Below are 113,673 nucleotides of genomic sequence, written 5' to 3'. Positions count from 1 at the left end.
ACAGCGCCTGCTGCTTCTGCAATTTTTGCTTGCTCTGCATTGATAACGTCCATGATAACGCCACCTTTTTGCATTTCTGCCATTCCCCGCTTCACGCGGTCCGTTCCATTTCTCACCATATTCAATTCCTCCTTTATATGTTCAAACACTTATTATGCAACTTCCATGCCAGTGTTAAAATATAGAAGAAATTAGTAAAAAACATTGATTTTTATGCCAAATTATTAAGCGGTTTTTAAAAAATTGGCAGGTGAAAGCCAATTTTTTAAACCAAAACAGCTCCCATCCCTATTAGAGACGGAAGCTGTTTTGTTAAGGAACTAACACTAATTTTCCGGTCGTTTTTCTTCCTTGAAGCAGACGATGCACATCTGCCGCTTCATCAAGTGAAAATGTGCCGCCCAGCATTAATTTTAACTGACCGGAATTCACGTAGTTTAATAGCTCATGCAAGCTTTGTTGATAAATCACTGGTTTTGCCATCATTTGAGGTAAGAAAAAGCCTAGAACCGATTGATTTTTTTCCATCAGGCGGGCGGGGTTAAATTTTACAGGTTTTCCGCTAGCCATTCCGTAAAAAACGAGGCGCCCAAATGGTGCAAGACATTGAAGAGATTCATAGAATATATGCCCTCCTACCATTTCTAAAATAATATCGGCTCCTTTTCCTTCCGTCACTTCTAAAATTTGTTTTTCCCAGCCTGTTTCTGTATAGTTAATCGCTTCGTCAGCTCCGAGATTTTTTGCAAGCTCAAGCTTTTCTTTGGAGCTCGCTGTAGCAATAACTTTTCCAGCTCCAAAAATTTTGGCAAGCTGAACAGCTAAGGTTCCAACACCGCCTGCTGCCGCATGAACGATGACGGTTTCTCCTTTTTCAAGGCGACCCATTGTTTTTAAGATATGATAAGCCGTGAGTCCTTGAAGAGGCAAAGCAACCGCTTGTGTTAAATCCACATTATCCGGCAACGGAATAAGGCCTCTTGAATCTGCCAGCGTGTACTCAGCGTAGCCTGTTGCACGATTAGATCCTAGCAGCGTCACGACTTTTGTACCTACTTGTATTCCTTTTACATCCTCGCCTACCTCAACCACTTCGCCCGCCACTTCAGATCCAGGAATAAAAGGCAGCGGTGTTTCGACTACGTATGCTCCTTCACGCCTCGCAGCGTCGGCGTAATTAACGCCGATTGCCGCAACTTTAATGAGCACATCTTTCTTTTTTGGTACAGGACGTGCAATATCGATAACTTGAAGAACATCAGGTCCTCCGTACTGCGTAAATTGAATGGCTTTCATCTTATATCCCCCTCTTATTTCCCTTGAAATAGTGGCTTTCTTTTTTCTTTAAACGCCGATATTCCTTCTTGATGATCTCTTGTTTCTACCATAAGAACTTGCGTTAGCCTTTCTTGTTCAAGGACTTGTTCTAACGTTAAATGAAAAGAATCATTGACAATTTTTTTCATTTTTCCATACGCTTTCGTTGGTCCTTGTGATAAGCGACTTGCAAAGGATGTGACCTCATCTTTCAACTGATTTAACGGAACTATACGGTTTAAAAAACCAGCTTTGTAAGCCGTATCGGCATTCATAGGCTCTCCTAAAAATAACAGTTCCTTAGCTTTGTGGGGACCAACGACCTTTGTAAGAAAGTAAAGGCCTCCTCCGTCTGAAATCAATCCAACTTGAGAAAAGCTTAATACGAACCGACTTTCTTCTGACGCAATGATAAAGTCAGAAGCGAGAGCTAAATTAAAAGCCGCTCCTGCTGCAAATCCATGAACTGCTGAAATAATTGGCTTCTCTAGATTTTGCATCGCTAAAATACATTCATTTAAACGGCCGATATGTTCATAAACATCAGATCCGGATGCTTGGCCCATCGTTTTTACATCGCCTCCGGCAGAAAATGAGCTCCCTGCGCCATTTAATATAACCACTTTAATAGACTCATCGCTTTGCGCCTGTTTTATTTCAGATGTTAACTTTTCAATCATTTCCTCACTGAATGCATTTAAACGATCCGGACGATTTAACGTTAAAGATAAAATAGTCCCCTGCTTTTCTACCACTAAATCACTCATATTTCAGATTCCCTCCTTTTTATTTTGCATTAAACGATAAGCCATCCGCCATCTACTAATAAATCACTTCCCGTCATATACGATGCCTCTTCAGACGCTGCAAAAGCAATAACGTTTGCAATTTCATCTGGTTTACCTACACGTTTTAAAGCCGTATTTTTTTCGATTGCCTTAGTGAAGCGCTCATTTTCAAGTCCAGGCTGTGTTAAAGGTGTTTCTACGAATCCAGGAGACACAGAGTTTACTCTGACTCCTTGAGGTGCTAATTCAAATGCCATTGCTTTTGTAAAGTTAATTAAAGCAGCTTTAGCAGCGCTGTAGTGAGGGATTTGTGCACCTGCTTTATGTCCTGAAAGAGAAGCGATGTTAACAATAGATCGATTTCCTCCTATTTCTTCAGTTAAAAAAGGAATCAAATGTTTTGTTACAAGAAACACGCTTGTTAAATTGACGTCCTGCACGTGTTTCCACTGTTCAAGAGTTGTTTCTTTGATGGTTGAATTAACTGATCCGCCTGCGTTATTAATTAATAAATGAATTTGTCCGTACTTTTCTTTTATAAACTCAGCCAGCTCTTTGACGTCTTCTTCTTTCGTTACATCAGCTGGGAAAATATCCGTGCATTTTCGTTCACACCGTGTGTCAATAGCGGATGCAGCCTGTACTAGTTTTTCTTTCGTTCGCCCGACAAGAATGACGCGAGCGCCTTCTTTCGCCATTCTCTGAGCGGTCGCTTCTCCAATGCCGCTTCCAGCTCCTGTAATAACAGCTATTTGCCCTTCAAAACGCATAATATCCCTCCTTATACAACATATCGCCCGCTGTCGATAAATTCACGGGCGATATCTCGATTGCGCGTGAACTCTCCTTCACTTTGCAAATCATTCATCCATTTCCCAAGAATTGTACGGTATTGTCGGTGTTTTTCACCCGTTAACATCCCGTTTATTAATTGTCGAGCCTGCTTTTCAATTTCAAATAGCGTTTCACTGACAACGGTTGCTGTCAGCTTGCTTTTTAATGTTTCTTGTTCTTCTCCATTTTTGCTCACGGCTTTTTCCGCGCGCAGCACAGATGACTCTATCGCAAATAGTCCAACAGCAATTTCTGCGAGCTTCATCAGCGTTTCTTGTTCTTGTGCTAAGTTGGCGTTAAACGTTTGGAATGCTGTTCCTAACAAAGCAAGAAATAAATGTCTTGTGGTAATAACCGCCTGCTTTTCTCTTGCTAGAAGTTCATTTGAAGATATTTCCCACTGACCGCTCATCAATTCACTAACAGCATGTTCTACTTGTTTGCTCAGCTCTATTTCTCCTTTGGCTGCTTTTTTTAGAAGCTGAGTTGGAAGCAAAAGGCGGTTGATTTCATTTGTGCCTTCAAAAATACGATTGATGCGTGAGTCACGATATACTTGTTCTATTTTATATTCCTGAATAAACCCTGCGCCTCCATGAAGCTGCAGCGATTCATCGGCAATTAAATCAAGGGTTTCCGATCCATACACTTTACAAACTGAACATTCCATTGCAAATTCAGCCAGCTGTTTAGCTACTAACTTATGATTTTCACTTTCATATAAGCCGCCAAGCGCCTCTTCTAGTAAACCAGCTGTACGGTACTGAATAGATTCAGATGCAAAAATACGAGCTGCCATTTTTGCTATTTTTTCTTTTGAAGCATTAAATTCTGCAATAGCTGTTTTAAACTGCTTGCGTTCTTTTGTATAAGCTAAAGCAAGTTCAAACGCATATTTCGCTGCGCCCATACATGCAAAACCTAAGTTAAAACGTCCAAGGTTTAAGACGTTCAACGCAATCAAGTGACCTTTTCCTACTTGTCCAAGTACGTTTTCTACGGGTACTAAACAATCTTCATAAATAACTGGACGAGTAGACGAACCTTTGATTCCCATTTTCTTTTCTTCTGGCCCGAGAGACAGTCCTTCAAAACCTTTTTCTACAATAAAAGCGGTAAAATGTTCACCGTCTACTTTTGCATACGTGATGAACGTATCTGAAAAGGCAGCATTGGTAATGTACTGCTTCGTTCCATTTAATACATAATGCGTTTTTTCAGGATTTAATACGGCTTTTGTTTGGGCTGCAAGAGCATCAGAACCTGCTTCTGGCTCTGTCAAACAGTAGGCCCCAATATATTCGCCGCTTGCCAATTTAGGCAAGTATTTTTCTTTTTGCTCCTTGGTGCCAAAATACGTAATAGGAAGTGTCGCAATGCATGTATGATTAGAATGAGCGACTCCATATCCGCTTGTGCGGCCAATGATTTCACCGACAAGTCCTTTGCTTACTTTATCAAGACCTAATCCTCCATATGCTTCTGGAATACTGTGAGCAAGAAGTCCAAGCTCGCCTGCTTTATGCATTAATTCTACTACTTTATTAAAATCCTGCTGCTCAATGTCATTATGGTAAGGGTCTACTTCTTTTTCAATAAACTGCTTTGCCGTCTGAGCAATCATACGATGCTCAGACGTTAAGTCTTCGGGTGTATAAACGTGATGCGCAGATGTTTTTTTTAGTAAAAATGATCCGCCTTTTGCTTCAGTTTTCATTTCAGACATATCGTGTCCTCCCCGTTTACTAGCTTTTTTTTCACTACCTTAGGAACTACGGAATAGACGTTTTTTTGGCTGACAAAGCCAATTTCGTTTAGAAAGCCATACTGAGTGAGCATTTCTCCTACGGCTGAGCGCTTCAATATTTCAACAGGTGAATGCTCATAAGCCTCATACAAAAGCAGTGCGGCTTTTGCAGCATCCGTTAAATGAAATGTTTTTAGTTGCAGCAGACAGCTTATAAAGTGCCCCGATCCATACAAATCTTCTAGACAGAAGCGACCGGATGAACCTGAACAAACTAATAAAACAGTTTCATCTTGACCTTGCTGACAAACAGCACTGGCAACCGCTTCTCCGTTTAAAAGCGAAGCTGTATATACATGGTTTGCTTTTTCAGCGTTATGAATGGCTACGGTTCCATTAGTCGTGGACAAAATAACCGTTTTATTTTGAACATGCTTCTTTAACGTGCTGGGATTCGGATCAAAAAAGCCTTCAATCGTTTTCCCTCCATATTCGCCTACAAGCGCAATATCATCAGGCTTGTACGTTTTTGCTTTTTCACGCGCTTCTTCTTCGTTTTTTACCGGAATAACTTCTCTTGCTCCTTGCTGTAAAGCAGCCGCAATTGTTGATGTAGCTAATAAGACGTCAAATATAACAACCGTTTTTCCTTCTAGCTTTTTGGCAAGAAGCTCTTCCTTTTTAAGTATTACGTGAACTTTTCCTTTCATATATGTCCTCGTTCTGTGTGCAGAGCATGAATAATTAGTGTTTTTACATAATCTCCAAATTGTGAAAACCGTTTATCATTTGTTTGGCCTTTTTTATAACGGTAATAAATTTGCTGACAAATGACAGCAAGCTTGAAGTACGCAAATTTCAGGTAAAAGTCAATGTGTGAAACATCCCGTCCGCTTTTTTTAGCGTATGCTTCTACAAAATCTCGCCGGGAATAAAAGCTTTTTTGCACAGTAACAGGTGGATTTCCGAGTCCTCTTTTCAAAAGTTCAGGATCGCTGTCTTCCATCCAGTAGCTCAGCGCCACTCCCAAATCAGCAAGCGGGTCTCCAACGGTTGTCATTTCCCAGTCAAATAATCCTACAATTTTATTTCCATCCGGCGAAAATAACGTATTGTTAAGCTTATAATCATAGTGAATAATGGTCGAATGCTGTGTAGTGGGGATGTGTGTGGTCAACCATTTTTTTAGGGCTTCTACTTCCGGTATGTCACTTGTTTTTGATTTTTCATAACGATGAATCCAGCCGTGTACCTGACGTTCTAAAAATCCTTCGGGCTTGCTGATTTTTTCAAGAAGCGTGCCTTTATAAGGAACATCATGAAGCTGAGCAAGGACATCCACCATTTGTTCTGAAATACAACGGCAAAGTGCGCTAGTTCCTTTCACTTCCTCTGGAAACGCTGTGTCGATGAGAACACCGTGCTTTCTCTCCATTAAAAAAAAGGATTTCCCGACCACCGTCTCATCTTCACAAAACACATACGGCCGAGGAGCGAGAGGGAAAGACTTCGATAAAACAGATAAAATCTTGTATTCTCTTTGCATGTCATGCGCTTTTGGCGCAACTGGCCCAAAGGGAGGGCGTCTCAACACCGCCTCCCACTCTCCGACTGAAAGAGCGTAGGTTAAATTGGACGCACCTGATCCAAATTGCTTGATTAAAAGAGGCTCTTTAGGTAAATCTGGAATCGAAACACGGAGAAACTGATGCAGTTTTTCCGTGTTTAATTCCTCTCCTTTTCGTACAGGAATGATTTGTGACATTCTTTTACCACCTGCTTTTTTATAGTTAAACAGCTACTTTATAATTCATCAAAAACTGCTTAATGTCCGCTGGAATAGACACGCTTTTTTGTGCATCAAAATCAAAGTACACAATGACAGCTTCTCCTTTAGCAATCAGCGATCCCGTCTTGCTGTCGGTAATTTCATGACCAATTGTAAAGCTTTTATTGCCGACATTAGATACAAAGGTTTTAATCATTAGTACTTGATTAAAATAACCTTGCGCAACAAAATCACATTTAGTAGACGCTAAAATATACTCCCACTTTTGTGTATGCATGGATGCTCCCATTTCTTCAAAAAAAGCAATACGGGCCTCTTCTAAATAAATGAAATAGCTCGTATTGTTAATGTGACCGAGTGCGTCTGTTTCGCAAAAGCGCACTTTGACCTGTGTTTCATACATGATCTTCTCCTCCTTTACTTATGTGAAAAAACAGCGGGACGCTTTTCAATAAATGCTGATACTCCTTCTTTAATATCTTCTGTTTGAAAGACTTCTTCAAACAGCTCTGCCTCAAGTTCAAGACCTTCAGATAATGTACGATTTATTCCTTCGTTTACCGCTGTCTTAATTCGAGAAAGTGACGGAAGAGAGTGACGGTTAAATTTCTTAGCCAGCTCTTTTGCTTTTTCGAGCCCTTTTCCTTTAGGCGTTATATGATTGGCAAAGCCTGCATGAAGCGCTTCTTCTGCAGAAACAGGACTGCCGGCAAACATCCACTCTTTAGCTTTAGAAACGCCGATTACGCGTGGAAGACGCTGAGTTCCGCCACCTCCAGGAAACAATCCGAGCTTCACTTCCGGAAGACCGATTTGAGCATGTTCTTCGGCAATGCGTATATCAGCGGTTAGTGAAAGTTCGCATCCTCCTCCAAACGTTAAACCGTTTAACACGACAATTGTTGGTTTTTCAATGTTTTCAAGTTTTTGCAAAACACGATGGGTTTTCATAAACTCTTCTTTAATGCCGCTTTGCCCCATTAACTGAGGAAACTCTTTAATATCAGCTCCAGCCATAAAGGCCCGGTCGCCCGCTCCTGTTAAAATGATTGTAATGACATCAGGGTCTTTACTAAGCTCTTCATACGTTTCTTCAAGCTGCTGCACAACAGCCTGGCTCATTACATTTAAAGGCGGGTTATCAATGGTTACAATTGCCGTTTTCTCCTCTTTTTCAACACGTACAAATTTTTTCATCATTACTTCACTCCTTGTGTGTGGTATGTGTAAAAACCTTTTCCTGTTTTACGTCCAAGCTCGCCTTTTTGAACTTTTTCTTCAATGCACGCAGCTGGCTTGTCCTCCGGATTCCCCGTTTCGCTATAGCGCTGCTGCATCACAAAATATCCGACGTCAATTCCCGAGAGATCCATCAATTCAAAAGGACCGATCGGGTGATTGAGCGCTTTTTTGCAAATCGTATCAATGTCTTCAAAATCTGCGTATCCATTTTCATAAAGGAAAACGGCTTCTTTTTGCAACGCTCCTAAAATTCGATTAGCAATAAAACCTGAGATTTCTTTTTTCAGAAGGACTGCTGTGCGATTAATTTGCTTGCAAACATCCATTGTCGTTTGAGCTGTTTTTTCACTTGTCTTTTCACTCATCACAACTTCTACGCAGTCCATTACAAGGGGAGGGAAAAAGAAATGCATGTTAACGATTTGCTCTGGACGGTTTGTTGCACTTGCAATAAGCGAGTTAACAATTGTTGAACTATTCGACGCTAAAATGGCGTGACTTGGTGCGTACTCATCTATTTCTTTAAAGACACTTTGTTTTACATCTAACTTTTCTACCACAGCTTCAATTATAAAATCAGCATTTGAAACCGCTTCCTTTAATGTGTTTGTAAAAGACAATCTTCGGAATGCGGCTTCCTTAGCCTCAGAAGAGATTTTTCCTTTCTGAACCCACTTGCCTATAATTGCTTCCAGCTTGTCTTTTGCATCAATGAGTGATTGTTCATTCATATCTTGAATAATTGTTTCATATCCTCCGAGTGCACAAAGCATACCGATTTGATGTCCCATTTGTCCTGCTCCAATAACAGCAATACGCTGTATATCTTTACTATTCATGTTATAGCCTCCTTTTAATATAAAAGGAGAGAAAGGGCTTGTACTTTCCCGCCTTTTACGAGCACTGTCTAGCCTAGCAGCTACTATGACTCAATACCTTTCATCAGCATCTTATAAAAAATAGCCGCAACTTCTCGATCTGTCTTTTCACCATCTGGCTGAAACCAAAAATAGCTCCAATTTGTCATTCCTAATATGCCTAGCGTCACGATATCTGAAGGCAAATCTGAACGGAACTGCCCTGCTTCCATGCCTTTTTCAATAATTTCCTGTACGTTTTCTTTAAAACGATCGCGTTTTGGAATGATTTGTTCTAAGTGTTCTTCACTCAAATGACGCATCTCTCGAAAAAACACTTTAGCTCGAAGACCTTCTTTCTCAATATCATGAACAAGTTTAAAAATAATGCTGTGAAGTTTTTCTGGATAAGATGTTGTCTTATCTGCAAGAATCGTTTCTTGGTTTTCTATTAATCTTTCAATATATTGAAGGTGAATATCCATTAAAAGCTCTTGTTTGCTTTTAAAATAATAATAAAACGTTCCCTTTGTGACGTTTAATTCATTTACAATATCTTGAATAGACGTTTCTTTGAAACCTTTTTGAGCAAAAAGCTGAATGCTTCGTTCCATCATCAAATCTTTCATCGTCAAACCCTCTCTGTCTTTTCTCATTTTCACAAATTATACCATGGCTTAGAGGGAGCTTTTGAAAAAGTTTGTTTATGTTCAGCTTATTTACATCGTTTCTTTCACCACTTCTTCTCGTAGTGCCCGTCGTAAAATTTTTCCTACATTAGTCTTAGGAAGCTCAGCGCGAAACTCAAAGATTCGCGGAATTTTGTAAGCGGCAAGGTGCTGTCGACAATAAGAAGTAAGCTCTTCTTCGGAAAGAGATTTCCCATCTTTCACTACCAAAATCGCTTTAATGGTTTCTCCTCTGTAAGGGTGCGGCACACCAATTACAACGGCTTCTTTAATGTGGCTGTGTTCATATAAAACTTCTTCAATATCTCGAGGGTACACATTAAAACCACTCGCAATAATCATATCTTTTTTACGATCAACAATGGATAAATACCCGTCTTCATCTATCTGTCCAATATCTCCTGTGTACAGCCAGCCGTTTCTAAGCGCGTGAGCCGTCTCTTCAGGTTGATTCCAATAGCCCTTCATAACTTGAGGGCCTTTAATTACTATTTCTCCAAGCTTTCCTCTTGGCAGTTCTTTTGTTCCTGTAGCCACATCAACAATTTTATAAGCAGTTTGCGGAACGCCAAGTCCGACTGTACCTGGCTTTCTCTCACAAAACGGCAGGTTGCAATGCGTCACAGGAGATGCTTCTGATAGCCCGTACCCTTCTAACACTTTAGCGCCCGTTTTTCGTTCGAACTCTTTCATCAGCTCAACAGGCATCGGCGCACTGCCGCTGTTGCAGATACGAATACTTTCGATGTTGTATTCTTCTGCCTGAGGATGATTGGTAATAGCAACATACATAGTTGGAACACCGGGAAAAATACTAGGCTGCTCTTTTTTTATTGTATTTAGTACTTCTTCCAAATCAAAACGCGGCAATAGCAATATTTCATTTCCGCAAAGAATTGATAAATGCATACAGGAAGTCATGCCAAATACGTGAAACAATGGAATAACGGTTAAGCATTTTTCTTTTCCTAATTCAATATCATGCTTAAATATTTCGTATGATTGAACTGCGTTTGTGTAAATGTTTGTATGTGTAAGCATCGCACCTTTAGATGGTCCGGTCGTTCCTCCCGTATACTGAAGAACAGCAATATCGTGTGATGGATGGATGACCGGCTGATTAAATTCATGTTTTATGGTTAAAAAATCTAGGAAGGAAAGGTCTGGTGATGTAGGAACAAAAGGTTTTTGCAAGCTGACAGTTATCGCTTCTTCTATATGAACGCGATTTCTTATTTCTTGAAGTCTCGTATAAAAATCATCGAGTAGAATTATTTTTTTTGCCCCGGAATCGTTTAAAATATGCTCTAGCTCTTGTTCGACAAGCATAGGATTGACCTGAGTAACAATGCCGCCCGCTGCTACAATGCCGAAATAGCTTATTATATATTGCGGACAGTTTGGCAGCATAACTGCTACACGATCTCCTTTTTTAATCCCTTTTTTCTGGAGTGCTCCTGCAAATACGCGAACTGAGTGATACAGCTCCTGGTACGTTAACGTATGCTGATACATGCGCGTTGCCGTGTGAGCAGGATAACGTTCGGCTGTTTCTTTGAGCATATCAAATAGTGAAATATCTTCGATGTGAATGTCATGAGTGTAGGCTTCTGGATAAGGTGTAAACCATTTTTTAACGTCTTCCATCAAGTTACTCCTTTCTTATTCACATAGCATGAACTCCACCGTCTACTGTCAGAATATCTCCCGTAATATAATTAGACGCCGCAGAAGCAAGAAAAACAGCGGCTCCTTTTAAATCAGCGTCGGAGCCAAAGCGTTTTAAAGGGGTTTGACTTAGAAAATAATCTTTGCCTTGTTCCATAATCGCACCTGACATTTTAGTAGGGAAAAATCCCGGCGCAATCGCATTAACTTGAATATTATGCTGTCCCCATTTGACAGCTAAATCTTTCGTAAACGTAATGACCGCTCCTTTACTCGTATTGTACCCGATTGTATCCATGTACTGAGGATCCGTTCCTCCAAGACCGGCAATCGAAGCAATGTTAATAATCTTGCCAGCTTTTTGTTTAATCATTTCTTTTCCAGCTTCTTGAGACATTAAAAACGTTCCTGTAACATTAATATTCATCACTTTTTGCCATGCTTCAAGAGGCATTTCTTCAACCGGAGCACCCCACGTAGCTCCGCTGTTATTAATTAAAATATCAATACGTCCAAATGTTTCAATTGTCTGATGCACGACATTTTTAATATCTTCAGGCTGACTGATGTCGCAAGTTAAGGCGAGCGTTTTTACATCGAGGCGGGCCAATCGGTCGGCTACTTGCTGACATGCTTCTTTTTTTCTCGAACATAGAACAATGTTTGCTCCTGCCTCTGCAAGCCCTTCTGCCATTTGTTCTCCTAACCCTCTGCCTCCGCCGGTAATAATAGCTGTTTTGCCAGTTAAATCAAACAAGTCCTTTATGTGCATAGGTTGCCTCCTTTTCTTGATAGGGTTTTAGCTCAAGCCTTGCAAGCTGTGCTTTGTGCACTTCATCTGGACCATCAGCAAGGCGAAGAGTGCGGGCATTTGCCCAAAGTGCCGCAAGCGGCGTGTCTTCTGAAACACCTGCTGCTCCAAATGCTTGAATAGCGCGATCAATGACTTTTAAAGCCATAGCAGGAGCCATTACTTTAATCATAGCAATTTCTTTCCGCGCTTTTTTATTTCCAACTGTGTCCATCATATAAGCAGCTTTTAATGTTAATAAGCGAGCTTGCTCAATTTCAATACGCGACTCTGCCACCCATTCTTGAATAACCCCTTGCTGAGAAAGCAACTTATTAAACGTAGAACGACTTTGAATACGCTTACATAATTCTTCAAGCGCTCTTTCAGCTGCTCCTATTAGCCGCATGCAGTGATGAATACGTCCAGGCCCTAATCTGCCTTGAGCAATAGCAAACCCTTTTCCTTCGCCTAAAAGCATATTAGACGCTGGCACACGCACATTGTCATAATGAATTTCAGCATGTCCATGAGGAGCGTGATCGTATCCAAAGACTGGAAGCATTCGTTCAATTTTAACTCCTGGAGTATTTAATGGAACTAGAATCATAGACTGCTGTTCATATTTAGATGCGGTAAAATCGCTTTTTCCCATGACAATAGCAATTTTGCAGCGAGGATCTCCCGCACCTGAAGACCACCATTTTCTTCCGTTGATCACATATTCATCGCCTTCTCTTACAATACTGCACTGAATGTTTGTCGCATCAGAAGAACCTACATCCTGTTCTGTCATAGAAAAGCAGGAGCGAATGTCTCCATTTAACAGCGGCTTTAGCCATTTTTCTTTTTGTTCAGGCGTTCCGTATCGAACCAGTACTTCCATATTGCCGGTGTCAGGAGCTCCGCAGTTAAAAGCTTCTGGTCCAATAATAGAACGGCCCATAATTTCGCAAAGAGGGGCATATTCGACATTTGTTAGACCCGCTCCGTATTCGCTTTCTGGCAAAAATAAGTTCCATAATCCAGCTTGCTTTGCTTTTTCTTTTAACTCTTCCATGATCGGAGGAACAGCTGACCATCTAGACGGCTGTTCATTCAGCTGTTGTTCGTATAGCCGTTCATTTGGATAAATATGCTCTTCCATAAAAGAGGTCAATTCTTTTTGCAGCTTCACTACTTTGTCAGAGTAAGAAAAATACACGGTAGTCCCTCGCTTTCATTTACTTACTAACCGGTTGGTATGTTACATATTCATCATAAATGAAGGGAAATAATTCAGCAAGATATTTTTAGAAAAATTCTAAATATTATATTATTTAAAATAAAAAAAGAGAGGTTTTAACCTCTCTTTTTACGCGGATGTCATTTCCTCAAATACGGCTGATACCTTTTCAAACTCCTCATCATCTTCAATTGAAGACCATTCACCATCATCTTCAATTTTCAAAAAGAAAACATCAATTTCTTCTTCTGTTTCAATTAAAACTTCTTCCACAAACGCAACGGCAATATAATCGTGCCCTTCAATCGTCATTTTTCCAAGCACTTCAATATCTTGCTCTTGATCATTTTCATCTAAAATTGTAAAAATCTCTCCCGTTTCAATGCGTTCCATCTTATTCCCTCCTAATTTTAACCTCATTATTCGTTCACTAACATGTATTCCCCTTTAGAAAAGGTTTCATGCTTATAAAAGTAGAATCTACTTTTTAAAAGGCAAAAGAATGTCTACGGTAGTTCCTTTTCCAAGCTCACTTACAAAGTTAATTTCTCCTCTATGTTCTCGAATGATCTTATAGCACACCATCAGTCCAAGCCCCGTTCCTTTCTCTTTGGTACTATAAAAAGGTTTTCCTAAATGCTTCATTCTTTCCTGCGTGATGCCTGGCCCCTCGTCGCTAAACCGGACAACAAGGTTCTCCTGATTAAACCTTTTTAGTTGAATCGTTACGGTTCCTCCACTTGGCATAGATTCGACTGCATTTTTAAATATATTGCTAAACACCTGTTTCAACTGATTTTCTTCGCATAATACGAGAGGAAGATGAAGATCAATTTCTTTTTTTACGTGAATTTTCTCTGTAATCCCCTGCACCTCAGCTAGCTTTAAAGTATTCTCTAAAATATCTTGGACATGTTTGTCTTTGTAGGTTTTCGCCTGAGGCTTTGCAAGACTCAAGAACTCATCGGTAATCAATTCAATTCTATCTAACTCATGATTTATCATTTCTACATAGTAAGGCTGACCGCTCGTTTCTTTTAATAACTGTATAAATCCTTTTACCGCCGTCAGAGGGTTTCGAATTTCGTGAGCAATACCAGCGGCTAACTGTCCGACTAAGGAAAGCTGAGCGGATTCACGCAGCAATTTTTCAGTTTTTTTACGTTCTGTAATATCACGAAACAAAACTTGAATGGCCTGCTTTCCCATATAGGGAATAGGAAAGGCAATGGTTTCGGCATCAATCGTATGACCGTCTTTATGAATAAACTTTTCTTCCTGTAGGTCTACAGATTTATTTTCTGTTTTCATTCGATAAATTCGCTGTTTTACAACATCATAGTAATCAGGGTGAACAAACTGATAAACACAAGCTCCTAATACGTCTTGAGGACTTTTGTATCCTAGCGCTTTAGCTCCTGCAGGGTTGATGTAATCAATTTTCCCTTCACTATGAACGATAATCGCTTCCGGCGATAACTCAATCAAGCTTCGGTAGCGTTCTTCACTTTCTTTTAAAGCCGTTTCGGCCTGTTTGCGTGATGTTATATCTCGATAGACAAAAGCAATGCATAGCGGCCAATCATTCATATTTTCAACGCGGAATAGTGTGACGCTTACATTAATTAAATGACCGTCTTTATGCTGTCTGACCGTCTCAAATTCCGTTTTCGATTCACCTGATTGAATGGTCTTATGAAGTTCCCACACTGGCTCCTTTAAAAACGAAGGTATAATCGGAAGAGGCTTTTGATAAATTTCTTCAAACGTCCAGCCAAATGTATTCTCAAACGCAGGGTTCACTTGAAGCGTTTTACCTTTTAAGTCAACGACAGCAACAGCATCTGCGTTATGATAGATAAAAGGCTGAACCTGTTCTTTTTTCTCCTGATAACTAGTTATATTCACGCAATGTCCCATGATTTCAGGCTTTTCTGTGTAAGATAAAGGGGTTAAGTTTACTACATAGCGTTTATCATTTATTTGAAGCTCGTACATAAGCTTTTTCTTTTTATTTAGTGCTTCGAAAAAATGCTCATACGAGACCCATTCTTCCAGAGGTATTTTTTGCTCATGAACGCTTTCACCTTGATACATACTGTAAACAAGATGATCATCTTGTTGTTTGTAAGCAAATATGATTCCTAGCGCCTCAGCTGAATGATTTTCTGCATGTAATCGGACTATTTTCTTATTTTCGTTCATCGTTCATATTTACCTACCCCTCACTAGCATCTTTCCTACTCGTTCTCATTCTCTTAATTTTACATGAGGATTTTAGAATTTACTAGATAAAGAAGCGGATATTTTCCATTCATTCACATAAAAAAGCGCCTGTAAAGGCGCTTTTTTATGTGAATATGAATTACTTTGAATGATGCATTTTATGACAGTGTCGTTTCGGAACAAAACCATTTTTCTCCATATGCTGATAACGATTTTCCATATGTGAAGAAATGTTTTGACTCTCCGTTTTGCTTAACACGCCGTACTCGACATATTTGGAAAGTATTTCTTTCTTTTTTGCTAGCATTTCTTTGTACAGCACGGACAATTCCTGCTTTTGCTGAGACGTCAGCTGCACGTCTTTTGTTTCTGGCTGAGGATGGTTTTCCGCTAATACAGGCGTCGCGCTCATAAATAAAAAAGCTGCTGCTGCACTTATCATAATCTTTCGCAAACAATCTACTTCCTTTCATCATATAGTAGTTGTAGTTTGCGAACTTCTATTTGTTTTCATTCATTCTGTTTGCTTAAGACTCGATAGCTCCTCTTACATCATAGTCGCTAAGATCCATTTCCATTTCCATTTCAAGTGCTAATTTAGCAAGCTCTGAACCAAGATAAGGACCCGACGTTAAGCCTGAAGCTCCGAGACCATTGGCTACTAGTATTCCTTCGTAAGCCGGAAGAGCTCCAATGACTGGCAAGAAGCCTGGAGTAAATGGTCGAAACCCTACCCTTGTTTCTAAAACTGTGCTTTCTGTTAAGCCGGGAGCAATTGATAAGGCCTTTGAAAAAATTTCATGAAGCCCACCAGCAGTTACTCGCAAGTCATAATCCGTGTCGTTTTCATGTGTTGCTCCAATAACAATTTGACCTTGTTCAAACGAAAGAATATATTGGTCGCTTGGAGGCATCACAACGGGCCAGTCTTTTGTATCTAAATCTGGAAGGTGCAAGTGAACAATTTGCGCTTTTTGAAAGCTTGCTAAAAATTTTACTCCAAGAGGCTCTAGCAATTGATTTGCCCACGCTCCTGCTGTCACGATTGTTGTACTTGCTAGAAGGGTTTGTCCATTTACGGCAACGCCCGTTACTCGATTATTTTCATAAAGAAGTTCTGCGTTTCCTTCTATTATTTTTGCACCGTTTTTCTTCGCTGCATTCACAAGTGCGTTTCGAAGAGCTCTTCCGTTAACGCGAGCGGCTCCACTAATATGAACTGAACTGTATTCTTCTGAAAGAACCGGAAACAAAGCCTGTGTTTCTTTAGCGGATAAACGTGTAATCTCGCCTATTTCAGGAGCTTCTTCCCGACGTTTATATGCTCGTTCTTCCATTTTTTTAAGCTTTTGTTCATCAGTATGTAAGCTAATTGCTCCCACTTGCTTATATCCTGTATCCGTTTCTCCATCGTCTTCTAATTGCTGAATTAATGTTTGATAGTACTTGGCGCCGCCTTTTGCTAAGCGGTACCATGCTTTATTTCGACGCTGCGAAAGCCATGGACAAACAATTCCTGCTGCTGCATCAGTAGCTTGACCAGCATCCTTGCGATCTACCAATGTCACATCTGCTCCTGCTTTTGCTAAATGATATGCAGTAGAAGCTCCAAGTACCCCAGCTCCAACTACGATGTATGTTTTCATACCAAAACACCCTTTTCTTTCTTCTAGTATTCTTATGCTATATGTATGCAATTTTAGCATAGCAAAAAAAGAAGTCACATACTAGGCTGAGCTATTTCGAGCTTATTTTTACGTCTTGCTGACTTTAACATATAGCAGCTCCTTTCATCTCGTAAACAAAAGCGGTAGAAGTTCCTTTACGAAGATTATAGCAGCGTGAAGAAAGCCACAAATAGTGGTAGTACGTCTTTAACGCTGCTGCTTACGGCTTTTCTATTATAGTTTCTGAATAAAAGCAAAGAGAATAAAATTTCTATAATATGTAAATAAAAAGAAATAACCATTATTTTAAGGAGAGCGTATGCAATCTTCATTTGTATTATTTTTTATCATTCTTGGTTTACTATTTGGCAAGTGGCGCAGGTATCAAGAATACTATCCTACTTTGCTGTTTTGGGTCACGGGGAATTTGCTTTATGAAGTACTGCTGTTTCATCACCGCGTATGGGTATTTCACCCTGTTGGTATTGATCACCTTTTTCTACCCGATCACCTCATGGTTTCCCTTGGAATAACCTTAATTATTTATCCGTTTGTTATACCAGTTTTTTTAGGAAGGCTGCCGCTGCATGTAAGCGGCCGGATGTGGTGGATTCTTTTGTGGGCGCTTTTATTTACTGTGATTGAGTTCATTGCTTATGTTAATCACAGTATTACTCATCATTATGGATGGTCGCTGCTGTGTTCTTTTCTCTTCAATATTGTCACGTTCTCACTTTTAGTCATTCATCAAAAGACAGCGCTGGGTGCTTGGGTTCTATCTGGAAGCTTTATAGCTTTCTTATTTATTCTTTTTGATATTCCTATGCCTTAACTTTTCATTGACTAGACGGAGGAAAAGGAAATATAATAGAAATTACATTTAAATATAATTTTCCTCTCTGAGAATAGAGGTGCATGAAATCAAGAGTCACTTATTGGAGACTAATGGAGTCTGTGAAGATAAGTAAAAGGGATTTCGTGCCGAAGTATATAAACATCCATTGTGTTCATATACTGGTTCAGTATTGAATAAATGCTGAGCTGTCACAAACCATTTGGTTTGTGGAGAGCTATTGAAGAGATGTTGATGCCTAGAATGTAATAATATTTTATTATTATGAAACCAAGACGCGTGAACATCACTTCACGGGTCTTTTTTGTGTTTTTCTACTGACCATCAAAGTTATAGTTGAATGATTTAAATGGAGGGATACGGATTATGTACTTACATGGAACGAGTAAAATTAACAGCAGCAATCATTTAGAAATTGGGCAGTGCGATACGGTCGAACTGAAAAAACGATACGGCACTCCCTTATACATCTACGATCAAGAATTAATTGAGACGAAATGCAAGGCCTTCCATTCAGCCTTTCGAAGAAGCGGATTTTCATATCAAATCGCCTATGCAGGGAAAGCCTTTCTTTGTATGGAAATGGCTAGCCTTTTAACGAAGCTTGATATGTCACTAGATGTGGTCTCAGGAGGCGAATTATTTACAGCGCTTGAAGCTGGATATCCAGCTGAACGCATTCATTTTCACGGCAATAATAAAACGATTGAAGAAATGGAAATGGCTCTTGATGCGAATATTGGCTGTTTTGTTGTTGATAACTTTACCGAACTTGAAGTTTTGCATGCCTTAGCAGCTGAGCGCAAACAGAAAGCATCTATTCTTCTGCGTGTTACTCCAGGGATTGAAGCCCATACACATGAATATATTATGACCGGACAGGAAGACTCCAAGTTTGGATTTGGTCTTTCCAATGACCAAGCCATGAAAGCGGTAAGTTCTGCGTTAGAAAAGCCTTACTACGATCTTTTAGGCATTCATTGTCATATTGGTTCGCAAATTTTTGAAGTAGATGGTTTTTCTCGCGCCATTGATATTTTAACTGATTTCTTATTCAGCATTCGTGATAAAATGGAATTTGAAGTAAAAGTTTTAAACGTAGGTGGTGGTTTTGGTATTCGTTATACCGAAAGCGACTCTCCTCTTCCAGTTGAGTATTATGTAGATGCACTGACAGAAAAGCTAAGCCGCACGTTAACTGAACAGAATTATACCCTTCCAGAAGTCTGGATTGAGCCTGGAAGAAGCATCGTAGGAGAAGCAGGTACAACGCTTTATACAATTGGATCAACGAAGGAGATTCCAGGTGTACGAAAATACGTAGGAATTGACGGCGGTATGACCGATAATATCCGTCCTGCTCTTTACGATGCAAAACATGAAGCTGTCTTGGCTAATAGAGTGACGGATAAAAAAGATGAAACAGTATCAATTGCGGGTAAATGCTGTGAATCAGGAGATATGCTTATTTGGGATATTGATTTACCGCGCGTTAATCAAGGAGATTTATTAGCAGTGTCCTCTACAGGTGCCTACAACTATTCAATGGCTAGCAATTACAACCGTATTCCGCGCCCTGCTGTTGTATTTGTAAAAAATGGAGAAGCTCGTCTTGCTGTAGAGCGAGAAACATACGAAGATTTGGTGCGTAAAGATGTAAAGCCAGTCGTTACTACGTATGCAATGAGCAAATAATAGCTGTTCTTGCGTAGTAAAGAAGCTATTGTTGTTTGGAGGAAATCTAACTATGGTTTTAAGTGTATTTAAAACGTACAGATCATCGCTTATTCTGCTTCTCGCTATTTTAATTGGCGGGATAGCAGGATATGCTATCGGGCCCGATGTGGCAGTCGTAAAGCCCTTTGGTGATTTGTTTCTTAATTTGATGTTCATGATTATCGTTCCCCTTGTCTTTTTTAGTGTGGCTTCGGCGATCGCAAACATGAATGAAATGAAGCGTCTTGGTAAAATTATGCTAGGTATCGCCGTTGTGTTTATCGCCACTGCTGCTGTTTCAGCCGTTTTAGGCTTTTTAGGCGCATCACTTTACAATCCGCTACATAATGTAGATACTTCTGCCATTAAAGAATTGATGGGTGACAGTGAAAATACAGCTGAAAAAATGACGCTTTTAACTCAGCTTGTTAGTACATTTACTGTACCTGATTTTGTTCAGTTATTTTCGAAAGAGCACATTTTACAATTAATTGTCTTTGCCGTTATTTTCGGTATTGCTACAACGATGGCTGGCGAAAAAGGACAGCCCATGGTGAAATTTCTGACTTCCGGTCAAGAAGTATCGATGAAGGTTGTTAAAATTGTGATGTACTATGCTCCAATTGGTTTAGGGTGCTATTTTGCTACTGTAGTAGGAGAACTTGGACCAAAGATCTTACAAGGGTACGCTAGAGCATTTATTCTTTATTTATTAATTGCAATCGTTTACTATTTCGGTTTCTTTACGCTATATGCATGGATTGCTGGCGGTAAAGCAGGAATTAAGCTGTTTTGGAAAAATGCAGCTGCTCCTTCTATCACGGCTATTGCTACCTGTTCTTCTGCTGCATCTATTCCAGTCAATTTAGATGCAACAAAGAAAATGGGTGTGCCGCTGGATATTGCTGAAACGGTGATTCCATTAGGAGCAAACACCCATAAAGATGGTTCTGTTATCGGTGGTATTCTAAAAATTGTTTTCTTATTCAGTTTGTTTGGCAAAGATATGACGTCTGCTACGAGTATTTTGAGCATATTAGGCGTAGCCTTTTTAGTTGGAGCCGTAATGGGAGCAATCCCTGGAGGCGGTATGATTGGCGAAATGTTAATCATTACAATTTACGGATTTTCGCCAGAAGTTCTGCCCATTATTGCGGTCATTTCCACAATTATTGACGCCCCTGCTACGCTTTTAAACAGTACGGGAAATACAGTAACAGCGATGCTTGTTACAAGGTTTACAGAAGGAAAAGACTGGATTAACAAAATTATCACCACCGATAAAGTCGCCTAGCAAAAAAGCAAAGGGAACAGTTTAGTGACTCTCCCTTTGCTTTTTTCGTGTGCAGTAATATCGATAGCGGTGTATAAAGTCTGTAAATACGCACATTCTATAGGTATGTTTCATAACCGAACTGGAGGTGTCGTCTAATGAGTAACGCTGCAGGAGGTTCAAAGAAAAATCAACCGAATGATGCGAATCATGTAAGCGCAGAAACAAAAGCTCATCAAAAACGTCTCACTGAGCAAAACAAACAAGAACATCAAGCTGAAGAGCGAAAATAAAATGACGTTAAAGAGCGCAGCACCTGCGTTCTTTAACGTCATTTTATTTTTAGAGAGAACTTCATAACTCCGCTCATTATAGGTCTATCGTACAACCTCCTTTCAAACTTTTACATATTCTATTAATAGGTTTGTAAAAGGAGGAATGATATGATGTTTTCTTGGCTAGAGATTACAGCCGCAGCCTTTGGACTTTCAGTTATTTTGATAAGTTTTGCATTTTTGCCCGAACGTACATGCAAAAATCTTTATATTCCTCATCAGCTAGCAGCAAAATCTATGTTTCTCTATAAAAAGATTATGCGTTTTATCAATCAATTTCGACAGAAATTTTAGTTCATTTCCTTTCCCTGGTTTTATTCATTGGATATATCCTCCCCCTTTTTAATTAGCACATTTACAGTAAATAATTTAATGGTTAAAATAAAGAGTAAAGAAAAAGGATAAGCAGTTTGCAGAAATGGAGTTTCACATGGAAATCAGAGACTTAGAATACTTTATAGAGGTAGCGAACCATAAGAATTTTACAAAGGCAGCGCTGCAAGTTCATTTGTCTCAAACAGCTTTAAGTAAAGCCGTCAAAAAAGTAGAAAATGAACTAGGATTTGAGCTTCTTGATCGTTCAACAAGAGAATTAAAGCTAACCGATGCAGGAGAAGTTGTGTATCACCAAGCAACTAAAGCTCTGTCGGTGTTAAAAGACATGCCTCACTTGTTGGGAGATTTAATGAACTTGCAAACAGGGCAAATCAAGATGGGAGTCCCTCCGCTCATCGGGACCTTGTTTTTCCCGAAGATTGCAAAAGCATTTAATGAACAATACCCTAAAGTATCTCTAGAGCTTATTGAATTTGGAGCAAAAAAAATTGAAGCACTTGTGGAAGAGGCTGGTGTAGATATGGGGATTGTTATGCTTCCTCTTACAAGCGGTCATGATGAACATTTTCACGTATACCCGTTCGTTAAGGAGAGATTTCTTTTATACGCGCATAAAAACCATCCTCTAGCGAAACGTTCTTCCGTCTGGATGAAAGAATTGGAGCATGAAAAATTCATTATGTTTAGTGAAGAATTTACGCTGCACGACCGGTTAATTCAAGATGCTTTAAAATCAGGCTTTGTGCCTTCTATAGCGTATAAAAGTTCTCAATGGGATTTAATTATTGAATTAACAACGGCAGAACTAGGTATTGCTATTTTACCCGAATCGCTTTATACCAAAGTGAAAGATCCCAATATTACTACCGTACCTATTGCAGATCCTGAAATGATGTGGGAACTTGGTATTATTCTGTTAAAAGAACGCTACAGTTCATTCGCTGTACGAGAATTGATTAATTTTTTAACCGAAAAACAAATGACAGATAAATTGGGGCCCATTTAAAAAGAGTCTGGAACAAAAGTATGTTAATTCAAGGACAATCCGAACGAGTTTGGTTGAGAATCCAACTCGTTCGGATTTTTTCGTGGGGACGCTGAACGTAGGTTTCATGTATGTATTTGCTTCTAGCTGTTGATTGGATGGGTTTCGTTATGTCTCCGTCTCTTTTTATGTGTAATACAAATTTTATCATTCAACAATCCCTACAATGAATCCATCATAGCCTTTGCTTCCAACGGTTTGTATAGCCGTGGCGCTGATTCGTTTTTCTTGAGCCAGAACATTCATAAATTGGCGAATTCCCTTTACATTTTCATCTTCACTTTCTGAGTTCACCACATGCCCTTGACGAACAACATTATCACAAATAATCGTACTTCCTCTTTTCGATAATTCTAGAGCCCACTTTAAGTAATTTGGGTTATTCGGCTTGTCAGCATCAATAAAGATAAGATCAAACGGCTCTGTTCTCTTATCCTTTAATACAGCTAATGTATCAAGCCCGGGGCCGACAAGGACTTCTACTAAGTGGCTTACTCCCGCTCTTTTTAAATTAGCTCTTGCTACTTCTGCATGCTGAGCGCTCAATTCGAGCGTAATCAGCTGTCCGTCTTTCGGAAGAGCTCTGGCTAGCCAAATCGTGCTGTATCCTCCAAGAGTACCAATTTCCAAAATGCGTTTAGCTCCTTTTAATAAAGCTAACAAATGCAGAAACTTTCCTTGACTAGGCGATACGTCGATGGCAGGTAATCCAGCCTCTTGATTTGCCTTCAATACCTCATCAAGAATAGGGTCAGGTTGTATAAGCTTATCATTCATATAAAGATCCACTTCATTCCAAATTTCATATATAGACATTTCCATACTCCTCCACATAAGTGATAAAAGCTTTATTATTTCTATGAATGTGTTCTAGCTCTCTAATAAACTATCCTGCTCGCTCTTAAAAAGAATTGTTATATGTCCATAAAAAAAGACCTTCAGAGAGGTCTTTTTTATCTTTAAATAATCGTAACTTTACTCAGATCTATCTTGGCACTTTTTAAAAAGTTATATGTCAATTTATCCATTTTTGCACCTTCAAAATCGGATTTTTTTAAATCTGATCCTCGAAACTGTACATTTAGCAAAGTGGCGTTGCGAAATGAGGCTTTTTTTAATGATGTTCCTTCAAAAATTGTTCCCTTAAATGTTTCCTCGTCAAATACAATGTCTGTTAAATTACATTGCTTAAAGTACGTGTTGTCATAGATACAGTCTTTAAAACTGGCCTGTTTAAAATTTGCCCATTTAAATTGTACGCCTGTTAAATTAACGTGATGAAATATCGCTTTTGTTAAATTGCTGCTTTTAAACATGCTGTCCGTAAGATCTGCGTAGCTAAAATCAGATTCATTCAAATTACTGGCATTAAATTTCCCTTTATACACCGATACAGAACGAAAATCAGATTTTGTAAGCTCGGTCTTTGAAAAATCCATAGGGACTGTTTGCTTTAATTCCTTGGTTTCTACATTCATTGATTGAATCAGCTCTGTGATATCGCCGATAGAATTGATTGTCATATAATAAGCCTGTTCTTCATTATGCCCATCTTTTTTATAATCTGTAAATTTTTCCTGTAAGTTCTGTGATAGTTCTTCCTCTAAATCTTGAACATTTTCTACATCCTGATAAGGAGCCAAAATGTTATGCACATGATTTTTTATTTTTTCGTTCATTTATAACATCATCCTTTCTCACAACAATAAATCAATAATTTTTTTCGCTTGCTCCCAATTTTCTTTGTTTTGTTTATATACGTTTTTTCCTTGTTCTGTAATTTTATAATATTTTCTGCGGCCGCCTTGTACAGCATCTCCCCAGTAAGAAAGAATATGGCCGTCTTTTTCAAGACGCTTCAAGCTTGAATACATTGTGGCTTCTTTTAATTCATACTGCTCTTTAGAATAGGTATAAATAAGCTTACTAATTTCATACCCATACTTATCGCCGCTGAGAAGTAATTTCAAAATCATTGTATCTGTATGTCCCCGAAGTAAATCTGAAGACATTTTTGTATATACCAAAGTATCACCTCTTTATGTATAATTTAAATCATATTACTATGACAGTCAAGGTATTATATTTAATAAAATACACTAATATATAATTGCACATATGTAAACAGCTTAACAGTAGAAAATAGCCGGGAGAAACGTACCGGCTATTTTCTAGGAGACACCTTATTCTTCGTTATAACTGAGCTTAAATACTATCGGCGTACTTTCTGCTGATATTTTCCAAACCATGTGATGATACCCCTTGCTCCAGTAATCTTTTACTAAATAATCAGGGATTCCAAATATGTTTTTCCATACTTCTTGAGCATTTTTGTATCCGCTGTCCAAACAAATCTTTTTAATTTCTCTGCTTTGAAGCGTAAGCAGCATAGTATGTAAAAGCAGTGTGCCTACACCTTTTCTTTGGTACTTTGGATGAACAAAAACTGTGCCGATTTCAATCCATCCTTGCAGGTCTCCTTTTGTACACGATGTAATTAATTCACTAACAGGACCATATTCAATACAGCCAATAATCTTATTAGTGCACGTATCTATTCCGAGCCAAAAGAATCGATGTTTTCCACCGCTATCAAGGTCACTTTTTAAATATTGTGCTTTACTTTCAATTTCTATTTGTATATCGTTCACTATGTCTGATAGACCCTCTTTATGAAAGGTATCTGTGATTACTTCATTAAAAAGCTCGTGGAGTTCTGCGCGGTCTTCTATTTTTGGTCTTCTTATTTCAATATGATGCAATGTTCATTCCTCCTTGTTATTTCACGGCAGAATATGAAGCTTTACCATTATTATTTATCAATCTATGTTGATACTCCTTTTCTCTTTCTACTGTTTTTCCAATAAAAAAGCACGAGAAACTTTGAGTTCTCGTGCTTTTTTATAATATGGATTCTGCTTTTCTATTGGGAACTGTTAATACTGATTCACAAAGCTCTGGATTTTACATACGAATTCAGAAAGGTTCTCCTTTATCTCTTTGTCCTCTGTTTTCTCTACTTGCTCCTGTATGGCATCAATCATTAAACGTGCTCTTTTAGGATCTATAGAGGCCGGTTGGCTGCTGTTGTTTGATAGACTTTTCAAAATTTGATTAGTCATTTTGTTTTTATCGTGAATATAAAATAATATTTGAGGAACTTGATTAATTAACAAATTTACGTATCTGCGAAACTCCTCTATCTCATATAATTCTCTTGAATTACCTTTAAAGCCATCAACGGAAAGCATAAGACTCTGGTAGCCTTTATCACTGCGTTGATTAAGTGCTTTAATCACTTTCAAAAACCGATCGAACTTTAGATAGCGTATTTCGTCTTTCCTTAATTCTAAAAATTCAATTTCTCCTTTTTCCAAAAAGGGATCTTTGATAAGACTATTATCATTCATATACATTCTCTCCCTACTAATTTATTAGTTGCAGAGCTTGTTTTGAATTCATTTGTCTATCGTTTTAGTAATTGTTTACCTCTTTTAGGCCCGTTTTAAAACCTTTATTTGTAAAACGCTTACATAAATGTTCTCAATTGCCTGACGTGTTGACGGAATTCTGCTTATTATCTGATAAATGACCAATGAAAAAGAGCTCCTTTACAGAAGCTCTTTTTTAAAAATTATAGAGATGCTGATAACTTTATATCTTATTTGCTTCTTTTAATACCGCTAATAAGTATTCCCATGTCTTAATAGTAGACGGAATGCTCAGGTGTTCATCAGGTGTATGAACGTCGTACATATCGGGGCCGAGCGAAATGGCGTCTAATCCAGAGATTTTTTCCAGGAAAATACCGCATTCAATTCCAGCATGGATGGCGATGACCTCCGCCTCTTCCCCATACTTTTCTTTGTAAACCTTTTTACATAATTCACGAATTTTTGAATCTGCATTGTACGCCCATTCAGGGTAATTTCCTTTTGTTTCAACTCTTCCTCCGACTACTTGAGCAAGTATGTGCACTTGACTTACTATTTTTTCTTTTAAGCTTTTTACTGAGCTGCGGATTTCATTTTGAAAAACAATCTCAGACTCTGTCGTCGTAATCACACCTAAGTTGGTAGAAGATTCTACTAATCCTTCGATATTCATACTCATGCTTTGAACGCCGTTTGGTGTTAGCATAATAGCTTGTACAATTCGTTCTGTCGTTTCTTTTGTAAAACATTTCTCATCGGAAGAAAATTTGTTTATTTTTACATATACGCTCGGATCAGCCGCTTGTAATTCATTTTTTACTATTTCGTTCCACTCACGAATCTTATTTTCTAGCTTTCCTACCTCAGAAGGCTCAACTGATAGAATTGCTTCTGATTCACGGGGAATCGCATTTGATTTTAATCCTCCACTAATGCTGCTTAAAGAATAGGGAAGTTCATGTTGTAAATCATATAAAACTCTCCCTAGTAGTTTATTAGCATTTCCTCTTTCTTTATCAATTTCCATTCCAGAATGTCCGCCGCGCAGTCCACCGATGCTTAAGCTATATGTTTCTGAGTTATCGGAAGACGATTCCCAGTCTACGGGAATACGAAGCACGCTTTTTACCCCGCCTGCGCTGCTGACAAGCAGCTTTCCGTCCTCTTCTGTATCAAGGTTGATAAAGATTTCCCCTTCAAAATGAGCTGGACTTACAGCAATGGCTCCGCCCATAGTTGTTTCTTCCTCAGTAGTAATGACTACTTCAAGAGAGGGGTGAGCTATATCATGAGCATCTAGTAAAGCCAGTGCATATGCAACGGCAATCCCGTTGTCAGCTCCTAGCGTAGTACCATTTGCATAAAGCATATCTTCCACAATTCGCAGTTGAAGCGGATCTTTTTCAAAATCATGCACAGTCCCTTTATTTAACTCGCATACCATGTCCATATGTCCTTGCAAAATGATGGCTGGAGCATGTTCATATCCTTTAGCGGCCGGCTTTTTAATAATTACATTTAAAGCCTCGTCTTGGATAACTTCAAGGCTTCTTTCTTTTGCAAAAGAAACTAAATAGTCACTAATTTTCTTTTCATTTCCAGATTCTCTAGGAATAGCTGAAATTTCGTTAAAAAAATAAAAAACCGGATGTTTAATTAATTCATTTACTGTTTGCACCATATGTATCATCCTTTCTAAACTGTAGGCTTTTTTATCATACTATTTATCTTTACAGGAGAAATAGTATGAGGCTTTTTTTATGTATAGCCTAATTATATTTTAACGTTGATTAACTCAATAGAATAGATATAACCTAAAAAAGCATAAATGAGCCCGTTGGACTCATTTATGCTTTTAATGATTTATTTTATTTTTTATTGAGCTGTATATCCGCCGTCCATTACTACCGCTTGACCAGTTACACCTTTTGCTTTATCACTCGCCAAGAAGATAGCATAGTCAGCAATTTCGCTCACGTCTAATAATCTTTTTTGAGGGACTAAAGGATAAATAACTTCTTCAAGCACGCTCTCTAATGGTACGTTTCTTGTTTTAGCTAAACCATCTAACTGACCTCTTACTAGTGGTGTATCCACATAACCAGGACAAAGTGCATTCACCGTAATACCATGTGCTGCGCCTTCAAGAGCAGCTACTTTTGTTAGCCCTATTACACCGTGTTTAGCACTGTTATAAGCTGCTTTGCCCGCAAAACCGATTAAACCGTTGATAGAAGAAACGTTAATAATACGTCCGAACCCTTGCTTTTTCATAATCGGAAACGCGTGCTTAATCGCCATAAATGGAGCTGTTAGCATAATTTTAATCATTAACTCATATTTTTCAGTTGGGAACTCTTCGATTGGAGAAACATGCTGCAAGCCAGCGTTATTAATGAACGTATGAACCGCTCCAAAATGTGCGTTTGCCGTTTCAATTAAATGTTTGATTTCTTCTTCTTTTGTTACATCAGCTTTGACACCAAGCGCTTCAAATCCAGCTTCACGAAGATTTTGTGCTGCAGCTTCTACAGCAGCTTGATCAATGTCGGATAACACAATTTTTCCGCCGTTTTCTGCGAATCGTTTACCTATTTCAAACCCAATTCCTCTTGCTGCTCCTGTGATTACAATTACTTGATTTTCAACCATGTGTATTCTCCTCCTGTTTTTAAATAATACCGGCTGCCGCTAATGCGACTCCTGCAAATAAAGCGATTGTCGGGATGATAAATGCAACAACAAATACGTCTTTATACGTTTCTTTATGCCGAAGACCAGTTACGGCTAATAGTGTTAACAACGCACCGTTATGCGGTAAAATAGATGCACCTGACGCAACACTTGCAATACGGTGAAGAGCATCAGCACTTAAATTCGTTGTTTGAGACAAGTGATACCACGTATCTCCTAATGCTTGAAGCGCAATACCCATACCGCCGGATGCTGAGCCCGTGATCATCGCTAGCACTTGAACGCTTAATGCTTCTGAAACGAGCGGATTACTCGAAATGTTTAGCAACACATGCGTGACATCTTTAAACTCTGGAACTGCTGTAATAACCGAGCCAAAACCTACTGCTGCACTCGTATTAATAACAGCCATCACGGATCCTTTTGCTCCTTCATTTATAGAAGAAATAAACGTCTTGTAGTGTTTAAAATTAATAAGTAAAATAGAAAAAATACCAATTAATAACGAAACGATAGGCTCCCATTTTAAAACGTTTAATGTCACGACAACGACAATCAGCGGTAAAATAGCTAATATTACATTCATCGAGTCCTGTTCTTCACTCGCTGCGACTGATGATTCATTAGGCTCAGTAAACCCTTGATTTTTAGCTTTTAATTTTTTATCGCGATAAGCTAACCATAAATACCCTCCCACCGCCATAATAAGACCTGAGACAATTCCAATAATCGAACCGGACATTGCATTGGTTTTAAATGTAGCAGTCGGAATCAGATTTTGAATTTGAGGCGTACCTGGAATCGCTGTCATTGTAAACGTAAATGCTCCGAGTGCAATGGTTGCTGGCAGTAAATTTCGCGATACGTTGGCTTCTCGAAATAACGCGATTGCTAAAGGATAAATCGCAAAGACCACAACGAATAGACTCACTCCGCCATATGTCAAAATGGCGGAAGCAATCAGCACCCCTAAAATGGCTCTTTTACTTCCAAATAATTTAGCAATACGCTGCGCCAACGACTTAGCTGCGCCTGTATCTTCCATTAGCTTTCCGAAGACGGCTCCTAATAAAAAGATGGGGAACCATTTTGCAGCGAAATCTACAAACCCTCCCATATACACATCTGTATAAGTAGGCAGTACTTTTAAACCACTAAAGTAAGCAATGAATGTAGCTACAACAGGTGCCACCCAGATAATAGACCATCCTAGATAAGCAAAAAACATCAACAATAACAATCCTACAATAATAACCACACGGTAACCTCCTTTCCTTTTAATACATATACATAATGGATTATTTCACAACACAACAAGTTTACACCCGCTAGTTTTATAAGTAAAATGAATAAAAGGAATCAAAACTATGAATAAAAGTCGTAGTTTATTTAAAAATTCACACTCGATTATTTTTCCCGTATAATTTCACTCTGAGTAGAAGCTATAAAATACACTTCCTTCCTTTTTCTTTGTACAAGCTAAGTTTTTTTCTGTCACATCCCACTTTCTTCCTTTATTTTCTTTTCTTTTATAAGTTTTTCCGAACATATAGATGGGTACTTGAATGTTATGACACAGAAAAAGAGGCGATCTTATGCTACATTTCATAACAGACTTACTGAAACAATTTGGAATTTGGGGACTTTTAAGCGGACTGGCCATTGAGGCTTCCTCCCTGCCGTTTCCCGGTTCTCTTCTCACCCTTACCTACGGATACTTATTAAACATGCACATAGTGCAATTATTATTAATTGCTCTTGCAGGAAGCGCCGTTTATACAGCTTTTAGCTTTATACCGTATGGGATAGGCTATAAATTAGAGGATAAGGTAAAGAAAAAATTATCAAAAAAGAAAAAAGCATTTGAGAAATCACAAAAATGGTTTAAAAAATGCGGATTATGGAGTATTGCGATTGCTCGTCCTTTAGGGCTCGGCAACTACATTTCCTATCTTTCGGGGCTATCTAAAGTGAAACCTATTCCGTTTGCTCTGCTCACATTTCTTGGTATCTTTCCTTTGAATATTGCCATGCTTTGGTTAGGGCAAATCGGAAACTTTAAGTCCATTCAATCTTTTATCTCAGATGCACAAACCTATATTTTAATTGCAGCGGTAGTGGCTGTATGCGGATTTTTAATTTATAAGTTCTATTTTAAAAAAAGCAGCTGCAGCGAACAGTCTAGTTCAACGTAAGAGTATAAAAAAAAGACCCTTTGGGGTCTTTTTTTATATCAAATAGAAATAACACCTAAAATTAACGCAGCTATTGTCATCACTGCCGTAGTTCCTAGCGCCCACTTAATTAAAAAGCGTTGTAAATCACTAAATTCAATTCCTACCATTCCAATTAATAAGTGAGCTGCTGCTACCAAGGGACTTATCACGTGAACGGGTTGTCCTAAGATAGCAGCTCTTCCAATTTCAGCTGCGCTAATGCCATAACTTTCGGCAGCTTGAGCAATAATCGGCAATACGCCAAAATAAAAGGCATTATTGGACATAAAAAATGTAAAAGGAGCACTTAAAAATGCTACTACAACTGGCAAAAAAGGGCCCATTGCATCTGGGATTATTCCTACAAGTGTATTTGCCATAGCATCAATCATCTTTGTTCCAGACATAATTCCTGTAAAAATACCTGCTGCAATAACAATTGAAACGACGGCTACCGCATTATTTGCATGAGATGAAATTCGCTGCTGTTGATCTTTGATGTTTGGATAATTTATTAATAATGCAATAGCAAACGCTACCATGAACAAAAGCATCAGCGACATAAAGTCCATAATTAAGCACACCATAAGACTAACGGTAAGGAGAAAATTAAACCATACTAACTTAGGACGTCGATAGTCTAAATGTTGCGCTGTTCCCTCTAATTCATCTGCATGTGCGATTTCATTTGCAGAATGTTTAATATTGATAACTCCTAACCTTTTTCTTTCCCTTCTTCCAAGGACAACAGAAACAAAGAGCACCCATAGAAGCCCAAAACCCATTACAGGTATTAAAGGCAAAAACAACTGAGACGAATCTAAATTTAATGAACTCATAGCCATAGCAGAAGCACCTCCCCACGGAGTCATATTCATAACTCCCATAGATAGCATCGCAACTCCTGCTAGGATAAGCGGGTTCATTTCTAGGCGTTTATATAATGGAAGCAAAGAAGAGACCGTTATCATATAGGTAGTAGTTCCATCACCATCTAAAGCAACCATCATTGAAAGCACCGCAGTTCCGACCACGATTTTTAGGGGATCTCCTTTTACAACCTTTAAAATGAAGGAAACAAGAGGGTCAAACAATCCTGAATCAATCATTAATCCAAAATATAAAATAGCAAATAAAATCATAATAGCTGTAGGAGCAATATCTTTTACACCCTCTAGCATCATAGGTCCCATTCCGCTAGCAAACCCACCTATTAAACCAAATATAATTGGAATAATGATAAGAGCAACCATTGGGGTAAGTCGCTTCGACATAATTAAATACATGAATACTGCAACCATTAAAAATCCTAATAAAGAAAGCACGGATATTTTTCCTCCTTTTTGATAACGTTTTCATTTTTTCTTGCTACACGTTACTAAAAAGGTATCACTTGTTAAAGCAGGTTCATAGATAATCACCATAAGTTTAATATCTTTTATAAAAGTAATTCTTTTCATTTTTTTCATGCGTCATTTCTACATAAAAACGAGATAGCGGACAAAGAACCGCTATCTCGTTTTTATGTAGAATTAGTTACTCGGTATTTCCGCTCAGGCCTCCCTACACTTCCATACACTATTTCCACCTGCATTTCTTTACAAGATACTAAATACTCTAAGTACCTTCTCATTGTTGAATAACTGATACCTACTAGTTGAGCAAACTCATCTACATTCAAGCTCTGCGGAACTTCGCGAACTTTATCTCTTACTAAACGAAGAGTATGTTTATCAATCCCTTTAGGAAGTTCTGTTACTGCAGCTGCTGATTGAGTGCGGCGGTTATGATGTGTTCTAAATAAATGGTCTATTTTATCTTGGTTTATCATTTTATTTTCGGTTAATTCTATTCTTGTAGACTGATAATGTTTTAAAGTAGATAAAAATTTATCAATAATTACAGGTTTCACCAAATAACCAAATGCTCCTCCTCTTATTGCTTCCTCAACTGTTTCAACATCATTGGCTGCCGTTATTAAAATAATATCGATTCCTCGATACTTCTTTCTGATTTCCCATAACAGTTCCACTCCGTTGATATCTGGTAAAAAGACGTCTAATAAAATTAATTGCGGTGTAAATATTGTTAGTAATTCTAAAGCCTGTTCTCCAGATCCTGCGGTTGCAACAACAGTGAAATGCTCTAGTTTCTTAGTAAACTGTTCATAAATTTGTGCAGCTGTAGAATCATCTTCTATAATCATGACATTAATTTGATTTTCAGTCATATCGATTCTTCCTTTTCATTATTTAATAGCTTTGGGATTACTAATGTGAATCTTGCTCCTTGTAACATACTTTTGCTTATGTATAGTTCACCTTTGAGCAGCTCTACAGATCTTTTAACAATAGTCAATCCAATTCCGTGATTTTCACCTTTTTTTGTTGTGTAACCATCTATAAAAATCATATTTTCTACTTCTTTTGATATCCCATGTCCATTGTCTTCAACTTCAAAAATCAGGTCATTTCCTACATCTGTAAAAGATACTAGCACGTTCCCTTTATGTTCTCGCACAGCCTCGAGCGCATTATCAATTAAATTCCCCAAGATGGAAACAACGTTTTTTGCGTCTTCGATATCTAAAGTACTTGTTAAATTACTATCTTGGTCAATTTCTAAAGTAACATCTAATTCTTTCGAACGATTGATCTTTCCAAGTAAGCATGCCGCAATCAAAGGATCCTTTACAGAAGACATTAAAAAAGAAATAATATCTTGGCGTTCCTTTACCTCTGATGAAATCATTTGCATGACATGCTCATACTTCTTTAACTTTAACAATCCATAAATCACGTTCAGCTTATTTAAAAATTCATGATTTTGAGCACGTAAATTATCGGAAAACATTTTAATTTTAGAAATCTCTTCTGTCAATTCTTCAATTTGAGATAAAGTTCTTATAGTAAGGACGATGCCCTGCACTTCTTTTTTTCTTACAATAGGAGATAAATCCAAAATATACTGCTGACCATCTAGTACAAGGGACTGGTTAGAATACACCCGCTGCTTTTCTATCGCTTGAACAATTAGTTGTCCTAGACGGGCGTTCTTTATCTCTCCTCCTATTTGAAGATGACCAAATAGTTCTCTAGCCCTTCTGTTCATTGACGTTACATATTTTTCAACATTTACAGTAACAGTAGCATCTCGAATAGATTCAAGGGTAGCCTCCTTTTCTTTAAAAAGAAAGGAAATCTCCTCCGGTTCCAGTCCAAATATTAGTCTTTTTACCCGCCTTGCAATGAAAAAAGCTCCAAATGCTCCAATAAGAAAAGGAATACAGGACAATTTAATAATTTTTATTCTATAATCATTAATCTGTTTTTCTATATTGCTTACAAGAAACCCTACTGAAGAAACGCCTATTACGTTTCCTCGGCTATCCCATATGGGGGTCTTGGCTTTAATTGCAAATCCTGAAATTCCTTTTCCTTTATAAATAATGGATTGATGCTCCTTTAAAGAAGCTTCGTTGCTTGTTTTAGTATGTTTTCCAATATAGCTACTATTGGGATGAGAATAGCGGATTCCTTTATCATGGGCGATGGTGACATAATCTGCCCCAGTGGTTTTTCTTATTTTTTCTGCAACAGGTTGGATATGCTCAGAAGGATTTTTATTCTTAAAAGCTTTTACAATCATTTTGTCTTCAGAAGCTAATTTTGCTACTGTCATAGCTTGCTTACCTACATATTTTTCAACAATTTCATCTATCATTGCAGAAAATAAAATGCATACAAGGACGGTACTCACAAGAATAACTACCGTAATAAGTAATGTAATTTGGGCAAGTAAGCTAGGTCTTCTACTCACATTGAGAAAACGCATACATTCCTCCTTTTAATGAAATGAAATTTCGGCTGTTGTTTCAAGTGTAGCATAAAAGCAAAAAAGTTTAGCACTCAACTTCAAATGTTTATAAATAGACTTCTAAAGGGAAAAACAAATCGAATAAACGCTTGACTTAAAGTATACTTTAACAATTATAATCAATTCGAAAACATCGAAAATGGAGGAATCAACATGAAATATACAGTAATCACTGGCGCAAGTTCAGGAATTGGATATGAAACAGCTTTAGCTTTCGCAGCACGCGGAAAAAATCTTATATTGGCTGCACGTAGAGAGGACAAGCTAGAAGAGTTAAAAGAAAAGATTGAAGAACTGAATCAAGATGTAAATGTTATTGTCCAGTCGGTTGATTTATCCGTGGCAGAAAATGCTCATACGTTTTATGAGTCACTCAAAAAGTATGAATTAGAAACTTGGATTAACAATGCGGGATTCGGAAACTTTGCTTCTGTCGGTGAACAAAAATTAACTAAAATTGAAACAATGCTTCATTTAAATATTGAAGCCTTAACCATTCTTTCTTCTCTATTTGTAAGAGATTATGAAAACGTTGAAGGTACACAGCTTATTAATGTCTCTTCTGGAGGCGGCTACACCATTGTGGCTGATGCGGTAACTTATTGCGCAACAAAATTCTACGTAAGTGCATTTACAGAAGGTCTTTCTCAAGAATTAAAAGGAAGAGGAGCAAAAATGCAGGCTAAAGTTCTAGCTCCGGCAGCTACTGAAACAGAATTTGCACAGCGTTCGATGGATATGAGTGATTTTGAATACGAAGGACGAGTACCTAAGTTTCATACATCAAAAGAAATGGCTGCTTTTATGCTGGACCTTTATGATAGCAATAAAACGGTAGGGCTTGTAGATGGAGTGACTTACGAATTTCAATTAAAAGATCCTATCTATCCATACGCAGAAAGAGCGACAAGCTCAGATTCTTAAACAAAAAACACCCTTCCAAGGGTGTTTTTTTTATGTCCGTTTAAATGAGTAACTATTTTGTTTATGTAATGAAGATGCTTAAAGATAATCTTTTCCTATTTATCTTTCCACGCTTGACTTCCTAATTTTTGTTTTGCTTTTTGTACATACTAACCGAACGGAGGTGACGAAAATGGGTACAAAAAAATCTGCTAACCGTGGTCAAGTGGCTCCTGGAGTTAACCCTCAAGGACACGGAAAAGATGTTGAATTTTCAACAGAAACAAAAAGTGAACTTGAAAACAAAGCGAAAAAATCAAATACAAAAATTTAATTAAAAAGGAGAAGATCACTCTTCTCCTCTCTTTCTTCTCTTAATTACTTTTTCGAAAACGAAACTCCACAGATTGTTTACTCCTTTCTGCTTCTTATAAAACTGCATTAATAGTATAAAAAAGTATACTATACAACAAAAATGTGCGTACTTGTTAGGATGATTTATATGATTTATGATAAATTTGCAAACGGGTTTTATGACAAATTGTATGTTAACTAACTGTTAGTTGTAAGCTATACAGGGTATAGGATACTCTAAACAGTTCATCACTAAATATTTTTACAGAAAGGTTGTTTACACATGAACAATACAGATAAAAAAGAAGAAATTTTAGACGCTTTTAACTTTCGTCATGCTACAAAAGAGTTTGATCCAACGAAGAAAATTTCCGATGAAGATTTCCAATTCATTTTAGAAACGGGACGCCTATCTCCAAGCTCAGTAGGTTATGAGCCGTGGAAGTTTTTAGTCGTTGAAAATAAAGATTTAAAAGAAAAATTAAAAGCTGTTTCTTGGGGAGCACAAGGTCAAATTCCTACAGCAAGTCATTTTGTTATTATTCTTTCTCGCACAGACGCAAGATATGACTCTGAATATGTATTGGATCTTCAGAAGAACGTCAAAGAAATGCCGGATGACGTATTAGAGACATTAATGCCTCGTTATAAAGATTTCCAAGAAAATGATTTTCACTTGTTCGAAAGCAAGCGAGCACTATTTGATTGGGCTAGCAAACAATCTTATATTGCACTAGGTAATATGATGACATCAGCTGCTCAAATTGGTATTGATTCTTGTCCGATTGAAGGGTTTAACTATGACCAAGTACATGAAATTCTAAAAGAAGAAGGATTACTAGAAGACGGTAAGTTTGATATTTCCGTTATGGTTGCGTTCGGCTACCGAATTCATGAGCCTAAGCGTGGAAAAACAAGAAGAAGTATGGATCAAGTTGTACAGTGGATAAAATAATAACAAAAAAAGAAGGGCTGACAGCAATGTCACCCCTTCTTTTTTATATCTTTATATGCTGCTATAAAATCATCAGGATCGGTTTGTATGGTATAAGCGAACATTCCTTGATTTGTATGTAAATATAAAAAGCCGCTGTCTTTTGAAACGCATTTGTAGGAGATGTCAAATACGGCATTAATGGGAAAGCAATCGTTTTGTGTTTCAATACTATCAGCGTATAAATACATATCTTTTGAATGCTGAATCGTCACCTTTTGTGTTCGTTTTATTTTTCTTTCAACGTATGTATAAGGAATCATAGAAATAATGCTCATAGCACCGCTCAAACCCCTTCCTCATGAATGTTTTCTTTTAAAAGTCAAAACACCTTGTTAACAAAACTCTATCACTTACCAAAAAACAATTCCAGAAATACTCTTTCTGGAATTGTTTTCAAGATTGCTGCTCTTTATTTTCTTCACCTTTGCAAAAGTCGATATTACTGTTTGTCATAGAGGCAATAGCAGGAGAGCCGTTTCCAAACGAAAAACAAGCTCCTACCGATTTTGTATTTGCCGTGTGACTATTTTGTACAACACAGCCTACGCTTACGTTCGAGTTATCTTTTAACCCGTTAGTCACGATATTTTCAATGTTAATAATACAGCCCATTTTAACACCTCTTTCGTTTCTATTAACGTATGTCATCTCTGCATATATGTATAGGATGTTCGCCTATTATTGATAAGTTGTTTGCTGCAAAATAGAAAAAAAGAATCTTCGTATACTCTTTAAGCAGAGAAGACACTAAAGTGATGTCTTCTCCTTCAGTGAATTTAACTTTTTACAGCTTTTTCCCAGTCTGATGCAAATTTTTCAATTCCTTGCTCTGTTAACGGATGTTTTACTAATTGTTCAATTACGGCATACGGAATTGTAGCAATATGAGCCCCAGCAAGAGCTACTCGTGTGACGTGATCTGGGTGTCTGACTGACGCTGCTATAATTTGTGAGTCAATGTGTTGAATTCGAAATAGCTCTGCAATTCGAGATACCAGATAAACACCGTCTTCTGAAATATCGTCTAAGCGCCCTAAAAATGGCGATACGTATGTGGCACCGGCACGAGCTGCTAGAAGCGCTTGATTCACTGTAAAAATTAACGTTACGTTTGTTTTTACGCCTTTTTTAGCTAGATAACGGGTTGCTTCCAATCCAGCAATGGTCATAGGAAGTTTAATCGTTATATTTTTGTCTCCTCCATTAATTTTTATCAGCTCTTCTGCTTGAGCAATCATGTCATCTGCTGTTACTGTGTCGGGCGTGACTTCTGCTGAAACGGATTCTACTTCCGGGACGGTTTTTAAAATTTCTTCGATGCGATCTTCAAACTTTACGCCTTCTTTCGCTACTAGCGAAGGGTTTGTGGTAACACCTGATAATACCCCAATTTTATATGCTTTTTTAATATCTTCCAGGTTAGCTGTATCAATAAAAAATTTCATCATGTATTCCTCCACTCGTTATGGTAAAAACAGCTTTTCAGGGGCGTTTTTGCATGACTTTATGTTCAAATAGAATTGCCCTCTTCATATTGTCTTCATAAAATAAAATTTATTTCCTTTCAAATGCTGTATGTTTTTCTCCAAGTTTTCCCTTCCTTAAATTCATTGGAATAACTTTTATTTGCATGTATCATACTAATGGTGTTGAAAAACCCCTCATATACTCCAATAAAAAACCTTCAGTATTTATACTGAAGGTTGAAATACATTCTATTCTTAATTTTTCAGTCCTCTATAGCGAGCTGTTTTTAATTCTTGAACGTAGGGTTCAAAGTCCGGCATCTCTACAGCTCTCGCCAATTCGATAGCCTTTTCAATATCGTATGGAATACGTACAAATTGAATAGAAAATGCTGAAGGACTTTCGTCTTGATCCTTTCCTTCTAAGATAAGATAAGAAGCTTGTGGTAAATCAAGCGGGTTTCCTACACTTCCTACATTGCATAGCGTTTTCCCTTTAATATGTTGAATAAATGCATTATGTACATCTCCGTAACAGATAACATCCGGCTCTCTTGATCCTTTTATATTTTCCGTATATTCCGTATTAGCAAATAGACTAAGGCGCTTTTCAAGTGAATCCCAGGGTTGAATTCGATCATAAAGACTTCTAGGTGAAGCGTGAAACATTCTAATTAATTTTCCGCTCATCATAAACTCAACGGAAAAAGGAAGTTCCTTTAAGTATGCCTCTTGGGCTGAACTTAACTTCTTCTGATGCCATTTCAACGCTTCGAATTCCGCAGGCTTTGTAATGAAGTCATCCCAGTTTCCCATTACTGTTACTTCGCACTTTTCTTTTATGATATCAATCGCTTTACTTGAATCCGGTCCTTTTCCTACTAAATCACCTAGACAAATGATGCGATGGATATCTCGCTGTTGTATGTCAGCTAAAACTGCTTCTAAAGCTGGAAGATTTCCGTGGATATCTGAAATAACAGCAATTTTGTCCATTGATTCCTCCACTCCTTTTTCATATGTATGTATTCAATTCTTTTCTTTATTATAACATTTTATAATAAGACCGTTTACTAAAACGTGTTCTCTTCATTTAACAAGCAACAGTATAATTCGAATGGACATAAAAGGGAGGAATAAGAAGTGGATTTTTATAGATCAAGAAGAAATCTGTTTTCCTTATTTATTAACATAAAATAAAGGAGTACTGTAATATATTTATACGAGTACTCCTTTATTGGTAGTAAGGTAGTATAGAGAGTCGTAAGATACCTCATTTATCTTGCGACTTTTGGTTTATAACTTATTGAACACCAACTGCGTCAAATGACTTGCCTACTGAAATTACTTCTTGAGAGCCTGAACCGTATAGATCAGCAGCAGCTTGTACTAAACCTGCACGCGCTTGGCTAAACGTTGTAGACTGAGTGAAGTATAGCGTATTAGCACGGTAATAAATTTTCCCTAGCTTATCGCCGCCGATGCCTGTTACAGTAACCCCGTAATGCGTTCCTCCGTTAGCTAGCAAGTAGGCAGCTTTGTTGATAATACCGCTGTTTGTATGAACTCCGCCGTTGTCACTAGAACCTGTATAGCGCTTTGAATAATGATCCGGATCTCCATATTTTGCTGGGTTGCTCATTGAACGAAGGGCATCACCGCTTGTTCCAGGCGTGTAAATATCTTCTCCAATTTCCCAATCTGGATTTCGGTTGTCATAGTATTCTACCAATGTTCCGAAAATATCGGAAATCGCTTCGTTTAATGCACCTGATTCATATTGATAGATTAAATTAGAACTTCTTTCTGTGACCGCATGCGTCAATTCATGTCCGATAACATCTAACCCTCCTGATAGCGGAACAAAAGTAGTTCCATCTCCATCTCCATATACCATTTGAGAGCCATTCCAAAATGCATTGTTGTAGCCGCTGCTATAATGAACAGTTGATTTTAGCGCAGCTCCTGCATTGTCATAGGAGTTGCGGTTAAATTTGTTTTTATAATAATCATACGTCACACCTGCATAATAGTGAGCATCTACTGCAGCTGCATCGCGGGTTGCATTGTACGTATTATCCGTGTCTGCCCATAGCGTACCTGGAAGAGATGTACGATTTTTTGCATCGTACGTATAGATTGTCGCCCCTCTTGTATTATCTTGTAAGTAGTAAGTAGAACTAGATAACGTTGTCTTTAACGATTTAGTATCTCCAAGCACTCCTTTACCTGAACCAATAGCATTTGTGCCTGTTACAGGTTTCGCTGCCGGCTTTGCCGCTTGCTTCACATCGGCTTTTGGACCAGCTACGGAATCAATTGTATTGTACTTATCTAGCACTTTACCGCTAATAGCATCAACAAAGTAATAATAGTTGCCTGGTTCAGGATTTAAGAAATTCAAATTTACTACATAAGCATACGTTGTGTCTGAACCATTTTGATAAACATACAGTTCAGATGAAGGGGATTTTTCATACGTCGGTTTAAAGCCTAAGTCTTTTTCAGCTGCTTGAATCGCCTTTTTGCTGTCAACTTGCTTCTGGCCTTTTAGCTTTTCCTTTTTATCTAAATCAGGAGCTACTGTACCTGATACAACTTTTAAGGTTCCATCTTTCGCTACGTGTGCTAATTGAGTAGATCCCCAAACAGGAATATTATTATATACCTGCTGCAAGCGTACAACGGTTGCTTGTTCAACGGGATCTTTCACTACTTCTGTCACTTTAAATGAGTTTTGAGCATTTTCGTTTCCTAATTTATATTTGTCTTTATTTGTATTCATATAATGAAATACGACGTCTTGAGCTTTCTGTGATGATGGGGCTGAAAGCTTTCCAGAAATAAACTCAGGAGATTTAATTTCTTTGTTATACTTTTCGGTTGAAAGTACATTATTTGGCGCGGCACTGCTCGTATGTGCAAAAGCAAATGATGAAGAAAGGATACCAACTGATAATAATACCTTTAAAGCCTGTTTTTTCTTTTTCATAGTTTTTTCTCCCTATCCCTAGTAAATTTAATTACCGCAATTTTTCTGTTAATTGTGATAATTAGCAACATTATAGCAACTAAAAATTACTACGTCTATATATTATTTTAATATTCCTATTATTATGAAAATTAAGAATAAATCTTTTACAATAAGTCTTTTTTACCTATTTAAACTATATGAAAATCATTTATGTTGATTTTCAGACAAGTAAAATAATTCTTTTAGTCAGCGGATAAAAACTAGCGTTCTATGGAGTGTTATTCGGTCTTATTATCAGTACTGCGAAGCATTTTACAAAAATTACTTATAAGGAAAATTATAAATTTCAGACCTTTTTGGTGGCTTAAATTTACTCTTCCTCTTCATTTTTTTATTTTTTTAATCTATTAATTAAATTTTTTGTATGTTTTTTATGTACATGCACAACATTATTTTATTATAGTACTGCCCTTCTTATGAACATAAAAAAGCACGAATCTACTAAAATTTTTGTAAATCCGTGCTTTTTCTGTTTATTTCAAGCATGTACAACCAACGATAACTAATAAAACAAATAGTACAACGATTAATGCAAAACCGCCACCGTAACTACCGTAGCCGCCGTAGCCATAACCACCGCCGTAACCCCAGTTGTAAAATCCCATTTCACTTCATCTCCGTAGCCTGTTTACTCTATAGCATATGTACAGGCTAGAAAAAATGCTCGCCCATTTATCGCCCTTTTATGACGATAAAAAAGAGATTGAGACATAACAAAATCACTCCAATCAACCGCTAGAAGCAACCGACTAGATTAAATCCATGTTCACCATAACAATAAAAAAATCCGAACGATGAATCGTTCGGATCTTCCTTCAACTAAAATACTTTTGTCACAGCCTCTTTTAAGATAACAAATATTAACTTATTTACTTTTAGAAGCTTGTTCTTTAAAGCGAAGTATGTAATACGGAACAATACAAATAACCGCCAAAACAAGAGCCGTTAAACTAACTATGCGGGGATTATTAAGCCCAAAAGAATAGTCTCCAAAAGATGCTCCAATCGCAATAATAGCAAAAATAATATACAGAATACGAAATATGTTAATCCACTTTTTCTGTTTAATCGTAACCACTCCTTTGCTTATTTTCCTTCAACATAGAATATTATAACTTTACTAAACAACTTGTTGCAAAATTTCTTCTTCCTTTAACTGATTACCTTTTATTCTAACGGTAAACAAATTTCCACACTTGTCCCTTTGTTTACTTCACTTTCAATACTAAGAGTTCCTTTATGCTGTTGGATAATATTGAAGCAGATCATTAACCCTAACCCGATTCCGTCTTCTTTAATACTGTAAAATGGTTCACCTAAATGTTTGATGCGTTCTTTTGAAATTCCTACACCTTCATCAATAATTTGAATATGAATATGATTGTGTTCCTTTTTTCTCAGCTCAACTTTAATTTCTCCTCCTGAAGGCATTGCTTCAATCGCATTCTTAAAAATATTTATAAATACCTGTTTCATTTGATTGCTTTCACAATATACAAAAGGCATTTCTCCATATGAGTTAAGTTCAATAAAGATGTTTTTCATGGTTGCCTGAGGCTGCAGCAATAAAATCACTTGTTGAATTAACAGCTGCAAATCAATCGACTGAAATGTTACGGCCTGTGGTTTTGCCACAGACATGAATTCATCTGTAATCATTTCAATACGCTCAATTTCAGAGGATATAATGTTCATATAGGTTAACTCTTCTTTACTCGCTTTTTCAGTTAATAGCTGCATAAACCCTTTGATGGCCGTTAAAGGATTTCTAATTTCATGAGCAATAGCTGTAGCAAGCTGCCCGACTGCTGCTAATTTTTCAGATTTCTGCAGCAGCTCTTCTGTTTTTAAGTACTCTGTTCTGTCTCTTGAAACAATAAGAAGTACTTTTTTGTTTTCTATATTGAACAACTTTCCACTATATTCTAGGTTTTTTATTTCGCCAGACTTAAATGTAAACTGTGATTGCAGCGTAAAAGAAAGATTTCCGTTGCGAATTTCTTCGACTGTTTTTTGAACAATGTCAGAATCTCTAGGTATAATATCGTGGCAAGGCATGGATAAAAGCTCTTCTCTCGTATATCCAAAGCGCTTACATCCAGCTTCATTTACTTCAACAAAACGAGAAGGAAAATGATCCGGCCCTATTTCAAGTAAATAAATTGCGTCATTTGCGTACTCAAATAACGTGCGATATTTCAACTCACTTTCTTTAAGCCTACGATGCAGCAAGTCAAGCTCTTCCTTTGCTTTTTTAGCTTCAGATATATCCACACATACTCCAGACAAACCTACCAACTCATCTTTCCCATTAAAAATTGGAGAAATGGTGATGCGAAGGTCTACTAAACTTCCATCTTTACGAGCTCTTACAACTTCTACTCGATTGATTGCCTCTTTTTCAGCAACAGTCTTTTTTATATTCTCATGTACATCCTCACTAAAAGCTCCTGCTATATCGTAATATTTTTTCCCAATGACTTCATGGGATTTCCAGCCATATACTTTTTCATAAGCTTCATTAACTCGCAAGATTCGCCCTTCTAAATCAGTTATAATAACCGCATCCATGTGATGATTAATAAAAGATTCCAGCTGTTCTTTCGTATATTCTAGTTCTTTTTTCATTATCCTGACAAAAAAAGAATATTCTTCATCCTTACATGAATCTGATCCAGCATAAGCAGCTTCTTCTGCTACAGCGTAAAATTTACGATAAAACTCTATCGTCGCCACGGCTACTCCCAGTCCGAGAATTCCGAACACTAGATATTCTATTTCGCTATAAAACGGCGACTGAATAGGTGTATTCCAGAAGTAATTTGTCAGTAAGACATGAACGATAAAATGAATAAAGAAACAAAGAAGAGATTGTTTTAATAAAGAAAACTGCTTTCTATATCGAATAAGAGGAAGGGAAAACAAAAAGGTAAAGATTAAAATTAAGATAGTCAGTAACCAATGACTTTCTAAATAGATACTGCACACAGCCATAGTGATACCTGCAACTGCACCGGCTCTGTAACCAAAGTATAGAACGGTCAAAATAAGAGGAAGAAAACGTAAATCATATGTAATCTGTTGATACGTAACGCTATATACCATAAGAATAGCAGAAACAATACTTGCATAAATACCACTCATCCATTTGTATTTATGGGCTAGACGCTGTAACAAAAATATTCGTATCGCAATCATAATACTGACAAAAAACGAAAAAATACATAAGTTAACAAATAATCCGCTACTAATCACTCCTTCTATTCCTCCTTTACTTGTAAATATGCGTAAAATAATTCCCTTATATAGAGAGTGTAACATGAATAAGCGCTGCTATTTATAAAATTAATAAAAAAACTAGTCCCGCCCGAGGCAAGACTAGTTTTTTTATTATCTATGCTGATCTTGATACATAGGTCCTTCTGAAATCATATTGCTTTCAGAAACGTACGTAGGATCTGAATGCGCATCTTTATTTAGGCTAGCATTTACCTGCTGTTTTTTAGATAAACTTGAAAGTTTTACTTTGGCACTTCGAACAAGTCCTTTTACTTTTCGTCGTTTCGCAGCATCGCTTAATATATAAGACGTAATGCCGACTCCTACCGTTGATAGCGTAATACCTGATATCAATGCTTTTTGTTTTCGTTTTCTCATAATAACTCCTTCCTTGTACCTTTTTGAATCTTACAGTAACTTTTCCCTATCTGGTAATCTCTCAAACCAGATTATTCAGATTATTCACTTCTTTAACAAGACGGGCCAGTGTGTCCGCTCCTGCTATCCCATCTGAAAAAAGGCCATACCGATTCTGGAATTTTTTCACTGCAGCGATTAATTCATCTCCATAGAAACCGTCTGCTCCAAACTTTGGAAGAGAAAAACCTAGCGCAAGTAAGTTTTGCTGAATTTGTTTGACTCCTAACCCTCTATCACCTTTGGAATAGACAAAGGGTCCTTTTGTATTATTCGTCATAGAGAGATTTGTTGTGACTTCTTTAAAAAATGAGCAGTCCATTTCATTTATATCCACATTTGTAGAAATTCCTTTTACTCTGCCAGAATCCGTATATTGAAACATGGCCCATCGCTGCCACTGACTTAGCTCACCAGGGTGCTGCATACCGCCTTGTCTGTTGGCTGCACTATATCTTGCTACCCACAAAGGATACTTACTTATTTCGTTTGTAAAAAAAGTTTTAGCGAAATGATAATTCGTATATACGATAGGCTTAATCCCTGTTGTTTTGTGAACATGCTCAAGCCAGCTTACGGCAAAGCGAGAAACAAATTCTTTGGTTTTTTTCTTATCTTCTTCTAGATCCAAACACGGTGGAAGGTCTAGTTTCATTTGTCCAAGCTGAGCAATAAAAAAAGCAGCTTCTTTCTCCGGGCTATTTGTACAGTGAGCATAATGATAAAACCCTACTCTCAAGCCCGCATTTTTAGCACCTATATAATTTTCATAGGATCTAGGGTCTACAAAAGTTCCGCCTTCTGTTAACTTTATATACACCCCTTTTACTGCGGTGTTTTTTATTTCTTTCCAATTAATGATTCCTTGATGATGAGAAACGTCGAGAATAATAGGATTATTTGAATGTCGCTTTTGCATAGTTTTCACCTCTTTTGCTAGCTTCCTTATGTATACGACGAATCTCTCAAAACCCCTGTTTTTCCGGATCTTGATATTCTTTTATAACGATGTGTAAAACGTTGCTCATTTGAATCGCTAAATAAGCTTCGTGTTTTTTGTCATAATAACGATACCATCCTTGCGTATGAATAATAGATTCCTCAAGCTTTTTTACATTTTCTGATTCAACCAATGTACTGATTGATTTTTCATTTCCAAAATAAAACTTCACTTCGTACGTCACTTGAATTCCCTCCTTTATAAAAATGTAAATACCCTAATCGTATGTACTTGAATCTAGTATAAGGCAGTGTAAAATCTGTTTAGTCCGCAATTTCTTTTTGTGTGTTTATTTAGAACAATGTTTATTTTATTAATATTTATTAAAAAGAAGCCAAGCAGCTCAGAATGCTTGGCTTCTTTTTTTTATTTTGATGGATGAATCATATTAGCGGGATTTACCCATTGCTCAAATTGTTCTTCTGTCAGAAGGCCTGTTTTGACCGCTGCTTCTTTTAATGTCGTTCCTTCTTGATGAGCCAGTTTGGCGATTTTAGCCGCATTTTCATACCCTATGTGCGGATTTAATGCTGTTACAAGCATAAGAGAATTTTCTAGATTATGCTGAATCTTTTCTTTGTTGGGTTCAATTCCTACTGCGCATTTATCGTTAAAAGCCTGCATGGAATCTGTCAGCAATCTAACTGATTGTAAAAAATTATAAATAATAACCGGCTTAAATACATTTAATTCAAAGTTTCCTTGACTAGCCGCAATGCCAATCGTCACATCATTCCCAAGCACTTGTGCAGAAACCATTGTTAGAGCTTCACTTTGTGTTGGATTTACTTTTCCAGGCATAATAGAACTTCCTGGTTCGTTAGCAGGAATCGTAATTTCGCCTAGCCCGCTACGAGGACCGCTTGCCAGCCAGCGTACGTCATTGGCGATTTTCATTAAGTCAGCTGCTAAGGCTTTGAGTGCACCGTGGGCATAAACCACTTGATCGTGACTTGTTAATGCATGAAATTTATTAGGTGCTGAGATAAATGTTTTTCCAAGCGTGCTGCTGATTTCTTTCGCTACTTCATCGCCGAAGTCAGGATGTGCATTTATCCCCGTCCCAACAGCTGTACCGCCAATAGCTAGCTCCTTCATATACTCTACGCTTTGTTTAATCATTTCTTCATTCTTTTCGAGCATATGATGCCATCCGCTAATTTCTTGTCCTAGTGTTAGCGGTGTAGCATCTTGTAAATGGGTTCTTCCTATTTTAATAATATCTTTAAACTGCTCTTGCTTCGCAGCGAACGTTTCTTTTAATGTTTTTAGAGCAGGCAATAATTGATCTTCAACTTCTAGTACAGCTGCAATATGAAGAGCTGTAGGAAAAGTATCGTTAGAGCTTTGTGACATATTGACATCATCATTTGGATGGAGCGTTTCGTCGCCATTTATTAGCTGGTTTCCTCGGTGAGAAATCACTTCATTTACATTCATGTTTGATTGCGTTCCGCTTCCTGTCTGCCATACCACTAAAGGAAAATGTTCATTCCATTTCCCTTCAATAATTTCGTTAGCAGCTTGTACGATGGCTTCCGATTTCCCTGCTGATAGTTTGCCTAGTTTATGATTACTAATAGCCGCACTTTTCTTCAAAACCGCAAAAGCGCGTATTACTTCAATCGGCATTTTTTCAATCCCTATTGGAAAATTTTCTTTACTTCTTTGCGTTTGCGCTCCCCATAGTTTATCTTCTGCCACTTTGATTTCTCCAATTGAATCTCTTTCGATACGATAGCTCATAGTTAGAACTCCTTTTCAATATTTTCTTTACCTATTAGTATTGATTATATGGATGAATTTCATGACATAATAACAATTATTCACTGTTGAAAATTCCCTTTATTTTATTTTTTAAACGGTATTAAGCACTTTGATTATTTAGCTCATAGTTTATTTTGATTTCCTAACATAAAAAAAGATCCGAAGAATATGCTCTTCAGATCTTTTTTGAATAAGTCTAATTTCACTTATGAATCCATACAGCACCAGCTGAATTGTCTTTTGCTTCACCAATTACGTCTAATTTTAATCCGTTTTGAGGAAGCAAGCGGCCTGCATCTTTAATTCTTTCATCTAAATACGATTTTTTGTCGTTGAAGCTTGTAACTCCATTTGATCCTTTAGATGAAATAGTTCCCCATGTTTTATGGGAATATGACCAAGCAGGTGATTTATCAAATGAGAACGCCGCGTCTGCAATTTGATATCGGCTTGAATTTGCTGTCGTGCTAATCCCATTTACATTAAAGTAAAGAACTTTATGAGCATGGGAATCAACTACGCCAAGGAATCCTTCACCTGGGTGCTGTCCTACCCAGTTATCAAGGTAGCTTTCATCTGCGTACCAAAGCAGCATGCCTGTATTATATTTTGCACCTCGCGCGAATTGAAGTGCTTTATCGCTGCCTGCATAGTTTCTCCACTCAAGGTAATAATAGTTGTCTTTATAGCTGATGCCGTTTGTCTTTTCAAATCCATCTAACGTTACTTTTGGCGCTCCTTCAGCATCGTCCGTAAATACCGTTTTTCCATCTACTACTAAACTGGCATTATCAAGAGCAAATCCTTGAAGGGCAAGTCCACCGTCCGTTACGTATTCAAATTGAAGCTTGATTTTTTTACCTTTAAATTGCGTTAAGTCATAGCTTTTATCTTCCCATTTTCCGCCGGAAGTTTCAGCAGAACCGTCTGCATTGTTCGCTTTATCACCAATTGTATCTAACAGAACTTTTGAGCCGTCAGGAAGAATTGCATTTACATATAAGTAATCGTATTCTGCCTCTACTTCATAGAACGCTTTGTAATTGAATTTAGCTGTTTGAGCTGCTGTTAAATCAAACTCTGGCGTCGTCATTGTCGTATGCAGATCGTCTCCGCGTTTACTATAGTAGTAGTTGCTTCCAAACTCAGGCTTAATCCCTTGAACAGCTTTTTTAGGTAAATTAATCTTTACAATACCCGGGCGTTTAGATTTTGTCACGCTTTGATCAACCACGCTCACAGAGCCCGATTTTGTAATGTTTTTGCTGTCGATTTGTTGAATATTTGCCCAGTTTCCACCCATATTTGCTTGGAAAAACTCTTTATTTTGCGGGGAGAAACTTGTCGGTTCTGTTCCAGCTACTTCACCAGCCCAGCTCCCTCCGCTCATAATTGACCAAACGCCTACCGGCTCACCTTGCCCCGTATACTGTGTATCATACTCATCCGGCAAACCTAAATCATGGCCAAATTCATGAGCAAAAACGCCAACTGCTCCGTCTTCTGGTTCAATTGTATAATCATAAGCAGCCATGTTTGTTCCAGGAACTTTATACACTTGTCCCAAAGTAGAGCGATGAGACCAGATAGCATCGTTTCCTAGTTTACCTCCACCTGCTTCTTGCCCAGTTCCAGCATGAATGACCATTAAGTGGTCCACTATGCCGTCAGGCTCATTGCGGTTGCCGTCTCCATCGATATCATATTGATCGAACTGATCATAATCTGAAAGGTTAATGCCGCTTTTTGCTGCTGCAGCAAGCGCTTCTTTTACAAGATTACGAGGTCCTTTAGATCCAGGCGCATTATCGTTTCCTCCCGCCGGATTGTCTGCTCCGTATTCTTTTGCGTTTCCAGGGACAGTTAACCAGTCAGAAACCGTTCCATCTACTGTGTAACTACCTCCAGACTGTTCTTCGTAATATTGTTTAAACGTTTTAATTTTCTTACCGTTAAATAGCGTAAAGTCTTTCTTTCCAAACATTAATTGCTGATAGTGATTTCGATTAAAATCTTTTGCATACATGTAACCAGGTTCTTGAACGACATTGTTATGCTTAAAGTCTGCGTATTCGACTAAAAGAACAAGAACTTTATCTTTTCTCACTTGTCCGTTATATTTGGCCTGAGCTGCAGGTTTAACGTTTACCCCGTTCCCCGAATTGTTTCCTTGAGACTTAATATTAGCAAATTCGCCTCGTTGAAACTTTTCTTTTTGTTTTGTTTGCATTTCTTTCGCTTTCAAATCAATTTTGCTAGCTTTATGTCCCTTCATGCTCTCTTTATGTGCATCTTTTTTGTTTATGTAAGAAGTAACGGCTTTCTTCACTTCTTGCGGTGTTGCACTTTGAGAAATAACTCCTTGGTTTTTCAGTGCGTTAGCCAATCTTTCTTCCGGTACTGTATTCATATCAATTGGTGAACTCGGAAGTTCTTCCGATTGTGCGGTTTTAGCTGAAGCAGCACTTCCATTCATAAGTACTGGCCCGACTCCGCTTAATGTAACAGTTGTGGCAAGAAAAGATGTCCCCAAAATCTTTTTCCAGCTTTTCAAGTAAACCCCTCCATTTTAGAATTTTCAAACTATTAGCAAGATTTATTTTATATTCTAAAACTAGGAAGGTCAACTACATTTTACTATATTATTAAAATTTTTTGATTCTAGTAGATAATGTAAAATAGTTTTATAGTATGTAACTAGTTTTCTTTGCCTGACAATTAAAATGTCTGATAAACCCTTCTTACATATGCAAATTCCATGCCAAATCGATAACCAAAACTAAAAATATATGAAACGTATTTTTTTAGGAAATTAGAACCATCTTTTTCGTATTACTATTATATAAAAACAAAAAATTCCCTATTATGGATAAAGTAAAGATGAAAAAATCACTCCTCAGTAGACGAGAAGTGATAATCTCCGTATGCAAGTAAATTTAAGAATGTTCTTTTTGACGATGCAGCAAGATATGATAGAGCGACATGCTCCAAATAGACATATTACGCGCTGCGATTTCATAAGGTTTTTCATCAATTTTAAACAAGAAATCCCCTTCATAACTCACGGATTTCCCTTGCTTTTCTAGCTCTTGTTTAACGGCTTCAATCCATTCTACTGCATTCGTATAATGTTTGTTCAAACGAACTTTAATAGTTTGATTCCTGTAATGAATAAAAGATGTAATTCCCCAAAAAATTAAGACAAGAAAAAGTACCATATACAGCAATTGCATGATAACGATCCCCTTCTTCCTTCATTTCATTATTTTCAATGAAGACTTAATTTAGATGAGTAAATATTACTATTCTCCTTTGCTATCGTCATCTCCTTTAAAAAAGTAAATTCCTTTTCCGCGTGGGCATATAAAATAAATCTATGTACGTGCTCCCTCATCTTTTTTACTAACGTTTTCTTTTAAAAAATGATAAGCTAATAGAATGATAAATAGAAAGGGAGGGCGACGAGTTGTCAACTGAACAAGTGAAATTAGCAGCCGTTTTAGATGTTGAAACAACGGGATTAAGTGCGCAAACATGCGATATTATCGAACTAGCAATTGCTGTTGTTTCTTATGATTCTTCTACCGGAGAAATAATCGACATTGTAGAAGAATATGAAGAATTTAATATGCCTTCAACTCCCATTTTCCCGTATATTACAAACTTAACGGGAATTACAAATGAGATGGTCAAAAATAAAACATTAGACGATAAAAAAGTGGAATCGCTGTTAACTAGCGTTTCGGCTATCATCGCTCATAATGCTTCTTTCGATCGCAGTTTTCTTTTAAAACGGTATCCATCTTTATTTAACCAAAAATGGCACTGCTCTATGCGTGCTGTCAAATGGAAAGAGTACGGCTTTCCTAATAAAAAACTAACAACGCTTCTTGATCATCATAATATCGAGAGAGAGCATGCTCACAGAGCTATGGATGACGTGAAAGGAACCATTGACTTGCTAAGACAGCAAAATCCTAGCGGAGATCCCTATTTTTCTGAAGTATTAAAAAAAGCAATGAGCAAACCTAAAAAAACAGCGGCTTCCACTCGTTTTTAACTCAACAAAAAAAGCGCAGAAGCTGCGCTTTTTTTGTTTTTATTCGCATATTTCTTAAGTGTTGAGTTATATGTTTGAGGAGTATGATTGGAAACAGCGAGGCTGTAAACGCACCGGAAGAAAAAGAAAAGTGCCTGCTTTCAAGCAAAAAGCCGCGGAGAAACAAACAGAACAGCAGGTGTTTACACATATATACGAAATCAGCTGAATTTCTAATAATCTGGGAGATTTTAATTATATTTCTCTTACCTTTTGGTTTTGAAGATCGTGATGCGTTTGTTCTAGTTCACTTAAATTCAATTCGTACAAATGTCTCCCGTCTTCTGCTTTAAAGTAACCCGATTCAATAATTTGATTCATTAAAAGATCTTTCTTTTGCTCAAATGCTTTTTCAGATGTCATGTTATCATCTCCTTTTTTAGGTGAATATCTTTCATAGAAAAGACGTACACCGCTTGTGGCATACGTCTTGTTGCTTTTCACATTCGTTACCTATGTTTAAAAACAACGCAATCGTTACATTTTATCGAGAAGGCTGCTTATGTCTTGCAGCCATATTGAACATTTTGGTGATGCACTACTTTTATACCCTTCATGATGTTCTTAAAACGCAATTGGAAAAAGATTTTCACAAAATTTGTTTTCCATCTACTGCCCCGCTTTCAAAATGCGGCTGTGCGGCGATTTTTTTCGTTGCTAAACTGACCACCATTAATACAACTAAATTAATAAATAAAGAAATAACGCCGACGTTTGTATCTTTAATGATTTGTGGCAACGCAGGAAACAACGTGCCAAGCGTTGTTTCAGTAATCGTTATATACATCACAGACGCAATGCCGGCAACAATACCTGCACATGCCCCGTATTTAGTCACGATATTATTTTTCATTAAACTAAAAATAAAAGCAGGAAACAGCTGCGTCACAATGCTGTAGCCCATTAGTAAAAGCGTTACAATCGTATTCCCTCCATGAAGTGTAAAATAGACTGAAACAAGCGCAATGACCGGTACGAAGCATTTAGCCAGTATCGAAATTTGTTTTCCCGTCGCTGAAGGAACAAGAACGCCATAAACGTTTTTAGACAGTGACGTAGAAGCTGCCATCAAAAGCATCGATCCAGGCACAAGTGCTGTTAATAAACCAGCTGCGCCAATAAAGCCGACAATCCACGGATCAAATGTTTGAATGGAAAGACGAAGCAGTGACAAGTCTGCTTCTGCGCCTTGTAGTCCAGGTACCTGCATAAGAGCAGTAAACCCTACAAAAAAGACAAAAAGCAGCATTAACGTATAAATAGGACTTATAATAGAATTCTTTCGAAATACATTCTCGTTTTCAGCTGAATACGTTGCATTAAACGTATGCGGCCACATGTAAAATCCTAATACGGTCAGCATGACTGTAGAAATAAACCACGAAATACTTAGCCCTGTTTTGGGAAGAGTAAGAAACGTTGGGTTTGCTTGATGCACAGCCTCAAACATTGACTGTAAGCCTCCGTAGTAATGAAACGGCATATATATTCCTAAAAATAAGACGACAATAAAAATCATAATATCTTTAACAATAGCCGTCCACGCGGAACCATGTATGCCTGATATCATTAAGTAAACCGTTAATGATATGGCACCAATCCAAATGGCTGCAGTTGAAGAGATAGACCCATAAGAAGCTTCAGATACAATAATACCTAAGCCTTTGAATTGTAAAATAATATAAGGAACAATTGCCAGCACCCCTGCGCATGAAACAACAATGCCAAGAAACGGGCTGTTGTATTTTGAAACAAAAAAATCCGGCTGAGACATAAGCTTATGTTTCTTGGCATATCGCCATATTTGCGGGCCAATCCAATACCCTAACACGTACGCTAAAGAAATATAGGCTAAAATATAAAACGCTGGTCCTCCTTTTCCATATGCCCAAGCGCTTCCACCTAGAAACGTAAAAGTAGTATAGATTTCACCCGCCATCAAAAAGAAGACAAAAACAGTTCCAAAACCTCTGCCACCTACGCTCCACTGTTCTAAATCCATTTTTTTGCCCCGCGTAGCTCGAATTCCAAGATAAATAGCTAAAAGTAAAAAACCAAAAATAATAATTAGAGCGGTATTCATTATTTATCTCCTCCTTTAACAGCAGGATCGAGCTTGTACACAATGCCCATAATAAACGACGTAAGGATTACCCACATAACAATCCAAAAGAGAAAAAAAGGCATTCCTAAAATAAATGGCGTTACTTTGTTAACAAAAGGCAATAAGCCTAATATTCCTACAAACGGAAGCAGGCAAAGAAGATAAATTATTTTCATAGAACTCCTCCTTAATCACACGGCTTATCAGTACTTATCTAAGACTTTAACTATCTCATTATGTACTTCTCTTATTCTTCTCTTTACACCTCCATTCTTGAGCTAAACGAGACGTTTGGCATAGAAAACCGCCGTTTATTTGTTCCTTAGTATCTTCCATTTGTCCCCATGTGAAAAGGAGTTTGTAAGGCATGCTTACAAGATTTTGAATGCAGAAGAATGTAGACAAACAAAAAGAAACGGAACTGAGAGCAAAAGTTTCAGTTCCGTTTCTTTTTAGCATTTCTATACTTTATTCTTCTTTTTTCTTTACACCAAGCGAAGAAAGAGCTTGTTTTAAATGTCCAAACGTTTCAATTTTATTAAAACTAATTCCTACATTAACAGCCGTCTGAGCCATATCAGGACTCACTCCTGACATAATCGCATGGATGCCTAGCAGCTGCAAAATGTTAATTAAATCAAAAAATTTGTGCGCAACATACGTATCTACATAATTTACACCCGATAAGTCAATGACTAGATGTCTTATATGTTTTTCTGCACATCTTTTTGGAACAACCTCGATAATTGAATCACCTTTGATTTCATCAATAAGCCCTACTAAAGGCAAGACCGCGATGTGATCTACAATTGGAATGACAGGAAAACTCGTTTCGTCGATTAGCTCTTGCTGAAGACTTATTTTTTGCCTTGTGATTTTATAGTACTGTTCGGAGAATTCATTAAGGAGTTTATCAAATGTTGTATGATAAACTTCGCTCCAAGACAGTATATCTTCTTTTGTGATAGATGACTGTATCAGACTATATGTTTTGACATACGTCCAAATAATTTTTCTTGTTTTGCTTAGCGCTTCTACTACCTCGTAAATCGGCGTATCAAATTTAATTCTGCTGTTTACTACTTCCGTCGTCCATTTCACCATACGTTGTTTGAAAATCTCTTGATCGTCAAGAAAGCCGCTCGCAATTGTTTCGATTGTATAAAGATGCTGCTCACGCAGCTTTTTCTCAACTGAAGCATCTGCGTCCTTTGAGTAAATTGATCCTTTAATATTACTTCTTTGGCGCAGCCATTCTTCACTGATAGAGGCTGAATTTTCTAAAATATATTCAAAAAGTCGTTGATTTTGTTCACTCACTACTGTTTAACCTCCGTTCACTTTCTCCTTCTGTCCACTTACTTACAAAACGCACCTTATGATAAATTCATGCTTCATATTTTTTCCTCGTCCATCTCTATCATACACGATAACCGCTCTGCATACTTATAGAGAATTAGATATAAACAAGCAGGTGTTTGATTATCTACATAGATAAACTGCCGTGTATGATGCAGCTATCATTTATTTTCACATGAAAGGATGTTAATTGTATTGAAAAAATCAATTATTTTGTTGGGGATTCTCGCTACAAGTATTGGATTATCCGCTTGTTCAAACAATACAACAACTTCTTCTGCCACAAACTCTTCTGCACATTCAGGTCATGAACATCACAAAGCTGCAGTTGCTGATATTCGCGAAGAAACTCCGGGAGCAGACGTTTTACCACAGTTTTTAAAGAACCAGCCTAAAGATATGAAACTAGTTTATCTATCCGTTGCTAAAAATCGTGAACTACTTGAAAAAATCCCTTGCTACTGCGGATGTGGCATGGAAGCAAATCACAAAAACAGCTATGACTGCTTTATTTTTAAAAACAAAAGAAATGGAGCAGTTGTCTGGGATGATCATGGAACAAAATGCGGATTGTGTATAGAAATTGCAGCTAAAGCTATGCTCGACTATAACCGAGGCAAATCAATAAAAGATATCCGCAAAGACATCGACGAAAAATATAAAGAAGGCTATGCACAACCCACTCCTACTCCTTCCTTGTAGGACATTGGCAGTTTTTAAGCAAACATTCGCGATAGGTATATATAAAAGGAAAAGATATCAAAAACACATTCTTTTTTAGCGTTTTGAAAGCTGATTCATCTTTGAAAAAGCAAAAAAACACTCAAATAGCTATTTGAGTGTTTTTGTGTATTATTCTTTCATAAACTCTTTTGTACTTCTTACTGTATCAATCGGACGCACGAGCTTCTCAATTTCTGCACGTTTTGGCTCTAAAAAAGGAGGCAGTGATAATTTTTCTCCGAGCGTTTCGTAAGGTTCATCTCCCATAAATCCTGGTCCATCTGTCGCAAATTCAAATAAAATTTGCGGAGCCACTCTTGCATACAACGATTCAAAGAAGTGACGATTCACATAACCAGACGTATGGAAACCGAAGCTTGACATTCGATTAATCCACTCTTCAAGAGCTTGTCGATTTTCTACGCGAAAAGCAACGTGATGAACAGTTCCAAAACCTTGCTGAGCCTGCGGAAGTTTTTCATTGTGTTCTACTACTACTTGCGCACCGTTTCCTCCTTCTCCTACTTCGAATAGGTGAAGGTCTCCTTCTTGAGCAATCTCTTTAAATAAAAGGACTTTTTCCATCATTTCTTTAAAGTAATTAAACTCGGCAATACGAATAAAGATAGGACCAAGTCCTGTAATAGCGTATTGAAGAGGGACAGGGCCTTTTTGCCAAGGAGTGCCTGATTCAACTCCTTGATTCCCTTCATCGGAAATTAACTGATACTGCTGATCATCAAAATCAACAAACGAAAGCGTCTTTTTCCCAAATAGCTCTTGAATCCCCGTATGATTTACTTCTAAGCGATCAAAGCGCTTTACCCAATAGTCTAAAGCCGCATCATTTGGAACGCGGAAAGATGTTTTTGAAATTTCATTTGTTCCGTGAAAACCTTTTGGAATACCTGGAAAATCAAAAAAAGTCATGTCCGTTCCGGCGCTGCCTTTATCATCTGCAAAAAACAAATGATACGTTTGAATATCATCTTGATTGACCGTTTTTTTAACTAAGCGCATGCCTAACACATATGTGAAAAATTCATAATTCTTTTCTGCACTGCTTGTAATAGCCGTTACGTGGTGTATTCCTTTTAAGTGGTTCATTCTACATTCCTCCGGACAAATCGTCTAGTTTATCATTCATTATTTATCTTTAATTTGAATATCTTTAATTAAAGATAATATACCATGATTAATTTTCCTTTGTCAATAAAGTATGGATGATCTCGGAAGGAAATATGTATATTTTTACATTTAACCAAAACATTATAAATGAGGACGAGCCAAATCGGCAATAAAACATCGTATAAACAAAGAGCTTTTACAATTCAAAAGCTCTTTGTTTATTCTTTAATTTTCAATATGCTTGATTATAACTGCAGGATTGCCTCCGACTACCACGTTATCAGGAACATTTTTTGTCACAACGGCACCCGAAGCAATTACCGCATTATTGCCTATTTTCACTCCAGGATTAATAACGGCTCTCCCCCCAATCCAGACGTTATTTCCTATTTCTACGCGTTTTCCAAACTCAGCTCCTGAAATTCTTTCAAGAGCATGCAAAGGATGAGTTGCTGTATAGATATGTACACCTGGTGCAAGAAAACAATTATCTCCTATTCTTATTTCACATACATCTAAAAGTACGCAATCAAAGTTAGCATAAAAATTTTCTCCAACATGAATGTTAGAACCGTAGTCACAGCGGAAAGCAGGCTCTATGCAAAGAGAATTTCCCGTAGACCCAAACAGTTCTTTTAATAAGTTTGTACGTCTTTCTTCTTCCCTTTCTGTTGTTTGGTTATAAAGCCTTGTTAATCTTCGAGCGTTTTCACGTTCTTTTATTAATTGCGGATCAGCGGAAAGGTATAATTCTCCATCAAGCATTTTTTGTTTTTCTGTTTTCATTTTGCATCCCCTTTTTTGTAGTTCCTTCTCTAACCGATACTGATTTATTCTCTTACACGATATCATGTTTTTAAAGCTTTGTCCGGTATTCGCTGAGATTATAACCCCCCCAGGCAAACATTAGTTAATTTAATAACTCCCGGAAGCTAATTTTTTAATCTTTTTATATAAAAGGAATAGTAAGAGAAAACTTCATCACATATACTATATAAATTTATATAAAAGGCAGGGATATCATGAAAGCACAGCGCTTGGTAGATGACCAAAAAGGAACATACAGCAAGGAAGTTCAGAAGCACTTTAACCTAAAAATAAATGGGAAAATTTACACACAGCCCTCGCCGCAATCACCTTCCTCACCCCCTATGCAGAAGAAAAATCTTAAATACAAACCTCAAAATAAAGTTCTACGCACGTACGATAAAAAAGATAAAACATTAAATGACACACAAGAAAAGCTCATAAAATCTGCAAAAACTAGATTAACTAAATATGAAAAGCTTCTATTAAGCAACCAGCTTTCAGAATCTGCGGCTCTTTACTCACCTTTTGGGTTAGAAGAGCTGGTACGAATGGCTAGTAGAGAGGAGTGAACGATTTGTGTTGGGTGAAAAAGTAATCATTGATACAAACATTTGGGCTTCACATGCGCTTAATTATCCAGAAGTTGTAGAATATATTAATGAACTTATTTCAAATAATGCGGAATTTTTAATGCCTACCGTTGTACAAATGGAACTTCTGTCGCATTGGGAAGTAGAAACAAATCCTCAAGTCAAAGCAGTAAAAAATCATTATATTTACGATATGACAGATAAGATTGTGGACGTTACAAGTGAAATTGCGCAGCTAGCAGCTCAAATTCGCAGAAAAGCTAAAATAGAATCCAATAAAAAAATTAAAGGCCCAGATGCGATGATTGCCGCATCTGCTTTTATACATAATGCAAAACTGATTTCTAACAATAATAAAGATTTTGCTTGGATTACATTTAATTTCAGCTACCGGGGTCAACCATTATCTTATGTAAATCCTATTAAAGATACGATTGCTTATGCTTCTTTTATTAAAAGCTTTGAACACCCCACCCTTCCCGATGCTGATAACTTACAAGAAAACGAGAAGGAAAGCTAATTTGTTTTTATTTTCAAAATACTCCTTGTCTCCCGCCTTTTTCAAATTAAAAGTTTGATGAGTACATACTCCAATTCTTTCTGTAGTGAATACAGTAAAAAGCATAAAAACTTAGGCGGTGAAAAGAGTGAATTATCAATATTACCCGGAACAACCTTTAGAAGAGTATCAATATGGCTATGATTATTATTCAAATCCCCAAGAAGCTGACGAAAGATTCCCTTATGGTTATTATCCATATCCTCGCCCTCGGCCATTTTATCCTTACCCTTATCCTCGTCCCATTTATTATCACCCCCCTTATTTTTACCCTCGCCCTCGGCCATTTTACCCACACCCAGTGTATTGGAGATAAAAAAAGAAGAGCGATCAGCTCTTCTTTTTTGTTTCTTGATATTTAGACATCTCTTCTTGAATAATGGTCACAAATGCTTCATTTTGTTCAATTTCAAAAACGGTAATAGCTTTTTCTAGGTAGGCTATTCCTTCTTTAAGCTCATCAAGCTGACAGAGTGCTTCTCCAATTTGATAGTGCAGTTCTCCTAATAAATAAAGCGTCTCATGCTGAATACACAGCTCTAGTCCTGCTTGTGCATATTTAACCGACTTTTCATAACGTTCCATTTGCAAAAGCGCACGTGATAATCCATATAAAATTCGAATTTTAACAAGAGGATCTTTTAACTTAGGAAGCAAAGCAATATGCTGCAATCCTTCCATAAACGTACTGAACGCTTTTTTTAAATGACCTTCTTCTTCATAAATAATAGCAATACTATTTAAAATAGCAATCTCTTTTTCTGAATAAAACTGTTCGCTCGTACGCGTGAACGCAATAGCTTTTTCCAATTTACGAAGCGCTTGTTCAAATTTATTTCCAATATAATAATCACATATGGCTTCGTGCCATAGGAAAAATTGTGCATGAAAAGGATCTTGAAACATAGGATTATCTTTTTCTTTGTTCACCATATGTAACACGGTTTCATAATCGCGTTTTCGTATATAATGCCTAATGGTCGATTTAATTTCTTTTGAATAATCGTTGGGCGTTAGCTCTCCTGCTTCAAAGAAATAATTCATCGGAACCCCTAAGCGTTTCGATAAATGATAGAGAACTTCACTGCTTGCATGAATTTCACCTTGTTCAAATCGATGTAGCTCTTCTTCAGTACAAATTCCTTCTGATAACTCGACAGTTGTCATTTCCGCAATCTTTCGCAGATCTTGAATCAGCTGACCTACTTGTTTTTTATCATTCAAAAAATCACCTTACTTAATGTCGTCAATAAACTCTGTGAAAACAACGTTCCATTATGTTTTTATAAGTCTATTGTACCATTTAGTTAGTTTTTTTATCAATAGAATATAGCAAAATTATTCCAAAGGAAATTCTTGAAATTATAATTGAATTACTCTATAATCTCTCCATTATCATCATACTGAATATCTTCATTCAAATCTCCTAGATTATCCTCTTGCCATTGTTTCTGTTCTTCTGGTGTCATCTCAGCCCACTCAGTTTGACTATCCACCCACGGATCACCAGTCCATTTAGGCGTTTCACCTTCTTTAAGACTAGCTCTTTCCTCTTCTGCACGTTTCCTGTAGTATTCTTCTGATTGAGTATCTTCTTGTGCAGCCTCAGCATTTAATTCCGCTTCTATCTCAGCTTCTTCAGCCCATGTTTCAGCCTGATTAGCTTCATAATTATCAATTGTTTCTTGACTAACTGGAGATTCTTCCTGCTTATTTTGTTCTTCCTGTTAAGCTACTGCAGGCTGTTTTCCAGCAATCTTTTGTTGTTTTTGTTACTCAGCTACTTCCGCTTCTTCTCTCGCTTTCTGCTCTGCTAACTCTTTAGCTTTTTTTCTTTTTCAACTTTTACACTATACCCACGTAAATCTTTCTGTTCGTTTTGAATTTGCTGAGACTCAGACTTTTTATCTAAATCTTTGCCTTCAGACTTCTTTTTAGGTGCTTCAGCTACACTTTTCTTCTCTAGTAAATCATTTTCCCTCTTATAACTGTCACAAGCACCCATAGTCAAACTCAGTGACAGCAAAGCAGTACCAATTAGCAACTTTTTCACAAAATTCTCCCCTTTTGTTTAATTGAAGCCACAACCAGTAGTACCTTAAATTTCTTTTTATATAGTGTTACTTTAAACTGATAAACCAAGTTGGCTGATTACTTTTTCTACGTTCATAATTAGTTGGTTGGGTCTGCAACTATTGTTCATTACGTTTATGGCATATTTCAGGAAGCTCAAGCTTAAACCCTACAATTGCTCTATCACAGTACTCAGCCCTTCAACGAGTAAATAATACCACTAAATAGGTTATTTTTGTTATTTTTTCAATTATATTTCTTTTTTATTTCCCAATAAATTTCTGTTAAAATCGCTAATATTCCCCATATCTTCTTCTCTATAATCCATTATCATACTTTCCATAACCTCAAGAATTTCTTTTCTTCTTTTTCAGTTTGTTCTAGCATGGATAAAGCACTTAAGTTAGCTGACGTTTTGAATGTTAAAATGGATGAATTATATGAGAAAATTGAAAAGTAAAAAAGCCCAATCCAATTAAGGAAAGAACTTTTTAACTTTTACTATATTTTTAGTATTTTTTTAATTAAATATTTTATGACACTATATATCTTTGCGCCTTAAATAGAATCAAATACCTGACGCAGTTGAGCTGCGCTTTTATTGATCGCCTGCTGAGCGAGTGGGACGAATTCATGAAACCCTAAAAACCCGTGAATCATTGTTTCATAATTTTCATAGGTGACGGGGACACCGTGATTTTTTAATGCGTCCGCGTAGTCTTTTCCGCTATCTCTTAAAGGATCATATTGTGCTGTAATAATGGTAGCGCTGGGTAGACTCGATAAATCTTCTAGTAATACTGGAGCGTTATAGGGGTGCTGTTCTTCTTCTTTATTATTTAAGTACTGAAGGCGAAACCAATCCATGAGATCTTTTGAAAGAAGATATCCTTCGGCGTTTTCTTTCATAGAGGCAGGGTGTTGATTTTTAAATCCTACAGACGGATAAATAAGCAGCTGATGAACAATGGATGGACCTTGTCTTTGTTTTGCTAAAATGCTTACAACCGCAGCAAGGTTCCCACCGGCACTGTCGCCACCGACGGCAATTTTGTTTGAATCGATATTTAATTGAGACGCATGAGCTGAAATCCACTCCAAGGCGTCATAGGCATCGTTTATTGCAGCGGGAAATTTACTCTCAGGAGCAAGGCGGTAATCAACAGACACTACAATACAGTTTGTTTCATTTGCATACGACCTGCATATGGAGTCATGAGTATCCAGGCTGCCTAATACCCAGCCTCCTCCGTGATAATAAACAAGAGCGGGAAATGGCCCTGTTCCTTCAGGTTCATACACTCGTAGAGTGAGCGTACGTTCATTTAATTCAATTTCTTCATTATATACTTTTTTAACTGCTTCTTTAGAAGGAGTTAAGGACATCTTTTCCATTTCCCTCAGCTGTGGGGGTGTAACGTCCTCTAAAGAAGGACGGGGCATTTCATTATATTGATTTAGAAATATTTGAATATGCGGATCTAACGGCATTCTTCTTCTCTCTCCTTTCAAGGTAACTCTATATGTAATGATGAATGAAATTTCAGAAAAAATCCAATATATTGTCTTCTCGGCAGGCTTTTGTTTGTTTTGATTAAAAATGGGTATAACAATTAAATAAAGAGGATGATATTCGTATATATTTTATTCTCACCTATATAAATATAAATACGTACAAAGGAGGCACACCGATGATTATTGTTTATATAAGCTTAGCTGTTGTTTTGGCATCACTTGCGTATCTTATTTACGCAGGCGTATCATTTAATAAAAAAATCAAGCCAACTGTGAACTCTGTAAATGCCACTTCTCAGCATCTTCAAAACGAAACTGATCATATCAAAGAAAAAACAAATCATTTAAAAGTAACACAAGCAGCGATTAAAACCGATGTACAGTACAAAAAAGATTCGGTCAAATATACAGCCAACTCATTTAAACAGCTTGTGAATAGCTTTAAACGTTAAAAAAGGAAACCTCTATAAAGGTTTCCTTTTTTATTACATCTTTTATTACATCGCCTGAGACGTATCTTTAGGAGGCGCAGCCGTTTTGTTTCGGTGATAAATAGCGTTAATCTCTCCTCCAATAACGAGAATTAACCCTGTTAAAAATAGCCAAAGCATCAGAACAATCACGCCTCCTAAGCTTCCATAAGTAGCAGAATAATTGCCAAAGTTGCTTACGTAAAATGAGAACCCTAAAGATGTCAGCTGCCATAACAGCGTAGCAGCGAGCGCTCCGGGCCATACATGGGCAAAAGGAAACGTTTTGTTTGGCGCTAATCTGTATAATACGGATAAAACAAGTACCATAATGCCGACACCGATAATCCAGCGCAGAATATTTAAAACCACTGTTGTACCTGAAGGAAGAGAAAACCATTCGCTTATCCAATTTAACAAAACCCCTCCGAACACTGGTAAAAGAAGCGATACAACAATTGTTACAATTAATCCAATTGTTAAAAGAATGGACAAACCTCTTACTTTAATAAACGAGCGCTGTTCTTTCACGTCGTAGGCTTGGTTCATTGCACGGATAAAGGCGTTCATACCGTTTGAAGCAGACCAAATGGTTCCTAAAATCCCTACAGTCAGTAACCCGCCGTTTGGTTGGCTTATAAATTGAGCTACGTTATCTTTAAAGATTGCAGCCGTTTCTCCAGGCATAACGCTTTGAAGGACATCGATTGCCTCTTCCGGTTTAATAGATAGATACGGAACAATCGATATCAGTAAAATAAGCATAGGGAATAATGATAGCATATAATAATAGGCTTGCTCAGCCGCTAGTCCCGTTGCTTGGTCTTCTTGAATTTCTTTACCAAGACTTTTTCCAAATGATAATAGCTTTTTCATGATAAACCTCTACTTTCTCTTTTTTTGTTCTTTTCCCATTTTATGCACTTTTCAACCTTGAAAGTGGAGAATTTCAAGCAAAATCTCAAATCAAACGATCAAGAGAAAGTAGAATGATGTTTCCTACAAAAAAAGTTCCAGCTCAAAAGAGCCAGAACTTTTCATCAGAGTGTTTATGTAGAGCAGACTAGCGAATGTGTCCTTGTGCACCACTTAATTGCTGTTGCGCCATTGCAACAAGATGCTTCGTCATTTCTCCACCAACAGAACCATTTGCACGAGCCGTTTGCTCAGCGCCAAGCTGAACGTTAAGTCTTCCCGCAATTTCCGTTTTTAACTGATCAAGAAGCTGTTCAGCACCTTGAACTACAATAGGATTACGATTTGCCATGTTTATCACTCCTTTCCTTCAACAGCTTATATAGGTTAATGTTCCTTTCACTTGAAATTTTATACAACATCCCTCAAAAAAAGATCCCTGGCTATTGCCGAGATCTTTTTTTCTTTTTAAGCTTTTTTACACTCGTTCAAGAGGCATTGTGCAGCAGCGGAAAGAACCGCCCGACTTAATAATTTCAGATATATCAATTTCAATTACTTTATAGCCCCGTTTCCTTAACTCTTCATTCACTTCTGTATTCATTGGCAGGCTGATCACCCGCTGATTACCGATGGATAATACATTGGTTCCCATCGTAAACTGCTCTTCTTTTGTTACTTCAATTAAGTCATATTTCATGCGAAGTAAATTTAATTCTTTCTCATGTAAAGCTGGTGAAAATACGAGCGCTTCTGTAGGTGATAAAATATTTAACACACAATCAAGATGAAGATAAGACCGATCAATAGAAATCGGAACAACCTCATACGCTGGAAGCAGCTCTTGGATATGCTCCACGCCTTCTTTACTTGTACGGTCGCTGAGCGCAATAAAAATAGCTTGTCCATCAATCAGCACATCTCCACCTTCAATGGGATGGTCCGGTACCTGATGGAAAGGAATACCTTGCTGCTGCAGCCACTCTGCTAGCACTTGTTCTTCTCCACTTCGAATCTCGCTTCCCATTTTCGTGACAATAACGGTATCTCCCAGCGTATAGCCAATATCCCGCGTAAATACTTGTTCTGGAAATAGCTCTTGTGCAGATAGCCCGATGACTTCAACCCCTTCTTTTTGAAGGCATTCAACAAATTGACGGTGCTGCTTTGAAGCCAAGCTTTCATCAATGTTTTCGTCCGCATAATGCTTTTGTGTTTCATTAATAATTTCTTCAATTTTCATATATGTAGGTGGGCAAACGACCACACGTTTTAATGTATCATACTCATTTTTACACCCGTAACTATTCGTCATTTTAGCTGGCTGTTTCATTTGCATCTTTTTAAATCCCCCTTCGTGCATTTATGTACAGTGTTCCCTAAATCTCCTGAAACATAAACACGATTTTGCTGAGGAAACACCTCTGCCCATCTATCTAAAAAGCTTTTTCAGGCAATAAAAACAAAAAAACACAATACTTCTTCTAATTACAATAACTGTTAGTATAAAATAGTCTAGTAACTGTACAAAAAATGGGAGGCTAATATGAATAAAGTAGCGAACGCATTATATGCGGGCAGAAAATTTTTATTAATACTGTGGATCATCCTAATTGTCGGATTTGGCTTTTATGCGGCTAAGCTTCCTTCTGTGCTGGGAGGAAACGGATTTGAAATGAAAGGAATGTATAAAGATACCGAGCAGCTTTTAGTTGATAAATTTGATGTTAGCGAAGCTCAGATCATCGTTTTGTTTGAAAAAAAAGACGGAGTTTCTGACTCGAAATTCCAGCAAACAATCGCTCAGTATATGCAAAAAGCAAAGGACAAATCAGACGCGTCGAAAGTTGACATACCAACGGCTTCTAACAAGATGATAAAAGGAAGCACAGCGTATGGAATTATCCACTTTAATCACGATGATGGAACGATGGATAAACGAGTGGAAAAGATCAGAACTCTTTCAGCTGATGAAAAAGAAGTTAGTGTAAAATTAACCGGTGGTCCTATTATTGAAAAAGATATGAATACAGCAAGCCAAGCAGATTTAGCAAAAGCAGAAGCCATCGGTATTCCTGTTGCTTTAGTTGTACTCCTTCTAGCTTTTGGCGGCGTGGTAGCCGCTGCAATTCCTCTTATGATAGGAATTGTAACCGTTGTTACCACCATGGGCGTTGTCTATTTCTTTCATCCGTACACAGAGCTGTCCATCTTTATTTTAAATGTGATTCCAATGATTGGATTAGCTCTTAGTATTGACTTTGCCCTTTTATTTATTAATCGCTTTAAAGAAGAAATTCAAACAAAATCGGTAGAACAAGCAATCAAAATCACCATTCAAACAGCGGGACGCTCGGTCATCTTCTCAGGATTATGCGTATTTATTGGATTAGCGGGAATGCTGTTTATTCAAGTGGATATTTTTCAAAACGTCGCTCTTGGAGGAATGGCTGTTGTTTTTATTGCTGTGTTTTCAGCTCTTACGCTGCTTCCTTCCATACTGGCTATATTAGGTACACGCATTAATCGTTTACGCATCTTAAAAGTCAGTGAACAAGGCGGTCAGTCTAGGTGGCGTTCATTCGCTACATTTGTTATGAAGAAGCCTGTAACTATGACGATTGTTTCTCTTATCATTCTGTTAGTAGCACTTATTCCCGTTCGAGACATGCATCTAGAAATACCGTCTTCAGAAGCGCTGCCAACAAAATACGAGTCTCGTCAAGCTTTTGACACGTATAACGATACGTTTATAAATAAAAACACGGCAGACGTTTATTTTGTGCTAGAAGCTAAGCAAGATATGCTGAATGAAACGCCTTTAACAAATGCCTTTACTTTTATAAAACAATTAAAAGAAGATGCGTTAATTAAGCAAGTCGATTCTATTTCTACCGCTTTAAATGTAAAATCAAGTGATCAGCTTCAAGCTATGCTGGAAAACCCGCAGATAAGTGCGCAGACAAAGCCAGCTGTAGATTCGTTCATTAACGGACATTATATGCTTATAAAAGCTACGCTAGATACAGACCAAAATTCAGATGAAGCAAAAGATTTTGTTCGAAAATGGAAAGACAAACATTCACTTTTCACCGTTCATATTGGCGGCTATCCAAAATTTGAACAAGAAATATTCGATGAAATTTATGAAAAAGCTCCATATGGTTTGGCTCTTGTTTTATTTTCAACGTATGTCATTTTAATGATTGCTTTTCGTTCTGTCCTCATTCCTTTAAAGGCTATCATTATGAATATTTTAAGCTTAACAGCTACGTTTGGTTTACTTGTATGGCTGTTTCAAAATGGACATTTAGGTCTTACTCAATCTAATATTGCTTTAGTGCTGCCAGTCTTTGTTTTCGGCCTTGTATTTGGACTCAGCATGGACTACGAAGTCTTTTTGATTTCGCGCATTCATGAAGTGTATCATCAAACCCGCGATAATAATGTAGCAACGGTAGAAGGCTTAGCTTCCACTAGTAAAATTATTACGAGCGCTGCTTTAATTATGATCGTGATTACAGGAGCCTTTGCTTTTACAGACGTAACGCCTGTTAAACAAATGGGTGTAGGAATTGCTTTAGCTATATTTATCGATGCAACGATTGTCAGAATGCTTCTTGTCCCTTCTCTTATGAAATTGCTTGGAGATGCCAACTGGTGGTTTTTCACTAAAAAACGCGATAAGTCCAGTTCCAACGAACAGTTAAAATCATAATAAAAAAACCGCTCAAGTGAGCGGTTTTTTTATTGAAGGCTTCTTTAACGACTTAATTTAGCAAAAGCGATAATGCCTTCTTCATCGTCTAATTCCAGTTCTAGTCCTGCTGCGTATGGGTCTACGTTCATTTCCGTATCCAGCCAGAAGCGCAGCGCTTCAATAATGTTCAAAGTAATATGAACCTGCTTACGATCATGTACGTATGACTCTGCTGAAAAACCGTAGTCATCATCATACATTAGCTCAATCTCTACTTCTTGAGGCTGAACTTGTTTTTTTTCTGCGATATACAAACACATCGCATTGATAATATCTTGTTCAGAAATTTTTATTGTCTCCAAGATTTCACTTCCTCATTTTTACGCTTGTTGCTACGTACGCTTTGGAATAACTTTACTACAAGAAGAATTAAAGCTACAATCACAAGCATATTTACCATAAAGCCTAAAATTGGGCCTAATGGTCCTAAGCTAGATAGCAAGCTTCCGAATAATAAGCCCGCAATTCCTCCCATTAAAAGACCTTTCATTAAGCCGCCGCGCTTTGAGCTAGCCGCTGTACTTTTAGATGATGAGTTTTTAGAAGTATTGTTTTGCTTAACAGAGTTGCTGTTATTGTTTTTAAATAAGCTTGATTGGTTATTGCTTCCGCTGTCAAAAGAGCGCTTTCCTGACTTATACCCTTTTGCGCTTGCTACGTTTGAACCGTCATGAATAAGTGATCCACCGACTGGTGAAAACACAACCGCTAATGCGATAAATGCGGCCAATAATTTTTTTACCATTGTTTTCCCTCCACTAAATGACTAACGTCACATATGTTTTTTCATATATGATTTCCATATATGTTCCTACGTTTCATCATACCAAAAGGTTTCACTTTTTTATATAAAAATGCATCAAGCTACATCAAATGTTCACAGGATTAAACATTTGCACGTATTTCTTGCTTATATAACATCAGTTAAGTATAAATCAAAGGCATTCATAAAACTAACAAAGGTCCTTCATCTTTATTATATATAGCTTATTTTACACTTCGCCGAAAACATTATCTAAAATTTCTATTTTTGAGGTAGTGACTTTTGCAGAATTCTTTGTTTGCTCCACTAATTTAATAATGTCTTTATGGGCCTGCTTAGCACCTATTATTAATAAAGGAACACCTATTACATTAATCTTTAACCTTCTTGAGAACAAACCTCCTAGTGTCATAGATAAGGGTACGGTGGGAGATGTATTGGAAAAAAGTATTTTCGTTTGTAATTCTCCTTTTTTATTTAGCAAATTGGCTAACTCATACATAGCAGGAACTACTACTTTTGAAGACCCTCTCCCTAATGTATATACTTCATTTTTTTCTTCATCATATCCATGAAAAATTAACTTCCCCATATCCTTAGAAGTCAATTTATTAAAAACATCAATATTTAATATTTCTTTATCAGTTGGTTCTCTATTAGCAGGGAGCTTTTTCAGATGGTAAGCAGCTGCCAATGCTGATGAATGTGTGCCTCCGTAGCAGTTATAAATATAAATCATCTTGTCATCTCCTAAATAACTAACTCTCCTTTCATTATGATCAAAATTTCTCTGCTCCATTCTTAGATTTCCCAGAAGAAATTCTGTTCTTTCCCTATTAAAACCCGTACAAAAAACATCCTGGAATACAATTGTTACACTCCATTCTTTACGTCCCAAAACTACTTCCCTCTTGATTGAAGTTTAAAAAGATTCAAGAAATTCTTGGTAATAGAGACATTCAAACAGTAACAATAAAGGATCTATATACTTATATGACGAATAACATACAGGAAAAAGATTTAGTGAATGGATGAAATTTGTCTCTGAAAGCTTCTAACATTGCACGTTTGTAGTTAATTCGTCTTCAATACTTCATATTATATACTTGCCCTTTCATAAATAAGAGCTTTCTCTTATATGAATATAGATAGAATATAATCAAAAAGGAGAGATACGATGTTGAATGAACAGCTCCCATTATCAACAGCAAATTTATCAGATGCAATGGAAGGTGCAAACCACTTAGACTTTTCTATTAAGCCATTGCAGCGTCATTACAAACTATTTGGGCCAGCTTTTACCGTAGATACGCCTGCTGGCAATAATTACTCAGTGCTTGAAGCGATTCGACTAGCGGAGCCTGGAAGCGTGCTCGTCATTGATGGAAAAAGCTACTGCAACCGTGCCTTAGCAGGAGATTTCGTAGTAGCCATGGCGAAGCTTGTTGGAATAAGCGGTATTGTACTCGATGGTGTTATACGAGATCAAGAAGATATTGAAAAGCTCAATTTCCCCGTATTTTGCAAGGGCTCTACGATTGCAGCAAGCAGCAAAAAAGAAAAAGGAAAGGTAAACGAGATCATTTCCTGCGGAGGCGTGAAGATCCGTCCTGGGGATTTTATTGCAGGTGACGACGGTGGAGTCATTGTCATTCCTAAGGATGAAGCCGAAGAAGTATTAGCAAAAGCACGGGAAAAGTGGCAAAAAGATAAAGACAGAGAAAATGAAGTATTAGTTAGCAAAGAAACGGTATATACGTATTTAGATAACGCCCTAAAATAAAAGACCTCCGCTTGGAGGTCTTTTATTTGTCATATTGTAAAAATTCTAATCGATTTCCGAACGGGTCATGGACAAAAAAACGTTCTCTCCCTGCAATAGGCTCTTCTTCAGAAAGAACACAACCAGAATTTGCCAGCTTACATCTAAGCGTCTTGATATCTTCCACGACAAAAGCTGGATGCGCTTTTTTAGCAGGTATGTAGTCATCTTGAATACTGATATGCACTTCTTGAGTCCCACATTGAAACCATATGCCGCCCCTGTGCCTTAAATTTTCCGGCTTAAGAACAGTTTTCATTCCTAAAAGATTTTCATAAAAATTTCTTGCTTCTTGCTCGCATCCTTCTGGACCAAGAAGCTGAACATGATCAATTCCTAGAAACATCCACAAACCCCTTTCAAAAAACGTCTTCCTAAAAGTTATTAATCAATGACTCTAGGATTATGAATAACCTGCAGTTCTTTTACAGCTTGCTTCATTTCGCTTTTGCAAATTGGACAAGTTGGCTGATCTCCGCTTTTAAAGTTATCTCGAACCCAGCAATTACACGTATCTGATGTACATTCCCAAACTTTTGTTTCTTCAATAACAGCCGGCTCTAAATTTTTACGATTATACATACACATCGTCTCCTTTAAACAGTACTTTTTAAGTGGATAATAAATGAAGATTAACTTAGCGTGTAAATGTGGTAAATGGCGCAAGATAAAGTGATACTATACATCCGTAAATCAATCTTTGAGGAATACATACGGCGTCTTGAAAGACTAAAATAAAAATGAAGTTATAACAAAGCAGATAGCAGTTGCTTTTCTTAAAACAACGGGATAGTCTGAAAAGAACAAAAATGAAGATCACAAAAATTATATATTTTACTATTATAACAGAGTTTATAATTTTTTACAAATCAGCTTCCATTTACTTGTCTTTTCAAAAAAAAAAGCGAGCACATGATTAGGCTCGCTTTTCATTTCTTATCGAGTTTGTCCGTTTCCACTCATAATATATTTAATTGTCGTAAGCGCAGGAAGTCCCATTGGACCGCGTGCATGAAGCTTTTGAGTTGAAATCCCAATTTCAGCTCCAAATCCTAAAGCTCCTCCGTCAGTAAAACGCGTAGATGCATTATGATACAGTGCCGCTGCATCCACTAAAGACATGAAGCGTGAAACGGCTTGTTCATCTTCTGAAATAATGGCTTCAGAGTGTTTTGTTCCATATGTTTCGATATGGTCAATCGCTTCATCCACACTTTCTACTACTTTCATCGCGATCGCTAAGCGCAAATACTCTTCAGCCCAGTCTTTTTCAGCCGCTGGTTTTGCTCCAGGAATTTCACCTACTGTCGCTTTGTCACCATATACTTCAATATTGTGATCATTGAATGCTTGAATCAATTCATCTTTATGAGAATCGAGCCAGTTTTTGTGTACAAGAACCGTTTCTGCTGCGTTACACACCGCTGGTCGATCTGTTTTTGCATTTATCAAAATCGGAATGGCCTTCTTAACGTCAGCTTGTTCATCGATATAAATATGGCAGTTTCCGACTCCCGTTTCTAACACAGGAACCGTTGCGTTATTGACGACCGCTTGAATCAACGAAGCCCCTCCGCGCGGAATTAGCACGTCAATATGCTCTTTCATTGTAAATAATTCTTGCGTAGCCGCACGATCTGTACTTGAAATAAACTGTACCGCTTCTTTAGGAATTGGCGTTTCATCAAGAGCTTTATGAATAATGTCCACAATAGCTTGGTTAGATGAAATAGCTGAAGAGCCGCCTTTTAACACAATGGCATTTCCAGATTTCAACGCTAGCCCTGTTGCATCTACCGTTACGTTTGGACGTGCTTCATAAATCATTCCGATAACGCCAAGAGGCACGCGTACTTGCTTTACATCTAGACCGTTATCCAATGTCCAGTTTGATAAAACATCTCCTGTTGGATCATCTAACTCAGCAACTTCACGAAGGCCGTTTGCAAATTCTTTTACACGTTCCGCTGAAAGAGCAAGGCGATCCATCAGCGCTTCGTCAAACCCTTTTTCTTTCCCGTTTTTTAAGTCTACTTCATTTGCTTTTAAAATATACTCCGTGTTGTTTTCAAGTGTAGAGGCAATCGTTAACAACGCATCGTTTTTTTGTTCTGTTGTTAGTAAACTTAATTGTTTAGCTGCTTTTTTTGCTGAAATAGCTTGTTCTTCTACTGAATACTTTTCATTTGTTTGTAACACCAAATCACTCCTGGATTCGTTTTAGTTTTGTTTGATTTTAAAGTGTGAGGCATAAGAGGTAAATGCAATCATGCAAAGAAAAGGAAGGGCTCCTTTTCTTTACAGCATGTTTGCTTACAAACCGACCGGTACTGGAATTTCTAAGTGACACACTAGACCTTCGCTGTCTACAATCGGTTGATCAATTGGCTCATTCAGTGCAAGTTCATCAGATGAATAATTTGTCACGCCAAGAGCCAGCTCATTTTCGTCTTTATCTAGAATACGTACAACTGCTCGTTCACTAAAGTGGCCTTTAATATATTTAACGTGCTCGCGAAGTAAAGGCTCTTTATCTTCAATAATTGCACGTTTCGCGGCATCTTCGACTACTATTTCCCCTTCAGGACCAGAGTTAAACGCAATCCACTGCTTTTTCTGATTAAGGTTCGCAGAATCATCTTCAGATTCAAAATACGTTCCTGTTGCATCTCCGTCAACCGCTTGTGTTAAGATGTTTGGCACGCCGGCTCTTCCTAAAAATGCTGGAATTCCTGATGCCATAGCGATTTTGAACGCGTCAATTTTCGAGCGCATACCGCCTGTTCCAACTGAACTTCCTGAATCTCCTGCAGATTCTTCGATTTCTTGCGTGATTTCCCCTACGTGAGGAACTAATTTTGCATTTGGATCCTGGCGAGGGTCCGCGCTGTATAAGCCATCGATATCCGATAAAATAATAAGCAGGTCGGAATCCACTAGTCCAGCAACTTTAGCTGAAAGTGTATCATTATCGCCAAATTTTAATCGATTGATGGTTACCGTGTCGTTTTCATTGACAATTGGCACAATGCCGCGTTCTAACAGCACGTTAATTGTATTTCGGGCATTGTTGTAACGATTTTCGTCTGAAAAATCGTCTCTTGTAATTAAGATTTGAGAAGCAACGTACCCATGCGATAGAAACAGTTCTGAATAAGCCTCCATTAATAGTCCTTGACCGATTGAGGCAGCTGCTTGTTTTTCAGGCAAAGAGCTAGGTCGCTCTAAGCAGCCAAGCTTGCGGTATCCTGCAGCTACAGCTCCTGATGAAACCAACAGTACTTCATGACCGCTGTCTTTTAAGTCTACGACTTGATCCACAAGGCGCTCGAGCTTCCGTCTGCTGATTTCACCGTGTGAACTTGTTAATGAACTACTTCCAATTTTAATTACAACCCGCTTCTTATTGTCGGGACTCATCAAATCACTCCTAGTGTGTTCTGTATGTTTTCTTGTTTATGATTATTTTTTTGTGGTGAGGAATTCACGAAGAAGATAAGTGACGAATTAATTAGTACTTGCCACTTTTTGTAGTTGAGCACTCATTTCTTTTGAACGCTTTGATGCTCCTTTGACTGCTTGCATCATTGCTTCTCCGCCGCCGTGTTTAGCTAAGGCGTCTAAACCAGCTGCTGTTGTACCGTTTGGAGACGTCACATTTTCACGAAGCTCCGTCGGCGTTTCATCTCTTTCCATCATCATTCTTGCTGCACCGTAAATGGTTTGGGCGCCAATTTCACGTGCTAGCTCAGGATCGAGACCTTCTTCTTTAGCTGCTTTCTCGATATGCTCCATAAGGAAATAAAAATAAGCGGGTCCACTTCCGGCAATTCCTGTGAAAATGTCCATTTGAGGCTCATCAATCACGTACACTTTTCCGATTGCAGAAAGCAGCTCTTTTGCTGTTAGCACAGCATCCATTGCAGCATATTGACCTGGAGATATAGCCGTTGCTGATTGCTGAATCATACTTGATGTATTCGGCATCACTCGAATGACCTGCTGTTCATCATGCAACAACTCTTCCATGTAAGAAGACGAAATCCCTGCAAGAACAGATAGGACAAGCTGGTCTTTGTTGATTTGAGGCTTTAATTCGTTTAATGCCTCTTCAGCGCCTTTTGGCTTCATCGCTAGAATAAAAACGTCAATGTCATCTGTTTTCAGCTCGCTGCGCTTTACTGCTTTGATGCCATATCTATTTTCAAGTTCGTACAGTCGCGCATCATTGCTTCGATTCGTTACGATAATATTTTCAGCGGGTAATTTCTTTGCATTGACCATACCAGAAATCATCGCTTCTGCCATCGATCCAGCACCTAAAAAAGCAACTTTTTGTTTTTGATCCATCAAATCTCCCCTGTCATTTGTTCGTATTTTTGTTCTCGTTTCTTTCAACGGTTCCTATAGTAACACGCTGAAAAAGAGTGTCAAGTTGAATTTAACCGTTTTTTTCCTCCTTGAGCGTATAACCTTATGCATATGTAAGCGCAAACAAAACTTTTTTAAATATTTTTTTCTGTAAAAAAAACCGATTTTTTTTATAAAAATGCGTTTATATAAAGAAAATCAGGGCATACTATATAGTTTGGGCTTTAAATTTTTTTTACGAAAAATAGAGGAATTTTGAAAACGTTATTTGAACAATATAATAGGTTTGCTAAAATGAACCTATGTACCAGCATCTTGGTTTTTTTTGAAAAATTTACTTTTGATGTAAACCATGCCGTGCTGTCGACGTTAAAATAAACAAAACGACATACAATCTAGGAAGTGTCGAAACATTATTGGAGGTTCTATTATGAAGAACAACTCGTTTTCTACAGTTCCATCGTCTTCAGAAGGAATAGAGAAACAGGATTTACACGTTGTGGGAATTGGCGCTTCTGCCGGAGGGTTAGAAGCTATTGAGCAGTTTTTCGCTAATATGCCTTCACCAAATGGAATGGCGTTTATTATTGTGCAGCACCTTTCCTCTAAATATAAAAGTTTTATGCCAGAACTTTTAGCAAAAAAAACAGGAATGAATATCAAACTGACACAAGACGGGATGACTTTACAAGAAGACACAATTTATTTAAATCCTCCCCATCATTATGTGACCGTTGTGGATCATACTCTTCGCCTTCGTCCTTATGAAGAAAATGATCAGGTGAAGTATCCCATTGACGCCTTTTTTCATTCTTTGGCTGCTGCAAAAAAACACCGGTGCACAGCCATTATTTTATCGGGAAAAGGAAATGATGGAACAGGAGGAGCAAAAACAATACGAGAGTATGGCGGAACTGTACTTGTACAAGATGAAAGCACAGCAAAGTACAGAGATATGCCCCTAAGCGCTATTGATGCACACCTTGCTGATTATATTCTTTCTCCTGCTGATATGCCTGACCTTGTGCAAACGCATGTCAGCCAAACTGAATTTACATATAATGAAGAAACGCTGCAATATATTTATTCATTAATAAAGAAGAAAACAGGCATCGACTTCTCTATGTACAAAAAAAACACGGTGCTGCGACGACTTGAAAAGAGAATGGCTTTACTCGATCCTCCCTCTCAAACGATGGAAGAGTACCGGGACTATTTATGTAAAGAAGCCGAAGAAATCGTCGAACTGCAGCGAGACTTGCTGATTGGAGTGACGCAATTTCTTAGAGATAAAGAAGCATTCTCTATTATTGAAGAACAAGTCATCCCTCAATTAGTTGAAAGAAAGATTCATAGCCAAGAAGATGAAATCCGCATCTGGGTAGCAGGTTGTTCTACTGGTCAAGAAGCATACACGTTAGCTATTTTGCTTCATGACTATTTATCAACAATCAACCGTTATTTCGATGTCCGAATCTTTGCTACGGACATCGATCGTCATGCAATCAAAAGAGCAAGCCAAGGCATTTATGAAGAAGCGGAAGTTCATTCCTTCTCAGCAGCTCAGATTAATGAATATTTTGAGCAAACAAAACACGGTGGTTATCAAGTTAAAAAAACAATCCGCAAAATGATTGTTTTTGCCCCGCATAATATAGGAAAAGACTCGCCTTTTGTAAACGTTGATTTAATTAGCTGTCGAAATATGATGATTTACTTCCAAGCTGAACTGCAGCAGCGCATTTTGTCTCTTTTTCATTTTTCTTTGACAGAAGAAGGCGTACTTTTTTTAGGGCCTAGTGAAACAACAGGAAATTTGTCTGATTTGTTCCGCCCTATCAACAGTAAGTGGAAAATATTTAAGCGTTCGGGACAGCCCAGCCGACAAATTACGGGAGCTTTTAATCTTTCAAAATCCAGCTTGCATGAAGGTGATTTTTCTAGCGTACCGCTGCCAAGCCAACTTTATAAGCCGCTTCCTTCACTCAAACTAGATGAGATGTATCAGTCAATGATTGATCACTTTATGAGCCCTTGTCTTGTATTAAATGAATACAACGAAGTGATCTTTTGTTCAAAAGAAGCGACTCAGCTTATTAACGTTCCTGTAGGGAAAATTAATTATACAATTTTCAAAATGGTTCCCGTTCACGTCTCTTTAGCCATTGGAGCAGCTATTAAACGCGTAAAAGAACAAGGTATGAGCGTATGCTGTCAGCACATTGAATTTGTCATAAACAACGTGCAGCGCCGTTTTAATATTACGATATCTGCCCTTCCAACAAATCACTCTCTTTACTTACTTATGTTTGATGAACAGACAGACGGTGCCATTATTGATAAGGAAGAGCCCATGTTTCTTAATCAAACAAGCTCTATTAGTGAGCTTGTAGTAGATTTAGAGCAAGAGCTTCATTACACACAGCAGCATTTGCAAACGACGATTGAAGAGCTAGAAACAGCAAATGAGGAGCTAAAGTCCACAAACGAAGAACTGATTGCTTCTAACGAAGAACTGCAGTCCACAAATGAAGAACTGCAGTCTGTTAATGAAGAGTTAATTAGTGTTAACAACCAGTACGAGCGAAAGATTGAAGAATTAACGGACTTAAATAACGATATTGATAATTTATTAATCAGTACAACTATTGCTACTATCTTTTTAGACGAGCAGCTGAATATTAAATTATTTACGCCGGAAACGAAAACAGTGATCAACGTTCTTCATCAAGACATTGGAAGACCTTTCTTTCATATTTCACATAACTTTAGATATGACCATCTAATCGAGGATGCAATGCACGTTTTAAGAACAAATAACACCCTTCAAAAAGAAATTCAAAGCTATGATAACCAATGGTACAGCATGAAAATGATGCCTTATCGTACAAATGAGAATTTAATTAACGGTGTAGTTATTACGTTTATTAATATTACAGAAATTAAACGATCAAATGAAGAATTGGCTATTACATCATTTGCAGTCGCTCACAGTCCTACGGGCATTTTTATTACCGATCATCAAGGTAAAATTAAATACATTAATCAAAAATTCATGGAGCAAAAGCATGCCCCGCAGGAAGTATTTGGGCTACACCTCTATGACTTATATACAAAAAAGCTGGGGGTTAAAAGATTTCCTAAGATTTGGAATGAAGTATACAGAGGAGAAAAATGGAACGGAGAAATTTCCTACGTTCAAGAAGACGGAGAAACCGTTTGGGAACAGTTAGCCTTAATGCCTGTTAAAAATGATCAGGATGAAATCATCCATTACATTGGGTTAAGCGAAGACATTTCACAGCGCAAACAGTCGGAAATGATGCTCAAAAATTCAGAGATGTTGTCGGCACTGGGACAGCTGGCTGCTGGCATTGCCCATGAAATACGAAACCCTCTTACATCATTAAAGGGCTTTTTACAGCTTATGATGCAAGAAGAAACGTATAAAAGAGAATATATGGATGTCATGATGTCCGAGTTTAACCGCTTAGAACTAATTATTAGCGAACTGCTCATTCTAGCCAAGCCCGAAGTCGTAAAATATGAAAATAAACAGATAAATTTAATTCTTCAAGACGTATGTACGCTGCTGCATACACAGGCCATTCTTAAAAACATTACTATTTCAACAGATTTTGAAGAAAAATTACCTGTTGTTCATTGTATTGAAAAAGATATGAAACAAGTATTTATCAACATGGTAAAAAATTCTATTGAAGCGATGGATGACCCCGGGTCTATTCTGGTAATATCTAAATTTGATCCAGATACAAATCAAGTAGTCGTCCAAGTGATAGATGAAGGAAAAGGCATGCCGAAAGATCGATTAACACGAATTAGCGAGCCTTTCTATACAACAAAAGAAAAAGGAACAGGATTAGGATTGATGGTGAGTCACAAAATCATTAGTAATCATAAAGGAAGCATTTCGTATGATAGTGAAGAAGGAAAAGGAACAACGGTAGAAATCCGATTGCCGCTTTCTTAATGCACTTTGTTCTTCTGCCTTAAACATTCAAGCTCCTGATTAATTACATCTTGAATGTCAAACAAATGTGTAGAGACCAATTCAATATATTCTCCTTTTCCTGCTTCAATTACGTCGGAGCGGATAATATTTAGGAGGTCTTGAATGGTTAGCACATTTGTTTTCATTTCTCGAAAATGACGCTGAAGATCAACTAGCTGCATTTTTTTCACCGTTTCTACATCTGTTTCCCTGACTGAAAAATCTTGGTTCACTTGTGGTGAGTCTTGCATAAGCATAGAGCGAAACTGTTGAAGAGTTGATTGAACACTCATCATATGCTCATGAATAGGATAGCAGAAAACAGCGTGCAGCGAATGATACGCTTCAGGCTTAAAATGAAAATCAAAAAGAGCAACCGGGTTAGAAAACGTGCGCATATTTACTTCGATTTGCACTTCTTCCTTTCCCTGGAGTGCTCTTTTTACTTTTTCTTGGCTGTCTTCATCAACTAGATCTAAAAAGTTCTGAACAGGCGGGAAATTTTTCGTGACGCTTGGTGTAAATTCAATTATTTCGTTGTCTTTATTGAGTAAAAACATTGGAACCGGGATGTGTTGAATCGGCAAACTGATCATATTTCTTCCCCCATTACTAACATTTTATCTTGCATCGAACTTTCTTTATTATTGATTAGAAGCCAGTCTTTAAAAGCTTGAATATGATTAATGAATATGGTTTTTGAAGATCCTGAAGCCGATAAATCATGCTTGTTGAGAAGCCTGCTGCCTACTAATACAAGAGGACTTTGCGGCATGTTTTCAATCTCAGCAATGTACTTTTGTAAATCAGGTAGCAAATGCACTTGGGAGACAGACAAGCACACTACATCAGGGTCCCATCTTTCAATGCTTTTTAGAGCAAACGGCAGCGGCAAGTTTGCTCCTAAGTTTTTAACTTCCCATCCCTGTTCTCTCATAAGTCCTGCAATCATTTTAATACCTAAGTAATGCTCTTCTCCTTCAATGCAAAAAAGAAGTGCTCGATGGCGCTGAAGCAATTGATGCCGTGATAGCTGAAAGCGAGTTAACACATAGTCACAGGTTGCAGTAGCCAAATGCTCGTCCGCGACTGAAATTTTATTTTCTTGCCACCTTTTCCCTATCTCATACATCGCTTCTGTCAGAAACGTGTATACGTCAGTTGAAGAATGGCCTTCTTCTATATATATAGCAATAAGCAGCCAGCTTTTTTGAACGTTTCCTTCTAGCAAACAATCAGCTAAAGCCGCTACATTACGAGAGTAAACGATAAGATCACGCCCTTTTCCTAAAGTTACAATAAATCTCTAGGCAAAACTTCCTTTTTGCACGATGGACAACATGCGTAGACGCCTTTATTTTCATCATAATCTACGTTCATCGGCTGCTTGCATGCTTTACATACAGCATGCACGTAGTTTAAATATTTTTCCATTAATAAACGTGTTGCCCCACTTGTTTTCCCGCAATAATAGCAAATAAACCTTACTTTTCCTTTTTTTGTTATCTCTACTTCTCGCATATGCTGACAAGATTCACAGCGATCCCAGCTGCGAAGATAATTGCTCAAAGAATATTGTGGTTTATTTGTTTCTATATACATTTTCGTTTCTTGATTTCTTGTTTTATCTTCGGTAAAGTCAATTGACCGAATAAGCTGTTTAGCGCCTAGCTTTGACTCAATTCTAGCTGCCATAAACGCTTCATTCTTTCCGCCATAAGGCATATTAATCCATATAGTAGATTCATCGATGATAAGCAGTGACATCGGAACAGGAGATGAAATGACATGAGCGCCGTCAATTCGAACTTCTGTTGGTTCACGAGTAAGAACGGTCAGTTCACCTTTAAACGAACTTAACATATCACGTATTTCTTGAGGAACAAGGGAAGCATAAGGAATACACAATAAAATCTGCTGCCGAGCTTGATATAAGTCTTTTTTTAACTGACTGCTGTTCGATGGATGATACCAAATCAATTTAGGATGCTGAATGACTTCTTTTAAAAATTCCTGAGGCTGGTATACTTTTTGATTTTCGTTAAAGTGGTTGACCAACTTCCATAACGCTCGCTCTTTTGGTACGCGCTGCTGGGCAAACAACTCGTCTGAAAGCATAATAAATTTTCCTTTTGAACGCGTCACCGCCACATTTACCAATCGATCGCTATTTTCATTTGTTAAAAATAATCCTGGTTTTGACTGCGGCTTTGTATCGACCGTGTCAAAAATCATGATATCTCGTTCCGCCCCTTGAAATTTGTGTACGGTTGCTGCAATTATATCGCTAGCTGGTTCAATATCTTGAAGAAATGCATTGATCAATTTAGCTTGAGACTTATAAGGAGTCACATAGCCAAGAGTAGCCGAAGAAGCTTTGCCTGCCCGCAGCATCAAACTTACCGCCAACACAGCCGTTATCACATTGTAGCGTGAGCCGGAAGCAGCATCTCGCATAGCGGAAGAATGCAAATGACCAATGTTAAGCATAAGCGCTGCTTCATGAGCAAACGGCCGGCTGCTTGCTACTACTTCTCGACTTGTTGTGACAGATGGATGATCTGCTACTCGATTGCTGTAAATATAGCGATTGGTAAAAGCTGAGATATCTTTATGCATTCTTCTTTGCTTCGTCAACATAAAAAGATGCGGGTGTATCTCACCGCTTTCTACTTGCTCTACAAGACCCGTCTGCTCAAATAAATCTCGCTGCAGCCACTTCTTCACTTCAGCATGAGAAGATTGAGATACCGGGGGAAGCTGTTTAAAATCGCCGCATACAACAATTCGTTTTCCTAACGTAGCTGCAAAAGCAATTTGCGGTGCATATGCCATGCTAATTTCGTCTACCACAACCATATCAAATTCACTTTGATAAAGTAATCGGTCAATAGCCGCTTTTGATAAAGTAGTGCCTACAATATACGCTTGATCAAAAACATTTTTCTCCGCTTCCATCCACTTGTTACGAAGGGCGTTTAGCTTTTTGTTAACTTGCTGAAGCTGGTGTGCTCTATTGGGATACCTGCTTAAGTAAACTCGTTCTTCTTGTAAATCACGCATCTCCTGAGCTAAATCCGGATCATCTTCTCCAATGACTTCTTCTACTTTTATATTTTCTAAGCCGCTGCTTTTTGTTGCTCCGTATCGAATGAGTTTTCCTTTTTTCCAAGCTTCTTTCTTTTTTAACTGACGCGCAGTTTCTTGCAGCAAACCGTCCACCGCTGCATTACTGTGAGATAATAAAAGGATCCGCTTTGATTTCCGGTAATAGCTTGCCGCGATTTTGGACAGCGTATATGTTTTTCCTGTTCCAGGAGGCCCCCAAATATAAGTAGTACGATTATAACGCGCTCGCAGTAACACTTCATGAAGAGCGTTCTTAGACGTATACTCCTTATGACGCACAGGACTATCTCCTCTCATAAGACGTTTGATTCTTACTATTTTTTGCTTGTAATCTTTTGATTCCGTGAGTCTATCAATGAGAGCCTGCAATAATTCCCATGGTTCGTTATATATATCGAGTTCGTCTACTTCTTGTCCAATAAACGCATCTATTTTAAGGTACAGATCAAACCCTTCTGTTCCAATCACTTCTCCTTTACTTTCTTTATGCTGGTGGACAAGGCGTACCTGAGCTCCATCAAAAAGGTATAAATCGGCTGTGCGTTCAAACCGGTAAAGATACGCATCCTCCTGCTGCCCTAAGTACTCTCCTTTTCCTACCGTATACTTTTCTCCGCCGTGTTTCTTCATATAATTAATCTCAATTGAAAGTGCGCGCACCCATGCTTTTAAATATGAAGAGATAGAGCGTTTTTCCATAGATGTCTAACTCCCTTTTTATCCGTTCATTTCTAACTTGTCTATTCTATCATGTCATTTGAATATAGCATAGCTTCTTTCTTCTTCATTTTTATAAAAGCAGAACATCTTTTTTACTATTCTATCTCTACAGACAAATTAAGACTTTTTTCATCATAATCGTAAAAAAAACTGCGTTTTTTCTATCACTTTAGACGCATTGTTACAAACTTGTAATATAAAACCTACCATTTTGTCATGAGTTTGTTACATATTGCTGATAGAATAAGAGACAACTATTGGAAATAAAGGAGAAATATTAGATGAAAAAACACATTTTTACATTAGGGGCTACAGCTTTAGTATCAATTGGAATTGCAGACGCAGCATCAGCTGACACAGACACGCATAAAGTAAAAGCTGGAGAAACGTTATTCAGCATCTCACAGCAGCATAATGTAACAGTTGAAGACTTAAAAAAGTGGAATGGTCTTTCTTCGACATTAATTTATGCAAACCAAACATTACAAATTGGATCTACATCTACTGACTCTTCATCTAGTTCAACTCCAACTACGACATCTTCAAATCATACATATACAGTAAAATCAGGCGACACGCTTTATCGTATCGCTAAAAACAACGGTACTTCTGTACAGCAGCTAAAAGAGTGGAATAACTTATCTAGTCATTTAATTTATGTGAATCAAGTACTAAAAATAAGCGGAACAGGAACTGTTTCATCATCACCTTCAGCACCTGTACAAGAAAAAACAAACGAAACGCAAGCATCCCCGGCTCCTAGCAACAGTAAAAGTTACAAAGTTCAGCCTGGAGATACAATGTGGAGCGTAGCACAGCGACACGGCATTTCAATTTCTCAATTAAAACAGTGGAATAACTTATCGTCTAATACGATTTACATTAATCAAGTGCTACAAATAGGCGGACAAGCTGCAGCTCAGGCGAAACCATCAACGCCATCACCTGCTGCTCCTTCAACACCGTCAAGTTCAGCACAGTCGACTTCAACGCCGGCACCTGCTCCAGTGCAAGAAAGCAAGTCGGTTTCGAAAGAGATTACGGTTGAAGCAACAGCTTATACCGCTTACTGTGCAGGCTGCAGCGGAATCACTGCTACAGGGATCGATCTAAGGTCAAATCCTAATCGAAAAGTAATTGCAGTTGATCCTCGCGTGATTCCATTAGGTTCTCGCGTATACGTAGAAGGTTACGGAGAAGCAATTGCTGGAGATACTGGCGGTGCCATTAAAGGTACTCGCGTTGATTTATTTATGGCATCTCAAAGCTCAGCTTTAAATTGGGGACGCAAAACGGTAAAACTTCAAATTTTAGATTAATCACTAAAAGCAGAAGCGTGTTAGTCGCTTCTGCTTTTTAATTTTTTTTCAAACATAATCATATCGATAGCTTGCAAGCCATTCTCGTAAATCGGTGGAACATACTGCAAAAAGAAATTCTTTCTGACACCCCTTTGATAAAAGCCTGCCTTTTTATAAAATGCTATGTTTTCAAGACTGGAGTCCGCTGTTCCTACAATCATTTTAGAATAATGGTTACACTCATACAATGCTTCTAACTTGTTAATGACTTTGCTGCCGATTCCTTTTCCTCTGTATGCTTCTTTTAAACCGATATTCTTTACTTCTACTGCCGATTCCTCTTCATCGATGAGGCACTGCACAACTCCTATCTCCTTCTTTTCATACACAATGGTAAATAAGGAACCTTCATTTATATACGACTTCACCACTTTTTCGTCTTCATCCCCTATTAATAGTAGGTTCAAATAGCAAGCGCGACTGTCTTTATCAATTTCAACAAGGTCGATATTCATCTTTATCCTCCAAAAAATAAGTCAATAATATTGCTGCCTCTTGAAGATGATTTATTATATAGCTCTGAATATCCGCAGTTCGTGCAATATACCACTGTAAAGTGATTGTGCTGAACGTCTAAGTATCTAGACAGTCCCGTTCCCGTTGTAGCAATTTCTTTTGTTTGTGCTTCTGTATGTCCGCATTTTATACAACCGTTTTTCCCCATTGTCATACTCCTTTATACATAAAATAATTTCTTATTTATATAAACGGCTAGAAAAGGAAAAAGTTTCATTTAATTGATAAATAAAGGAACTAAAGAAACCACATTTTCCATTACCTAGAAATAGAAAATGTGGTTTCTTACTTTTAGTATTAACGGTATGACTATACAGTTGGTTTCTATGACAGGAGTTCTCTTTCCATAATTTCAACGTTTTTTTGATGACATTGTGCGGTGAAATCAGAAGGAAACGCCAGTTTATCATTTAGCTTATCGAGCGCTTCTTTACTGTTTTCTTTCACTGCCGCTTGCAGTTCATCTAAATAAGAGCTGGCCATCTCCACTCGTCTTTGAATTTCAGCTCGGTGATGTGTCGTTTTCCCGTGCCCGGGAACTAGCGTTAGGTTTTGGTGCTTAGCTAAAATGTGTCGCGCAGTGGCAAGCGTGTCGCGGTAATCATTTACACTTTCATATATGTACGGATATTCAAAATCCGATAAATAATCCCCTGCAATCCATATCGAATCATCGACAATCATAAATAGGCCATCATTTGTATGACCTTTTGCAAAATAACAGGTAATGGATGTTTCGCCTAAAGTAATATGCTGTTCATTTTCGGTTACAACAATATCTAACTCTGGGAATATAATATCATGAGATCTTTTTATATAATAGTCATGATCAAACTGCTTAATCATTTGAACTTTTTCTTCTTTGTCCGGGTGATGTTTCAAAAATTTGCTGCCGATAAAGGTGGCATTTAATTCTAAGAAAGCGCCATACCCAATGACGTGATCAAAATCTCCGTGAGTAAAAAACACATACAGGTTGCGGTGGTTTGAGATCTCTTGAACATGCTGTTTAATTTCATTAATTTCGTGAGGAAGCCACGTTGGATCAACAACAATAACACAGTCTTTTGTTTCAATCACTGCAGATGTTGTTTGAAACAGCGCGCTTTCAAAAACCGTCATTTGCTCCGTTTTATATTGAATCATGAAAACAGCTCCTTATTTTTTCTATCACCTTTATTATAGCGGAAATAGAAAGATAAGGGCGCGTATGACGGTTTATAAAACGAAACTATGCAAGATGTGATAAAATGCGGAACCAGCCAAACAATGAAATCCAAATAGGAATACTAAATAAGGTTCCCCAAAATAAACCTTTCAAAAAGTTCCCTTGATTCATTCTGATCTTCCTCACCTTCATCGTATGTTGGTTTTTAGTCTAGCGCAGCTTGATGAAATTTTAGTGAAAAATAAAAAAAGAAGCAGCTGCTTCTTTTTTTATTTATTATAAAATTGGTGATCGTACTTAATTTTCGGCAGCTCGCGTACTTCCTGCGACATTTCCGTTCCGCACATCGGGCAGTTATAATCAACCGTAACAAAATCTTCTCTCATCCATCCATTACACGATTCAGATTGACACGCGTATACAGTCGTATCCATCATTTGATCTACTTCTTCTTCTACAGCTTTTTTTGCAAAATACATGTGCACAGCTCCCTTTTTTTCTTAGTATATGTAAAATTCCCATTTTTTATTTACAGCTTGATTACTTTTTCATCCGGCGTTATTGGACACCACTATTTAATTGTGTATAATTAAATAAAAAGCAATAGACTGGAGGCAACATGAATGGAACAACTTTATAAGCAGCTGCAGCTAGAAAATCAGCTTTGTTTCTCAATTTACGCCACGTCTCGAGAAATTACAAAGGTGTACAAGCCGCTGCTCGATAAATTAGGAGTAACCTATCCGCAGTATTTAGCCCTTCTTGTTTTATGGGAACATGAAACACTCAGCGTGAAAAAAATGGGCGAACTTCTGTATTTGGATTCAGGCACCCTTACTCCTATGCTAAAAAGAATGCAGGATCAAGAATTAGTGATTCGTCAGCGTTCTCATGAAGATGAACGCGTTGTTTTTATTAGTTTAACCGAAAAAGGAAAAAACTTACGTGATAAAGCTTGTCATATTCCAGAAGAAGTTTTTAGTATGACGAATAAGTCACAGGAAGAATTAGAAAAGCTGAAAGAAACGCTGCAGGAGTTATTGCAATCACTGCATACGTACAATCAAAAATAGACCATATAAAATTGCACATAAAAAAACGCCTGGATTTAAGAAAAATCCAGGCGTTTTTTATTTACTCAGCCGTTGTGTTTAACGTTACGTTAACATTTCCACGCGTCGCTTTAGAATACGGGCAGAATTGATGTGCATCTTCTACTAGCTTCTCAGCTACTTCTTGTGAAACGCCTTTAATATGAGCGTTTAACACCACGCCAATTTTAAAGCCATCATCAGTGTGGTCTTTTAGTAGACTTACCTCTGCAGTAATAGACGAATCAATGTCTTTTTTTTGTTTCTTTGCGATTAAATTTAAAGCACCGTCAAAACAAGCAGAATATCCTGCTGCAAACAGCTGCTCGGGATTTGTTCCTTCTTTTTTGTTATTTGGAGAAGGATTTACAAGGGTTAAATCAATAATACCATCATCTGATTTAACTCGACCATCTCGGCCTCCTACCGCTGTTGCTTTAGATGTAAATAGTACGTCTGACATAAGATCACCTCATAGATTATTTTATGTAATTTCATTGCAGACAATCAAAAAAGTCGCAATCAAATTCATTTTGTAATCACTTTGATTACCGTGATAGTAATGTATTTCCCCTTCTATAATGAGTGTAAACCTATTATTTTATACAAAAAAAGAGAGTTACCTCTCTTTTTTTCCTCTTTGTTTTTTTAAACCGCTTTGAATAATGTTATCTCCATATTTTTCACGCAAACTTTCGACAGCTTTGTATAAAGGCTCTTTTTTTGCTTCCTCTCCATATGTAAACAAATCTAACTGTTCTTCTTCCTGAACATGGTGGCTCACTTGAAGAGCAGCTACGCCTAATAAACGAATCGGTTCTCCGTTCCAATGCCTTTGAAATAATACCGCACTGTAATGAAAAAGATCATTTGGCTCGCTAATTGCTGTTGAAATAGTTTGGCTTCGAGTAATGGTTTTAAAATCACTGTATCGTATCGTTAATTGAATCGTTTTGCTTACAACTTTTTTCGCTTTCATACGAGAGCTTACGGAATGCGATAGTTTATTTAAAATAGGGAGAACTTCATGTTCATCTACTGCATTTTGAGACAGCGTCGTAGAGTTTCCAATAGATTTAAACTGTGATTGGCGATCAGGGTTCACCTGTCGATCATCTTGGCCCCATGCTCGTTCTTTCATAACTTCTCCTTTTACTCCGAGAGTTTGTTTAAGAAGACGGGGAGCGGCGTTTGCTAGATCACCTATGGTTACCACTTTAATCGCATTTAGCTTTTCAGCTGTTTTTTTACCGATTCCGTGCATTTCCTCCACCGCTTTTGGCCAAAGAACGGTTTGGACATCTCTTTTTCGAAGGACGGTAATCCCTAAAGGTTTTTGCATATCACTTGCTGTTTTGGCTAAAAATTTATTCGGTGCGATTCCAATTGACACAGGAATTTGCAGCGTCTGTATTAAATGCTGCTGAATGGACTTTGCTATATCAAGAGGCGAGCCTAATTCAGCACAGTTTGTAATATCCAAATAGCCTTCATCAATGGAAGCAGGCTCTAAAAGAGGTGAAATGGTTACTAAATAATCAAACATGTTTTTGGACACTTGGCGATATAATGGAAAATTAGGTTTTATAACAACCAGCTCAGGGCATTTTCTTTTCGCTTCCCAAAGAGGCATTGGCGCATATACTCCGCGTTTACGAGCAATATAGTTACAGGTTACAACAATTCCTCTTCGTTCCTTTGGATTGCCAGCAATAGCAAGAGGCTTATCTTTGAGCGTATGATCATGTGCGGTTTCAACAGATGCATAAAAAGCATTGGCATCAATATGAAGAATAACTTTGCCGTTTTTAGGGTACATCATTTTCATACTATCACCTCTTTCTGTATAATTAATCCCTGAAAGAAGAACGTACATTCTTATTTATTATAACTCTTTTTTTCTAAGTTGTGCGTACCTATACTTTATTTTTATTTTGAGCGAACACTGTGTGTCGCTCTCTCGTATTCTAATGAAGAAAGGAGGAAGAAAACGTGATTGATCAGCTTATCGGAGCCATTAACCAATTAGGCTACGGATATTTCTTTTTTATCATTTTAGTCGGAGCCAACCTTACTCCTATTCCTGACCCGGTATATATTATGCTTGCGGGCAGTCAAGCTACCTCTCCGTCCGTTCAGTATATTCCAGCTTTTATACTTACCTACAGCGGCATGATGATTAGCTTATATCTTAAGTTTTTGGTAGCCAGTCTTTTTTCAGCTCAGGCGCTTGCGCTATTAAAACGCCCGCGATGGGAAAAAAATGTGATGAAAGTCGAGCGAACGATTCAAGAATATGGATCTCATGCCATCATTGCAAGCTACTTTTTACCAGGCATGCGACATGTGATGCCTTTTTTTCTCGGAGCAAGCGGAATGAAGCATCGGCATTATATTAAAGTCTCATTTTCTTTCGGTTTTATTTGGACGCTCGCTTTATTTATTTTCGGTTCCTTTTTTAATACGACATCTTCTTATACGGACGTGATTGAGATCACTTTAGCTTTTTGTGCGATCAGTTTGATTATCTATGCCGTCCAAAGAAGAAAAATACGAAAAAAACAGCAGTAGTTTGTGTGAGAAGTTCTTTTTCACAAACTGCTGCTGTTTTATTTATATTAAATGACTTCATTATATCCCTTTACAAAGTATTTGCGCGCGCGGTAAAGAGCTGATTTTAACGTAGTCATCTGCATATTTAATAACTCCGCAATTTCTTCATATTTAAATCCAAATCCATATTTTAATAGAAGCAAATTGCGATACTTAGGATTCAATTTATTTAAAATCGCCTGACATTCAGCCGCTTCTTCATTTCTAAGCACCTGCTGAATAGGCGTATACATAACAGGCTCTTCTTTGTAAGAAGACGTATAGCGGTCTTTCACTATTTTACGCCTTCCTAAATCACACCGTTTATTTAATGCGACGCGAAACATCCAAGCTTTTATTTTTTCAGGATCGACCATTTCTTGTTTTTCTAAATACTTTAATGCTACTTCTTGCGTAATATCTTCGGCATCTTGTCTATTCACGCCATTTTTCAATAAATAAGCCAGCACCTGATTCAAATAATCTTGCAATTCCTCGCCGCACATAATAAGTTCTCCCTTGTTATTTTAGTTTTTCTTTTAGTTCTGTTGGAATCATGTTAGCATCAAACATTTGAACTTCAGGACTTGAATTTTTGTAACGAAAAACAACTATATAATCCCCTTGTTCTTGAATGGTTGTATGCGAAAGAAAATAATCGATTTGTTTGGAATCTTTAATAGTTAACGCACCTTTTCGTTTAGTCAGAATAGACGGATTGTTTATCCATGAAGGCTGAAGAGTTTCGTGATCTTTATTTTTTAAAACAACAACATTTGAAACGTCCTCTGGCATGATCCGAGCATTTTCAAACATTTTTTCTTGCTTGAGCCACTTTTCAACTCCTTTATATGATTTCTCAAAAGGTATGGAATCCACAATCTGTCCATTTTCGTCCATAAAATCAATGCTAGACCAGCTTTGTTGTCGACTCTTGGTATCTTCATACGTTTGGTTTTGTATTGACTTTCTTATCGCCTCTTTTAAACCCTCAATCTTGTTTGAATCTTTAATTGTGATAGGCTCTGACCGTTTATACATTGCATCAATTTGAACTTCTTTTACATACCTCATATTTTTATTATTAGGTTCTAAAATATAATAAAAATGGTTTTTATACTCGGGTGTTTCTATAATTCGTTTATAAAAAGCTTCATAATCAGCTTCACGTACCGCATATTGTCGAACAACTTTTTTTCCATTTTTTAAATTATAAGCAAATGTTATCTCACGAGCTTCTCCAGACTGTATTTCTCTTTTAGAAATATTAGGATGATCTTTTATGATTTGTTTATGCAATACTCTTATAAAATTAATAGTATTCTTACTAGAATAATAGTAAGGCGGTTTATAATAATCCCCTTGCTCTATATCGTGACTTTTAGAGTTATCTGTTAAAGAATAGCCGTCTTCACCAAAATATACAGATTGAATGTTTTCTTGATTCGGTAGATAGGTAGAGTAACCAAAAACATCCACTTTTAATCCTATCCCTATAACAATAGCCACTGCCACAAACAATATGTAGCCTTTCCATTTTCTAAATACACGCCATGTTTTAGCTAAAATCATATGTCCAAGAATATATCCTAATAAGGAACCAAAAACATAGCCGAAAATAAGCCATTTAAAAGAATCCTTCATCTCGCCGAAGTACATTCCCCACAATAACAGCGAACATGTCGTCAGCCCATAGATAAAAATAGGTTTTAACCATTTAAAAGCTATTGCATGAGTAGCAATTTCTAAACTTCTCTTTCGATATGCAATAAACGCAATGAAACAAAGCACACAAGCTACAATTGCATATATTACCAAACTTAGATAACTTTCTTTTCCACTATCTAATAAATCTATAATACGGACAAATGGAACTAACTTTTGTACATTTTGTCCTGAATAATAGGTCGTAGCAAACCCATACCAATAAAAATTAATATTCATAATGAAAAACTGAATCAGCGCAGCCGGAAGAATAAATAATATATACATAAACGCACCTTGCAGTATGGACATGCCTGTGAACATACCTGCAAATACTGCTCCAGAAAAAACAAAGATATTCAAAACAACAGTATCAATAGCCCAGTGAAGAATTAACTTTAGCGTATATAAATCTTCAATATTTACTGAATCTTTAATAAGAAAAAGGACGATGGCTGAAATGATAACAGGTAAAACTAACGATACAATCCCTAATAATACGTTTTGCCAAAACAGCACACCTCTACTTATTGGTAAACTATGAATATAATCAGCGGCTGATTTAGTTTGAATATATCGAAATAAAAATATGGCTAACACCACGGGTACAGTAAACATAAACAAAAATTGAAGGCTTTCAGCAACTTCAAACAGAGTCTTTAGTTTTTCTGTATACATTCCATCTTTATTAACTTCACCTGTATACCTCAAAATAATTTGAAGTGGTACGATAAATAAAAGAACAAGTGTATATAAAGCACCCACCCATCCTACATTCCTGACAGATTGAATCCACATCCCTCGGTTAAACAATGATGTTTTCGATTGCATAACCCACATCCCCCATTTCATAAATAAAGATTTCTTCCAGCGTAAGTGGCAAGATGTCAAAAATTAAAGGCTTATACGATCGAACTTTGTTGACTAAGTGATTTTCTTTTCCTCGAACAATACAAAGCAAGACGCTTCCTCGTTTTTCTTGATATAAAATGTCCAGCATGTCATAAAGCGCTAGCGGCACATCTCCTTCAAATGCAACTTGAATTTTGTGCACGTCTGATTTTAAATCATCCAGTTCTTTTTCAATTAATAATTGACCATGATGCAAGATGCCTACATGATCACAAAGATCTTCCACTTCTCGTAAGTTATGTGATGAAATTAAAATCGTCATTTCCCGTTCTGCCACGTCTTGAACAAGAAGGTTTTTAATTTTTTGACGCATTACCGCATCTAACCCATCGAGCGGCTCATCTAAGATAAGTACATCAGGCATAGCAGACATCGCTAACCAAAAACCTACTTGACGCTGCATTCCCTTGGACATTCTGTGTACCTTTTTATGTAATTGAATTGGGAAAGCTTCTTTTAATTTTTGAAACCGTTCTTCGTTCCAAGTCGGATAGACGCTTCTATAAAAAGACGCTAATTGCTTAATCGTTGTTTGAGGGAAAAAATAAAGAGAATCTGGCATAAAAATAAGACGTTCTTTTAAGCCAACGTTTTCAAATACTTCCTCGCCGTCTATTGCGATTTTCCCGTGATCTTGCTTGTAAATACCTGCAATGATTTTTAATAGCGTTGTTTTCCCTGCCCCGTTCGAGCCAAGCAGTCCGTAAATAGATCCTTTTTTTATAGAAAGCGTGACGTCTCTTAGAGCTTCCATTTCTTCAAACTCTTTTTTTATCGCCTTCAGTTCAATCACTATCGCTTCCTCCTTTTACTGCTTTTTCAGCCTGTGAAATAAGTGATAGAATTTCATCTTTATCCATCCCTAAATACATAGCTTCTGCCAACAGTTTTACTAATTCTTCTTTCATCTTTTTCACCTTCTCGTTATTTAGTGTATCAACTTGAGGCGTTACAAAACTTCCTTTGCCTGGAACTGAATAAATATAATTCTGATGTTCTAGTTCACGATACGCTTTTTGAATTGTATTTGGATTAATCGTTAATTCTTTTGCTAACAGCCGAACAGATGGAAGCTTTTGATCGGCCTTAAAGACTTCATGAATAATAAGCTCTTTCAATTTATCTACTAATTGCTCGTATATCGGCTTGCGACTACGAATATCTAAATCGAACATAGTCTACCTCCCTTCATCTACCCAAAATCATGATGTGTGTACTAGGTGTATTAACTGTATTACTTACCATATTACAGTTAATATTATAGTATGTTTTTTGGAAAAAACAAGTACTTTTTTTACTTTTGTTACAAATAGATGACAAAAAAGTGTTTAATAGCTTTATAGATGAAATGCAAATAACTGTAAACAAATTGCGTGGGCTGCCTTCGTTAGAAGCCAAAGTACTCCTTTAAATCAGCACCTCATTTTGTTTTTCTTACCCAGGTGCCTCTAGTTATTACCATAATAATGTTTTATAATGTTTATAATTAATTTTTTTAATATAAAAGGAGCCATACTCTATGTACTATGATGCGTTAAAGACGTTTGTTTCTGTTGTAGAAGAGCAAAGCTTTACAAAAGCTGCGGAAAAGTTAATGATTTCACAGCCAAGCGTAAGCGTACACATCAAAAATCTTGAAAAAGAATTTCAAACTTCCCTGTTCCTGCGTTCACCTAAAATGTTAAAAATCACACCCAGCGGCGAAATTTTATACGATCGTGCTAAACAAATGATTCAGATATATGAGCATACGAAACGAGATATTTATGAACATCATCACCGTGTCAAAGGAATGCTAACGATTGGCGCCAGTTTTACGATTGGCGAATATATTCTTCCTTCATTTTTAGCAAAGCTTCGTGAACAATATCCTGATATTGATGTAGAAGTGACTATCGGTAATACAAAGGAAATCGCTCAGCTTGTTCGTCATTTCAAAGTAGATGTAGGACTTATTGAAGGACACACGGAAGAATCCGACTTACATATTCAGTCCTTTATGGACGATGAGCTTGCCATCGTTGCGTCAGTGGATCACCCTTTAGCTCAGCTTAAAAAAGTAGAAATTGATGATTTACAAAATCAGCGGTGGGTAGCGCGTGAAAAAGGCTCTGGAACAAGAGAATATTTAGATCACGTTTTAATGTCCAATGGTTTAAAAATGAAAAGCATGCTAACAATCAGCAGCAATCAAGGAATTAAAGAAGCAATTGTTCATAATTTAGGAATGTCTGTACTGTCGCTTTGTGCTATTAAAGAAGATGTAGCACAAAAGCACCTATCGATTCTCAACGTTAACACCGCTCCTTTTAAGCGCCGTTTTTCTTATATCTATCCTGCTAACAGCGCTCATAAAAAAGTGGCGGAGCTTTTTATTCAGCTTTTAAACTAAAAAAGACTTTCCACACTGAGTGGAAAGTCTTTTTTAGTAAATAGCCATACATGTCTTTACATTCTTTTTTAGTGAACATGCGTCTGCTGAGCCGGCATTTTTGACAAACGAACAGCTAAGAAAAAGGCTGTTGTAAGAAACACACCAATTAAAGCAATAACACCTTTCCAGCCGTACGCACTCCAGCATAAGCCAGCCACCGTCCCTCCAACGCTTGATCCTGCATAGTAAAAAAACAAATACAAAGACGAAGCCTGAGCTTTGTCATGAGTTGCTCTTCTTCCTACCCAGCTGCTTGCGATGGAATGACTTCCGAAAAAGCCAAAAGTCAGCAGCAAAAGCCCGGTAATTTTTATCCATAAAACCGGATGCAGCGTAACGATTGAACCTATAAGCGTAACAGCAATCGTACATAACAGCACTTTTTTCCGGCCATATCGATCCGCCAGCGTCCCCATCCAGACCGAGCTGAATACTCCCACAAAAAAAATGACAAAAATAAAACTTACAAGGGTATGATTCCAAGAATACGGAGGAGCGGATAGAGCGTATCCAATATAATTGTATAAAGCTACGTTACTTCCAAGCAGCGCAAAACCAATAGCAAAAAGGCAAAGCATTCCTTTATCTTGAAGATGACTGCGAAGAGAGCCGGTAAGCTGACGAAGTTCAAAGGATCGTGAAGTGAAGTTTTGTGAATCTGGCAAGTTCATAAAAAAAACAAAGGTGGCCAGTAAACTGATTGCGCTTACAACATCAAGAGCTACGGACCAGTTGAAATATTCCGTGAGTACCCCTGTCATAAGCCTTCCCGCTACGCCTCCAAAGGCGTTTCCGCTTATATAAATCCCCATCGCTTTTCCTAAACTCCCTGGTTCAATTTCTTCTCCTAAGTAAGCCATGGCCACAGAAGGCAGCCCTGCTAAAACAATTCCTTGAATGACGCGAAAGACTAACAGCGTTTCAAAGGTAGAGCTAAATGCTGTCATGATGCATAGCAATGACGCAAAAATTAACGATAGGCCCATCAGTTTCTTTCGTCCCCACACTTCCGATAAAGAACCTAAAAAAAGCATACTAACCGCAAGCGTGATGGTTGTTAACGAAAGAGATAAACTCGCAAACGCCGGGGATATCCCGAATTCTCTAGAAAATTCGGGTAAAATGGCCTGTGTACAATATAAAATCGAAAATGTGTTGAAGCCTGCTGCAAAAAGCGCAACATTTGTTTTGCGAAAAGCTGATGTTCCAATTACGGTATAACTCACAGTTGGTCACTTCCTTTTTTCTCTAAAAAAAGCATATCACGGTTTTTTTATTCTGTATAATTCATTATGTAAATCGTTTTCATGCATTTCAGTAATGAGTGAAGTAAACAAATATAGAAGGACAACAACCTGATTATTTTTTAAACAGCTGCATGCGAGAAAGAAGATATTATCTCTTCCCGTTTTACACAAGCATAAAAAAAAGTCGAGCCAATTTTTCATGGCTCAACTTTTTTAATCTAATACATAAGATGCTAATACTTTTTGCACGTCGTAAATGCTTTTATCTTTACGGAATTCTTTTGAAATCGGCGCGCTAGAACCTGATACCCAGATATTTAATTCCGCATCTAAATCGAACGTTCCAGCAGTTTCTACGCTAAAATGGGTAATCGTCTTATAAGGAATGGAATGATAATCTGTTTTCTTTCCCGTCACTCCTTGCTTATCAACGATAATTAAGCGCTTCGTCGTAAACACCATTAAATCGCGAATGACTTTATATGCTTGTTCCACTCGCTCGTTGGCAATTAAAATATTTTGTAAGTCTTTTTCAGTTCCTCTTATATCTGCTTCTGATGCATTTCCTAATAGTCCATCTAATATACCCATACTGATCACTCCTTTATATCTACACTACCGCATTTTGTTCTGTCTGGAAACCCAAAACGTTTTTTTAATGAATTAATTTACTTTCACGCGCTTTTTTTGTTAATTTTGCGCTCGTTTTACTAAGAGGCTTATGAAGGAAAATGCCAACCAGCAGCACGCCAAGCCAAATGCAAAGTAGAACGGTAACGTCTTTTCTTACAATATCCGCTAACATGCCTCCTACCACTTCTCTCATCATGCTTATTGCGTAGGTAAATGGCAAAAACGGATTGAGTGCTTGAAAAAAAGCAGGCATGACTTGAATCGGAAATGTACCGCCTGCAGCGGAAAGCTGAAGTACAAGCAAAACAATCGACATCGCTTTGCCTGCATTGCCAAATATCGCTACAAGCGTATAGACAATCGTCATAAATACGAAGCTGCACAGCAAGCCTAAAAAGATAAAAGGCACTTTATCTACGACGTACGTGTTGATTAAAAATAAATCGCCTAGCGTCACAATAAAAGCTTGCACAAGAGCAATAGACAAAAATGTTAAAAGTCTTCCAAGATAGACTTCATAGCTTTTAAACCGCTCTTCATCCGCTACTTCTACGCTTAAAATCGAAACTAACAGCAAAGCTCCGACCCACAAGCAAAGCGTTGTATAAAACGGCGACATAGCTGAGCCGTAGTTCGGAATCGGGTAAAGTCTTTCTTCTTTTAAAAGAACCGGCTTAGCAAAAAAGTCGCTTTCTTTTTGTACGTCGTTTTTTAGCAAATTAATAATATCTTCAATATTTTCTTTTTGCTGAAATTCTCGTATTTTATCCGCTATATTGTGCACATTTTGTTCAATTCGCGGAAAGTCTTTTGCTATTTTCCCAAGCTCCTGCTGTCCAAGCAAGATGCCACTCGCTGTTTTAGACAGGACGTTAGAAACATCCGGTATGCTTTTGTTAGCTTCATCAAGCAGTGAGTTTGCGCTTGCCGTTTTATCTTTTGCTTCTTTAATTGCTTGTTCAACAGCAGGCACAATCGTAGAAGAATATGAATTCGTTAACGCATTTAATCTAGAAACGGCTTGATCGGTGCGGGAGCTGAACTTATCAAGTACGCTTTGATTTGGAACATCTCCATTCTTTGTTTGCTGCTGAAGACTGTTTACATCCGAAAGCTGCTGCTGTAAAAGCGTATTTACATCTTTTACGTCATTAATAACCGGTGAAAGAACTTTTTGTTGAGATAACGCATTTAAATCTGTAAGAAGTGTAAGAATCTCTCCTGTGTCAGCAATTTGTTTTGTTAACTGCCCTTTTAGCTGTTCTGCTGCTGCGCTGACTTCAGCCGGTGCTATATCTTTTTCCATCAGCTGATTCTTCAATTCTTGAACTCGGAGAGCTCGTTGCTGAACCCGCTGCAGCGTTTCGTTGATTGTTGGCTCAGCGTTTTTTAACACTTCATCGCTTTTAGTTAAAAAAGTGTTTAGCTGCTGAGTCATCTGTGCGCCGTCAGCTGTTAGTCTCTCTACTTCAGGAAGAGCAGCCTGAGCTTTTGATACAATTGCTCCAGCTTTTTGAGTGGTGTCATTCGCTTCATTAATTACTTTTTTGATTTCAGGAAGACGATTTTCAAGTTCAAAAATCCGTTGTTCAACTTGTTGAATGGTCGGCAAATCCCGCTGCAGTGTAATACCTAGTTCGTTAAACACTGAAAAAATAGCTCCATTCGTTGTTTTGACGAATTTTTCACTGATCTGTTGTGTTAAGCTGCTGGCTCCTTTACTTGTAATTTTAGGCGCCACTGCGTTTATTTTTTCGTTCACTTTATAAATAATGACCGGTTTTTCCAAACGGTCTTGAAGAACGGTACCAAGCTTTTGTGAAAAATCTTTTGGAATAACAATACTTGCATAATAGTCACCGTGCTTTACTCCGTGATCAGCTTTTTCTTTTGAGACAAACGTCCATCCAAGCGTTTTATTTTTTTTTAACGTTGCAATAATATCTTTTCCCACGTTCACGTGCTGACCTCTTATCGTAGAACCTTCATCTTCGCTCGTTACTGCAATGGCAATACCTTCAGTCCGCCCGTATGGGTCCCAAGATGCTTTTATATTAAACCATGCGTAAAAAGACGGCAAAATCATAAGCGTCAGCACAATGGTAATCATCGCCCAATTGGTGAAAATTCTTTTTAAATCCCGCGTATAAATATAAACAGTATTTTTCATATGTCCCACCCAGTTTTATTGTTACAAGTTAGCTTATCCATGTTCGAAGAAACATATTTCTGATACTATAGAAAAAGTTAGATATGGTTTTACTAGAAAGGATGATGAATATGACAGAAAGACTTTATTATAGCAATCCCTACATAAAAACATGGGAAACTGAAGTGATAGAGACGCGTGCTCTTTCGAATGGCTACGCATTAACGTTGAAACAAACCGCTTTTTATCCAGAAGGAGGCGGGCAGCCTTCTGACTACGGTAATATTGCCGGAATCGACGTGAAAGATGTGTATGAAGAAAATGGAGAAGTATATCATATCGTCGATACACTCCCTGAACAAGCGAACGTCACGTGTGAAATTGACTGGCATCGCCGCTTTGATCATATGCAGCAGCACAGCGGACAGCACTTACTTTCGGCTCTATTAATCGATACATATGATATTCACACCGTTAGCTTTCATTTAGGAAGCGAAGCAGTCTCTATCGATCTAAATGTACCTCAATTATCTCACGAGCAGTTATTACACATTGAAAAAGTTGTAAATGACGCTATTTACAGCAACCGTCACATTAAAACGTACGATGTGAAAAAAGAAGATCTGCATACCCTTGCGCTTCGCAAAGTACCCGACCTAGAAGACGAAGTGGTACGCATTGTGGAAATTGACGGCATTGATGTTTCTGCCTGCTGCGGTACGCATGTGAACCAAATTGGAGAGCTTGGCCTTATTAAACTTACGAAAACAGAAAAGCAGCGCGGCAATACACGCCTCTTTTTCAAATGCGGTATGCGTGCATTAGCTGATTATCAGCAGTCTCAAGAAATCGTAGCAGAAATTAGCAATAAATTCAGTACAAGCCGTGAATTAGTTGTAGAACGCATTAAAAAATTGGAGACTGAACAAAAAGAGCTGCAAAAACAACTTGAAGAATTAAAAAATGAAAATGCAGCTTATTTAGCAAGTGAATTAGAAGCCAAAAAAGAAGGTTCATTTCTGTACCATCACTTTGAAAACCGCACATTAAAAGATGTGCAAGCTTTGACAAAGCAGCTGCTTCAAACACCTGATACGACGCTTCTTTTTGCTTTTTCAAGTGATCAAAAAGTCTTGCTGGCTCACAGCGGCAGTGAGGTAAAATGCGGAGAACTTTATAAAGAATTGCTTCCGCTTTACGATGGAAAAGGCGGCGGCGGACCAAAACAAGCTCAAGCCAGCTTTTCATCTTCTGAAAATATGAACGCATTTATTAGCGCGGTAACAGAAAAAATAACTGGAGCATAACAAAAAGCCTGTCTTTAAAAAGACAGGCTTTTTCCACTCAATCAGCTTACTAAATAGCCAATTAATAATCCAATTGATAAAGTAAACCCAAAAAACGTATTGGTTTGCGCAGTTGCTTTCATTGCAATAAGCTCTCCGCGTACAAATGCCTGTACGGCTTGAATTGGCTTAGGTGCACTAAGAAACACTAAGAAAATCCAAGGGCTAATATCGAAGAATACAACTAATGCAACTGTCCAAATATACGCAATGCCAAACAAAGCAGCTAAAAATCTAATCGCATTTTTAGAACCTAATAAAATGGCTAGCGTACGACGTCCGCCTTTTGTATCTTCTTCTATATCACGAATGTTGTTAGACAAATTAATCGCACCTACTAAAATCGCAATCGGAAGTGATACAAAGATGCTTTCAGACGTTACGGTATTTGTTTGAATAAAAAATGAAATCAATACGAACATCGCGCCCATACAAAGACCTGAAAATAATTCTCCAAACGGCGTATACGCAATCGGAAGCGGTCCGCCCGTATACAAATAACCAATCGCCATACCTACTAATCCAACTAAAGCAAGCCACCAGCTGCTGTTTGCACATATATATACACCTAAAATAAGAGCAATTCCATAAGAAATAAGTGCTAAATTTAATACCGTTTTCGGTTTCATGCCGTGTCTGACGATGGCTCCTCCGATACCTACGGAGTCTTCTGTGTCTAACCCGCGTTTAAAATCATAGTACTCGTTAAATAAGTTCGTCGCAATTTGAATCCACAAACATGAAAAAAGCATCGCAAGAAACATCCAAACATTCACATGGCCATAAAACATGGCTAGAACTGTTCCAATCAAAACCGGTACAAACGATGCTGTTAGCGTATGAGGACGGGTTAATTGCCACAAAATCTTCCCTTTACTGTACTGCTCGACTGCAGCTTTGTTTTCTTTGTTATGACTTGTCATCATCCTCTTCCCTTCTATTACGAACCGTATCTCTATTTAAAAGTGCTGCTTTTAACATAACGAATGATAGCAAACTTACTCTAATACAATACACGTCCGCCCAACAAAAAAATCACGGAACTCTTTAAAATATAAGTTCCACTCTATATCATAATAATTTATTGCTCTTTTTACAAGATGACCGCTTATACATTTTCGATTTTTTTCTACAAAAATCTGCTTTCACGCAGAAATTCATAGGAAAAAGATGAAAAGCTTATACGAATAGTGAGGTTGAAACTTAACTAAATCAATCTCATCTAAAGATGAACAAATGGAATAAATGATTTAATATGGGGTGCTTGGTACACCGCTGTTGATTTCCGTGCATGGCTCCGCTTTCCGCGGGCGGCCGCTGAGCCTCCTCGTCGCTTACGCTTCTGCGGGGTCTCATCTGTTCCGCTTTTCCCGCAGGAGTCTTCGCCTTGCCCTCCAATCAACAGCTGGAAGCAACGAAACACATGAAACCTATGTTCACCATCAGAATAAAAAGATCCGAACGCTTTATCATTCGGATCTTTCTTCAACTAACATAATTTTGTACAAGCCTCTTTTTTATCACTACATCTTAGTAATTAAAATCGTCGTCTCCGTGTCTTCTGCGGAATCTTTTATGAAAACACGAATCACATATGGCATGATCATGATTCCAAGGAAGGTCTTTAGAACACGCACTGCACGTTCTTTTAAATTTTTTCATATCTTTTCTTAATACGTTATGGATTTTATCTGTAAGCTCTTCTCGGACACGCTCCCAGTAAATAGCCTCTGGCCTTCTGCCCATTCGATATAGAAATAAAAGATGCAGGCCAATCGCCTTATAAGACAGCTCTAACTTTTCCAGTGAACCTTCTATCATCCTTGGTTCAGGTAACTCTTCTCTGTTAACAATCGCATTCATGCTGGCAACCCACTGCTTTTTCAAAGAGCTTTCTTTGGCTGAAAAAGGCAGCTGCAAGTAGCCGTATAAATCAACAATGGGCATTTTTGCTTCAATCAGCGTGTCTTTCACTTCCTCATAAAGTTCACGTTCTTGTGCCAGGTTTGATTTTTGTGTCCCTTTTGGATTTTTAAATTTAGCCCACATGTCAAAAAACGTTCCGAGGTCATGATGATGTTCTTTAAATCTTCTGAGCATATCTGAAGTAGGGGCAATTGAAAATTTGCTGATTTGCTCGTCTGTTGAAAATAACAGTTCTCTCATTTGCTTTGCATCTTTAGCGAATGCAACTTCTCCAACATTGTAGAGGCCCTTCCTTCCAGCACGACCTGCAATCTGCTTTAACTCTTGAGAAGTCAACAATCTCCTCTTTTGCCCGTCAAATTTCATGTTTTCTAAAAGGACAATTCGTCTAATTGGAAGATTTAATCCCATTCCAATCGCATCTGTAGACACAATGACAGTTGTTTCTCTATTAATGAACTGCTCAATTTGTTTTCTTCTCGTTTCAGGCGGCATACTTCCATAAATCACGCTAACTTTGTGACCATCTTTTTCTAGCTTAGCCGCTGTCTGCAGCACTTTCTTACGCGAGAAAACAATTAAAGCATCTGCGGGTTTTACTTGTTCAATTTTGAACTTTCGAAGATCTACTTTTAAAGGTATATCTCTTTCATACTCATGAATTTCTGAGATCACACCGTCAAGCATCTCTTCTAACATACTTCGAATGCTCAAACTCCCGATCACATGAACTTGTTTGGCATTGGCTCGAGTGATGGCTTTATACCATGAAAACCCTCGGTCTCTGTCTTGAATCATTTGTGCTTCATCAATTACGGTTACATCGCCATGTTCTAATTCGCTAAACATTTCTACGGTACCGGCCATATGCTGAGCGTCTTCAACAATCTTTTCTTCTTCACCTGTTTTTAACGAACAAGCAACTCCGTCTTTGTTCAGCTTTTCAAAAACTTCTAAAGCTAACAAGCGAAGCGGCGCTAAGTAACTACCCGAAGCAGCTTTTTTTAATGACTTTAATGCCGTATACGTTTTTCCTGTGTTTGTATCACCGAGATGAAGAATGTATTCCGTTTCTTTTCTTGGGTCCATTTCGTATTCTGCACCAAAAATATAGTTTAACTGTCGCTGTTCTTCTTCAATCAGCTTTTTCTTTTCTTCACGTTCACGTTCTTGTTGTAATCGTCTTTCTTCCAGCTGCTGTGCATATCGCTCTTTATGCTCTTCAATCGTTAAGTTGTGATCTGAAACTTCTAGTACATCAGAAAGCTTTTCTTCTACGAGCATTTTTTTATATTCATAGACCAAATCTGATAAATTACTTCTGAGTGCTTTTATGATATCCATTCTTGTTACTGAAGCATTTGTATAAGATTTATATTCTTCTTTAAATGAAGCAGGAAGATCATCCATGATCATAGTTGGAATGATTTCATAAATCTTATCGGTGATAAATACCTCATACACATCTTCATACGTTTCAAACAAGATAATCGTTGAATATCTGTCTAATTCTGAGCTTACGTTCCCGGTGAGCTCTTGAAAAAAGTCATGAACCGTTTCATAATCATGACGTGTTAAATCACCGTTTGTTATTAATTCATCTTCAAGTTCAGTATGGGGCGCATAATTTTCAATATACTTTGAGTTTGTTTTAATGTCTTTTGACAGCTGATGGGAAAGCTGTTCTCTTATATGTAGGTAATATAGCTCTTTGTTTACTTCCAAAATAGGAGCTGCTTCTAAGTTTAACTGTAATTGATATCTGGCTTTTCGATCATTAATACTTTGCTGTCTTTCTTTCTCTTTTCTTTCTTCTTCTTTTTCGGCAAATTCAGCCCTTGCTTCTCCGTATAGAGATAGCCACTTCGCTTTATTGCCCTTTCCGTACTGCTTTTCTAGCCAAGAAAAAGCATCAAACTCTATACCTTTTCTCGTTTCTTTAACAAATAACTTATCTATAGCTTGAGGTTTATACCCTTTTACCTCAAAGCCTTTCTCTGTTAAATATGACTTTCTGCTTTTTTTAGATACAGAAGAAACAACTGCTTTTCTCCACGTAGTCCCCCATGCCTTTTTAATAAAAGAGTGCCTGTCTGTTAAATAAGTCTCAAAATCCGGACATTCGTCTTGTTCACCTAACACGCTTTTTATATCCTGTAGTAATGTATGTTTAGTTTTTTCAATGGCCCTGCTTTGAATAGCCTCTAATTCGAGCATAAAATTCTCCTTTGGAAAGTTTTCCTACATTTATTATAGGAAAGACCCCTGACAGAATCAAATACATGTTATTACTTTATTTGAGGCTAACTTGGTAAATTTTTTGTTGCTGCTTTTCCTTCCATAACCAAACGCTGCTTACATAGAACTCTTATATAAAAATGGGAAGATCATAGTACCTTCCCACTTTTACCGCCTTGCTTATATTCAGTCGCGCGCTTTCACTAACAGCCCTTCTTCTTCTTTTGCTTTTTTTCTTAACGCGATAAGCGTGATAAATTCATAAACAATGTTCGAGGCCGCTGCTGCTGTAATTTGGCCATGGTCATAAGCTGGCAGTACTTCTACTAAATCAAACCCGACAAAATCAATATTTATTAACCCACGAATGAATTGAAGCGCATCGTCAATACTTGCACCCGATACTTCAGGCGTTCCTGTTCCCGGTGCGTAAACTGGATCTAAAAAGTCAATGTCAAACGACAAAAATACGGGTCCTTCTCCTACACGCTCATGAATAATTTCTAGCATTCTTTCAACGCCCAGTTTTTTATATTCATTTGTCGTATACAGAGCTAGACCTAAGTTCTTTGCATCTTCTAAATCTTCAATGCCGTACAGACCGCCTCGCATACCAATTTGAATCGAACGCGACACGTCGATTAACCCTTCTTCAATTGCTCGTCTGAACACGGTACCGTGATTGTATTTTTGCTCAAAATAGCTATCCCACGTATCAGAATGAGCATCAAACTGTAAAAGCGCTACCGGTCCGTGCTTTTTCGCGATAGCACGAAGTTCACCGAGTGTCATCGAATGATCACCGCCTAGTGAAATCGGAATAATTCCTTCATTCACAACCGGTGTTAACCCTTCTTCAATTTTTTTATATGTTTCTAAAATATATCCCGGAACCACTGCCAAATCGCCGTAGTCCACACCTGAAATGTAGTCAAAAATATTAATCTTTTGTTCTGGGTTATACGGGCGAAGCAAAATGGAAAAATCGCGAATAGCTTCCGGCCCAAAACGTGCTCCTGTGCGAAAAGACTGCCCTGAATCAAATGGAATACCCGTCACAATAAAATCCATATCTGCATTTACTTGTTCTACATACGGAAGTCTCATAAACGTTCGAGGTCCGCAAAAACGCGGAGATTCAAATGAATTTTTCGGCTGATATTTTGGCATGATTTATTCCTCCTAATGGGTTTCATTCATTAGCGCCGTGTCATCATTTTAGAGACTGACGCTTTTTATTTAGATACTTTTTATTAATGCAAAATGCATGCCAAATTTTATCGCCCTATTTCGTGCAATTATGGACGATTTTCAATTCATAATAGAATCAAAACAAAAAAACTGATTCAGTACTGAATCAGTTAATTCATTTTGAATTAAATTTCCCTTATTTAATGTTGTACTTTCGTAAACGTCTTACAACCGTAGGCTGACTAATTCCTAATGCATTTGCCATTTCATACGTTGTTTGACACTGGCGATAAGCACGGATCAGCCAGTTTTTCTCCACTTCTGCAAGTGCTTGCTGAAGCGTCATTCCTTGAGAGGTTAACACATCTAGAGTCTCCCATTCTTCTTTTTCACTTCTGATCTTTTCTGCATGAAACGGCAGGTCTTTAGGCAAGATGCTGTTTTCATCCGTTGTTAACACTAGGCGTTCAATCGTATTTTCTAGCTCGCGCACATTTCCGGGCCAATGATATTCAACTAACTGATTTAGTGCTTCTGCATGAAAAAATTTCTTCATTTTATATTTTTCATTTTGTTTATGTAACACGTGATAAAGCAGTGCCGCGATGTCTTCTTTTCGCTCGCGAAGCGGAGGAATTGTAATCGGAATAACGTGTAATCGATAAAATAAATCTTCGCGAAATGTTCCTTTTTCGACCATTTCCTCAAGCGGCTGATTTGTTGCTACAATTAGCCTGAAATTTACGTGTTTGGCTCGTTCACTTCCAATTTTGGTGACTGTTTTTTCTTGCAGCACTTTTAACAGCTTCACTTGCATATCAAGAGGCAGCTCTCCTATTTCATCTAAAAAAAGCGTGCCGTTATGAGCTAATTCAAACTTTCCTATTTTTCCTTTTGTACTTGCACCTGTAAAAGAGCCTGCTTCGTATCCAAACATTTCAGATTCAAACAAACTAGACGGAATGGCTCCGCAGTTAATTTCAATAAACGGCTCTTCTTTTCGTTCACTTCCATAATGTAAAGCACGAGCAAAAGCCGTTTTGCCAACACCCGATTCACCTAGCAACACAACCGTTGCATCGCTGTCTGACACGCGATTAATAATGGACCATACCTTTTTCATCGATTCACTTCGTATGATTATATCATTTGACTGCTGTTCCCGAAGCTCTTCCACTTCTAGCTGATATGTTTTCATTTTCACTTCAAGCTGCTGATAATCTTCTTTTAAGCGCTGAAGCTCTGTTAAATCATGTGAAAAGCTGATTACTCTTTTCATACACTGATGTTCATCATACACGGGAATACCGGTTGCCATTACAACTTTGCCCGTTTCTGTTTTTTGCATCAGCTGTACTTCTTTCTTTTTCTTTAACACTTCAATCGTAACGGAAGGTGAAAAGATCCCGCAGTCTTGCAATTCGTATACGGTTTGTCCGACTAACTCTGACACGTCATACCCGTATATATCACGGCAGTTTTGACTCGCTCGTAAAATACACCCTTTTTCATCAGTGATGACGATATTGTCGTTAGAAGCATGCAAAATAGCTTCAAGCTCTCGTTCAATCATCTCAGTGCAGTACTCCTTTTTATTTAATCTGATTTTTCAAATATTTATACCTTCTATTTTATCAGTAAACTCGCTTATTCAACACAAAAAGCTCCTTTAATAGGAGCTTTTTGTTTAAGATAGCTGCTTCATTTTTCGTTTGAATAACGCTACTTTAATCATAAAATAAGTGATGTTTTCAGGTAATTCTTCTTTAATTGGTTTTAACTTTTCATCGCCTACTGAGGAAGCAGCTTCTAAAATAAGCTGTTCGTCCTCCTCTGAAAGAAAAGGTGACCAGTCAATTTCTTTTTCTTCTTCCGCGCATTTAAACAAATGATTTTCAATGGTAATGCGGCTCAACTCACGTTCTGCTGCAATTTCATCTAACGATTTTCCTTGCTGAAATAGCTCATACGTCATTAAGTGAGAGCCTTCTTTTGATGACGCTCTTGCTTTTTTCGGAGCAGGCGCTGAAACTTCTCGCTTTCGATCTGGATTTTCTTCACAAAACTGTTTGATTTCAGTCGTGAATCGTTCTCCGTATCGCTCTTGTTTTTGTTCTCCGACTCCTTTTACAGTGGCGAACTGTTCAAGGGTTACCGGAAGTTTTGAACACATATCATGAAGAGTATCGTCTGAAAAAATAACAAAAGGAGGCACGGCCGCTTCGTCTGCCAGCTGCTTTCGAACGGAACGCAAATGAGCAAACAGCTCGTCGTCTTGGACAATTTGCTTCACTTCCATTTGTTCTTTTCTCATCACTTTTTCCGTACCAAGAAGCACGCCTTTTCCTTTGGCCGCTACGGATAAGGTAGGAAATGACCCTTGTCCTACTAAAATAAACTGCTCTGAAATCAAATATTCAATAAAATCGCTCACTTCTTTAGCCGACCGGTCGCTCATGACGCCGTACGTTTTCAGTTTATCAAAACCAAAATCAACTACTTTTTTATTTCGAGAACCCGTTAATACTTGAGCAATCATCATTTTACCGAAACGTTCGCCCATACGAATCATACAAGATAATACTTTTTGCGTATCGACCGTTACGTCTATTTCCACACGATCATCCGTACAGTTGCTGCAGCGGCCGCACTCATGCGCTTCACTTTCTCCAAAATAATGAAGAATATACGCTTGCAAGCAGCCTTCTGTATGACAGTAGTTCACCATACTTTGCAGCTTTTCAAGATCTTGAATCTGCTTTTTAGGATTCGACGTTGACTGTTCAATTAAAAAGCGCTGCACGCGAATATCTTGAGGTGAATAAAGCACGATACACTCACTTGGCAGTCCGTCACGACCAGCACGTCCCGCTTCTTGATAATAGCTTTCCATATTTTTCGGAAGCTGATAGTGAAGAACAAAGCGAATATTCGATTTATCGATCCCCATTCCGAAGGCAGAGGTAGCCACCATCACCTGCACATCATCTTGCAGAAAGCGGTTTTGCTCTTCATCACGACTGTTCCCATTCATACCCGCATGGTATTTTGATACGTTAACTCCTGACTTTTGCAATCTAGCATGAAGCTCTTCAACATCTTTACGCGTAGCGGCATAGATGATTCCTGCTTCTTGGTCATTTTTACGGATATACTGCTCGATATAGCTGATTCGATCCTGACCTTTCACGACAGCAAACGATAAATTTTCACGTTCAAACCCCGTCATCACCGTGTACTCTTCGTTAATATGAAGAGCTCGGCAAATATCTTCACGCACTTGAGGCGTCGCCGTAGCCGTCAGCCCCATCACAATCGGAGCGTTAGACAGCTTGCTGATGAGTTCATTGATGCGCAAATAACTCGGTCTAAAATCGTGGCCCCACTGTGAAATACAGTGCGCTTCATCTACCGCTACAAGCGGGATAGGAAGCATTTGAAGCTGCTCTAAAAACTGCGGAGACTCCAGTCGTTCAGGTGCCACGTAAAGCAGCTTATATTCGCCAAGCGCCACTTCTTCTAAGCGCTGCTGCACCTCCGTGTGCGTCAGCGAGCTGTTAATATACGTGGCTGGAATACCAGCTGCGTTCAGCGTGTCTACTTGGTCTTTCATCAAGGAAATCAACGGAGAAATCACCAGTGTTGTACCTTCTAATAATAATGAAGGAATTTGATAACAAAGCGATTTCCCTCCTCCTGTTGGCATAATACAAGCAGTATTGTGCCCTTCTAAAACATAACGAATAGATTCTTCCTGTCCTTTTCGAAACGAATCATAGCCAAAATAGGACTGTAAATGTGTTAAAGCTTGTTCAAACTGCAAAATTGCGTCCTCCTTTAAAATAAGTAGAAATAGTAGTTGAGGGATTAAGTTAGAAGAAATTGAGGCGTAGGGTTTTATTTTATCAAATCTTAAAGGAAGTTGCACAGAATTCGTTGATTTAAGGTTATAGCAAAAATGATAAGCGAAAAGCCCTCAATTTATAACTCTCTTTCCTATTACAAACAGTCTTTTTATGTATGTCAGGACTCCTTTCCTAAAAATCTTTCCCCATTCCATTCTTTTTTCCTGTATACTTAAGAATAGGAAAGAGGTGCTTATCACGAGACATCCTGTAGAAACGATTTATTATTTAGAAAATCCCCAGCGTAATGTTTCAACATATGCTTCCACAACTCAGCTAACGGTTGAGTCTGTTGTGAAAGATGTGTTTGGTGTTGCTTGCGTAGCAGATATTAAAATTATGCTCCAATATAATAAAGAATTCCGCAAAAGTATTAGTCAATTACACAATGCAATGGACGATGATCTTACGTTAGAAATGGTTTTTCGAGTTGCTTCAAAAGAGGATTTGCTTCGCTTTAAAAAAAGTTTACTTGAAAGTAGTTTAGATGACGCAGAAACGTCAATAGACTGTCCATTCAGCGCAACCATTCAATTACAAGATGGTCGATATACATGGAACGAGTCTACTTCTGTTTATGAAAAACAAAAAGAACGTCTTTCATCTTAAATTTCTCTATTTTTATGTATGCAAAAAGCCTGGATCTTAGCTATTTAAGATTCAGGCTTTTTGCAGTTTGTACTGTACCTTAAAAGATCAAAAAAAACGATGCAGGAAAAAGGCTAACTAAAGCTTCTTCCCGCTTATCCTTCACAGGATCCTCCTCAAAAATAATAGCGCTGCTTTCCCTTCTCCTATGTTAGGCTTTTTAACCCAATTTCATGAAATAGGTTTTATCTCTTCCAATAACGTGTATACACAAAACAAGGAGATAAGTTGCTTAAGCTTCTCTTCATTACTCAACGTATTCGAGAAAGTTGTCTATCATACAAGGAGGTTTTTGGAAATGGTAAATGTAAAAGTAGTTGAAAATGGCGTACAGGCAAAAGATACAATTGAACAATTTTTACGTGAAGGATTTACAAAAGACGAAGTTTATTTACTTGCACACCATCAAGATCGCTCCGAGGATTTAACAGCTGCAACAAATACAAACAACATCGGTCTTTCTGAACAAGGTGTTTTTGATGCGATTGCGAATGTATTTCGTTCTCGAGGAGACGAGCTTCGTGCCAAAATGCGTTCATTAGGATTATCACAGCCGGAAGCTGAACGCTATGAAGAAGAATTAGACCACGGTAAAGTAATTGTCGTTGCATCAAAAGTTGCTTAATAAAAAAGCCCTACAACAGGGCTTTTTTATTTTGTCTTCCTCCCTTCTTACCTTTTCATTAAAGCAGTCATTCAGACATATGATTATGAAGATAAGAGTTACTGTGAGGAGTGATATATTTGATTATAGGAATTGAGTACACAAAACGTGTAAAAAATGGATTAGTTGTTAAAAATATTCCTTACAAGATACACGATAAACCTTGTGATGAAGGCTGCTGTAAAAATGATAAAACGATAGGCATCAGAGACAAATTAAGGGTTAATTGGCTGTTGAATGTTTTTATGCCTAGCAAAAATATAACAGTATTTGATTATAAATATTGGTCAGAGGAATTAACTTCTTTATGGAGAGAGCATAGGAGAAAAACGATATAATACACCTGCTAAAAAAACTCCTTGATAAGCAAGGAGTTTTTTTCTATTTACTTCATTTTCTAGAACCAGCATATTTATTACGCATTGCCGCAATTTTTATAACTTTAAATTTGGTGATAGTAAATGTACTGTCATCATTATAAGTTACTGCGTGAGAGGCTTTTTCTTCCCCTTATTATAATCAATTTTATATGTAACATTTCTTAGCTGTGTTTATCCTTTTCTGCTGAAGGCAATAATGAAGATGCATAAACTATATAAAGGGTGAAAAGTTATGATTAACGTCATTGAGACACTACTTGATTATATAAAAAACTCTTCTACAGATGATTCGCCCCCTCCCCCACATATTGGTGAGGCTATGGGTTGCTGGTTATATTTCACTGCTTTAGCGGAAGAAATACCTGCCTTAGAAACCTGTCTTAATACAACAACTAACAGCGAACTGCTTAAGCTTACTCAAGACTCAAAAAACCTGGCTGAATCTCAGATTGATACACTAAAAAAATTAATGGTTAAAGAAGGAATTATGCTTTCTGAAATACCGGCTACCAAGCCGAAATCCGACCCTAACAGCATTCCATTAGGAGCAAAAGCAACGGATTCTGAAATTGCTAACTTAATATCTGTAAAAATTGCTTCTAATATCGTCATGTGCAGCACGAATATGGGACAGTCTATTAGAACCGATATTGGATTGATGTGGCTAAAATTCCACACTGAAAAGGTTATATTAGGATCAAAAGTGAAAAGTCTGATGCAGCAAAAAGGCTGGCTTAAAATTCCGCCTTACTACTATTCACCTGGAGCACCTCATAACTAATTGAAGTGTTTTAAGGTAAGCAGCATAGATAACCTTACATCTAACACATTTAACGAGGTGCTTGAATATGGATTTCCCTACAATTCATACAAATTTTTGGGACGCAGTCATTGGTGTTCCTGTCGTATTAATCGTGACACAGCTGATTAAATGGCTTTTCCATCCTAAAAAACAGTACGTTCCGACTATTGCTTTAGCTGTTGGCGTGCTTTTTTCAGTATTTATCAGTCATCCTCATCATATTATTGCCGGGTTGTTTATGGGATATTTTTATGGATACGCCGCAATTGGCAGCTATGCCGGTCTTAAAACAACGTGGAGAACGATTAGAAAAGATACGTCTCCTTATTCATCAGATTAAAAAACCAGCGAAATATTCGCTGGTTTTAATCTTCACTACTTATTTCTTCTGCTCCTAGCTCTTTGGCTAAGTGAACAACCGATTGATTGATTTTCCATACGTAATAAATGTTATGCAGCAGCTGAAGATGCTGTAAATTTCTTGATTGAACGGACGTATCAAAATAATCTAAAGATTGTTCAATCTTTTGTCTTACATCTTCAAGCGTGTATACATACGTTCCTCTTTCTCCTCGCAACACTTTTTCAAGCTGAGTGAAGTTGCTTGCTACTTTCTCTTCCACTTCCTTTACTACGCCATGAAATTCCGCTTCCTTGTAAAAAGCCTCGTTTCTAGTAGAAGATGCTACCAAATGCTTGGCGTAATAATTAATGGCGGTAAAAACGGTCAAAAATTGCTGAAGACGTGAACGGCCAACGAAACCTTTGATAATAGGATCTGAATCGACATGAAGCTGTTTTAGCTTCTTTTCTAATTCCATTCCTTTATCAGCTAAATTGGCAAACGCATACTGCTTTGTAAAACGATGCAAATAAGTGTGAACAAATTCTTTTAAAGCCGCTACGTATTCTACTGAGGTGTCGGTTATTTTATCTCTTGTTCTTTTAGGGAACACAAGAGCAGATACGGCTAAACCAATTCCAACTCCTACAACTGTATCTAATACGCGAGCTAGTAACAAACTCTCTGAAATCCCCCCAAGAAGCATGTCATACATAAAGGCCAGCATCATCGTAATCCAAAAGCTCATAAACGAATACGTAATAGGAAAGAAATAAAAAGCCATAAACACGCAGATAAAAAGCAGCGTTATTTCAAGTATCCCGGGTGAGACAAAGCTTGCGACAACAAAGCCAACAGCTGCCCCTAAAAGCGTTCCTACGCTTCGCTGCACGGCTTTTACAAACGTACTTCCTATCGTTTCTGTACCAAGAAGCACTAAATAGCCTGCTAACAGCGCCCAATATTGATGCGATGGAGATAAAAAAGAGCCAAATATTAATGTCGCAACAGCAGTGATGACCGCTTGAATAGACTTTTTCGTAGATGGCTTTAATCCTTTTTCCTCATCATTATCCTCTTCGTCTTCTTTTTCTTCCGCTTCTTTTTGAGGCTGTTTTTCTTGTTTCACAATTGCCTGCTGCAGCTCATAGGCTTCATCAATCACGTGATTTGATATCGTTTCGATACGGCGGATTAAGTACAGCCACTCTTTATACCTTTTATCTTGAGGTTCGAGTTCACTTAATTTTTGGCGCAGCTCTTGCAGATGCTGAGCTGCATCCGTTAAGGAATGAGTAGGATTTTCATTTAATACCTCTGCTTCGCGAATCGATTCCACTAGTTTTAACAGCAGCTGCTGAATATCAAAATGATTAAATGCCTTTAGTTCACTGAGCTTTCGAATCGCCGGGGAATATGTCTGGAGCAGCATAACTGTATCAAATACATAAAGGCGCATCTGTTCAGCTGTTACGCCAGGCCAAATGTCGTGGGGATCTGTATTTCCAAGCTCTTCTGATGCTACACGGGCATACTCCGCTAGTTTTTTAATATTACGGTTATATTGTTTGATTTGAGCCGGTTCAATTTGTTTCTTTTGAATTAACTCAATAATTAAATCAAGCACCAAATTCACTTGAATATGAAATGATTTCATTGAAGACCTC

The 113,673-nt window shown here is 37.7% G+C and carries 114 protein-coding genes, 2 pseudogenes and 1 riboswitch (1 of these 117 only partly in view); of the genes and pseudogenes, 28 read left to right on the top strand and 88 right to left on the bottom strand.

The genetic code is table 11. The features are described from left to right. From AC3WJG_RS19460 to AC3WJG_RS19375, 18 genes and pseudogenes are all read right to left on the bottom strand, one after another. Positions 1 to 119 (bottom strand): annotated as a pseudogene (locus AC3WJG_RS19460) (pyridoxal 5'-phosphate synthase lyase subunit PdxS); the annotation flags it as partial. Between the two features lie 193 nt (positions 120 to 312). Next, positions 313 to 1,296, bottom strand: a complete 984-nt coding sequence (locus AC3WJG_RS19455) for a quinone oxidoreductase family protein (RefSeq protein ID WP_253352824.1) — start codon at positions 1,294 to 1,296, stop codon at positions 313 to 315. A 14-nt stretch (positions 1,297 to 1,310) separates the two neighbouring features. Beyond that, positions 1,311 to 2,084: an enoyl-CoA hydratase/isomerase family protein gene (locus AC3WJG_RS19450; protein ID WP_060745638.1), complete on the bottom strand. Its 774-nt coding sequence runs from the start codon at positions 2,082 to 2,084 to the stop codon at positions 1,311 to 1,313. 29 nt (positions 2,085 to 2,113) lie between these two features. After that, positions 2,114 to 2,875, bottom strand: coding sequence for an SDR family NAD(P)-dependent oxidoreductase (locus AC3WJG_RS19445; RefSeq protein ID WP_060745639.1), 762 nt, complete (start codon positions 2,873 to 2,875; stop codon positions 2,114 to 2,116). Positions 2,876 to 2,886: 11 nt separating this feature from the next. Next, positions 2,887 to 4,665 (bottom strand): acyl-CoA dehydrogenase FadE, encoded by a 1,779-nt coding sequence (locus AC3WJG_RS19440; protein ID WP_337133997.1) that lies wholly within the window; start codon positions 4,663 to 4,665, stop codon positions 2,887 to 2,889. Further along, complete coding sequence (locus tag AC3WJG_RS19435) at positions 4,653 to 5,396, bottom strand: 2-phosphosulfolactate phosphatase (protein WP_217598849.1); 744 nt, start codon at positions 5,394 to 5,396, stop codon at positions 4,653 to 4,655. The genes AC3WJG_RS19440 and AC3WJG_RS19435 overlap by 13 nt, the downstream gene beginning before the upstream one ends. After that, complete coding sequence (locus AC3WJG_RS19430; RefSeq protein WP_028408527.1) at positions 5,393 to 6,451, bottom strand: phosphotransferase family protein; 1,059 nt, start codon at positions 6,449 to 6,451, stop codon at positions 5,393 to 5,395. Before AC3WJG_RS19430 ends, AC3WJG_RS19435 begins: the two co-directional genes overlap by 4 nt. Positions 6,452 to 6,476: 25 nt before the next feature. Then, positions 6,477 to 6,878, bottom strand: coding sequence for an acyl-CoA thioesterase (locus AC3WJG_RS19425; RefSeq protein WP_337133998.1), 402 nt, complete (start codon positions 6,876 to 6,878; stop codon positions 6,477 to 6,479). Positions 6,879 to 6,892: 14 nt separating this feature from the next. Next, positions 6,893 to 7,675 (bottom strand): enoyl-CoA hydratase, encoded by a 783-nt coding sequence (locus AC3WJG_RS19420; protein ID WP_028408528.1) that lies wholly within the window; start codon positions 7,673 to 7,675, stop codon positions 6,893 to 6,895. Then, positions 7,675 to 8,556 carry a 3-hydroxyacyl-CoA dehydrogenase family protein gene (locus AC3WJG_RS19415; protein WP_098333183.1) on the bottom strand — a complete coding sequence of 294 codons (882 nt, stop codon included), beginning with the start codon at positions 8,554 to 8,556 and terminating at the stop codon, positions 7,675 to 7,677. Before AC3WJG_RS19415 ends, AC3WJG_RS19420 begins: the two co-directional genes overlap by 1 nt. An 83-nt stretch (positions 8,557 to 8,639) precedes the next feature. After that, positions 8,640 to 9,203 carry a TetR/AcrR family transcriptional regulator gene (locus AC3WJG_RS19410; RefSeq protein WP_025751919.1) on the bottom strand — a complete coding sequence of 188 codons (564 nt, stop codon included), beginning with the start codon at positions 9,201 to 9,203 and terminating at the stop codon, positions 8,640 to 8,642. Between the two features lie 90 nt (positions 9,204 to 9,293). Next, entirely contained in the window at positions 9,294 to 10,910 is a 1,617-nt protein-coding gene (locus AC3WJG_RS19405; RefSeq protein ID WP_279620569.1) for a long-chain-fatty-acid--CoA ligase, read from the bottom strand. A gap of 19 nt (positions 10,911 to 10,929) precedes the next feature. Next, on the bottom strand, positions 10,930 to 11,703 hold the full coding sequence (locus tag AC3WJG_RS19400; protein WP_028408531.1) for an SDR family oxidoreductase: 774 nt from the start codon (positions 11,701 to 11,703) through the stop codon (positions 10,930 to 10,932). After that, on the bottom strand, positions 11,681 to 12,925 hold the full coding sequence (locus AC3WJG_RS19395) for an acyl-CoA dehydrogenase (RefSeq protein ID WP_337133999.1): 1,245 nt from the start codon (positions 12,923 to 12,925) through the stop codon (positions 11,681 to 11,683). Before AC3WJG_RS19395 ends, AC3WJG_RS19400 begins: the two co-directional genes overlap by 23 nt. 150 nt (positions 12,926 to 13,075) lie before the next feature. Beyond that, positions 13,076 to 13,339, bottom strand: a complete 264-nt coding sequence (locus tag AC3WJG_RS19390; protein ID WP_028408533.1) for a DUF1292 domain-containing protein — start codon at positions 13,337 to 13,339, stop codon at positions 13,076 to 13,078. An 87-nt stretch (positions 13,340 to 13,426) separates the two neighbouring features. Continuing rightward, complete coding sequence (locus AC3WJG_RS19385) at positions 13,427 to 15,151, bottom strand: PAS domain-containing sensor histidine kinase (protein ID WP_060745646.1); 1,725 nt, start codon at positions 15,149 to 15,151, stop codon at positions 13,427 to 13,429. Between the two features lie 160 nt (positions 15,152 to 15,311). Beyond that, a complete protein-coding gene (locus AC3WJG_RS19380) occupies positions 15,312 to 15,626 on the bottom strand; it encodes a YckD family protein (protein ID WP_060745647.1) in 315 nt (104 codons plus the stop codon). Positions 15,627 to 15,699: 73 nt separating this feature from the next. Further along, entirely contained in the window at positions 15,700 to 16,818 is a 1,119-nt protein-coding gene (locus tag AC3WJG_RS19375) for an NAD(P)/FAD-dependent oxidoreductase (RefSeq protein ID WP_060745648.1), read from the bottom strand. Between the two features lie 340 nt (positions 16,819 to 17,158). On the opposite strand from AC3WJG_RS19375, the gene AC3WJG_RS19370 reads away from it, so the two are divergent. The 6 genes from AC3WJG_RS19370 to AC3WJG_RS19345 all read left to right on the top strand — a co-directional run bounded on the left by AC3WJG_RS19370 (position 17,159) and on the right by AC3WJG_RS19345 (position 22,358). Beyond that, the gene (locus AC3WJG_RS19370) at positions 17,159 to 17,671 is read left to right on the top strand and encodes a CBO0543 family protein (RefSeq protein ID WP_060745649.1); all 513 of its coding nucleotides are present in this window, start codon (positions 17,159 to 17,161) and stop codon (positions 17,669 to 17,671) included. Positions 17,672 to 17,737: 66 nt separating this feature from the next. Continuing rightward, positions 17,738 to 17,920: riboswitch (Lysine riboswitch) on the top strand. Between the two features lie 138 nt (positions 17,921 to 18,058). After that, positions 18,059 to 19,387: a diaminopimelate decarboxylase gene (gene lysA, locus AC3WJG_RS19365; protein WP_102812709.1), complete on the top strand. Its 1,329-nt coding sequence runs from the start codon at positions 18,059 to 18,061 to the stop codon at positions 19,385 to 19,387. A gap of 52 nt (positions 19,388 to 19,439) precedes the next feature. After that, positions 19,440 to 20,702, top strand: coding sequence for a dicarboxylate/amino acid:cation symporter (locus AC3WJG_RS19360; RefSeq protein ID WP_102812708.1), 1,263 nt, complete (start codon positions 19,440 to 19,442; stop codon positions 20,700 to 20,702). A 137-nt stretch (positions 20,703 to 20,839) separates the two neighbouring features. After that, complete coding sequence (locus AC3WJG_RS19355) at positions 20,840 to 20,974, top strand: hypothetical protein (RefSeq protein WP_013057043.1); 135 nt, start codon at positions 20,840 to 20,842, stop codon at positions 20,972 to 20,974. A 150-nt stretch (positions 20,975 to 21,124) separates the two neighbouring features. Then, positions 21,125 to 21,310 (top strand): hypothetical protein, encoded by a 186-nt coding sequence (locus AC3WJG_RS19350; protein WP_060745651.1) that lies wholly within the window; start codon positions 21,125 to 21,127, stop codon positions 21,308 to 21,310. Positions 21,311 to 21,446: 136 nt separating this feature from the next. Continuing rightward, positions 21,447 to 22,358 (top strand): LysR family transcriptional regulator, encoded by a 912-nt coding sequence (locus tag AC3WJG_RS19345; RefSeq protein WP_028408539.1) that lies wholly within the window; start codon positions 21,447 to 21,449, stop codon positions 22,356 to 22,358. Positions 22,359 to 22,544: 186 nt separating this feature from the next. On the opposite strand, the gene AC3WJG_RS19340 is transcribed toward AC3WJG_RS19345, so the two are convergent. From AC3WJG_RS19340 to AC3WJG_RS19305, 8 genes are all read right to left on the bottom strand, one after another. Then, a complete protein-coding gene (locus tag AC3WJG_RS19340) occupies positions 22,545 to 23,231 on the bottom strand; it encodes an O-methyltransferase (RefSeq protein WP_028408540.1) in 687 nt (228 codons plus the stop codon). Positions 23,232 to 23,356: 125 nt separating this feature from the next. Then, a complete protein-coding gene (locus AC3WJG_RS19335) occupies positions 23,357 to 24,076 on the bottom strand; it encodes a pentapeptide repeat-containing protein (RefSeq protein ID WP_060745654.1) in 720 nt (239 codons plus the stop codon). An 18-nt stretch (positions 24,077 to 24,094) separates the two neighbouring features. After that, complete coding sequence (locus AC3WJG_RS19330; RefSeq protein WP_028408542.1) at positions 24,095 to 24,424, bottom strand: PadR family transcriptional regulator; 330 nt, start codon at positions 24,422 to 24,424, stop codon at positions 24,095 to 24,097. A gap of 156 nt (positions 24,425 to 24,580) precedes the next feature. Further along, positions 24,581 to 25,159 (bottom strand): GNAT family N-acetyltransferase, encoded by a 579-nt coding sequence (locus tag AC3WJG_RS19325; protein WP_337134001.1) that lies wholly within the window; start codon positions 25,157 to 25,159, stop codon positions 24,581 to 24,583. Between the two features lie 174 nt (positions 25,160 to 25,333). Beyond that, positions 25,334 to 25,807, bottom strand: a complete 474-nt coding sequence (locus tag AC3WJG_RS19320; RefSeq protein WP_013083145.1) for a hypothetical protein — start codon at positions 25,805 to 25,807, stop codon at positions 25,334 to 25,336. Between the two features lie 244 nt (positions 25,808 to 26,051). After that, entirely contained in the window at positions 26,052 to 27,512 is a 1,461-nt protein-coding gene (locus AC3WJG_RS19315; protein ID WP_217598842.1) for an aminoacyl-histidine dipeptidase, read from the bottom strand. Positions 27,513 to 27,706: 194 nt separating this feature from the next. Next, the gene (locus AC3WJG_RS19310) at positions 27,707 to 28,483 is read right to left on the bottom strand and encodes a 3-hydroxybutyrate dehydrogenase (RefSeq protein ID WP_013057034.1); all 777 of its coding nucleotides are present in this window, start codon (positions 28,481 to 28,483) and stop codon (positions 27,707 to 27,709) included. A gap of 19 nt (positions 28,484 to 28,502) precedes the next feature. Further along, positions 28,503 to 29,783: a GntP family permease gene (locus AC3WJG_RS19305; RefSeq protein ID WP_081085233.1), complete on the bottom strand. Its 1,281-nt coding sequence runs from the start codon at positions 29,781 to 29,783 to the stop codon at positions 28,503 to 28,505. A 337-nt stretch (positions 29,784 to 30,120) separates the two neighbouring features. Between AC3WJG_RS19305 and AC3WJG_RS19300 the strand changes: the two genes are divergently transcribed. Further along, positions 30,121 to 30,720 carry a DedA family protein gene (locus AC3WJG_RS19300; RefSeq protein WP_028408546.1) on the top strand — a complete coding sequence of 200 codons (600 nt, stop codon included), beginning with the start codon at positions 30,121 to 30,123 and terminating at the stop codon, positions 30,718 to 30,720. 38 nt (positions 30,721 to 30,758) lie between these two features. On the opposite strand, the gene AC3WJG_RS19295 is transcribed toward AC3WJG_RS19300, so the two are convergent. From AC3WJG_RS19295 to AC3WJG_RS19285, 3 genes are all read right to left on the bottom strand, one after another. Continuing rightward, positions 30,759 to 32,066: a CitMHS family transporter gene (locus AC3WJG_RS19295; RefSeq protein WP_028408547.1), complete on the bottom strand. Its 1,308-nt coding sequence runs from the start codon at positions 32,064 to 32,066 to the stop codon at positions 30,759 to 30,761. A 197-nt stretch (positions 32,067 to 32,263) separates the two neighbouring features. Continuing rightward, positions 32,264 to 32,971 (bottom strand): response regulator, encoded by a 708-nt coding sequence (locus AC3WJG_RS19290; protein WP_102812703.1) that lies wholly within the window; start codon positions 32,969 to 32,971, stop codon positions 32,264 to 32,266. Further along, a complete protein-coding gene (locus tag AC3WJG_RS19285; protein WP_492588483.1) occupies positions 32,968 to 34,575 on the bottom strand; it encodes an ATP-binding protein in 1,608 nt (535 codons plus the stop codon). Before AC3WJG_RS19285 ends, AC3WJG_RS19290 begins: the two co-directional genes overlap by 4 nt. 195 nt (positions 34,576 to 34,770) lie before the next feature. On the opposite strand from AC3WJG_RS19285, the gene AC3WJG_RS19280 reads away from it, so the two are divergent. The 3 genes from AC3WJG_RS19280 (at position 34,771) to AC3WJG_RS19270 (ending at position 36,829) form a co-directional block, all read left to right on the top strand. After that, positions 34,771 to 35,541, top strand: coding sequence for an SDR family NAD(P)-dependent oxidoreductase (locus AC3WJG_RS19280; protein WP_102812701.1), 771 nt, complete (start codon positions 34,771 to 34,773; stop codon positions 35,539 to 35,541). Between the two features lie 172 nt (positions 35,542 to 35,713). After that, on the top strand, positions 35,714 to 35,854 hold the full coding sequence (gene sspL, locus AC3WJG_RS19275) for a small, acid-soluble spore protein L (protein WP_337134003.1): 141 nt from the start codon (positions 35,714 to 35,716) through the stop codon (positions 35,852 to 35,854). 303 nt (positions 35,855 to 36,157) lie between these two features. Continuing rightward, the gene (locus tag AC3WJG_RS19270; RefSeq protein WP_098578799.1) at positions 36,158 to 36,829 is read left to right on the top strand and encodes an NAD(P)H-dependent oxidoreductase; all 672 of its coding nucleotides are present in this window, start codon (positions 36,158 to 36,160) and stop codon (positions 36,827 to 36,829) included. 29 nt (positions 36,830 to 36,858) lie between these two features. On the opposite strand, the gene AC3WJG_RS19265 is transcribed toward AC3WJG_RS19270, so the two are convergent. From AC3WJG_RS19265 to AC3WJG_RS19200, 14 genes and pseudogenes are all read right to left on the bottom strand, one after another. Beyond that, on the bottom strand, positions 36,859 to 37,146 hold the full coding sequence (locus AC3WJG_RS19265) for a hypothetical protein (protein WP_060745778.1): 288 nt from the start codon (positions 37,144 to 37,146) through the stop codon (positions 36,859 to 36,861). A gap of 118 nt (positions 37,147 to 37,264) precedes the next feature. Next, positions 37,265 to 37,483, bottom strand: a complete 219-nt coding sequence (locus AC3WJG_RS19260) for a spore germination protein (RefSeq protein WP_025752385.1) — start codon at positions 37,481 to 37,483, stop codon at positions 37,265 to 37,267. Positions 37,484 to 37,647: 164 nt separating this feature from the next. After that, the gene (gene fsa, locus AC3WJG_RS19255; protein ID WP_013057026.1) at positions 37,648 to 38,316 is read right to left on the bottom strand and encodes a fructose-6-phosphate aldolase; all 669 of its coding nucleotides are present in this window, start codon (positions 38,314 to 38,316) and stop codon (positions 37,648 to 37,650) included. 276 nt (positions 38,317 to 38,592) lie between these two features. Then, the gene (locus AC3WJG_RS19250) at positions 38,593 to 39,333 is read right to left on the bottom strand and encodes a metallophosphoesterase family protein (RefSeq protein ID WP_016764089.1); all 741 of its coding nucleotides are present in this window, start codon (positions 39,331 to 39,333) and stop codon (positions 38,593 to 38,595) included. Between the two features lie 307 nt (positions 39,334 to 39,640). Next, positions 39,641 to 41,239: pseudogene (locus AC3WJG_RS19245) on the bottom strand (M4 family metallopeptidase); the annotation flags it as partial. A gap of 605 nt (positions 41,240 to 41,844) precedes the next feature. After that, a complete protein-coding gene (locus AC3WJG_RS19240) occupies positions 41,845 to 41,976 on the bottom strand; it encodes a YjcZ family sporulation protein (RefSeq protein ID WP_016764087.1) in 132 nt (43 codons plus the stop codon). Positions 41,977 to 42,236: 260 nt separating this feature from the next. Next, entirely contained in the window at positions 42,237 to 42,449 is a 213-nt protein-coding gene (locus tag AC3WJG_RS19235; protein WP_013083131.1) for a hypothetical protein, read from the bottom strand. An 89-nt stretch (positions 42,450 to 42,538) separates the two neighbouring features. Continuing rightward, entirely contained in the window at positions 42,539 to 44,626 is a 2,088-nt protein-coding gene (locus tag AC3WJG_RS19230) for a PAS domain S-box protein (RefSeq protein WP_337134004.1), read from the bottom strand. A 135-nt stretch (positions 44,627 to 44,761) separates the two neighbouring features. Then, positions 44,762 to 45,028, bottom strand: coding sequence for a YbyB family protein (locus AC3WJG_RS19225; RefSeq protein ID WP_014460133.1), 267 nt, complete (start codon positions 45,026 to 45,028; stop codon positions 44,762 to 44,764). Positions 45,029 to 45,089: 61 nt separating this feature from the next. Beyond that, the gene (locus AC3WJG_RS19220) at positions 45,090 to 45,986 is read right to left on the bottom strand and encodes a GH25 family lysozyme (RefSeq protein WP_102812700.1); all 897 of its coding nucleotides are present in this window, start codon (positions 45,984 to 45,986) and stop codon (positions 45,090 to 45,092) included. A 46-nt stretch (positions 45,987 to 46,032) separates the two neighbouring features. Next, positions 46,033 to 46,251, bottom strand: coding sequence for a hypothetical protein (locus AC3WJG_RS19215; protein WP_102194846.1), 219 nt, complete (start codon positions 46,249 to 46,251; stop codon positions 46,033 to 46,035). A gap of 182 nt (positions 46,252 to 46,433) precedes the next feature. Then, the gene (gene fumC / locus AC3WJG_RS19210) at positions 46,434 to 47,813 is read right to left on the bottom strand and encodes a class II fumarate hydratase (protein WP_034266080.1); all 1,380 of its coding nucleotides are present in this window, start codon (positions 47,811 to 47,813) and stop codon (positions 46,434 to 46,436) included. Positions 47,814 to 48,036: 223 nt separating this feature from the next. Continuing rightward, positions 48,037 to 50,388: an immune inhibitor A domain-containing protein gene (locus AC3WJG_RS19205; protein WP_098249747.1), complete on the bottom strand. Its 2,352-nt coding sequence runs from the start codon at positions 50,386 to 50,388 to the stop codon at positions 48,037 to 48,039. A 382-nt stretch (positions 50,389 to 50,770) separates the two neighbouring features. After that, the gene (locus AC3WJG_RS19200; protein WP_050688834.1) at positions 50,771 to 51,067 is read right to left on the bottom strand and encodes a hypothetical protein; all 297 of its coding nucleotides are present in this window, start codon (positions 51,065 to 51,067) and stop codon (positions 50,771 to 50,773) included. A 233-nt stretch (positions 51,068 to 51,300) separates the two neighbouring features. Here AC3WJG_RS19200 and AC3WJG_RS19195 point away from each other — a divergent pair, with 233 nt between their 5' ends. Then, positions 51,301 to 51,894, top strand: a complete 594-nt coding sequence (locus AC3WJG_RS19195; protein ID WP_028408562.1) for an exonuclease domain-containing protein — start codon at positions 51,301 to 51,303, stop codon at positions 51,892 to 51,894. A 234-nt stretch (positions 51,895 to 52,128) separates the two neighbouring features. Here the strand turns inward: AC3WJG_RS19195 and AC3WJG_RS19190 are convergent, their stop codons facing one another. The 4 genes from AC3WJG_RS19190 to AC3WJG_RS19175 all read right to left on the bottom strand — a co-directional run bounded on the left by AC3WJG_RS19190 (position 52,129) and on the right by AC3WJG_RS19175 (position 55,357). Continuing rightward, positions 52,129 to 52,296 (bottom strand): Fur-regulated basic protein FbpA, encoded by a 168-nt coding sequence (locus tag AC3WJG_RS19190; RefSeq protein WP_081085234.1) that lies wholly within the window; start codon positions 52,294 to 52,296, stop codon positions 52,129 to 52,131. 226 nt (positions 52,297 to 52,522) lie between these two features. Next, positions 52,523 to 54,016 (bottom strand): sodium:solute symporter family protein, encoded by a 1,494-nt coding sequence (locus AC3WJG_RS19185; RefSeq protein ID WP_102812699.1) that lies wholly within the window; start codon positions 54,014 to 54,016, stop codon positions 52,523 to 52,525. Continuing rightward, positions 54,016 to 54,213, bottom strand: coding sequence for a DUF3311 domain-containing protein (locus AC3WJG_RS19180; RefSeq protein WP_013083119.1), 198 nt, complete (start codon positions 54,211 to 54,213; stop codon positions 54,016 to 54,018). Before AC3WJG_RS19180 ends, AC3WJG_RS19185 begins: the two co-directional genes overlap by 1 nt. Positions 54,214 to 54,505: 292 nt before the next feature. Next, positions 54,506 to 55,357 (bottom strand): STAS domain-containing protein, encoded by an 852-nt coding sequence (locus tag AC3WJG_RS19175; RefSeq protein WP_337134005.1) that lies wholly within the window; start codon positions 55,355 to 55,357, stop codon positions 54,506 to 54,508. 234 nt (positions 55,358 to 55,591) lie between these two features. On the opposite strand from AC3WJG_RS19175, the gene AC3WJG_RS19170 reads away from it, so the two are divergent. Continuing rightward, positions 55,592 to 56,098: a PCYCGC motif-containing (lipo)protein gene (locus AC3WJG_RS19170; RefSeq protein ID WP_013083117.1), complete on the top strand. Its 507-nt coding sequence runs from the start codon at positions 55,592 to 55,594 to the stop codon at positions 56,096 to 56,098. Between the two features lie 150 nt (positions 56,099 to 56,248). Here the strand turns inward: AC3WJG_RS19170 and AC3WJG_RS19165 are convergent, their stop codons facing one another. Both AC3WJG_RS19165 and AC3WJG_RS19160 read right to left on the bottom strand, forming a co-directional pair. Continuing rightward, positions 56,249 to 57,226 (bottom strand): ring-cleaving dioxygenase, encoded by a 978-nt coding sequence (locus AC3WJG_RS19165; protein ID WP_028408565.1) that lies wholly within the window; start codon positions 57,224 to 57,226, stop codon positions 56,249 to 56,251. A 246-nt stretch (positions 57,227 to 57,472) separates the two neighbouring features. Beyond that, positions 57,473 to 58,033, bottom strand: a complete 561-nt coding sequence (locus tag AC3WJG_RS19160; RefSeq protein WP_060745672.1) for a maltose acetyltransferase domain-containing protein — start codon at positions 58,031 to 58,033, stop codon at positions 57,473 to 57,475. Positions 58,034 to 58,269: 236 nt separating this feature from the next. On the opposite strand from AC3WJG_RS19160, the gene AC3WJG_RS19155 reads away from it, so the two are divergent. Both AC3WJG_RS19155 and AC3WJG_RS19150 read left to right on the top strand, forming a co-directional pair. After that, entirely contained in the window at positions 58,270 to 58,626 is a 357-nt protein-coding gene (locus AC3WJG_RS19155; RefSeq protein WP_057243646.1) for a hypothetical protein, read from the top strand. Between the two features lie 7 nt (positions 58,627 to 58,633). Further along, entirely contained in the window at positions 58,634 to 59,167 is a 534-nt protein-coding gene (locus AC3WJG_RS19150) for a PIN domain-containing protein (protein ID WP_043982419.1), read from the top strand. Positions 59,168 to 59,208: 41 nt separating this feature from the next. Here AC3WJG_RS19150 and AC3WJG_RS19145 read toward each other — a convergent pair whose 3' ends face one another. The 5 genes from AC3WJG_RS19145 to lipP1 form a co-directional block, all read right to left on the bottom strand. After that, the gene (locus AC3WJG_RS19145; protein WP_060745673.1) at positions 59,209 to 59,493 is read right to left on the bottom strand and encodes a hypothetical protein; all 285 of its coding nucleotides are present in this window, start codon (positions 59,491 to 59,493) and stop codon (positions 59,209 to 59,211) included. Between the two features lie 43 nt (positions 59,494 to 59,536). Next, positions 59,537 to 60,430 carry a helix-turn-helix domain-containing protein gene (locus AC3WJG_RS19140; RefSeq protein ID WP_025752359.1) on the bottom strand — a complete coding sequence of 298 codons (894 nt, stop codon included), beginning with the start codon at positions 60,428 to 60,430 and terminating at the stop codon, positions 59,537 to 59,539. Positions 60,431 to 60,579: 149 nt separating this feature from the next. Continuing rightward, positions 60,580 to 60,702, bottom strand: coding sequence for a hypothetical protein (locus tag AC3WJG_RS19135; protein ID WP_257146702.1), 123 nt, complete (start codon positions 60,700 to 60,702; stop codon positions 60,580 to 60,582). A 317-nt stretch (positions 60,703 to 61,019) separates the two neighbouring features. Continuing rightward, positions 61,020 to 61,259, bottom strand: a complete 240-nt coding sequence (locus AC3WJG_RS19130; RefSeq protein WP_337134006.1) for a hypothetical protein — start codon at positions 61,257 to 61,259, stop codon at positions 61,020 to 61,022. A 578-nt stretch (positions 61,260 to 61,837) separates the two neighbouring features. Beyond that, positions 61,838 to 62,770 (bottom strand): LipP1 family hormone-sensitive lipase, encoded by a 933-nt coding sequence (gene lipP1, locus AC3WJG_RS19125; protein WP_102812695.1) that lies wholly within the window; start codon positions 62,768 to 62,770, stop codon positions 61,838 to 61,840. A 200-nt stretch (positions 62,771 to 62,970) separates the two neighbouring features. Here lipP1 and AC3WJG_RS19120 point away from each other — a divergent pair, with 200 nt between their 5' ends. Beyond that, positions 62,971 to 63,246 carry a hypothetical protein gene (locus tag AC3WJG_RS19120; protein ID WP_025752355.1) on the top strand — a complete coding sequence of 92 codons (276 nt, stop codon included), beginning with the start codon at positions 62,971 to 62,973 and terminating at the stop codon, positions 63,244 to 63,246. Positions 63,247 to 63,291: 45 nt separating this feature from the next. Here the strand turns inward: AC3WJG_RS19120 and AC3WJG_RS19115 are convergent, their stop codons facing one another. The 3 genes from AC3WJG_RS19115 to AC3WJG_RS19105 all read right to left on the bottom strand — a co-directional run bounded on the left by AC3WJG_RS19115 (position 63,292) and on the right by AC3WJG_RS19105 (position 65,518). Then, complete coding sequence (locus tag AC3WJG_RS19115) at positions 63,292 to 64,140, bottom strand: YihY/virulence factor BrkB family protein (protein ID WP_016764059.1); 849 nt, start codon at positions 64,138 to 64,140, stop codon at positions 63,292 to 63,294. A gap of 187 nt (positions 64,141 to 64,327) precedes the next feature. Next, positions 64,328 to 64,531, bottom strand: coding sequence for an alpha/beta-type small acid-soluble spore protein (locus AC3WJG_RS19110; protein WP_098249755.1), 204 nt, complete (start codon positions 64,529 to 64,531; stop codon positions 64,328 to 64,330). Between the two features lie 126 nt (positions 64,532 to 64,657). Continuing rightward, the gene (locus tag AC3WJG_RS19105) at positions 64,658 to 65,518 is read right to left on the bottom strand and encodes a dimethylarginine dimethylaminohydrolase family protein (RefSeq protein ID WP_337134007.1); all 861 of its coding nucleotides are present in this window, start codon (positions 65,516 to 65,518) and stop codon (positions 64,658 to 64,660) included. Positions 65,519 to 65,725: 207 nt separating this feature from the next. Here AC3WJG_RS19105 and AC3WJG_RS19100 point away from each other — a divergent pair, with 207 nt between their 5' ends. Continuing rightward, a complete protein-coding gene (locus AC3WJG_RS19100; RefSeq protein WP_337134008.1) occupies positions 65,726 to 67,897 on the top strand; it encodes an MMPL family transporter in 2,172 nt (723 codons plus the stop codon). 44 nt (positions 67,898 to 67,941) lie between these two features. On the opposite strand, the gene AC3WJG_RS19095 is transcribed toward AC3WJG_RS19100, so the two are convergent. From AC3WJG_RS19095 to AC3WJG_RS19085, 3 genes are all read right to left on the bottom strand, one after another. Further along, a complete protein-coding gene (locus AC3WJG_RS19095; RefSeq protein ID WP_013056994.1) occupies positions 67,942 to 68,241 on the bottom strand; it encodes a YxcD family protein in 300 nt (99 codons plus the stop codon). Beyond that, complete coding sequence (locus AC3WJG_RS19090) at positions 68,229 to 68,684, bottom strand: hypothetical protein (RefSeq protein ID WP_013056993.1); 456 nt, start codon at positions 68,682 to 68,684, stop codon at positions 68,229 to 68,231. The genes AC3WJG_RS19095 and AC3WJG_RS19090 overlap by 13 nt, the downstream gene beginning before the upstream one ends. A 247-nt stretch (positions 68,685 to 68,931) precedes the next feature. Continuing rightward, positions 68,932 to 69,441: a DUF3189 family protein gene (locus AC3WJG_RS19085; RefSeq protein ID WP_043982658.1), complete on the bottom strand. Its 510-nt coding sequence runs from the start codon at positions 69,439 to 69,441 to the stop codon at positions 68,932 to 68,934. A gap of 438 nt (positions 69,442 to 69,879) precedes the next feature. Between AC3WJG_RS19085 and AC3WJG_RS19080 the strand changes: the two genes are divergently transcribed. Further along, positions 69,880 to 70,485 (top strand): RraA family protein, encoded by a 606-nt coding sequence (locus AC3WJG_RS19080; protein ID WP_337134009.1) that lies wholly within the window; start codon positions 69,880 to 69,882, stop codon positions 70,483 to 70,485. A gap of 22 nt (positions 70,486 to 70,507) precedes the next feature. Here the strand turns inward: AC3WJG_RS19080 and AC3WJG_RS19075 are convergent, their stop codons facing one another. The 5 genes from AC3WJG_RS19075 to proC all read right to left on the bottom strand — a co-directional run bounded on the left by AC3WJG_RS19075 (position 70,508) and on the right by proC (position 74,874). After that, the gene (locus AC3WJG_RS19075; RefSeq protein ID WP_337134010.1) at positions 70,508 to 70,870 is read right to left on the bottom strand and encodes a VOC family protein; all 363 of its coding nucleotides are present in this window, start codon (positions 70,868 to 70,870) and stop codon (positions 70,508 to 70,510) included. Positions 70,871 to 70,908: 38 nt separating this feature from the next. Beyond that, complete coding sequence (locus AC3WJG_RS19070) at positions 70,909 to 71,106, bottom strand: cold-shock protein (RefSeq protein WP_013056990.1); 198 nt, start codon at positions 71,104 to 71,106, stop codon at positions 70,909 to 70,911. Positions 71,107 to 71,460: 354 nt separating this feature from the next. Further along, entirely contained in the window at positions 71,461 to 72,723 is a 1,263-nt protein-coding gene (locus tag AC3WJG_RS19065; RefSeq protein ID WP_028408576.1) for a glutamate-5-semialdehyde dehydrogenase, read from the bottom strand. A gap of 114 nt (positions 72,724 to 72,837) precedes the next feature. Then, positions 72,838 to 73,944, bottom strand: coding sequence for a glutamate 5-kinase (gene proB, locus AC3WJG_RS19060; RefSeq protein ID WP_013056988.1), 1,107 nt, complete (start codon positions 73,942 to 73,944; stop codon positions 72,838 to 72,840). Positions 73,945 to 74,031: 87 nt separating this feature from the next. Next, positions 74,032 to 74,874, bottom strand: a complete 843-nt coding sequence (gene proC, locus AC3WJG_RS19055) for a pyrroline-5-carboxylate reductase (protein ID WP_102812690.1) — start codon at positions 74,872 to 74,874, stop codon at positions 74,032 to 74,034. Between the two features lie 451 nt (positions 74,875 to 75,325). On the opposite strand from proC, the gene AC3WJG_RS19050 reads away from it, so the two are divergent. Continuing rightward, complete coding sequence (locus AC3WJG_RS19050; RefSeq protein ID WP_337134011.1) at positions 75,326 to 78,886, top strand: CheR family methyltransferase; 3,561 nt, start codon at positions 75,326 to 75,328, stop codon at positions 78,884 to 78,886. Here the strand turns inward: AC3WJG_RS19050 and AC3WJG_RS19045 are convergent. From AC3WJG_RS19045 to AC3WJG_RS19035, 3 genes are read right to left on the bottom strand one after another with little or no spacing between them, the layout of a single operon-like run. Beyond that, entirely contained in the window at positions 78,883 to 79,503 is a 621-nt protein-coding gene (locus AC3WJG_RS19045; protein WP_337134012.1) for a hypothetical protein, read from the bottom strand. The two genes, AC3WJG_RS19050 and AC3WJG_RS19045, sit on opposite strands and share 4 nt — an antisense overlap. Further along, a complete protein-coding gene (locus AC3WJG_RS19040) occupies positions 79,500 to 80,177 on the bottom strand; it encodes a cobalamin B12-binding domain-containing protein (protein ID WP_272801814.1) in 678 nt (225 codons plus the stop codon). Before AC3WJG_RS19040 ends, AC3WJG_RS19045 begins: the two co-directional genes overlap by 4 nt. 23 nt (positions 80,178 to 80,200) lie before the next feature. Then, positions 80,201 to 82,735 carry an AAA domain-containing protein gene (locus AC3WJG_RS19035; RefSeq protein ID WP_337134013.1) on the bottom strand — a complete coding sequence of 845 codons (2,535 nt, stop codon included), beginning with the start codon at positions 82,733 to 82,735 and terminating at the stop codon, positions 80,201 to 80,203. 302 nt (positions 82,736 to 83,037) lie between these two features. On the opposite strand from AC3WJG_RS19035, the gene AC3WJG_RS19030 reads away from it, so the two are divergent. Further along, the gene (locus AC3WJG_RS19030; protein WP_492588477.1) at positions 83,038 to 84,075 is read left to right on the top strand and encodes a LysM peptidoglycan-binding and 3D domain-containing protein; all 1,038 of its coding nucleotides are present in this window, start codon (positions 83,038 to 83,040) and stop codon (positions 84,073 to 84,075) included. 20 nt (positions 84,076 to 84,095) lie between these two features. Here the strand turns inward: AC3WJG_RS19030 and AC3WJG_RS19025 are convergent, their stop codons facing one another. The 4 genes from AC3WJG_RS19025 to AC3WJG_RS19010 all read right to left on the bottom strand — a co-directional run bounded on the left by AC3WJG_RS19025 (position 84,096) and on the right by AC3WJG_RS19010 (position 86,280). Then, on the bottom strand, positions 84,096 to 84,572 hold the full coding sequence (locus AC3WJG_RS19025; RefSeq protein ID WP_098600413.1) for a GNAT family N-acetyltransferase: 477 nt from the start codon (positions 84,570 to 84,572) through the stop codon (positions 84,096 to 84,098). 2 nt (positions 84,573 to 84,574) lie between these two features. Then, complete coding sequence (locus AC3WJG_RS19020) at positions 84,575 to 84,781, bottom strand: zinc ribbon domain-containing protein (protein ID WP_102812684.1); 207 nt, start codon at positions 84,779 to 84,781, stop codon at positions 84,575 to 84,577. Positions 84,782 to 84,957: 176 nt separating this feature from the next. Beyond that, positions 84,958 to 85,779, bottom strand: a complete 822-nt coding sequence (locus AC3WJG_RS19015) for an MBL fold metallo-hydrolase (protein WP_337134014.1) — start codon at positions 85,777 to 85,779, stop codon at positions 84,958 to 84,960. A gap of 291 nt (positions 85,780 to 86,070) precedes the next feature. Beyond that, the gene (locus AC3WJG_RS19010; protein ID WP_013056977.1) at positions 86,071 to 86,280 is read right to left on the bottom strand and encodes a cold-shock protein; all 210 of its coding nucleotides are present in this window, start codon (positions 86,278 to 86,280) and stop codon (positions 86,071 to 86,073) included. Positions 86,281 to 86,424: 144 nt separating this feature from the next. Between AC3WJG_RS19010 and AC3WJG_RS19005 the strand changes: the two genes are divergently transcribed. After that, entirely contained in the window at positions 86,425 to 86,874 is a 450-nt protein-coding gene (locus AC3WJG_RS19005; protein WP_098333212.1) for a MarR family winged helix-turn-helix transcriptional regulator, read from the top strand. A gap of 61 nt (positions 86,875 to 86,935) precedes the next feature. On the opposite strand, the gene AC3WJG_RS19000 is transcribed toward AC3WJG_RS19005, so the two are convergent. Continuing rightward, a complete protein-coding gene (locus tag AC3WJG_RS19000) occupies positions 86,936 to 87,355 on the bottom strand; it encodes an organic hydroperoxide resistance protein (RefSeq protein ID WP_098314918.1) in 420 nt (139 codons plus the stop codon). Between the two features lie 156 nt (positions 87,356 to 87,511). Beyond that, positions 87,512 to 88,720 (bottom strand): DNA polymerase IV, encoded by a 1,209-nt coding sequence (locus AC3WJG_RS18995; RefSeq protein WP_102812682.1) that lies wholly within the window; start codon positions 88,718 to 88,720, stop codon positions 87,512 to 87,514. A 164-nt stretch (positions 88,721 to 88,884) separates the two neighbouring features. Here AC3WJG_RS18995 and AC3WJG_RS18990 point away from each other — a divergent pair, with 164 nt between their 5' ends. Next, a complete protein-coding gene (locus AC3WJG_RS18990) occupies positions 88,885 to 89,463 on the top strand; it encodes a DedA family protein (RefSeq protein WP_025752333.1) in 579 nt (192 codons plus the stop codon). A gap of 47 nt (positions 89,464 to 89,510) precedes the next feature. Here AC3WJG_RS18990 and AC3WJG_RS18985 read toward each other — a convergent pair whose 3' ends face one another. The 4 genes from AC3WJG_RS18985 to AC3WJG_RS18970 are packed head-to-tail and all read right to left on the bottom strand — an operon-like array spanning position 89,511 to position 93,275. Next, positions 89,511 to 89,990 (bottom strand): RNA polymerase sigma factor, encoded by a 480-nt coding sequence (locus tag AC3WJG_RS18985; protein ID WP_013056972.1) that lies wholly within the window; start codon positions 89,988 to 89,990, stop codon positions 89,511 to 89,513. A gap of 16 nt (positions 89,991 to 90,006) precedes the next feature. Further along, the gene (locus tag AC3WJG_RS18980) at positions 90,007 to 92,019 is read right to left on the bottom strand and encodes a DUF6449 domain-containing protein (protein ID WP_337134015.1); all 2,013 of its coding nucleotides are present in this window, start codon (positions 92,017 to 92,019) and stop codon (positions 90,007 to 90,009) included. Further along, positions 91,994 to 92,893 carry an ABC transporter ATP-binding protein gene (locus AC3WJG_RS18975; protein WP_221840511.1) on the bottom strand — a complete coding sequence of 300 codons (900 nt, stop codon included), beginning with the start codon at positions 92,891 to 92,893 and terminating at the stop codon, positions 91,994 to 91,996. The genes AC3WJG_RS18980 and AC3WJG_RS18975 overlap by 26 nt, the downstream gene beginning before the upstream one ends. Continuing rightward, positions 92,886 to 93,275, bottom strand: a complete 390-nt coding sequence (locus tag AC3WJG_RS18970) for a GntR family transcriptional regulator (protein WP_013083081.1) — start codon at positions 93,273 to 93,275, stop codon at positions 92,886 to 92,888. Before AC3WJG_RS18970 ends, AC3WJG_RS18975 begins: the two co-directional genes overlap by 8 nt. A 344-nt stretch (positions 93,276 to 93,619) precedes the next feature. On the opposite strand from AC3WJG_RS18970, the gene AC3WJG_RS18965 reads away from it, so the two are divergent. After that, a complete protein-coding gene (locus AC3WJG_RS18965) occupies positions 93,620 to 94,492 on the top strand; it encodes a selenium metabolism-associated LysR family transcriptional regulator (RefSeq protein WP_028408587.1) in 873 nt (290 codons plus the stop codon). A gap of 68 nt (positions 94,493 to 94,560) precedes the next feature. On the opposite strand, the gene AC3WJG_RS18960 is transcribed toward AC3WJG_RS18965, so the two are convergent. The 3 genes from AC3WJG_RS18960 to AC3WJG_RS18950 all read right to left on the bottom strand — a co-directional run bounded on the left by AC3WJG_RS18960 (position 94,561) and on the right by AC3WJG_RS18950 (position 98,584). Further along, on the bottom strand, positions 94,561 to 95,760 hold the full coding sequence (locus AC3WJG_RS18960; RefSeq protein WP_013056967.1) for an MFS transporter: 1,200 nt from the start codon (positions 95,758 to 95,760) through the stop codon (positions 94,561 to 94,563). A 234-nt stretch (positions 95,761 to 95,994) separates the two neighbouring features. Continuing rightward, entirely contained in the window at positions 95,995 to 96,372 is a 378-nt protein-coding gene (locus tag AC3WJG_RS18955; RefSeq protein WP_014460184.1) for a PH domain-containing protein, read from the bottom strand. 64 nt (positions 96,373 to 96,436) lie between these two features. Beyond that, positions 96,437 to 98,584: a YhgE/Pip domain-containing protein gene (locus AC3WJG_RS18950; RefSeq protein WP_492588474.1), complete on the bottom strand. Its 2,148-nt coding sequence runs from the start codon at positions 98,582 to 98,584 to the stop codon at positions 96,437 to 96,439. Between the two features lie 110 nt (positions 98,585 to 98,694). Here AC3WJG_RS18950 and AC3WJG_RS18945 point away from each other — a divergent pair, with 110 nt between their 5' ends. Then, the gene (locus AC3WJG_RS18945) at positions 98,695 to 99,870 is read left to right on the top strand and encodes a DHHA1 domain-containing protein (protein ID WP_225049715.1); all 1,176 of its coding nucleotides are present in this window, start codon (positions 98,695 to 98,697) and stop codon (positions 99,868 to 99,870) included. Between the two features lie 41 nt (positions 99,871 to 99,911). On the opposite strand, the gene AC3WJG_RS18940 is transcribed toward AC3WJG_RS18945, so the two are convergent. The 6 genes from AC3WJG_RS18940 to recQ form a co-directional block, all read right to left on the bottom strand. After that, complete coding sequence (locus AC3WJG_RS18940) at positions 99,912 to 100,832, bottom strand: 1,4-dihydroxy-2-naphthoate polyprenyltransferase (protein WP_025752322.1); 921 nt, start codon at positions 100,830 to 100,832, stop codon at positions 99,912 to 99,914. A gap of 299 nt (positions 100,833 to 101,131) precedes the next feature. Further along, positions 101,132 to 101,332 carry a hypothetical protein gene (locus AC3WJG_RS18935; protein WP_225049714.1) on the bottom strand — a complete coding sequence of 67 codons (201 nt, stop codon included), beginning with the start codon at positions 101,330 to 101,332 and terminating at the stop codon, positions 101,132 to 101,134. Between the two features lie 107 nt (positions 101,333 to 101,439). Further along, positions 101,440 to 104,052, bottom strand: a complete 2,613-nt coding sequence (locus tag AC3WJG_RS18930; protein ID WP_337134017.1) for a helicase-related protein — start codon at positions 104,050 to 104,052, stop codon at positions 101,440 to 101,442. Between the two features lie 207 nt (positions 104,053 to 104,259). Continuing rightward, positions 104,260 to 105,243 carry an agmatinase gene (gene speB / locus AC3WJG_RS18925; protein ID WP_221840507.1) on the bottom strand — a complete coding sequence of 328 codons (984 nt, stop codon included), beginning with the start codon at positions 105,241 to 105,243 and terminating at the stop codon, positions 104,260 to 104,262. A 217-nt stretch (positions 105,244 to 105,460) separates the two neighbouring features. Beyond that, positions 105,461 to 106,837: a sigma-54 interaction domain-containing protein gene (locus AC3WJG_RS18920; RefSeq protein ID WP_253352800.1), complete on the bottom strand. Its 1,377-nt coding sequence runs from the start codon at positions 106,835 to 106,837 to the stop codon at positions 105,461 to 105,463. Positions 106,838 to 106,951: 114 nt separating this feature from the next. Beyond that, a complete protein-coding gene (gene recQ, locus AC3WJG_RS18915; protein ID WP_102813207.1) occupies positions 106,952 to 109,087 on the bottom strand; it encodes a DNA helicase RecQ in 2,136 nt (711 codons plus the stop codon). A gap of 271 nt (positions 109,088 to 109,358) precedes the next feature. Here recQ and AC3WJG_RS18910 point away from each other — a divergent pair, with 271 nt between their 5' ends. The 5 genes from AC3WJG_RS18910 (at position 109,359) to AC3WJG_RS18890 (ending at position 112,003) form a co-directional block, all read left to right on the top strand. Next, entirely contained in the window at positions 109,359 to 109,778 is a 420-nt protein-coding gene (locus tag AC3WJG_RS18910; RefSeq protein WP_016764030.1) for a hypothetical protein, read from the top strand. A gap of 337 nt (positions 109,779 to 110,115) precedes the next feature. Continuing rightward, positions 110,116 to 110,442, top strand: coding sequence for a YflT domain-containing protein (locus AC3WJG_RS18905; RefSeq protein WP_013056955.1), 327 nt, complete (start codon positions 110,116 to 110,118; stop codon positions 110,440 to 110,442). A 119-nt stretch (positions 110,443 to 110,561) separates the two neighbouring features. Then, complete coding sequence (locus AC3WJG_RS18900; RefSeq protein ID WP_060745700.1) at positions 110,562 to 110,819, top strand: hypothetical protein; 258 nt, start codon at positions 110,562 to 110,564, stop codon at positions 110,817 to 110,819. Between the two features lie 274 nt (positions 110,820 to 111,093). Further along, positions 111,094 to 111,642, top strand: a complete 549-nt coding sequence (locus tag AC3WJG_RS18895) for a DUF3231 family protein (protein ID WP_102813206.1) — start codon at positions 111,094 to 111,096, stop codon at positions 111,640 to 111,642. Between the two features lie 67 nt (positions 111,643 to 111,709). Then, positions 111,710 to 112,003, top strand: a complete 294-nt coding sequence (locus tag AC3WJG_RS18890) for a hypothetical protein (RefSeq protein WP_025752303.1) — start codon at positions 111,710 to 111,712, stop codon at positions 112,001 to 112,003. 25 nt (positions 112,004 to 112,028) lie between these two features. Here AC3WJG_RS18890 and AC3WJG_RS18885 read toward each other — a convergent pair whose 3' ends face one another. Next, positions 112,029 to 113,673: the 3' portion of an FUSC family protein gene (locus AC3WJG_RS18885; RefSeq protein WP_102813205.1), read on the bottom strand. 533 nt of this gene lie beyond the right edge of the window; 1,645 of the gene's 2,178 nt are visible here — the last part of the coding sequence; its start codon lies beyond the right edge, outside the window; its stop codon occupies positions 112,029 to 112,031.

It is taken from the genome of Priestia sp. FW507-14D1A (assembly GCF_058781295.1).
This window is presented reverse-complemented; position numbering and strand designations above follow the sequence as displayed.

What these genes read in the sequence shown, in the direction of transcription:
- AC3WJG_RS19250 (WP_016764089.1), bottom strand. Translation starts at nt 39,333, where the DNA reads ATGGACAAAATTGCTGTTATTTCAGATATCCACGGAAATCTTCCAGCT.
- AC3WJG_RS18920 (WP_253352800.1), bottom strand. Translation starts at nt 106,837, where the DNA reads ATGATTGAACGAGAGCTTGAAGCTATTTTGCATGCTTCTAACGACAAT.
- AC3WJG_RS19445 (WP_060745639.1), bottom strand. Translation starts at nt 2,875, where the DNA reads ATGCGTTTTGAAGGGCAAATAGCTGTTATTACAGGAGCTGGAAGCGGC.
- sspL (WP_337134003.1), top strand. Translation starts at nt 35,714, where the DNA reads ATGGGTACAAAAAAATCTGCTAACCGTGGTCAAGTGGCTCCTGGAGTT.
- AC3WJG_RS19145 (WP_060745673.1), bottom strand. Translation starts at nt 59,493, where the DNA reads ATGGCCGAGGGCGAGGGTAAAAATAAGGGGGGTGATAATAAATGGGAC.
- AC3WJG_RS19425 (WP_337133998.1), bottom strand. Translation starts at nt 6,878, where the DNA reads ATGTATGAAACACAGGTCAAAGTGCGCTTTTGCGAAACAGACGCACTC.
- AC3WJG_RS18995 (WP_102812682.1), bottom strand. Translation starts at nt 88,720, where the DNA reads ATGAAAATGATGTACCCTAAAAACGGCAAAGTTATTCTTCATATTGAT.
- AC3WJG_RS19290 (WP_102812703.1), bottom strand. Translation starts at nt 32,971, where the DNA reads ATGACTGAAAATCAAATTAATGTCATGATTATAGAAGATGATTCTACA.
- AC3WJG_RS18890 (WP_025752303.1), top strand. Translation starts at nt 111,710, where the DNA reads ATGGATTTCCCTACAATTCATACAAATTTTTGGGACGCAGTCATTGGT.
- AC3WJG_RS19120 (WP_025752355.1), top strand. Translation starts at nt 62,971, where the DNA reads ATGATTATTGTTTATATAAGCTTAGCTGTTGTTTTGGCATCACTTGCG.
- AC3WJG_RS19260 (WP_025752385.1), bottom strand. Translation starts at nt 37,483, where the DNA reads ATGGGCTGTATTATTAACATTGAAAATATCGTGACTAACGGGTTAAAA.
- AC3WJG_RS19350 (WP_060745651.1), top strand. Translation starts at nt 21,125, where the DNA reads ATGATGTTTTCTTGGCTAGAGATTACAGCCGCAGCCTTTGGACTTTCA.
- AC3WJG_RS19160 (WP_060745672.1), bottom strand. Translation starts at nt 58,033, where the DNA reads ATGAAAACAGAAAAACAAAAAATGCTTGATGGAGAATTATACCTTTCC.
- AC3WJG_RS19265 (WP_060745778.1), bottom strand. Translation starts at nt 37,146, where the DNA reads ATGAGCATTATTTCTATGATTCCTTATACATACGTTGAAAGAAAAATA.
- AC3WJG_RS19000 (WP_098314918.1), bottom strand. Translation starts at nt 87,355, where the DNA reads ATGTCAGACGTACTATTTACATCTAAAGCAACAGCGGTAGGAGGCCGA.
- AC3WJG_RS19090 (WP_013056993.1), bottom strand. Translation starts at nt 68,684, where the DNA reads ATGGTAAAAAAATTATTGGCCGCATTTATCGCATTAGCGGTTGTGTTT.
- AC3WJG_RS19340 (WP_028408540.1), bottom strand. Translation starts at nt 23,231, where the DNA reads ATGTGGAGGAGTATGGAAATGTCTATATATGAAATTTGGAATGAAGTG.
- AC3WJG_RS19085 (WP_043982658.1), bottom strand. Translation starts at nt 69,441, where the DNA reads ATGATTTATATTTATAACTGCTACGGAGGCACACATTCATCAGCATTG.
- AC3WJG_RS19100 (WP_337134008.1), top strand. Translation starts at nt 65,726, where the DNA reads ATGAATAAAGTAGCGAACGCATTATATGCGGGCAGAAAATTTTTATTA.
- AC3WJG_RS19320 (WP_013083145.1), bottom strand. Translation starts at nt 25,807, where the DNA reads ATGAATGATAATAGTCTTATCAAAGATCCCTTTTTGGAAAAAGGAGAA.
- AC3WJG_RS19075 (WP_337134010.1), bottom strand. Translation starts at nt 70,870, where the DNA reads ATGTTTCTAGGAATTGATCATGTTCAGCTTCTTGGTCCAGAAGGATGC.
- AC3WJG_RS19345 (WP_028408539.1), top strand. Translation starts at nt 21,447, where the DNA reads ATGGAAATCAGAGACTTAGAATACTTTATAGAGGTAGCGAACCATAAG.
- AC3WJG_RS19165 (WP_028408565.1), bottom strand. Translation starts at nt 57,226, where the DNA reads ATGAACCACTTAAAAGGAATACACCACGTAACGGCTATTACAAGCAGT.
- AC3WJG_RS19025 (WP_098600413.1), bottom strand. Translation starts at nt 84,572, where the DNA reads ATGAATATCGACCTTGTTGAAATTGATAAAGACAGTCGCGCTTGCTAT.
- proC (WP_102812690.1), bottom strand. Translation starts at nt 74,874, where the DNA reads ATGGATCAAAAACAAAAAGTTGCTTTTTTAGGTGCTGGATCGATGGCA.
- AC3WJG_RS19190 (WP_081085234.1), bottom strand. Translation starts at nt 52,296, where the DNA reads ATGACATCTGAAAAAGCATTTGAGCAAAAGAAAGATCTTTTAATGAAT.
- AC3WJG_RS19080 (WP_337134009.1), top strand. Translation starts at nt 69,880, where the DNA reads ATGTTGAATGAACAGCTCCCATTATCAACAGCAAATTTATCAGATGCA.
- AC3WJG_RS18985 (WP_013056972.1), bottom strand. Translation starts at nt 89,990, where the DNA reads ATGTGCGGCGAGGAATTGCAAGATTATTTGAATCAGGTGCTGGCTTAT.
- AC3WJG_RS19270 (WP_098578799.1), top strand. Translation starts at nt 36,158, where the DNA reads ATGAACAATACAGATAAAAAAGAAGAAATTTTAGACGCTTTTAACTTT.
- speB (WP_221840507.1), bottom strand. Translation starts at nt 105,243, where the DNA reads ATGCCAAAATATCAGCCGAAAAATTCATTTGAATCTCCGCGTTTTTGC.
- AC3WJG_RS19355 (WP_013057043.1), top strand. Translation starts at nt 20,840, where the DNA reads ATGAGTAACGCTGCAGGAGGTTCAAAGAAAAATCAACCGAATGATGCG.
- AC3WJG_RS18940 (WP_025752322.1), bottom strand. Translation starts at nt 100,832, where the DNA reads ATGACAAGTCATAACAAAGAAAACAAAGCTGCAGTCGAGCAGTACAGT.
- AC3WJG_RS19280 (WP_102812701.1), top strand. Translation starts at nt 34,771, where the DNA reads ATGAAATATACAGTAATCACTGGCGCAAGTTCAGGAATTGGATATGAA.
- AC3WJG_RS19310 (WP_013057034.1), bottom strand. Translation starts at nt 28,483, where the DNA reads ATGGTTGAAAATCAAGTAATTGTAATCACAGGAGCAGCAAGAGGAATT.
- AC3WJG_RS19390 (WP_028408533.1), bottom strand. Translation starts at nt 13,339, where the DNA reads ATGGAACGCATTGAAACGGGAGAGATTTTTACAATTTTAGATGAAAAT.
- lysA (WP_102812709.1), top strand. Translation starts at nt 18,059, where the DNA reads ATGTACTTACATGGAACGAGTAAAATTAACAGCAGCAATCATTTAGAA.
- AC3WJG_RS19070 (WP_013056990.1), bottom strand. Translation starts at nt 71,106, where the DNA reads ATGTATAATCGTAAAAATTTAGAGCCGGCTGTTATTGAAGAAACAAAA.
- AC3WJG_RS19045 (WP_337134012.1), bottom strand. Translation starts at nt 79,503, where the DNA reads ATGATCAGTTTGCCGATTCAACACATCCCGGTTCCAATGTTTTTACTC.
- AC3WJG_RS18930 (WP_337134017.1), bottom strand. Translation starts at nt 104,052, where the DNA reads ATGCTCGAATTAGAGGCTATTCAAAGCAGGGCCATTGAAAAAACTAAA.
- AC3WJG_RS19035 (WP_337134013.1), bottom strand. Translation starts at nt 82,735, where the DNA reads ATGGAAAAACGCTCTATCTCTTCATATTTAAAAGCATGGGTGCGCGCA.
- AC3WJG_RS19360 (WP_102812708.1), top strand. Translation starts at nt 19,440, where the DNA reads ATGGTTTTAAGTGTATTTAAAACGTACAGATCATCGCTTATTCTGCTT.
- AC3WJG_RS19110 (WP_098249755.1), bottom strand. Translation starts at nt 64,531, where the DNA reads ATGGCAAATCGTAATCCTATTGTAGTTCAAGGTGCTGAACAGCTTCTT.
- AC3WJG_RS19220 (WP_102812700.1), bottom strand. Translation starts at nt 45,986, where the DNA reads ATGCAAAAGCGACATTCAAATAATCCTATTATTCTCGACGTTTCTCAT.
- AC3WJG_RS19375 (WP_060745648.1), bottom strand. Translation starts at nt 16,818, where the DNA reads ATGAAAACATACATCGTAGTTGGAGCTGGGGTACTTGGAGCTTCTACT.
- fsa (WP_013057026.1), bottom strand. Translation starts at nt 38,316, where the DNA reads ATGAAATTTTTTATTGATACAGCTAACCTGGAAGATATTAAAAAAGCA.
- AC3WJG_RS19015 (WP_337134014.1), bottom strand. Translation starts at nt 85,779, where the DNA reads ATGATTCAATATAAAACGGAGCAAATGACGGTTTTTGAAAGCGCGCTG.
- AC3WJG_RS19415 (WP_098333183.1), bottom strand. Translation starts at nt 8,556, where the DNA reads ATGAATAGTAAAGATATACAGCGTATTGCTGTTATTGGAGCAGGACAA.
- AC3WJG_RS19370 (WP_060745649.1), top strand. Translation starts at nt 17,159, where the DNA reads ATGCAATCTTCATTTGTATTATTTTTTATCATTCTTGGTTTACTATTT.
- AC3WJG_RS19225 (WP_014460133.1), bottom strand. Translation starts at nt 45,028, where the DNA reads ATGAGAAAACGAAAACAAAAAGCATTGATATCAGGTATTACGCTATCA.
- AC3WJG_RS18950 (WP_492588474.1), bottom strand. Translation starts at nt 98,584, where the DNA reads ATGAAAAATACTGTTTATATTTATACGCGGGATTTAAAAAGAATTTTC.
- AC3WJG_RS19185 (WP_102812699.1), bottom strand. Translation starts at nt 54,016, where the DNA reads ATGAATACCGCTCTAATTATTATTTTTGGTTTTTTACTTTTAGCTATT.
- AC3WJG_RS19020 (WP_102812684.1), bottom strand. Translation starts at nt 84,781, where the DNA reads ATGGGGAAAAACGGTTGTATAAAATGCGGACATACAGAAGCACAAACA.
- AC3WJG_RS19430 (WP_028408527.1), bottom strand. Translation starts at nt 6,451, where the DNA reads ATGTCACAAATCATTCCTGTACGAAAAGGAGAGGAATTAAACACGGAA.
- AC3WJG_RS19180 (WP_013083119.1), bottom strand. Translation starts at nt 54,213, where the DNA reads ATGAAAATAATTTATCTTCTTTGCCTGCTTCCGTTTGTAGGAATATTA.
- AC3WJG_RS18970 (WP_013083081.1), bottom strand. Translation starts at nt 93,275, where the DNA reads ATGTTCGATTTAGATATTCGTAGTCGCAAGCCGATATACGAGCAATTA.
- AC3WJG_RS19030 (WP_492588477.1), top strand. Translation starts at nt 83,038, where the DNA reads ATGAAAAAACACATTTTTACATTAGGGGCTACAGCTTTAGTATCAATT.
- AC3WJG_RS18905 (WP_013056955.1), top strand. Translation starts at nt 110,116, where the DNA reads ATGGTAAATGTAAAAGTAGTTGAAAATGGCGTACAGGCAAAAGATACA.
- AC3WJG_RS19010 (WP_013056977.1), bottom strand. Translation starts at nt 86,280, where the DNA reads ATGTATTTTGCAAAAAAAGCTGTAGAAGAAGAAGTAGATCAAATGATG.
- AC3WJG_RS18980 (WP_337134015.1), bottom strand. Translation starts at nt 92,019, where the DNA reads ATGCAATCGAAAACATCATTGTTTAACCGAGGGATGTGGATTCAATCT.
- AC3WJG_RS19440 (WP_337133997.1), bottom strand. Translation starts at nt 4,665, where the DNA reads ATGTCTGAAATGAAAACTGAAGCAAAAGGCGGATCATTTTTACTAAAA.
- AC3WJG_RS19285 (WP_492588483.1), bottom strand. Translation starts at nt 34,575, where the DNA reads ATGCGTTTTCTCAATGTGAGTAGAAGACCTAGCTTACTTGCCCAAATT.
- AC3WJG_RS19155 (WP_057243646.1), top strand. Translation starts at nt 58,270, where the DNA reads ATGAAAGCACAGCGCTTGGTAGATGACCAAAAAGGAACATACAGCAAG.
- AC3WJG_RS19200 (WP_050688834.1), bottom strand. Translation starts at nt 51,067, where the DNA reads ATGCAATTGCTGTATATGGTACTTTTTCTTGTCTTAATTTTTTGGGGA.
- AC3WJG_RS19405 (WP_279620569.1), bottom strand. Translation starts at nt 10,910, where the DNA reads ATGGAAGACGTTAAAAAATGGTTTACACCTTATCCAGAAGCCTACACT.
- AC3WJG_RS19005 (WP_098333212.1), top strand. Translation starts at nt 86,425, where the DNA reads ATGGAACAACTTTATAAGCAGCTGCAGCTAGAAAATCAGCTTTGTTTC.
- AC3WJG_RS18895 (WP_102813206.1), top strand. Translation starts at nt 111,094, where the DNA reads ATGATTAACGTCATTGAGACACTACTTGATTATATAAAAAACTCTTCT.
- lipP1 (WP_102812695.1), bottom strand. Translation starts at nt 62,770, where the DNA reads ATGCCGTTAGATCCGCATATTCAAATATTTCTAAATCAATATAATGAA.
- AC3WJG_RS19385 (WP_060745646.1), bottom strand. Translation starts at nt 15,151, where the DNA reads ATGAACGAAAATAAGAAAATAGTCCGATTACATGCAGAAAATCATTCA.
- AC3WJG_RS18965 (WP_028408587.1), top strand. Translation starts at nt 93,620, where the DNA reads ATGTACTATGATGCGTTAAAGACGTTTGTTTCTGTTGTAGAAGAGCAA.
- AC3WJG_RS19420 (WP_028408528.1), bottom strand. Translation starts at nt 7,675, where the DNA reads ATGATGAAAAAATTTGTACGTGTTGAAAAAGAGGAGAAAACGGCAATT.
- AC3WJG_RS19315 (WP_217598842.1), bottom strand. Translation starts at nt 27,512, where the DNA reads ATGGTGCAAACAGTAAATGAATTAATTAAACATCCGGTTTTTTATTTT.
- AC3WJG_RS19455 (WP_253352824.1), bottom strand. Translation starts at nt 1,296, where the DNA reads ATGAAAGCCATTCAATTTACGCAGTACGGAGGACCTGATGTTCTTCAA.
- AC3WJG_RS19400 (WP_028408531.1), bottom strand. Translation starts at nt 11,703, where the DNA reads ATGCACATAAAGGACTTGTTTGATTTAACTGGCAAAACAGCTATTATT.
- AC3WJG_RS18945 (WP_225049715.1), top strand. Translation starts at nt 98,695, where the DNA reads ATGACAGAAAGACTTTATTATAGCAATCCCTACATAAAAACATGGGAA.
- AC3WJG_RS19115 (WP_016764059.1), bottom strand. Translation starts at nt 64,140, where the DNA reads ATGAAAAAGCTATTATCATTTGGAAAAAGTCTTGGTAAAGAAATTCAA.
- proB (WP_013056988.1), bottom strand. Translation starts at nt 73,944, where the DNA reads ATGAGTCCCGACAATAAGAAGCGGGTTGTAATTAAAATTGGAAGTAGT.
- AC3WJG_RS19450 (WP_060745638.1), bottom strand. Translation starts at nt 2,084, where the DNA reads ATGAGTGATTTAGTGGTAGAAAAGCAGGGGACTATTTTATCTTTAACG.
- AC3WJG_RS19335 (WP_060745654.1), bottom strand. Translation starts at nt 24,076, where the DNA reads ATGAACGAAAAAATAAAAAATCATGTGCATAACATTTTGGCTCCTTAT.
- AC3WJG_RS19435 (WP_217598849.1), bottom strand. Translation starts at nt 5,396, where the DNA reads ATGAAAGGAAAAGTTCACGTAATACTTAAAAAGGAAGAGCTTCTTGCC.
- AC3WJG_RS19410 (WP_025751919.1), bottom strand. Translation starts at nt 9,203, where the DNA reads ATGAAAGATTTGATGATGGAACGAAGCATTCAGCTTTTTGCTCAAAAA.
- fumC (WP_034266080.1), bottom strand. Translation starts at nt 47,813, where the DNA reads ATGAGCTATCGTATCGAAAGAGATTCAATTGGAGAAATCAAAGTGGCA.
- AC3WJG_RS19240 (WP_016764087.1), bottom strand. Translation starts at nt 41,976, where the DNA reads ATGGGATTTTACAACTGGGGTTACGGCGGTGGTTATGGCTACGGCGGC.
- AC3WJG_RS18955 (WP_014460184.1), bottom strand. Translation starts at nt 96,372, where the DNA reads ATGGGTATATTAGATGGACTATTAGGAAATGCATCAGAAGCAGATATA.
- AC3WJG_RS19105 (WP_337134007.1), bottom strand. Translation starts at nt 65,518, where the DNA reads ATGCAAATGAAACAGCCAGCTAAAATGACGAATAGTTACGGGTGTAAA.
- AC3WJG_RS19050 (WP_337134011.1), top strand. Translation starts at nt 75,326, where the DNA reads ATGAAGAACAACTCGTTTTCTACAGTTCCATCGTCTTCAGAAGGAATA.
- AC3WJG_RS19300 (WP_028408546.1), top strand. Translation starts at nt 30,121, where the DNA reads ATGCTACATTTCATAACAGACTTACTGAAACAATTTGGAATTTGGGGA.